Source organism: Thalassotalea fusca (assembly GCF_053485835.1).
Genome location: NZ_JBQRUN010000003.1, coordinates 288,358 through 399,811, shown reverse-complemented (window position 1 = coordinate 399,811; position 111,454 = coordinate 288,358). Strand labels below are relative to the sequence as shown.

Below are 111,454 nucleotides of genomic sequence, written 5' to 3'. Positions count from 1 at the left end.
CTTTACGGGCTGGTATCATCCAATGCCTTTGCTCACCTCGCTGATGCCAGCGATTGAGCAAGCCGAGAGAATAATACCCTTTATCAAACATGGTTAGTGAATGGTCAGGTGTATCATCTATGAGTTGCTCTGCAAGTTTCATTTCGTTGGTGCGATAGCCAGAAAAAGCGCTGTTAATCAGTTGATGGCTAGTTATTTCCATGTGGCAAACCATACGGATTTGAGGATAAGTATACTCTCGTCTACCATTACTTTGAGTTTCGAATACTTGGTGATTTTCTTCCGTATCTGCTGTCCGCCATACCACACCATCAACGGCTAAAAGATTCAGCCCAGCCCATGTCTCGAATTGATTGTTTTTATATCCATGTTGGGCCATCAATCGAAATACATTCTTAACCGCTTCAGAGCCAAGCCTTTGCCGTGCTTGAACCAAAGCGCTTGGTGCAATGAGGGGCTTCTTATCAGGCAACATGATATCCATTTGAGTGGCAATATCCCACATCGACTTTTGCCGATAAAAACTCATTCCTATGATTGACCATAAAACAGTTTCGAGTGGTAAGCGGCGCTTTCTTATTGTTGCGACGCCAGCTTGCTTGAACCCCTGTTGAATTAAATCTGGAGATAGCAACTCGGCATATTTTTCAAAAGTACTGAAGGTATTACATGAGTTAAAGGCAGTGGCTAGTTCACTTTCAAAGCGCATAAAACAATCCGATATCAGACAATGATATCGGATTGTTGCATATCCATAGGATCGTTCAATTGATCCCACAAATTAAAACCTTAACTGATCGGCATTACTTAGAGGCAAGGCATTGATTGTAGGTAATGGTTATTCCCTTATCAAAATCAATAACGCCGCATATAAGCCTTTTAAACTCGCCCTTGGGAGCTTGTCAGGAAAGTGATAACTTCACAAATTTCTTTGATGGACGACTGCATGGATGCAGGAGGTAGAGTGACTCAGGAGACAAAACCGAGAATGACTACAACAGCATCAATTTGCTTTGTTCTAACTTCCCTGACATAGCTCTGAACTGGTCAAATATTTATTTCACTTGGTATTAGATAGTTCACGCCTAACTTGTTATTCTTAATCCGAAAAATGTTTTTGCTCATCCGTGATTAGGAATAATAATGAAAATAAAAAAACTCGTCGTCGCGCTTGCGGCCAGTTTGAGTCTGGCAAGTTGCGTAGTAGTCGTAGATAAAGGTCAAACATCTCCCAAACAATCACCGTCTGCTCAATCAACTCAACAAGGGCAGGTAACGGCACAAGAAAGCAATAAAGTCTTTACCCAAGATTACGTCTTGGAAGAATTCGACAACGGACTGAGGGTGATGGTGGTTAAAACTGACTACCCTGATCTTGTCTCCATGCAAATTCCGGTTTCTGCGGGATCTCGTGATGAAATTGAGAAGGGCAAAACTGGGTTTGCTCACTTTTTTGAGCACATGATGTTTAAAGGCTCGAAGAAATTTCCCGACAGTCAGTATACAGATATTTTTAAGAGCGGTGGTGTTGATTACGGCGGATACACGACCGACGATTACACGAATTATCACGCTGATTTTTCAAAACAGCATTTAGAAACCGTGATAGAAATTATTGGCGATCATTTTCAAAACTTACACTATACCGAAGCGCAATTTAGAACAGAGGCGTTAACGGTAAAAGGTGAGTACCTCAAAAATAACGCGAGTCCAATTCGCAAGATACTCTCTGCAGCACGTAAAGAAGCATTCGACACCCACACGTACGAACATACTACGATGGGATTTTTCGAAGATATTGAAGCTATGCCAGATCAAATGGCTTATGGTAAAGCGTTCTTTGAACAGTTTTATAAGCCTGAATATGTATCGATAGTGATTGCGGGTGACGTTGATCCACAAGCAACCATTGCAATGATAAAAAAATACTGGGGTGATTGGAAAAAAGGTGACTTCAAATCAGTTGTACCGCAAGAACCTGTACAAACGGCTCCTCGTTACGTACACGAGAAATACGAAGGATTACCTGGGCATTGGCTCTTAGTGTCTTATAAAGGTTCACCGTGGATCCCAAATCAAAAAGACCGCGCAGGCTTAGACTTGCTGTCTGAATTGTATTTTTCAAACAACTCAGAATTATATCAAGAGCTAATTGTTGATAAGCAAATTGCAAGTCAAATGTTCACTTACAACCCTAATACTAAAGACATTGGCTTACGTCATGTTTTTGTTAAGGTACAAAAAGAAGAAGATTTAGCCACAGTACGCGATGCCATTAACCGCACGTACGCCAAAGCTAGAACGGAACTGGTAAACGATGAAAAATTGGCTAACTTAAAGTCCAACTTAAAGTATAGCTTTGTTAACAGCTTAGATTCATCTGAAGCGATTGCAGGAACATTGGCAAGTTACATGCACTTTAAGCGCGACCCAGAAGTGATCAACGCTTTGTATAACAGCTTTGACAAGATCACTGCGCAAGACATCAAAGACTTGGCAAACAAGTACTACATTGATAATAACCGCACAACGGTGACGTTGTCTGCGCTCGATAAGATAGAAGGATTTGAGCAGGAAATTTCGCTTGATCAAATAGTCGCTAAAGTGTCAGCCACGCCGGCTAAACCAACATTCAAATTATTCGACCGTACTAACAGTTCGCCATTAATTGATATTAACCTACTCTTTTTTACCGGTGTTGCAGCTGAGCCAGAAGGTAAGAAGGGCGTAGCGGCGTTAACGGCAAGTATGCTAACAAGAGGTGGTTCAAGCTCGAAATCCTTTAAAGAAATTCAACAAAAGCTTTACCCGTTAGCAGGCTCATTCAGTGCACAAATTGATAAGGAAATGATGTCGTTCACGGGACGTGTTCACAAAGACAATGTTGCCCAATGGTACGCGCTAATTAGCGATCAAATGTTAAACCCAGGCTGGCGAGAAGACGATTTCAACCGATTGAAGAAAGATCTGATTGACGGTATTAAATCTGGCTTGAAAGCGTCTAACGATGAAGAACTTGGCAAAGAAGTGCTTTATAGCAAGCTCTATCAGGGGCATGTATATGAAAGCTTCAACGGTGGTGACATATCTGACATTGAAGCGTTAACCCTTGATGACGTTAAAGCGTTTTACAACAGCCAGTTGACGCAAATGAAGTTGCGTTTAGGCATCACCGGCGATGTACCTAAAGCGGTAAAAGCGCAAATCATGCGTGACTTTGCATCGTTACCTGTTGGGCAAGAGGACAGACTCTCAATCGCCAAAGCACCTGAACTGAAAGGGCATCATGCGACTATTGTCGAGAAAAGTGCAAAATCAACAGCTGTATCATTTGGCTTCCCAATCGACATTAACCGCAGTGACAAAGACTGGGCGGCATTATGGTTGGCGCGTTCATATTTGGGCGAGCACAGAAGCTCAAATAGCTTCTTGTTCAAACGTATTCGTGAAGAACGTGGTATGAACTACGGAAACTATGCTTACATTGAATATTTCCCTCGTGGCATGTTCAGAACGAAGCCGAATGCAAACTTAGGTCGTTCAAGTCAGATTTTCCAAATCTGGATACGCCCACTGCGTTCAAATAACGATGCACACTTTGCAACGCGTGTTGCATTGTTCGAGCTAGATAAATTGATCAATGACGGTTTGAGCGAAGTTGACTTTGAAGCAACTAAAAACTACTTATTGAATTTCGCTCCACAGCTTGTTTCTTCTCAAGATATGCAGCTTGGCTATGCGCTTGATAGTGAGTTTTATGGTATTGATGATTTTGTGTCACATGTTCGTACGCAAATACAGTCATTAACACGCGAAGACGTTAACCGTGTAATTAAAAAGTACCTGCAAACTGACGATATGCACTATGTGTTTATTACTGGTGACGCCAAAGACATGAAAAAGCGCATCGAAACCGAGCAAAGCTCACCGCTGCAATACAATAGTGAAAAACCTGCTGAGTTAGTGGCGGAAGATAAAATCATTCAAGATTACAAGTTGGCAATTCCAGCAAGTAACATTGAAGTGATTGCCGTTGACGAGGTTTATAAGTAACAAACGTCTGCGCGTTATGAAATTTCCCCCGAGTATGTTGGATATATACTTGGGGGATTTCTTGATTTGCTGACAAGATTGAAACTTGTCTTGTCATCTTCAATTTGGCTTTTCCCTCTTACATTACATACCTCAGTTCAATTCAATATAATCCATAATCGTTTAATTTATTCCGCTTGTTGAAATAATCGCTGCTTGTGTTCTTGTGATGTGGGACAACTCATCGATAGTGCATGATCAATGTCCGCTTGCGTTAAAATTCTGCGATGGTGTGAAGATACATAATGCTCTACGGTTAGGTCTAATTCGTTGATGCGCGCATTTAGCTTTTTCAGTCGCTGGTAGGCGTCTAAGTTTGGCCAGCTGTTTATGGGATCGAGTGCAGATTCATAGCTGCTACCAAAAATATCTTCGGTGAATAGAATTTTATGCTCGGGCAGGTATATCGCCAGATTATGGCTTGCATGGCTGGTGGGAACATCAAACAGCATAATTTTTCCGTCTGCCAAATAGCGCGGTGTTTCGATTGGTTCAAATCGATCATCCTTGATTCTCTGCGATAGAAATTTTTGTACTGCAGTAATTTCACTCGGATGGAGCACTAAATTTGCTCCATGTTCAACAATTTCATTGAGTCCTGCCATATGATCAGTATGATGGTGTGTGACTATGTGTTTAGCGACAGGCTTGTTATTTTGGGTTGTCTCTCGTAACAATTGCAGTGTTTCTTGCCAGTTCAAAGCTGCACCGTGTTCATGCCAAGCACCTGCAGTTATATAGTGATCGCCTTCGTCAATGAAAAGCGAGTAACCCCAACCTTGTCCTAAGAAATAAACACCTCTTGCAAGCTCATTGATGAATGGTTGTGCTACATCTAGCATTTGCGGTGTTTGTGTTAGCACATATCCTGACGGAATGTTGAATTGGGCGTTATGTAGGTTATTGACGCTGAGATTCCTAGCTGTTGTGTGATAGATAGGTTGTGAGTTAGCACTAACTAAAAGTTGTTTGGCCCACATTATTCCGTTTGCTTGCTGGTGATCGAGAAAGTCATAAGTGCGAGTTAGCTGGCCTCGCTTTTGCAACATGCGGCTTAATTGGCCGTTCGTTTGGTTGACGTAGACCGTATATTCATTCGGTGTACCCGCATTCACGGTGAGTACATCGTGTGCGTGACCCTGAATGTAAGCAGTGTCTTGTCGTTGGCTATTTTCTCTGTCGTTGGCAAGTTGCTTGATAATCATTGGATCAAGCATTTGACTAAAGCCTAAGTCGGCATTGGCGAAGTTAATATTATCCGCTTGAATATAGGTTTGTTGACAATGATCGAGCTTAAAGCCTTTCCCTTTCTTAAATAGGCGATGAGTAGTGGTTAGATTTTCACTCCCGTGATTGCCAACTACACGAGTGGACGCGCGTCTGAAAGCTTTGCGTTTATTTACGAGATCAATATTCACCTCGATTTGATATTGATTGAGATGCAAACTCATTGGCCCCTGGAGTGTATGGCCACTTTGCATGTCGAAAAAGTGATTTATTTCATCCTGGTAGGTCAGGTTTTTTAATTGCATCAACTTGTCGCCGCCATAGGCGTTAATTGCCTTGTTGATGATGCGGTCTTCTTTTTCACCAGCATATAGCGAAGGGCTAAATTGTAAAGAAACCAAGAGTAGCGCACTTAGTTTCAATATTACTGAGAATGGTTGATTTTGTCCTTTCATTAATGCCATTGATTTACCTCAAACTATGATGTGTCAGTGTTTTTTCTCATTAACTGGTTTACTTGCCTTGATGGCAACAATGGCAGGCTGATGAAACACTGATGAATTGCTGATGGCCCTAAAATCAGTGCGATTAAACGTATTTTTATCGAAGGCGCTCGACATCAACTGGCAAAATTCTTCATAATCTCAATAGTTAATTACCGAGTAGTAAGGCAGCGTAGCAAAAATGACAATATTTTATATTGCGGATTATCAAGTTGATTTGTCTCGCTCAGTCGTAATTAAAAACGATGCTGAAGTTCAGGTAGAGCCTAAAGTGCTCAAAGTATTGCTGCTACTTGCACAGCGGCAAAATGAAGTCATTACGCATGAAGAAATTATGTCGCACGTTTGGCAAGGCGCAGAAGTTGTGCCTAACGCATTACAACGTTGTATCGCAATATTGCGAAAAGTGTTGGGGGATAGTGCCAAATCGCCAACGATCATTGCGACGCATCCACGTATTGGCTATCGCCTACTTGCCGAAGTGACTTGGCAAGCACCGTTTGAACCCACGAACGAAAGCACAAATACAGCGACAAATACCACAACCAATGAGGCAAGCGTTAGGGTATTAAAGGACAGTAATATTCGTCAATCACGCCAACCTATTCAATCACGCAGTCCTACAGTAGCCAAATCTTTGGTAGCCGTGCTGATTGTGTTGTTTTTGGTGGTAAGCAGCAGGTTCTGGTTAACAACATCACCAAAACAATATACGCAAATACGCCAGCTAACTCAGACGGATGCACATGAAAGCCATGCTATATTCAGTCCTGATGGTAAATACATCGTATTTAACCGTTATGCAGGTGCGTGTAAGAGCCATTTGTGGGCACGAGAAATGTCAAGTGGCAAAGAACGTCAGCTTACCGCACAAGCTGGCTATTTTGGCGCTCCCAGCTTTACCAAAGATGGTCGAGAGTTAGTATTTGCAGCAAAAGCACAGTGTGGCCAAATAAGTGAAAAGCATACACCAGAGTTTATCGAGTCAAAGTGTTGGAGCATAGCGACGCTGGATGTAGCTCTGGCTATGTCATCACCTCAATTACCAAGTTTTCGTTACCAATGTCAGGCGGAAAAGCTTGTAAACCCTGTTGCGTTGGCTAATCACCGATATGCATTCTTGCAATTAGAGGCAGGACGGTATCAGTTAATGCACTTTGATGATTTGCAGGACGCTTTGCAGGTTTTGAATGACCCAGTTGAAGAATACCTGTATCACTTTGACTATGACGCGACACATATGCGTTTTGTACTCATAAGTCGAGACAGCGACAACAATCACCTATTAACGTTATTGGACGAACAAGGTCAGGTGCAGCGTCGTAGCGCCATTGCACTCGCGAAGGGAGTGAGCAAAAACAGCTTTTTGTATGCTAATTTTGAACCTCAAGGGAACCATTTGCTTGTGGTGGTTGATAATCAGCTATTTCAACTCAGTCTAAACGGGCAGCTACAAGCGATTAGCACGCCAGAAACTAACTTAATATCCGTGGCTAAACATCCGCATACCGAACATTTACTGGCTGTTCGTGGCTACAAAGATATAGATATTGCTCAGCTTAAGTTAGGGGAGGAGGCTTCTGTATTAAAAACACAAAAGTCAGAAACATCTACATCTGAACCCGAAACGCCTGAGACTTTAGACCTAAACAGCACTCAGCTACCTTTTAACAGCTTTGCTCGAACCACAGCACAAGAGAGAAATGCTAAGTTCCAGCCTAACGGTGATTATATTGCGTTCATCTCTGATAGCGGAGGGCGTGATCAACTTTGGTTGTGGCATGGATCACAAAAGCAAGCTAGCCCATTAAGTGCAGAGCTTTCATATGGTCGCATTGATAATTTTAGCTGGTCGCCCGATGGTAAACATATCGCATTAATTGCCGGTGACAAATTGACTATGATTGACTTGCAGGGCAACCAGCGGCAGTTGGTAACGGAAAAAACCTTGTATTCGGTACTCGACTGGTATCAGGATAATCAATTATTAGTACTAGCGAATGATCCTGTTCGCGGTGGTTTGTACCAATTAAGTCTTAACGGCAATAAGCTAACACCGTTTGGCATCAATGATGTTGAATCCGCTTGGGTGCTGCAAGATAAACTTTTCTATAGCAACCAAAATGGCGAGGTATCTGTGCGTGAACTAACAACTAGTACAAATAATTTAGCGAGTGAGTCACTACCAATTCCACAACTAAATGGCAAGGCGATGATCATAAATGACGGATTCATATACAGTGTTGACAACAAAACGTTTGTGCTCAACCAGTACAATAGTGATGGGGAGTTCATAAAGCCTGTTAAGCGGTTAAAACCAACCGCATGGAAAGTAACAGGGATAAAAAATAACAAACTGTTGCTTAGTCAGTTTATTGCGATTGATCATGACATTGTGGTGTTGGAGTAAAATATAGGCTATTGCAATTCAGCTCACAATAGCCGCTATTAGACTAGGTGAATAGTGGTAACACGCGTTTCTCAATTAATTCCAGTGTGGTATCTTTAGTACCCCTCGATCGAGCTGTTACCGCAATGACCAAGTCTAATTCGTCAAATACGATGACGTATTGGCCGCCACCGCCCCAAGCTAATTTGCAGCGGTAAGATTTATTATCTACTTTCATGTCGGTTTGCCAGATATAGTAACCATAATCAAAACTGGAAAAGTCGTATTCTTTGCTATAAGGGATTGCTATTTTGCTTGCAGCTTTGTCCATAAAACCTGTGGGAATTAATTGTTCCTTATTCCACAAGCCTTTATCGCTCATTAGTCTACCAAGTTTGAGCATGTCTCTGCTGGTTAGCATGGCACTATAATTTCCTTCCAGCATGCCGAAGTTGACTTCCCAGTCATAAGTTTGGATGCCTATTTTGTTGAGCAACTCACGCTTGATGAAGCTTTCAGCGCCTCCTGGTACGACAGAATCAAGCACTAACATGGTGATGCGAGGATCGGATCTTTGGTATCTGTAAACTTGCGATGATTCGGTAATCGTTGAGCTCTTTGAAAAATAAGTCTGAACAAGCTCTTGTGCCGTAAGATTTTCAGTTTTTTTATCGAGTGCATCAAGAAACTTCTCGTTTATGCGAATACCTGAACGCATGCTCATGGTGTGATCTAATGTAATTTTATCAACGCCTTTGGCGAATTTTTTGGCGTCTAAGCCTTTCAAAAAATTAATTACGGGCTTATGTAAATCTGCCATTGTTAAGTAACCTAGCTGAATTGCTCTGCCCACTGCTAGCGTTACATAGGTCTTAGTTGCAGACGCTTGACTGTGAGGCAGATTAACGCGTCCTTTTAAGTAATACGATTCGAACAGTAACTGGTCATTTTTGCTTATGAGAATACTGTCATAGCGCGTATGTTTGTTGTTTTCGATTTCTTTGCCGAGTTCTGTGAGTATTTTTTCGGCCAAAGGATGAGATGACAGTTTTCCAACTTTTATTCCGTCATCTCTTCGTTCTGGCGTGGTATTAATAAATGCCGAGGTTAATTCAGGCGTAGTTTTTTGAAGCTCATAATAGTTTATGTTGTTACTAATGCTAATTTCTGGCGCCTGCACTGGGCTATTATTAGACTGCGCAATTGAGGCAACAAACCATAGTGCCGACGTAAACATACTAAGTATTTTTGTCTGTTTCATTATTTACTCTCCTGAATAATGCCAATCCGTTTAAATTCCGAATAGTTGAACACTTAGCTCAATGTAGTAGAGGATGAAACCAAATGAATGACGTTTTGCTGATTTCTGTATGACGTTTACAATGCAATAAAAAAGTGCACTCCTATCAGATGGTTAATCAAAAGTGCTTGGTTAGCATCAAATTTTCTTGTTAAGGTAGCCTGCAATGAAAGGGGATAGTGAATACAGAGTTTGGATCAAAAATGGCTAAGCAATATTGGTTGGGTGACTTTTATGTTGATCTCACCAGAAATCAAATTACACAGAATAAACAACCACAAAAATTGCCACCTAAAGCGCTCGCTGTTCTTACTTTTCTGGCTCAAAATGCCAAAAAGGTCGTTAGTCATGATGAACTGCTGGAACATGTATGGCCAGACACTATTGTTACGCCAAATACCTTGCAGCGTAGCATTGCGCAACTTCGTAAAGCACTTGATGATGGTGCTACCAAAGAAAGTATTATAAAAACCCACGCCAAACAAGGCTACAGCCTAGAATGTGATGTTTCGTGGCATACAGTTGAAGATAGCGATGAAAAATCTAGCAACAGTAGTGAAGGAGCTAATGTAGAAGAGCTAATTGTAGACATTGCTGAGCAAACCGAATATCAGCAAACTCATTCAGCTACCAAAGACCCAAACCATACAACGAACTATGTTAAGCCATTGATTTTAGTATCGGTGATAATGGTGGCTGTGTTATCTGTTGTGCTTTTCAATCTACAAGAATCTGCGACACCGTTTGTTATTAAATCGATAAAACCGGTCACCGCATCAGGTCAGAAAGAGTTCAATGGCAACTATTCGCCAGACGGCCAATATATTACCTTTCACCGATACAAAGATAAGCTATGTGTGAACAATATTTGGGCCAAAAACGTGGCAACAAAATCAGAAGCTCAATTGACGCGTACTTATGGTACGTATGACGGCCACAGCATTTCGCCAAACGGTGAAACTATGGTGTTTATTGAAGAACAAGACTGTGCCAAGCCCGCGACTCAACAACAGTGCTTTAATCTGTTAGGTATTAATTTTAAAGAAGCACTGAAATCACCAGTCGAGCCTACATTGCTGATGGAATGCAAACACAGCAAAATCAGTAAACCCGTGTGGCTTGATAACGATAATATTGTATTGCTACAAAAAAATGGTACACGTAGCCAATTGATAAGTTACGCCATTAAAGATAACACTAGTTCGGTGATCAGAGAATTAACAAATGGTGAAATAACTTATTTTGATTTCTCTGCGAAACAGCAACTTATTGCGCTAGTTCGCACGAAAAATAACAATCAGTTGTATCTTGAAAAACTCACCCCAAGTGGTGAGGTACTTTCGAGTAATCACATTAGGCTAACGGATGACATACCAAAATACCGAAGAATCTACCCTAAGTTCTTACCCACAGAAGATCAACTTATCTTTAGTACGGGGCGGAAGCTTTACACACTAAATTTTCATGGGGATGTGGCAAAAATCAATTTACCACTGGCGCAGCGCATTAGCACGCCAAAATTTCACAGTAATGGTAAACAAATGCTGTCAATTCAGGGTCAATATGACAGTGAAATTGAGTCAGTGTTATTAACAACAATTACCGACAATCATGATTCGCCAACGCACCGGCAATCACAACTGCTCAGTGATGCCATGCGATCAATCACAGAGGAAGCTGACGCCCAATTTCAACCTCATGGTAATCTGATTGCATATGAGTCTGGCCGCTCTGGTGACGCCCAAATATGGCTGTTTGATGGCAATAACATCGAGCAGTTGACGCAATTTTCGCTAGATAATTTCATTGATGGCTTTGATTGGGCGAGCGATGGCCAAAGCCTGTTAGCAAATTCAGACTATCAATTGACACAGGTTTTTCTCGATAGAACAAAAAAGGCAGTTCCTGTAGATTTCCCTGTTGAGAATCTTTTTCATTGGCAAAGTGAGAGCAACATGGCGCTGGCAAACATACGAGTTAATGGTGTGACAAAATTTGCCGAAATTGATTTGGCTACAGGAGTTTCAAGCATCATTGATGACCAAGCTGCGAATTGGGCAACCAGACTACCCAATAAGCAAATAGTGTATACCGACACTATGTATCGATTTTGGCGAGAAGGCGTGGCGGAATTTCAAATGCTCGACGCACTTGAAGGCTACGGTAGTGACAAGCGGTTTGTTGTTAAACACGACACATTGTTTGGGATAAACAAAGATAATCAGCTTTGGGCATTTTCATTTACCGGCGAATCCGTGAATATTATGAGTACTTTGCCTGACAACATTGATTATTTGCATGATGTAAACGGTGAGCAAGCGCTCATCTCTACTGTACAAACATCAAGAAAGTTAGTGACTGAAATAGTGCTTGAATAGATGTATCAGTGTTAACTAGTTATTTTGCCAATCTGTGTGCGCTAGTTCTTCGCTAAAGTAGCGCATGCGATAGAGTTGCCAGGGAGAGTTATTGGTTTTGCACATCCCAAAACGAAAAGAAGGGGTAATGTTTGGCCAGTGGTACCTAAGATCACTAAACCAAACGCAAGTTGAATCTTCATTTTGTTGATACTTCCAGAAAACGGCATAGTCAGTAAATTCATGAAACGCACTAAACTTACTGTGTTGCCAAACTTCTGAGGCATCGGCTTGCCAAGTCTCATTAGTAGGTAGTTTGCTCTGATAGTGCCAGCGTAATTGTTCAGGTAATTGATAGCTTTGCCGACAATTACTCACATTCGCCAATTCACACGACTTAATCGCCAAGTGATCGTCAATTAACTTTACATAAGCCAAGTTGAAGCCGCTTTCGGTTGTTTGGAGTATTTGCCAGTAAAAAGGAGAAAATGGCTGCGGGAAAAGCTTTATGGATGGTGTTTCTTGATCTTCTTTAGCTAGAGAGTTGGCTTGTTGAGTCGCATATTGCTTGAACACCAGTGCCGCTATCAAGTAGCTACAAGGAATTAGCATGAAAATAAATTGATGAGGAGTTTTGTGCCAAGTGATTGTTAGGTAACAAGTTATACTGCATAGTAGGGTAAAGTACGGATCAATTACAAACAGTAGCTCCCAGCTTAGCTTGTATTGGCTCAATGGCGCAAAAATCTGTACACCAAAGCTGGTTAAACAATCTAAAAATAGGTGCGACAACATCGCCGCTAGGCAAATAAAGAAGATGACGGTTGAGAATTTTTTTAAATCCAATATCAGGATAAATAATCTGGAAACCAGCCAAGCCCATAAAGGTATTAGGATTATTGAATGAGTTTCGGCTCTATGCCAGCTAGTAATAAATTCAAATGGGTTGATGAAAAACAATAGATAATCAATGTCTGGGAGTACTGCGCATAGCGCGCCTATAACTACACGGTGTTGCGTGCTTAGTGCGTGTTCTGAATTAACATCATTCTGATGCTTTGGCAGTTGGGCAACTGTTGCACCTACTAGCAGGTGGGTGACAACGTCCAATGGCTTAGCTCGTTTTGTTTTTAGGCTTGCCGGGAGAAATGCTCAAGCGATGTAGATAATAACAGTGAGACAATCTATCTTGTGCTTTGCTTATCTTGTTTATTAAATTATTGAGCAGCTTTCGGGTTCGTTGATGATTAGTGCTGTTGTCGCGCAAGAAAAAAGCAAAACTGGTGAGGTAGGCACCCGTTATCGCAACTTCATCCGTGATACGAGCAACCCCTTTGCGCTTGCGGCCGCTGGCTTCTAAAAACCATTGCACTGTACGACTGATCCGAGTAATGCCATGCGCTTGCAGATGAAAGTGTCCGGGCTCCAATTTATACGCTAGCACTTCTCTCACTATCTTTTTGTAAGGAACAAGCGTGTAAAACCAACACATAATGCACTCGAGCAAGCGATCATCAACATATCGAGCATTGAATTCAGATTGTGAGGCCATTTTCAACATGGCTTCATCGGCTAGATCAAAGAAAACTTCGGCAATGTCATCTTTTGAGCGAAAATAAGTTTTAAGCTCGGCCATGGAGCACTGCAAAGAACTGGCTAATTCAGCAAGGCTAAACGCTTCCCAAGAACTCTGTTGGGCAAGTTCAACAGCTTTATCAAATATCTGTGCTTTGTCCATTGGCAAGTTTGCTCCAAACTAGCCTTTACGCTGCGCTTCAAATAGGTAAAAGCATTTATCAATCTTTGTATATCAGTGTAGGCAATAAGCCGTGCATATCCTAATTTCGCCTAGCGGTTAAGCATCGGTGTTCTTGCATATTTTCTTTATGCCTGTAACTACCGCAAAACATATCCCAAAGATTGTTAAATCCACTGCAAGTAAATGAATTTTTGTAATGTCATTTACTAAGGAGTAGTCCCAATCAACCACAAAAATAACAAGCACATACAATAGTGCAGAGAGTAAAAGTTTCATTTATCGGTTTTCTTCAACGTATTCCATTTACTATTAAATATTAATAAGTTAATTGTGGTTGCAGAGTACTTGGTTTTTTATTGAGAAATATTGTGAAAATGTTGTTTTGTTTAATCGCGGTGTGCATGTATCTTAATAGATCATAAATGAAGCTAGGCATGCGTAGCAGGCATAACGTGTTTGACTCATTTTTCAGTCTAAATTTGATAACCAATACGGACTGTTTAAATTTGTACTTCTTGTATCTCGGTGAACGGGTTTATTCGAAGTATTAAGATACCGTTGGATAAAATCAGAATGAACGAGGCTTAATATCCTTCGATTACTCGTCCCTCGCACTCAGGACAACCGTTTGAGATTTTTCGTACCCACAACTCAGGGTTTACGTAGTATGATTAGCGTTAGTGCTGAGCGCACTTTTCGTTAAGCTAGCTAGCGTTGGCTGAATTCTACTAGCTCTCTTCTTCCGCCCATGAATTTAGTAGCAAGCATTTGCTCACCTTTAATATCGCTAACGTAAATAATGTCTTCATCTAGTGGTGTAATGGTTTGTAGCTCATCATTTTTTATATTGTAACGCCAGAGATGCGCCTGTGGGTCGACACCGTAAAGCAGACCATCTTTTATTAATAAGTAATAGTCGAGAAACTTATTATCGAGTGTAGCTAGTGGCTGAGTGCCTTCACGGGAATGCAGCCAAAATTTGGCTTGATGATCTACATAGATAATTTGATTATCTTCGCTAAATGCAGACCACAATACATTTTTTATATTTAGATCGGTAATTTCGCCTGTATCGATGTCGATACTGTGCAATTCGTGTGCATCGGCTCGATTGTCTGTTACAAGCAGCTTATTCGGGTTTGTCCATGGCATTAACGCGCTAACCGCAATGGTTGATTCAATTATCTGATAACTCCCATCCAAGTTAACTAGTGCCAACTGGCTATTTACATTTACTGCTAAGGATTGGCCATCGGGAGACCAGTCGTAATGACTGCTTTTCATCCCATGTTCAAACTGGGTGAGTTGATAGGTTTTACTTCCGTCAGTCACCCATAATTGACTTTGTCCTGAGCGAAGAGAAATAAACGCGATTAAATCACCATTTGGTTGAAACTTGGCATTGAAATCGGCAGCAGTTGAGCGAGCGAAAATATCAACGTCAGCTTGCTCATTTTCGGTATTCAGATAACCAATATCAAAGTCTTTGGTCCCTAATGTCACTGCAACTCTGGTTTGATCAGGGTGATAGCTCGGCGCCCATAAACCAGTATGACTTGGTGGGTGAATAAGTGTCATATCACCGTCAAAATTAAGCCGATATATTTTACCTCCGACATTGGTAAGGAAGTGTTTACCGTCAGGCGAAAACTTAATTGGAAACTGAGCGTATACAGAATGATTTTCCAGAGGAGTGATTGTTGTTTCGCTTTGTATTTCACCCACTAGAGTTAAAGTTCTCAATACATGGCGGTTGTCATTTTCCAATGTCACAGTTGCTAGTAAATTTGATTGACGTGAATAGTCCAAAGAATATATTCGGCCAGTGTATTCTTGTGGCACTTTGGATAGAGAGTCGGCCACCGCATCATAAATCACTAATTCAGGCTGCGGCAGTTCGGCTTGCATTAGTTCCGGCTGATTGTTAACTGGTTGAGGGTATTGGAGTAAAGCAATGCGTCCGTCGTTTAGCCAAGTAGGGTGCGTTGTTTTAATGCCTTCACAATCGTAGCGCAGTTGATTTTGGGCATGGCCATTCCATGCTTGCGCGAAATCCAACGTTTGCAACTGCCAGCACTGTTGCGGGCCTTGTGGTTTGTCAGAACAATCTGATTGCAGTACGAATGCTAACTGTGAACCATCTGACGACCAGCTGAGTTGGCTGTAATGACCAGGCTCTGTGCTTAGGCGTTCTTCCTGATTATTGCTTAAATCTTTTGCCCACAAATAGCTCTCACATTTGCCAATATAGCTATTAAACACCAAATATCTTCCGTCAGGTGAATAAGATGCATTGAATTCTTGCTCGTCACTTGCTGTTAATGGTGTCACGTGGTCATAAAGGGGCGGTTGAGACGGCCATAACATTAGCGCTAGTAAAACGATAACAGCAATTGCTGAAAATACAGCTAAGCTTTTGTAGGCTTTGGGTTGTTCGCTGTTAGGTTTTAGAAATTGTTCGGTGTTGTTGTTTTCCCATCGAACATTGGCTTCAAGACTGTAGCCTTTTTTGGAATGCGTTTTGATAAATGCTTGTTTCTTGCTGTCGTCACCAAAGGCCTTACGTAATTGCGCAATGGCACGCTGCAAAGTATTTGGGCCAACTACACTGTTTTCCCATACGACGTTCATAAGTTCGTCGTGACTGACGACTTCACCAACACGAGAAGCTAAAACTTCTAACACTTTTAGTGCCTTCGGGGGAATAGGCGTAGCTTGTTGCTGGTGCTGAATCTGATTGCGATCAACATCAATAAAGTAATTGTTCACCCAAAATTGTTTGGTCATACAAAAGCGCATTTTCCTTAGACAAATCAGATAAATATTACCTTGGTTTTAAACACGAAATAAAGCTGAATTAAAGAAATCAGCTAAACGTAAGGTTTTTTTCATGTGCTTCAGGTCATGCGCTGGCATGTTAGGTCGGTATTGTGGCAATAAAAACTATTAAGGAAAATCATGAATTTGAATATCAAGGCTTTGCTCATACTTGCTTTGTTAACAAGTTATAGCGACAAAGCACTATCAGAAACTGCAGAGAACGAAACTAAACTAACAGGTCCTTATCTCGGACAAAAACTGCCAGGCCTTACGCCTGAAGTGTTTGCGCCTGGTATTGTATCAACAGATGGTTGGGAGTATGGCGTTGTGTTTGCGCCGAGTATGAAGGAAATGTATTTTCTTCGAGAAGTCATTATCGACGCTAAGCCTGAGCAACAGTTAGTGGTTTTCGAACAGCAAGACGAGAGGTGGCAAGAGCGAGTGGTTTCGCCGCGCATTGGTACGCCAACGCTTTCAACCGACAACAAACTCATGTTTTTTGGTCGTGGCTATAAAGAGCGCACAGCAACAGGTTGGTCAGAAATGAAAAGGCTGGGACCAGACTTTGAGGAGTTCCGTATTATGCGGGTGACTTCTTCATCTAAAGGCACAATAGCATTTGATGAAGTAGGTGATGGTGGAAACGGTTTAATGCGCTATTCAATCATGGAAAATGGCAAGCGCTTAACACCAAAACCATTTCCACAGCAAATAAACACGGGTACGTATAACGTTCATCCATTTATTGCACCCGACGAAAGCTATGTTATTTGGGATGGTCAGCGTCAAAATGATGTGCGAAATGCGGAGTTATTTATTAGCTTTAAACAGCCCGACGGAACTTGGGGAAAAGCCATTAAGTTCGGTGATGAAATTAATACGCCTGCCGCCGAGTTTGCAGCGCAAGTGTCGCCCGACGGCAAATACTTATTCTTCAACCGAAATGTGGATAAAGATAATGTTGATACGTTTTGGGTAGACGCTCAAATTATTGAACAACTGAAGCCAGCTCACTTAAAAAAACATAAGGCCAAACAAGCACCACAGGCGACGGTTGCCGAAGCAGCTGGATCATTTCGAGACATTCCTGTTCTTGAAAAGGGCTTTTTTAATACTGCACCTGTATCTTCTGATAAAAGCTTAGCGGCAGGTAAACTTTCTTTACCGAAAGAAAAAGCGACAGCGATAGTTCAACTCGCAAAAGAAATCGGTGAAGGAAAGCACGGCCGTTATGACAGTTTACTCATTTCTCATAATGACAAACTGGTATTTGAAAGCTATTTCAAAAGAGGTCGATACGATCTTGCTCATCCGCAGGCATCAGCAGTGAAAGCGTACACGAGTTTAATTCTAGGGCGCGCTATTCAACTGGGTTATTTATCGATGGCTGATTTAGACAAACCACTGATTAGTTTTCTTAAAGACATAGATACCAGCAAATTAGCTAAAGGAGCCGATAAGGTAACCCTTCACAAAGCACTTACCATGCATGGTGGTTTAAACGTTGATAATGAAAAATGGCAACAACTTGAAAAATCTCCCAAACAATTGCAAGGCCAGCGGTTAGTGCAAATATTGTTGGAGCATAGTGCGACGATTAATGATGAGGCTCAAGTTTACAACTATGGCAACTTTAATCCAATGCTGGTGATGACCGTTATTGATGCAGTCGTGCCCGGTAGCGCTCGTGACTTCATAAAAACCGAAGTGTTAGACAAGCTAAATATTTCAAACTACAGCTGGGAAAACCATGTAAGTGGATTGCCAGAGGCGGGTTGGATGGTCAGTTTAACTTCACGCGACATGCTCAAACTTGGCAATATTGTGGCTAACAAAGGCAAATGGCAAGGAGAGCAGTTTGTCTCTGCAGACTATTTAACAAAGGCGACCAGCGGCATAGTAAAGCCTACGGAAGACTGGATCCCTGAAGAATATCGATACGGCTATTTTTGGTACAACACGCCTGTAAAAATCAGTGGTAAAACGTATGACGTAGCATTTGCGTGGGGCGGCGGTGGCCAACGTGTGATCGTAGTTGAAGAACTCGAACTGGTAATCGCTATTACTGGCCATGATGGGGACGATAAAATCATGACGCAAATCTCAGAGATCGTTATTCCTGCATTTGTTGGGTGATTTTCTTAAGGCGCTGAGTTTTCTTCGAAATAGATTCGATCTCCCAGAGAAAAATATAAGCTTGTAAGTATAAGTGGATGATGACTGTTTGGCATTGTCCACCTTTTTGGAGAGTTACATAGGGACATTTTCATATGAAAAATGCTTTAGAATTGCGCGGCTAATCATCAGCATTTTTGTGTGCTCGCTCAATCCATTTCACTATCGCAAAGCATATCCCAAAAATAGTTAAATCCACCGCGAGTAAATGAATTTTAGTATAGTCATTTACTATGGAATAATCCCAATCTATCAGAATAATAACAAGAGCATACAATAGCGCTGAGAGGAATATTTTCATATTTCTTAATAATTCTCCATTGAAAATTTTCATTGTTGCTATCGCCAATGAATGGCAACAGACGTTTCGAACTTTTCTGTTGTATAAAAGACAAATCACCATTGACTGAATGTAGAGTGTGCTCAATAGCTTAGTGAGCTGGTATTAACTAAACATCTTTATTATTAATTATTAATAGGTTAACCGTCTTATCAGAATTGTTGTTTTTTATCGTGAAATATTGCGAAAATGTTGTTTTAGTTGCTAGCTGTGTCTAACACGCCTGCCCACAAGCCACACCTGAACTCCATGCAAACTGGAAGTTATAGCCGCCGAGCCAGCCGGTAACGTCGATCACTTCGCCGATAAAGTACAGGCCGTTGACTTTTTTAGTTTCGAAGGTTTTTGACGATAGTTCGTCGGTGTTTACACCGCCAAGGGTGACTTCGGCGGTGCGATAGCCTTCTGTGCCGTTAGGCTTGATTGTCCATGCGTGGATATAGTCACTTAATTGTTGTATTTCTGCATTGCTTAGTTGGTTAATTGGTTTGTCTATGATTTCTTGCTGGCTCACCATAGCTTCAACAAAGCGTTTCGGCAGTAGGGTAGTTAGCATGTTTTTGAATGATTTTTGCTGGTGCTCTTCACGCCACGCTTTAATTTGAGTATCCATCGGGTTGTCAGGAAGTAAATTAATACTTACCGCTTGGCCTGCTTGCCAGAAAGAGGAGATTTGCAAAATGGCAGGGCCTGAAAGGCCACGGTGGGTAAACAAAATGTTTTCGCGAAATTGCGTGCCACACTCGCTGGTAACTTCAGTGGCAATACTAATGCCTGATAACCCGTCGAAGCGTTCTTTGTCATGATCGTGCAAGGTAAACGGTACGAGTGCTGCTGTGGTAGGTAATACATCTAAGCCGAATTGTTTAGCAATCTTATAGCCAATGGGCGTTGCGCCTAGCTTTGGCATGGTCAATCCGCCAGATGCGACCACGAGCGATTGCGTTAAATAGGTTTCGCCTGAGGTAAACACCTTAAAGCCTTCTTCGAGCTTTTCAACAGATAACACCTCACTGCGTAGCTGCACTTGTACGCCCGCCCAGTCACATTCGGTCATCAAAATATCAACAATATCTTGTGCGCCATTATCACAAAATAATTGGCCTAAAGTTTTGTGGTGAAAGGGCATGCCATGGCGTTCAACTAGCTCGACAAAGTCGTGTTGGGTATAGCGACTCAATGCCGATTTGGCAAAATGTGGGTTTTGGCTTAAATAATTGTTAGGTGAAGCCCCTTCATTAGTGAAATTACATCGGCCACCACCACTGATCAAAATTTTACGTCCGGGTTTTTTCCCCATATCAACCACGATCACCGACTTGCCGCGATAGCCTGCGGTTGCGGCACACATTAATCCAGCGGCACCAGCTCCGATAATAAGTACATCTGTTTTGATCAAGGGGAATTACTCTTTGCGATAGAACTGGCCGTATTATACGAGGATTTAGGTTGGTAAGCTAATCATTGCCTAATTGCTATTAGCCGCGTTTTAGTGGCATAAAAAAAGGAGCCGAAGCTCCTTTTTATCAACCGTTAAGCTGATTACGCACCCGGTGACGTCATTATGCTATCAGAACCTTTTTTAGCTAGTTCTGCCAAATCTTTATCAATGAAGAACAACGCTTTGCCATCGTTACCAACTAATTCAATCTTATCAATGATGCCTTTGAACAGTTTTTCTTCTTCGTGTTGCTCTGCCACATACCATTGCAGGAAGTTAAATGTAGAATAATCCTGACTGATAAACGCTGCATGTGCTAACGCGTTAATCTTTTCGGTGACCAAACATTCGTGCTTGTAGGTTTCTTCAAATACTTCACTTAGTGAAGCGAAGTTATGCGGTGGCGCATCGATGCTACCTAATATTGGCATGGCACCAGTTTCACTGACGTAAGTGAACAAGCGGTTCATGTGATGCATTTCTTCCAACGCGTGTTTGCGCATAAATTCCGCTGCGCCTTCAAAGCCGTTTTCTTCGCACCATGCGCTCATTTGCAAATATAAATTTGACGAATAAAACTCTAAATTAATTTGGTCATTTAGTTCGCTGACCATTTGTGCTTTAAGCATGCTAACTCCGAAATCTCTGTAATTGAGTGCATTGTGCCCAACTATGGGAGGAAGATCAATGCAACAAAACAAAAAACCCAATAAAAACAAGTATATAGAAAATGATAATTATTGTCGTTTGTGTTTGTTATAAACTTTCGAGTATCACTTCGGCTGAGCTCACTTCAAATTCTTTAGGTTTTTCAACATTTAAGTGAGTAACGATGCCGTTTTCAATAATCATCGCGTAACGTTGAGAGCGATAGCCGCCAAATCCGCCCGTTTCTTTGCCTAAACCAAGCATCTTAGTATAACTACCATCACCATCGGCTAGCATAAGAATGTTTTCTGCATTTTGAGACTTACCCCATTCATACATCACAAAAGCATCGTTCACCGATAGACAAATAATGTCGTCTACGCCCTTGGCTTTTAATTCGTCTGCACTGACAACATAGCCCGGCAAGTGTGCCGCAGAACAGGTAGGCGTGAATGCGCCAGGTACGGCAAAAAGTACAACTTTGCGGTGGGCAAATAAGGTCTCGGTTTGGTGAATGATCATGTTGCCATCTTTGAGTTCTTGTAATTGTCCGTTGGGCATGGTCATTTGTTCTTTAATCATAACTTCTTGCTCTGCTTTCATGTGTCGTTAATGGGATAAAGGGAGTTTGATTGGCTTACATAAAAAGCCTTTATCGTGGGCACTTCGTGCACAATCTTTACAAACGAAACGGGGTTTGTCTACGATATGTGCGATGTCGTGAAGATTTTTCTCAATCTCCTTTTTTTTCCACTTGCACAATGATTTTGCCATTGAAAAGCCTCCTTTATCTCCTTATTTTAGAAGAAAAGAGGCTTGAATGCAGTAGTTAACAAGTGTTTAGTTAGCGAGTATTTAGTTCACGACGAGTTTGAGTGTTGCATGAATGTCTGACACTTGTTCTGCAACGTCTTTGGAAATGTTTTCGGCAAGCTTACGTGAATGGCTGACTTCGTTATTCACGCTGCCCATAGCATGTTCAAAATCAGCAAAATGACTGCGTTGCTGATTAATTTGCGCCAATGTGTCTGCGGCAACATTCGCCGATGTAATGGCGCGTTGCACTACGTTAGCTGCATTGTCTCTTAATACTTCGGCTATTTGACGCTGTTGATCAGAAGCTCGCTCGATGCCGTAAATATTTTGCTCAAGTGTTTGGCTTGCCTGATTAAGTTGTTCCAATCGTTGGCTGACCTGATTCAGTGATTCTTGTGTTTTACCCGCCAGTTGACGTACTTCGTCGGCAACAACGGAAAAGCCTCGACCATGTTCACCAGCACGCGCTGCTTCAATCGCAGCATTTAATGCGAGTAGATTCGTTTGGTCGGCAATTGATGAGATCACATCCACAATTGAACCAACACTTTCAACCGATTGCGTAAGTGTAAGAATAGCCTCGCGACCAGCATTTGCGGCTTGATTGGTTTCTTCACTTGCAATAAGCACTTCTTGAACCTTAGTTTGACTATTATTCATTGCTTGTTCAGTGGATTGAGCGTTATCTACCACCTGTTGCGACAAGGTATTTACATGATCAGTCACTTGGGTCAATGCAACCAGTATCTCTTTCGCTGCTATTAAGTGCTCATGCGTTGTAGACGACGAATCAAGAATGTTTTGCGCTTGATGCTCCATGGTTTGCATGGCATTCGATACTAGGTTGAGCTGCTGCGCTTTTTGCTTATCTTCTTCAGCGAGTTTAGACACCATCTGATTGAAGCTCGTTGAAATCTCACCAAGTTCGGTGTGCGGTGAAATACCAGTAATGTTATCAACGCGCCCTTCATTCACTAACGTTACAAAACTATCTCTGAGTTTACGTAATGGATTAAGTACCACACTACGCGTTAACCAGTAGTTCGCAATCAAAAACACCATCAAAAAGGTTAATAACCCGGTAACAACCCAATACAACTGTGTATTTAGGGCCTTTTGCTCCTGCTGTAAATGGGTTTCACCGTTTAGTATGCTTTGCTCAAGTTCTGCGACTCGGCTTGCTAATAAGGTAAGCCCTTCTTGACGTTGCGATTGTAAATTAAAGGTATTGTCAATTTCACCGCGATAGCGTTTGGCCAACGACTGTAATTCGGCGAGCGCTTCCAAGCTCAAGTCTTCGGGCGCTTCATCGTCTAATAACAGATCGTCATCGCCAAAATCATTGTCGCTTTCGGCGTGTATGGCCAAATCTGGAAATTGGCTGAGTGCGTTGATTTGTGAAGTTAATTCAGCAAGTTGTCTTGGCAATGCCTGACTGTTTTGGCTATCTTGCTGAAACAGTTTCTCACGGGTGTTAATAATATCGTATAGCGCACGTGCAATATGGTTAGTGGTAAGCAAATAGCTGGCGCGTTGTTCATTATTGAGTGATTCTGATTCAAGTGCGTACTTAGCCAAAGCATGATTAAGTGAAATCATGCCTAATTCATTGTTGCGAATAAGCGCAAGTGGGTCACCGCTTAGTTTGCCTAAGGCACGAAACTTAGTGTCAATTTCAGTGCTAAGACTATTGGCTTTTTCAACTATTTCATTTGCCAGTGATTTGTTTTCAATGTGCTGTGCGCTAGTGCTGATTTGGGTTAATTGCTCATCTGCCAAATTTAGCAAACTGGCGTCACCTGATTGTAAGTAATTGGCTATCGTACGATAAAATTGTACGGTGGTCAGTGCTTTAAGTTTTTGATAGCCAGCGAAGCTTTCTCGGCTCTTTGCTAACGAATTACCTACCTGATACATAGTAACCAGAAATATCACGGCAAAAGCACTAATAGCGACTACCGAACCACGAGAAAAACTTGAAACACGCATGCTAAACGACCTATTGTTTTGTACAACTGTTTGCGCCGAAGCGGATTGTCGCTCGATAATATGACGGTTATGTTACTGTTTTATTACAACAATATTTCAATAGGGTGTTTCTCAGATATGATTCTAGAAATCACTCGTTTGATGAAAGATTATTCGGTTATTAATCAATAAGCTGATTGGCGTCTAGCTTTAAGTTTTTGTCGATAAATCGAATGAGTGCTTTGTCGTGTTTGTTGTTCAGTGGCTCCAACTTTCCACCTAGGAACTTGGCGAGCGTTTTTTCCTGCAAGTAAGTATACGCTAGTGTGCCAAGACGTGAACCGGGTGAATGCTGCGCCTTGGAATCAACAAACAATGTCACCGGCTTATTTTGCTCTTGTAGCCTAAGTGCGAAGTCTTGCACGTCGGTAATAAATACCCGTTGATCATGCTGTCCTGCCCATATAACCAATGGATGCTTAATTTGTGGGTAGTTCTTATCTGGAGACCGTGCATGTAACGCCTCAAACGCTGTTTTGTCATCCCAATCTACCACCAGCTGTTTCATAAAATAGTCGTTATGGGTCTTACGTATTTTCTCTTTAAAGCGAAAGTAGTATTTTGCTGAACGTCCCATAGTGGTGGGCGGCGCACCGGCAAAGCCAACCTGAAATAAGTCGGGCGTAAATGTGAGTCCGGCGAGCGTGCTGAAACCGCCAAACGAATGGCCAATAATCGCTAAGCGCGTTTTATCACCAATACTATTGTTTAGCAGAAAATGAACACCGTCGATGATGTCATTTTGGCTAGTGCCATCGCCAAAGTCGTTGTTCGTACCGGTAAGGTAGGCCTTACCAAAACCATCAGATGCACGAAAGTTTGGTTGAAAAACGATATAACCACGATTGGCAAGATGCTGAGCACGACGGTCAAAACCATCAAAAATACGTGACCAAGGCCCACCGTGTACCGACACGACCATAGGTGCTTTTTTCGGGTCAATTCCGCGTGGCAAAGTAAGATAACCTTGCAGTTCAAAGCCGTCACGAGATTGGTATCTTACAGCAAACTTGGGCGCGATAGCGTTATCTGGCATGAGTGGTTCTTTTTGATGCAGCTTGCTGACAATATCATCAAATATCGGCGTGAGTTTTTGTTGTTGCGGTTGGTATAGGTAATAGCGCGTGTGTGCAGAATCGCTGGTGTGTTGTGACACCAACCAGTGATTATCCGTTATGTATTGTTTATCTTGTGGCAAACCAAATTGCAGTCCGTGTTGGCCCAATGCTGTTTGAATCGATTGTAGGTGTGGGTCTAATGTTGTGGTAATTGCATAGGCCTTGTTTTGGTCACCATGATAATTAGTGAGTGCTGGAGCTTTAATATTCTCGCCATCTTGTAACAATGAAACTTGGGTGATGTCTGCAATACTGAGCGGATCTTGATGTAAAACGCGATGGTCACCCGAGACTAAATCAACGTGGTACAACTGAACAAGGTCGCTAAATTGATTAGAGGCCAACAGCATAGTTTGTGTCTTGAGGTGATAATCAAGCACAGTACAATCTTCATTCCACTGACAACGCCAAATTTCTTTAGGCGCTTTTCGTGTTAAATCAAAAAATAAGAGTTCACCCTTATTGTTGGGCGCGATGTTAAGGGTGCTGGCAAGTAAGGGGGAGCCTGTACGATGGTCAACTACAAAATCTGCATAGTCTGTTGTCGTACTATAAATCAATGTAGCTTTGCCTTCGGCATTCATACGTTTTATTTCAAACTGTTCGTTAAGTACGTCCCATGAACGGTAATAAAAGCTATCTTTGTGGAATTCATCAATACCCAGCCAACGTTCACGTTTTTGTGGATCAAGTGTTACAAGCTGTATGGGCGCAGTATCTGGCTGCAAGTGATGAACAGCGAGGCCATCGCTTACTTTCATAAATAATTTCTGGCTGTTGGCTGACCAACTGATACTGGCAACGTCGCGTGACGCAAATAACTTATCGTGTCGCTGTGAGGCAATGTTAAATAGCCAATATTGAGTGAGATTACGCTCTCTCGGGCCGACTCGTGTAGCATACAACACGAGCTTACCATTGGGTGATAATGTGACCTGCGATAGCCTACTGCTACGCAACACTTGTTCACGAGACAACAATGGTGCTTTTTCTAGCGCTTGACTGTGGTTGACCATTGCCTTTAGTGTTTCTGACGTAGTGTTGGCTTGTAAATTGGGGACAAAAACCCAGAGTAATAAGGCGCAAAAAGCCTTACTACTGAATAAATCAGTAATATGTTTCATAAGTCTTCCTTTTAAGCTGGCAACAACGTGTTAGGTTGTTGCCTTTGTTGTAGTCGGCACTTAGGCCGTAACGGGTATCTCAGCAGGCTGAGGTTTCTTACGAAAAACCGTGAATAAGTCGCCAAACATCTGATGGCGCCAACGATTAAGTAGCAGAAATGACGCTAAGCCGGGCAATGAACAAATCGCCACTAACACAAGCCAAAATATCAATGTAGATGTTGGGAGTTTAACCTTACGACCGACAATTAGCGTGATGACAAGCGCGATAACTGTGGCTACCCACGCATATAGAACTGACGTGGCGTTACGGTTACGTTTGTCGAAGTTCTCTAATGTCGTGTAACGATTAGGCAAATGTGGATAAAGGTGGCTACGCGCATAGTCATAAATCACACTCATAAAAATAGGCGATTGCCAATAGAGTTGATCTTCAATGAAAATAGGCAAGGGGCGATACGCCTTAAACGCCATTTCGTCCAACACTTTCGTGGAGCCATCATATTTTGCGTACACTAGGCCAATGCCCGGTTGCTCAAAACCAAAGTAATGGCTTTCTACATATTTGATCAGTATGCCATCAACGAGCAGGTAATACTGGGCATAACGTGGATCAAACAATTCCCGATGATTTTTAACAACAAGGTGTGGCTCGCTATAGCTGTTTGCTTGCTGAATGCTATTCAAGTCAAAGAAGTACAATCCCTTATTCGTTGTCAAAATGGCTAAACTATTCTTAGCATCGAGCTGAACTTCGTTGGTGTAGAACTCGCTCGGATCTATCAATTGATGTTTTACTTCAATGTATTGGCCAACAAAGTCAACAATATAGAGTGTATTACTTGTTTGAATGAAACGGTTGGCTGTTAACATGGGCACTTGTGTAAACTTTTCACTATCGGCTAATTGTGCGAGCGCATTTTCACCCTCGATAAATCGATTCTTGCTGATTACGCCTTTTATTGCCCGGTTGTAAAAGCCGCGCCCGATGAGCACTTGCTCTTTATGAGAAAATTGCCAAAACGTTTTATTGGCTTTGTCGTCAAGGGAATAGGTCTTGTCTTTGTTGAACAATTGCCCATCAACTTGATTAGCATGCGGCTCAATTTTAATTCGGCCACTGTTCGCTAATTCAACTTGTTTGCTGAGCGCGGTAACCTGTTGTTCGGTTAGGTCACTTTGATTGTTACCTAACACATTTTGAATCATCTCACTGGCTGTCCATTGCCAGCTTTGTGATAGATAGCCATTTATTTGTTCTTTTTCTAATTGATCAGGGTGAGTGCCCGCTATGGTCAATGGAATGTGATAAAACACCGCCTGACTAAACAAAATTAGTAGCGCAAGCCCCGGCTGCATGAGTACCGACGCGATGAGTAATTGGCGCTTCTTGGTAAAGTGCGTCGACAAATTCACTTTAAATGAGCCTAACGATAAGTAGTAGGCACAGGCAACGAATACCAGATCAACTAGCAGCGTCACCGACACCGAAGACGGCGTGTGATTTAACATTAAAAACAGCGCACTAGTAGAGAAAAGGGCTCCCCAACTTGGGTTCAGTAGCGTATAAGTACCAACGAGGTAGCCAAACAAAGCAATCGCTGCAATGTGCAGGCTATACCAATAGTGACGGGCTTCAACGAGCTCACGATCAAATATATCGACAGCGATAGTGCCAAGGAGAAAAGGAACACTGCACACGACTATCGTCCATAAAGCGCCAGCACCAGCAAGCGCGTGATAAATACGTGAGGTACTAAGCGGACGATGGACTAAATAGGTCCAGTAACTCTTGCGTTTGTGCAGCCACATTTGCCCTGCACCGAATAACAAACCACCTATCACCGCAATGAGCATTAAGATGGCTTCCTGCGTTTGCGTGCTATTTAACAGGGGTTTTTGACTGATTTGATAACCCAAAATAGCGACGTAGCCAATAAATGCTATCAATGCGTACTTTTGAAAACGCTGTAACTCGTACTTGAAGAGATCAAACATTGGCCAGCTCCTTTTTATACATCGGCAATGGTTCGTTGATATTGCGCTCGCGCCAAGGGGACATAAGTAAAAAAGCAATCAATCCAGGAATGCTGCACAGCAAACCAATCGCTGTCCATAGCCATTTATTGCTGTTGCTCATTGTGCACCGATTCGCTAGCCAATAGATGGTAAATGCAGAAAATAGCGCAGCAAAAATACAGAAGGTCGTTACAATTGTCGGGATGTCGCGTAACCAGAAGTAGCCTTGTTGTTTAGGGAGTTCATCAGGAAAATGAACCGCTGAAATCAGGGTGTTATCTAAAATATTTAGTACAATGGGCGAAATCATCAGGCGTTGATAGTGTATTAGCGCTGGCAGTGTTTGCGAAAATGCTAACGTAGCCAATATTTGCGTATCACCTTCGTGGGGTGCATAAACCAAAGTTGCACCAGCTTTGTCAGCACCAAGTAAATGGTGACTCAAGTACATGAGCACATAGCCGTCGGTTGTTTGCGTTATTGTCGTGTCTAACTGGTAGGTGATGGCGGCAGGGTGTTTGACGACGTGGCTCGGAATTTCTGTGTCAAACGTATCGTTAAAAGACACTTGGTTGAAGAAATACGTTGCTTTGTTTGACTGAATTGCCGTTACATCAAACATGGGCTTGAATACGGTGCGGTAAACTTCATTTTCACCTGTAAGTGTGTGCTTAAGGTCAATACGTTTATGAACAAAGTCGACACGATAAATTGAGCGCTTTGTTTGAATGTAACGCTGGTTAACACCAATGGCGACGTGTTCAAATCTGTCTTGCTCAGTTACTGTTTGGTTTAAATTTATAAAACGCTTTGGTCCTAAGTAGCCGATAATGGCATTCGAGATGTTGTCATAGCCGACAAAGAGCATGTCTTTGTGAGAGAAATACCACGACGCGCTTTCTCCATCAGACAGCATGAAATGGCGTGTAGACTCATGCATAAACATCCCTTGTCTTTGCGGGACACGGTAACTGGCACGAGAAAAGTCTTCAAATTCAGCGAGGGTCACCTGTCGTGCCAAACTCTCTGCGATTGATGAACTACTTGTAGCGAGTACTTGTTGAAACATCTCCGGCAACTCACCGCGAACAAACTGGCGATAACTTCCTGATTCTTCTTTGGCTAGTTCAACTTGATCTGGGTGTGCACCAATAATGTTCAACGGTATATGGTAGTAAAAAGCTTGTAGTGACAACAATGCCACTAACAGTGCTGGTTGCAATACTACGGCACTTAGTATGATCACGCCTTTGTCTTCGCTGTAGGTGCTTAAGTTGACTTTAAACGAGCGATGCGCCAGATAGATCGCAGTAGCCAGAAATGTCATATCAATAATGGCAAAATAACCAACCGGTTCCTGATTAGAAATAATCAAGTAAGTCAGTATCCATAACGAGGCAAATACTAGGCGATTAGGCGTCAACATCGCAAATTGTCCCAGAAAATAGGCGACAGCAGCGATCAAGAACAAGTGCAGAATATAGATATAGTGACGAAATTCAACAATGGCATTGGTCACTAGGTCCATGTAGCAAATTACAATTAAGAATGGCAGTACAAATGCGATAAATAGCACCGTCAGACCAGCACAGCTGATAGCCGCATGAATCTTGTTGGTTGCCAAAGGGCGATGTACCAAGTAAGTCCAACTGTTTTTACGTTTGTGTAAACCGATAGAAATCGCGGCAAAAAATATGCCGCCAAACAGACACGAGAACACCAAGAATGCGTGCTTTTCACTGCGAGGGATCAAGACTGGGTCAAATCTCGAATAGAGTGTCCATAACACAAGCTGGCCAATGAGTATCACGACTGCCGCTAAGCGGTAGCGCTTGAATTCACTGCAAAATAAATCCCACATGACATCGTCTCCCTATGCCGCTTTGTTCGGTGCGCGATGATTTTTCGCTAGTACCGAACTAATAGCGCGATCAAGACTAATAGGCGCTTGAATAGGCTGCGTGATATCAAGTTTTTCTAGCTGGCTTTTCACTGCAGTGGCAGATTGATCGGCAATTATCAGGTGGTACTGGTCTTCAATAAAACGTACAGACAGGATGCCCGATAACTGTGCTAGTTGCTTTCTGTCCCCGTCAAAGTCACATATCCAGTAGCTGATGCGTTCACAAAACTCATCAGGGCTTGCGGTATATTTCACTTGGCCGTTTTCAATGATGATTAGGTTTTCTGCGACACGCTCAATTTCTTCCATTTGATGTGAACAGTAGATGATCGTGGTGTCTAAATCGCTTTCGCTATACATGAGCGCCTCTAGAAACGCCTGTTTGGCAACCACGTCTAGCCCTAGTGTCGGTTCATCCAGAATAAGGACTTCGGGTGCTTGCGCCAATGCCATTGATAAGTTGAGACCAGCACGCTCACCACGCGATAACATAGATATTTTTTGTTGCGGCTGCACGTCAAAGTTACCAAGGACATTTTCATAGATATCCTGACGCCAATTAGGATAGAGGTTACGCTGCATAGTAGTAACTTCTTCTGCGGTCATCCAGGTTGGCAAGGTATGTTCTTCATTGACGTAACCAATTCGTCCACGCAGTTCGGGTGTTAGCTGTTGGCTATTTGTACCTAAGATAAAAGACTCGCCACATGTGGGTGCTTCCAACCCCAGTAATATTCTAAATAAGGTGCTTTTACCTGCACCATTCGCACCGATGATAGCGTGAATACCACCTGCCTTAATCGTTAAACTAAAGTCGTTCAGTGCTGTTTTACTATCGAATCGTTTCGTCAAACCATGGGTGGAAATGATGTCGGTCGTCATGTTGTTATTCCTTTGTTTTGAATTGGGTGAACGCTGTAAGTAAGTGTTCACTCAATTCTTTTGGGCTGTAATCAAGCGTTATCACGTCATTAATGAAGCGGTTAGTTGCTTCGCTTAATCGTTGCTCACGCTCTTCATCACTCAACATTTGAGTGGTTTCGGCAACAAATAACCCTAAGCCTTTTCGTGATTCCAGTAGCCCTTGCGCTGTTAACTCACCGTATGCTTTTGCAACGGTATTTGCATTTATCATCAGCTGTAGTGCTAAACCACGAACACTGGGTAGTTTGCTCCCTTGTTGTAAATTCCCGCTGGCAATTTCCCGTCGGATGCCATCGACAATTTGGCGAAAAATAGGCCGAGCGTCCCCGGTAACTATTTGAATCGCTATTGCAGACGTTTTTGTCATCAATACTTTCACTAGTGTACTATCTGTAGTAGTACACTAAGTTCAGTGTACTACTTTGTCAATAGTACACTGGGTTGTTTTTATGTGTTTATTGATAAGTTGTTGTTATTGAAGTAATTTGATTGTTGTGGGATTTCTGTTAGTTGGCGAGTGTCATATGCCAATTAAGCGATGTCACAAAACTGACGTACTAACAAGAGGGTTTTCTGGTCATAGTTAAGCTCAGTGTATGACTTAACAAATGCGAGAAAACGAAAATGGATATGCAATTAAACTCCAATGAACTAAAACGACTAAGAGAAACGCGTGCTTGGACGCAAAGCCAGTTAGCCGAAATAGCTGATTTAAGTTTGCGCACTGTGCAACGAATTGAAAAAACAGGGCTGGCGTCGCCAGAATCAATGCAAGCGATATGCGCTGCTTTTGGCATCTCCGTGGAGCAACTATTAGTCTCTGAAACCGATGATATAGTTGAGTCAAATTCTCATGAACAAGCCTTTCCGTCTTCAGAAAATTCAATTTACAACAAACGACTGAACGTGTTCTTGGTTCCAGCTATCGTATTTTTAGGTATGGTTGTTGGATTTACGTTTGATGAGAAAAATGTGTCTTGGTTGTGGCAAGATAGTCCGATAGTTGCAGTCATACTTGGCTGTTTTTCACTTGCATTTTGGGGGCTGTACTTCGTTAATAGGCGAAGAAATAAATTAACCCAATAGTTGGAAAAAGAGAGCAGAGGAGTCTCTCTCTTTTTTCGATAGTTAGCTTATGCTTTTAGGGATGCCTTGATTAACGTATACATCAAAGCGATTCTTTTTCATCTTAATGCTGGTTGATGGTTTTTTATCTGCAAGTGGTGGCGCATAAGAAGGCCGCTTTACCACGACACGATACTTAGCTAATGCTAAAGCTGGCGCGAGTAATTCATCAGCGTCTAAATCTTCCCCTACTAGCGATTGAAAAACTCGCATTTCTTTTTTAACTGCCGCTGATTTTTCGCGATGTGGATACATAGGATCGAGATAGATAACGTCGGGTTGCAGGACGTTATCCATACCGTCAATCGATGATGTGTGAAGCAATGACATATTTTGCACGATGTCAGCAACTTCGCTGTTAAGTTTTGCGCGTTCTAAACCATTTTCTAACAATGCGGCAACTACTGGCATTCGTTCGATCATTGATACCTGACAGCCAAGTGACGCTAGTACAAACGCATCGCGTCCTAACCCTGCTGTGGCGTCTAGTACGTGGGGGGTAAAGCCGTGTTTCAAACCAACTGCTTTGGCAATATCTTGTCCTCGACCGCCACCAAACTTGCGACGATGTGCAACCGCGCCTTCAACGAAATCGACGCAGATACCGCCTAGTTTAGGTTCATCAAGCTTATGTAATGATAAGGCCTGCGTGTCAACCACTAGCGCAAAGGTTAAATCGTCGCGTTTTTCAGAGGCAGCGATGTCTCCGATATATTGAAACTGCCATTGCTGGGCAATTTTTTTCGCCAATTCGGCATCGTCGGAATGTGCGTAAGCGACGGCAATTTCGGTTAAGTTCATCTATTGTGCCTGCACGTGGTTATCGCCTGTGGCAAAAGCGACTAATCGACTCAGCTGGTTAAGCGATAAGTCACATTCTTGTTGCCATTGATTAAACGACGATTGAATTGCATTCAGGCTGGCTTTGGTTTGAATGCCGCCCGAGATAATGTCGTAAGAACGAAAATAGGCTTCAACGTCACGACTCAATAAAAACGTATCTTTACCCAGCGCTCGCAATGCATATGGGCCAGTGTTGCCGCCCAATCGGGCTCCATGCTTTTTCAAGTACGCCCATAAGCCAATAATGTCTTCATCCGGCCAATTTGCAATAAATTGGGCAAATGAATGGCCATTTTGTTGTTCGTTAAAAATCATTTGAGCATTGGCTTTAATGGTTTTAACTTTGTTAAAGTTGCGAATAATGCTGGCGTCGCTGGCTTTGGTCTCCCAAAGTTCGTCAGGCATCATCAGCATTTTTTCAATATCAAACTCAAAGAACACCCGTTCAAAATCAGGCCATTTTTGTTCGACAACACGCCAAACAAAGCCCGATTGAAACACTTTCTTGGTAAAAGCTGCCAATATGCGGTCATCACTTAGCTTGGCAACCAGTGCACTTTGATTGCCTTCGCCAAGGAGGACATCGAGTGCCGAATGCCCACCTTTACGATCAGCCGCCCGTTGATACAGGTTGTCGAATGATTCCAATGCCATTAGCCAGTGATCCCACTGTGCTTTAATAGTGCATCAATACTGGGTTCGCGGCCCCTGAATGCTTTAAATAGTTCGCTTGGCTCCTGTGAACCCCCTTTTTCCAGAATGTTTTCAAGAAAATCACGGCCAACTTTCGGGTTAAATATGCCTTCTTCTTCAAATCGTGAAAAAGCGTCTGCTGATAACACTTCCGCCCACTTATAGCTGTAGTAACCGGCCGCATAGCCGCCACCAAAGATGTGGGAAAAACTGTGTTGAAAACGATTAAATTCAGGCACTGGCACCACGGCATATTCTTGGCGTACTTGATTAAGCGTCGCCTGAATCTGGTCGCCTTTCTCTGGTGAATATTCAGCGTGAATTTTAAAATCAAACAAGCTGAATTCTAGCTGTCTGAGCATTTGCATAGCCGATTGGAAGTTTTTGGCTGCTAGCATCTTATCGAGTAAATCTTGTGGTAATGGCTCACCCGTTTCATAGTGACCTGAAATAAACGCTAATGCTTCTGGTTGCCAACACCAGTTTTCTAGGAATTGGCTAGGTAATTCAACGGCATCCCAAGGCACACCATCGATGCCTGAAACACCACTTTCGTTAATTTGCGTGAGCATGTGATGAATACCATGACCAAATTCATGGAATAGGGTGACGACTTCATCATGCGTAAACAGCGCAGGTTTGTTGCCAACAGGCCCATTGAAGTTACACGTTAGGTAAGCCACAGGTAGTTGAATGTCACCATTAAGCATTTGTCTGCGGCTTTTGCAGTCATCCATCCAAGCACCCCCACGCTTTTTAGCGCGAGCGTATAAATCTAAGTAAAAACTACCGCGTTGCTGGTTGTTGGTGTCAAATACATCGAAAAACTTAACGTCTTTGTGCCAAGTGTCCACGTTTTGGCGTTGTGTAATGGTTAGGCCAAACAAACGATGCACTACTTCGAATAAGCCTTTTACCACAGTTTCTTCTGGGAAATATGGACGCAGCTCTTCATCAGAAATTGCATACTGACTTTGTTTTAACTTTTCGCTATAGAACGCTAAATCCCACGCTTCCAGCGAAGTTACGTCGTGTTCCGTTTGTGCAAATTTTACTACTTCGTCAAAATCTCTTTGCCCTTGCGCTTTTGATTTAACCGCTAAGCCTTCTAAAAAGCCCATCACTTCTTCAATTGAATTGGCCATTTTAGTTGCCAAAGATTTCAAGGCAAAATTGTCAAACCCAAGCAATTGTGCGACTTCATGTTTCAATGACAATAGCTCTGCCATGATCGGGCTGTTATCAAATTCACCAGCATTAGGGCCTAGCTCAGAGGCGCGACTTACATAGGCGCGATACATTTTTTCGCGTAGCTCGCGGTTCTCGCAGTAGGTCATTACCGGTAAGTAGCTTGGAATATCTAACGTAAACAGCCAGCCTGATTTTTCTTGCGACTCAGCTAAGGCTTTAGCGGCTTCTTTCGCACTGTCAGGCAAACCGGAAAGTTCGCTTTCATCGGTAATGTGTACTGAAAATGCATGCGTAGCGTCCAACACATTATTACCAAACGCAGAACTTAATTCAGATAAGCGGGTAACGATTTCGCCATAGCGTTTTTTGTCTTCATCGTTCAATGCAATACCCGACAATTTAAAATCGCGTAGCGCATTAGTGATTACCCTCTGCTGTGCTGTGTTGAGTGTCCTGAAATGCTCACTGTCGGCAATCGCCTGATAGGCTTCAAATAATGGTTGGTGTTGACCAACAAATGTGCCGTACTCAGATAACAAAGGTAAACAAGACTCATATGCTTCGCGAAGTTCATCAGAACTGATCACTGAATTCATGTGAGAAACTGGTGACCATACTTTACTTAACACATCATCCACTTCATCAATTGGCGCGACCAGTGACTGCCAAGTGTATGGAGCACCACTAGCTAGCGCGGTTTCAATTGCTTGCTTACAGTCAGCGATTGCTTTTTCAACCGCTGGTTTTACGTGTTCAGGCTTAATTTGCGAAAACGCCGGTAAATCAGATTGTGTCAGTAAAGGATTTGTCATCTTGCATCGTTTCATTGATTTCGAATAGTTTAGATGTAATGCCATTGAATGATTTATTCAAGGAGCACGGTCAGTTATTTTTTGTCAGGTACTATTACGCTATGCTTGAAAGCAAATGTAAGAAGTCCCATATTGTTAGCAGTTTGAATAAAAGTTTGGAATACACATGACGCAACATTTTGATTTTCTCGCCATTGGTGCGGGTAGTGGTGGTATCGCATCGGCGAACCGTGCAGCGAGACATGGCAAGAAGGCCGCAGTGATTGAAGCTAAGCAAATCGGTGGAACGTGCGTCAACGTTGGTTGTGTGCCAAAGAAAGCGATGTGGTATGCCGGACAAATTGCTGATTCATTACATTATGCCGCCGATTACGGCTTTAATGCGCCACTTCAGTCGTTCGACTGGGCAACGTTAGTCAAGAATCGCGAAGCATATATCGAGCGGATTCATGCCGCGTATCAGCGAGGATTTGCCAGTAATGATGTGACTGTAATTGATGGCTTTGCGAAATTTGTTAACAAGAATACTGTTGAAGTAAATGGCGAACAGATCACTGCTGATCACATCGTTATAGCCACAGGTGGCAGACCTACCATTCCAAACATTGAAGGTGCTGAATATGGCATTGATTCAGATGGCTTCTTTGCGCTCACTGAACAACCTAAGCGTGTAGCTGTTGTTGGTGCAGGTTATATCGCTGTGGAGTTAGCGGGCGTCATGCATGCGTTAGGCAGTGACACACATCTACTGGTGCGAAAAGCTAAACCATTGCGTAACTTTGATGACATGCTAAGCGATACCTTAGTTGAGCAAATGGCAAAACATGGCCCGAAATTACATACGCATAGTATTCCTCAACGCATTGAAAAAACTGATGACGGTTTGATTATTCATTTGGAAAACGGTCAGTCGGTAGGGCCTGTTGATTGCTTGATTTGGGCGATTGGTCGCGAACCTGCCACCGACAATATCAATCTTGAAGCGGCTGGCGTCGAGACGGATAAACACGGCTATATTCCAACGGATAAATATCAGAACACCAATGTAGATGGCATTTATGCGGTTGGCGACAATACGGGGAGAGTACAACTGACCCCGGTAGCTGTTGCAGCAGGACGCAGACTTTGCGAACGATTATTTAACAATAAACCATATGAGCATCTTGACTACAGCAATGTGGCAACGGTGGTATTTAGCCATCCTGTTATTGGGACTGTCGGTTTAACCGAAAAAGAAGCCATCAAAGAATATGGTGAAGAACAAGTTAAAGTATATAACTCACAATTTACTGCGCTGTATCAAGCGATTACCGAAGATTATCGCGATCCAACACGTATGAAGCTAATTTGTGTGGGTAAAGAAGAAAAAATCGTTGGCATTCATTCAATCGGCTTTGGTAGTGATGAACTATTACAAGGTTTTGCGGTTGCGATGAAGATGGGCGCAACCAAAGCTGACTTTGATAATACGGTGGCTATCCACCCAACGTCGGCGGAAGAGTTTGTGACGATGTAGCTCAAGTGGTGACGTTTCCTTCCAATGCTTTAGAGATTGGACAGCTCTTTTTTTATACAATACAATTTAGCTAAGTTTAGCTAAATTTTGGAGTGACATATGCAAGTCAATATGCATGAAGCCAAATCTCAATTGTCCAAGTTAGGCGAGGCTGCGTGGAATGGTGAGTCAGTAGTTATTGCTAGATCAGGTAAGCCCTATTTAGATTTAATACCTCACAGGGCCGTTAACAAAGCGCGAAAGCCTGGACGATTGAAAGGGAAAATCCAACTTAAAGAAGGGTTTAATGATGAATCAAAAGAATTGAATGATTTATTTGAGGCTGATCTGTGAAACGTGTTTTGTTGGATACGCATGCATTGTTGTGGTGGTTGGAAGACAACCCCAAGCTTGGACCGACAGCAAGAAGTGTTATTGCTGATGCGAAAAACGAAATATATGTTAGTGCTGTAACAACATGGGAAATATCTATTAAGCGTTCTATTGGAAAGCTCATTGCACCTGAAGATATGGAAAGTATAGTTGAAGAAGAAGGTTTTACGTCTTTGCCGATTAGCCTGTTCCATGGCGATCAGGCGGGTCAGTTGCCAGACTATCATAAGGACCCATTTGATCGTATGTTGATAGCCCAAGCGCAAGCGGAAGGGTTAGTTATTATCACATGTGATGAGAAGTATCCGCCATATAAGGTTAGATTGATGAACGCTGAAGAATAGCGTTGGTAAATCGAATGTGGCGGTTGCTTCTAACAGCCGTCTATTACGGTAAGTAGTGAAGCGATTCTACCCGTTCATTTAGTTAAATTGATAGTAATCAAAGGTTAATCCAATTATATGTGACTATACTTAGCGTGAACTTAACACTTTGGTGAATTTCAGGCTAAGTATTGATGACATCTTCATTTTCTTCTCTTAACTGGCGCTCTGGTGCATTGTTATTTTGTGGGTGTATGCAGGTAGCTGGCACATGTGTGGCTGCACCATCCAACGACGATCTATTTAACCTGTCGTTGGAAGCGCTCAGTAATATTAAAGTCACCAGTTCATCGGTGGTAGAAAAAACATTGTCACGAGCGCCCAATATTGTCAGCGTTGTTACCGCTGAGCAGATTGAAATGATGGGGGCGAATACACTGTCAGATATACTGATGTATTTGCCGGGTGTACAAATACTGCATCGCCGTAATGGTCGCGATATGTTGTGGATACGCGGCATACCGAGTGGCAGAAATACCAAAACATTATTACTTATAGATGGTGTGCCACAAAACGAAGCCGTATTTGGCGGCTGGTCGCCAGATGAAGCCGTTCGTGTAGACAACATTGCACGGATTGAGCTTATCCGAGGCCCTGGTTCTGCACTTTATGGTGGTAATGCCTATGCTGGCGTGGTCGCCGTAGTCACCAAAGATGCGACTGCGACTAGTCATGTTAGTGCCCATTTAGGCAAGTTTCAAACCTCAGGAGCGTCGTTTGCGTACAGTGTACAACGTGACGATATAAACTATCGATTCTCGGGGCGCGCTTATGATACGCAGGGCTACGCTCAAGATTATGACCGTTCGGGAGTCGTCTCTGATCATCACAACGATGTTGACGCGTTAAGTGGCCAAATAAAAATAGGCGCTGGCAGTTGGTTGGTGGATTATCGTTACGACAACTACATGACCGAATATCCCATGTATGCAAGCGGCGACTATAAGTCACAGCGATACAAATCTCACAATATCTCATTACAGCTTAATCATGAGTTTTCCAACTTTCTATTGAAGAATATTGTTTACTACAGCACGACAGATCGCGTATTTGATCGTGATGCCGTTCGAGGAGAACCAGCAGAGCTGTTTTTTGCGTCTGATTCGCAGTTAGATTCAAGTCGAATGGGGCTAAAATCTTACGCCACTATTAATCATTCTGATACGTTGCAAACCAGTTTAGGCTTGTTCTTTGATAAATGGCAGGTGTCTGAATACCACGAGACGATTTTTGTCGAAAACTTTTTACCGACTGAGCGATTGTTATCGGGTTTACGCGATGGTGAAAATGACGTACCGAGTGCCGAAAACTATGCGGTGTTGTGGCAGCAAGATATTGCACTCATGGATCGACAACTAGAAATGATTGTTGGCGCGAGATATGACCACCACGCTATTTTTGGTGACAAAGTTTCCTCGCGATTAGGAATGACCTGGCAGTCGAGCGAAGATTGGTCGGCGAAATTGCTTTGGGGTTCGGCATACAGACCACCAACTTTTTTGCAACAATATGAGATCCGTAGTGATAACAATGTGCCGGGTAACCCAAATATTAAACCGGAAACGATCAAAACGACAGAGTTTGAATTGTCGTATTATGTGTCAGCGGCACATACTATAAGCGCAAGATTATTTAATAGTGATTTACGTGATTTTATTCAGTCTATTGACGGTGGTCAGTATCAAAATACCGATGATAGGCAGAGTATTTTTGGCACGGAAATAGAGTGGCGTCAGGTGATGACCTTTAGTGATGGCTTCTTTGATAACGCGTCCTTGGATATGAATTATACGCATTTGAATACAGATGAAGCGAGTGTGGCACGAGACATTGTTAACGCGACCTTATCGCTGGAGAACGATCATTATGCTGTGTTCTTAGCACTAAATGCTGTGGGACGGCGCAATGAAAGTGATACCTATCATAATCGTGTGCGAAACGAAGCATTAGTTGATGCAGACAATAAGCGTTCAGTCATTGAAGGCAGCGTAAATGTAAAGATTAAACAATTCTTAGCACCTAACTTATCGTTGGGATTAAAAGTGAGTAACTTCGGCAATGCGCGGCGTTTTAATCCGACGTATGCACCAGACGGTTATTACGATGTGAAGGGGCGGCCGCTTTATTACGAGGCCAAGTTACAATACACATTCTAACTGAAAAGTAGTGCCAATATCTGAAAGCCAATTTACTTAGAGCTGTTGATAGACCACTTCAGAAGTTATGTTAGTACGAATGTTCACTTCACCTGATTCTATCACTTCATACTTTTGTTGGTGCAATCGGTGAAATAAGGCATCGGGCTGTGTCTTACCGGTAGTTTCTAAGCCAATCCAAGCGTTACGGCCGCTTCTTTTCGCCATGTACAAGCTATCGTCGGCAAGATCGACCGTTTGTGACCAAGAGATTAATTCAGGATGAGATGGCAGAAAAGGATAGCAACAATAGCCAATAGAGCAGGTACGATTAATCGTTTGATCGCTATTTAAGACAAACTCATAACTGGCAATGGCAGCCCTGATACGTTCCGCAAATGTGGCAGCATCGGAGCGCGGTAAATTTCTGGTAACTACTAAAAACTCTTCGCCGTAAAGTCTGATTGAAGGATGGGGAATTGTAATACTGATTTACGTCAGATATTTAGTCATTAATTGATAACAAATACTTTGTTCAATCGGTTTGGCTAAGTGAGCATTGAATCCTGAGGCCATATAGTGTTCAACTTGTTCTTTAAGTACGTTTGCCGTGGTGGCGATGATAACCACCTCTTGTGCTTCTTTTCGGATCACTTGGCATGCTGACACGCCATCCATTTCTGGCATATGAATATCCATAAAAATAATGTCTGGTTGCAGTTGCTGCTGCAACGTTACCGCATCATTGCCGTTCGCCGCCATAACCACTTCTATGTTGGTTAATTCCAACATTTTTTTGATAATGATTTGATTAACACGATTATCTTCAGCGACTAACGCAAGTTTTCCCTTAAAATCAGGTATTACGACTTCTTGTTCTGGTGGTAAGTAACTGTCAAAAGTACCTAGGGTTAAGTTAGATTGTTTTAAGGGCAGACTCACAACAAATGTGGTGCCTTTGCCGACTTCACTTTCTACGCTGATGCTTCCATGCATTAAATTGACTAAATTTCGCGAAATCGCCATGCCCAACCCTGTACCACCGTATTCACGCGTTGTAGAGTTATCCGCTTGATCAAATTTTTCATACAGCCGTTCAAGCCCTTGCGGCGTCATGCCAATACCTGTGTCTGCGATAGAAAATTGGACTTTCTCTGCTGATTCAATATAGCGGATACTTAACGTTACTACTCCTTTTGACGTGAACTTGATAGCGTTAGACAACATATTGACCAGTACTTGTTTAATTCTTAGCTGATCGCCAATCCAATAACTGTTGAGATTGGGGGGGCAATAAATGGTAAAGCCCAATCCTTTTTCGTGTGCGAGTCTGGTATAGTCACCTTTGAGCTCTTTTAGAATGTCGTTGAGATTGAAGTCGCGATTTTCAATTTGTAACTTTCCCGCTTCAATTTTAGAAAAATCAAGAATATCGTTAGTAATCGCTAACAAGCGCTTGGTTGATGAGATGGCGTTTAATGTCAGTTCTTTACCACTCTCACTCAAGCGTTCATTGTTAATTAACTGCAACGCGCCATATATGCCGTTCATTGGGGTGCGAATTTCATGACTCATATTCGCAACAAAGGCACTCTTTGCGGAACTTGCCTCCTCGGCAAATTGCTTGGCTTCAACAAGCTGTTTATTTTGTTTAGCAATAACCTTTAAGTTATCACTTAGTTCATCATTGGCTGACTGCAACTCGCGTGTTTTGGACAGTACTTTTTTACGCAGTTGATAATTAAAGCCAACCGTAAGAAATAGAATAGCGACAAGTGTGCCAATACCAATTTGTAAATTACGATCGCTAATGAAGGGCTTTTTGGTTAAATATTCATCAAGTAACATCCCATCCAAATTGCTCGTAACATTTGTCATCTTGAGCTCTCGATAGATATTCGCTATACGCAGAAACCTTTCTTTATACACGTTGCCTAAGGGTACTATTTCTGAATGTACCAATGAACGCGTTTTTTGTGCTTCAAATAACAATAATTCTCGAGATTTTTTGGTGTGATATTTAGTAATAATCAACTCTGTGATTTCTTTTGGGTGTTCTAGCGCGTATTGCCAACCTTTAATGCTCGCTTGTGAAAAAGCTAACGCACGTTCTGGATGTTTTTCAACGTATTCTTGGCTAGAAAAAATCATATCGCCATATAAATCAATGCCATAGTTACGTGGATCGATGATGGTCAATGGAATGTCTTTTTGTTCATATTGGGCGGGTTGGTCAGTAATGTAGGCAGACATCGCATCGACGCCATCTTCGATTAGTGCCATATCATTAAAAGTCAATGGCACGTACTTATACATGTCTCGCTTGATGTTTAAGCTGGAAAACATCGCGGTAATAGGCGCACTGTCAGTGGTATCCTGAAATGACACCTTCTTGCCAATGAGATCGTAAGGCGTACGAATATTCTTTTCTGCAAGTGCAATGAGCACCAAAGGACTATGCTGAAAAATGGCGCTAAGCACGACCACCTGACGGCCATTCATTCGGTGAAGTACAATGCTGGAATCGGTAACACCGAAGGTTGCACGCTTCTCTAATACATCATTTACTGGTGAGGTTGCCATATCCCGCTCAAGAATTGTGACATCAAACCCAGCCTCTTCATAGAAGCCTTGTTCTTTAGCTGCGTAAAAGCCTGCAAACTGAAATTGATGTAGCCATTTTAGCTGCAAAACCACCTTTTCTTGTGCTTTTATCGGAAAGGTTAACGCAATTAAAGCCAAGGTTAGTATGATATGTATTACTTTGCGTTGAACGCTCATTGGTAATATCAAATTCCTTGATTTTTAATTTGTTAGTATAATGTAAGGCCTTGGTTATGCAATTTGAGCGCGCCACAAACTAACGTTTACATTCGATCTTTCGGGCAAATTAATACGATGATTGAGGGGCGATACTGTGAGCTATCAATAGTCTATGAACCATGCATTTGAATGAAAAATTGGATGCCATGATCACTCACTCTATCAGGTAAATATTTTTTCTCTCTTAAAGTATGACCGCTTTGAAAACCGTCTACACTTAGTATATTTGTTACTACGGAATACTAAGTGCAAGGATGTTCCTCATGTCGGTATTATTTTCTCGCCAACCAATTTTTAACAGTAATCAAAGTGTTTATGGCTACCAATTAAGTTTTGAACAGCCGCTCAAAAGCGTATTAACAGAGCAAGTACGGCTGAATGAAGGAGAATTGCTCCACTTTGATTCGCTCGTCGCTAAACACAAAGCGTTTATCGTATTTGATCATCCATTGGTAGAAGCACATTGGCCAAGAAAATTTGATCCCGAGAAACTCGTGGTTGAGATTTGCGCGCAAGAAAATCCGTCAGCCGAGCTGTTACAAGAAATCCATACGATGCACGAGCTTGGTTACAACGTTTGCTTATCTGAACTAGCGAACCTTTCAGCCTGGGAGCTGGTTTATCCGTGCATTGCCTACATAAAAGTGAATGCGACCGCCATCGATTATGATGTGTTATTGCCGCTCGTTGATTGCATTGGCTGTTATCCGCATATCCAAATCATCGCAAATAATCTTGATGAACGCGAACAGTTCGCCGACGCACAGCGTATGGGGTTTAGTTTATTTGAAGGCCATTACTATGCAACGCCGGAAGTTGGAGGCAAGCGTGAAGTAGCACCAGCAGAGTCAACGTTGGCGGAGCTGCTGTATCAAACCTCACAAGATGGCGTTGATTTGAAAAAAGTAATGGAAACCGTTAGTCGTGACGTGTACTTAACTTATAAGTTGTTAAGCTATGCCAACACCGTGTTTTTTAAACGACGTGAAGAAGTATCTACGATTAAACAGGCAGTTGTTACACTTGGGCTTTCTGAGTTTCAACGCTTTATTTCCGTGTTGCTAAGCGCAACGCTCTGTAAAGGGCGATCTAACGAGTTGGTACGTGTTTCGTTGTACCGTGGAAAATTTTGTGAGTTACTGTGTGAATCCATACCGGGTCAGCAATCTCATGCCTCAGAAGCATTCTTGGCGGGGTTACTTTCGTTGATCGAAGCGCTGTTTAACGAGAGCAAAGAATCAGCTATTGAAAAATTGTCGCTATCGAGCATGTTGGAGAAAGCTATTATTAAACAACGTGGTCCGTTGGCAAGCTATATTGAATTGGCGAAAGCTTGTGAGTTAGGAGATTGGTCGAACGTATTCCTTATTTCAGAGAAGAAAAAATATACGGCGGATTTAAATACGCTAAATAGTGAGGCTATTATTTGGGCTGATAGCCAAATGCGATTCTTAAATCTTGCAAAGTAGTCGTTTGGTATTACAACTAGCTCACAAAGGTCACATTCGCTAGAATGTTGTCACATGTTTGCGTGACGTTTTGGTGTGTTTTTTCGTGTTACCTTTGGTTTACCACCCTAATTATTCCTGTCCATTTCCTGATGACCATAGATTTGTGATGTCTAAATTCATCCGTCTATATCAATATTTACGCGAAAAGGGACTAGCAAAAGGCAATGTTTATCGCCCAAAAACAGCGTCTCTTGCAGATTTGAGTCTTACGCATTGTCAGCAGTACTTATCCGATATGTTTAGCGATAATTTAGAGTCTAAAACGTGGCGCCGAGTCGGTTTACCGTGGAGCCAAGGATTAATCGACCGTACACAAATGGCACCTAATGGTACATTGCTCACTGCGCGTATTGCTCTTCATAAGGGATTGGCTTGCCATTTGGCTGGCGGTACACATCATGCGCACTATGATTTTGGCTCGGGTTTTTGCATGGTCAATGATCTTGCCTATACGGCTAAAACCCTTGTCGATGAAGGAACGGTCAACAAAATTTTAATATTTGATCTCGATGTGCACCAAGGGGATGGAACGGCAAGTATTCTAGCGAATGATGACCGCATATTTACCTGCTCGATACATTGCGAAAAGAACTTTCCATTTAGAAAGTTCAATAGTGATCTTGATATTGGCCTTGAGGTGGGACTGCAGGATGATGCATATATCTCAGTAGTGCTCGACACACTCTCGCAACTCGTTGATGAAGTAAAGCCTGACTTGGTGTTATACGACGCTGGCGTCGACGTATGGCAAGAGGATGTGCTTGGACGGTTAGATATTAGTTGGCAAGGTATTAAACGTCGCGACACGGAGGTAATCGAATACTGTTTAAAACGCAACATTCCTGTCGCTACAGTAATTGGCGGCGGCTACGATAAAGACCATCAAAGGCTTGCAGAGCGCCATGCAATTGTGATCGAATCTGCCTTCGGGTTATATCCTAAATATTGCTAAGTTGAAGTTTGTCATATTGTAAATTGCCAATATGACAAACCTTTCTATTATCTCTCAAGCCTGTGGTTTTGCGACAAGCGTGCTAAGCAAATAACTGTCTACAATTCTGAGTACAATTCAATTTCATCGATTTCGATGTATTGATCACCATAGTTTGATTCAATAAGTAATCTGAAATGAGTAAGCGTTTGCTTATCGGTAAGTTGTGCCCGTTGGTCTTGGCTGCGAGGAAATACGTATGATTCAACATCATAGTAATCATACCCGTCGTCAGACATTTGCACCGTCACTTTTTTGATACCGCGTCCTAAATCCATTGATTGTTTGTTCAGCATTACGCGAAAGCCCGTCACAGTGACTGGCTGATCATAAGAAACTTCAATCCAGTACTGGGTATCGTTGTTAGGTGTTGTATCTTTTCTGACAAGCCAAAAACCTCGACCAATAGGTGAACCCAAGCCTTCAGCGATTTGCTCGTTATAAATGTATCCGTCAAATGCTGCCTGTGGTACGTCACTTCGGTAATAATCGCTGGCATCATAACTAGCGTCGGTTAGGCCATTAGTGTAGTTCAAAGCAATGTTGCCGTATTTGCCCAACCTTGATAAGCCATCACTTGGCGCATTGATGTCGCCACCATTACCTTGAATTAACGCCAGATATTCAATAGGGCAAGCGCCTTCTGATGTAGCGGTATAGCCTATGCGAATCGGTTCTTGCACGAGGCGTGCGGTGTTAAGTAGATCAAACCAGCGGTCTGAATAGCTTTGACCAGACTCGAAATAAAGTGGCCATTCAGCATGATTTTCTATATCACAGCTAATCGGTGATTCTTCATTGGTGACGATGCCAACTTTAATCGTATCTGTTTTACCAACAAATATATTGGTAATTCTTCCTGAATATTCTTCAACTGAACTTGCAAAGCTCGCCGCAGATAGCGTGACGGCTGAGGCCAAAAGTGCATAGTGTAATTTCATAGGGCAGTCCATTTTTTGACGTTATTGTTAACAGCAATAGAGCAGCAATTTTTACGCCAATGCGTTGAAGCTTAGCTGAATTATTTGTCGCAGATATTCATTGGGAAATATCATAATGTTATGTAAATAAAGGAAATTATAAATCATTATCAAAACATCAGCTTTTCCTTATCTAAATAAATATCGCAGACGTTTATGTTGTATCCATGGAAATCAAAACGTAACTAGCAGTGAATGTTTAACTGTTTCGAAGATTATGTATTTTTTAACGTAAGGTGAGTTATGCGTGGCATGAAATTTAAAGTAAAACTTGGGGCAATCGCGATGTCGAGCTTAGTGCTCATTAGTGGTTGTCAATCGGATCAGGGCAGTCAGGCACCTGAACCAATACCTGTGACTTCAGAGAATGTAATTTCGATAGGTGACCGCTTCTACCATATAGCCAAACCGACTGCGTCATTTAATCCAAACAGAGTATACAAATTACTAATGGCATTTCACCCCTCTGGCGGTTCTGCAGGAGGGATGCAATCATTAACACAGTTTGAAACACGCTCAGACGACTATATTGTCGTTTATCCACAATCAAAGGTGGAAGAGTGGGAGGAAGGTTGTATGTGCAATAAGCCTTATCGTTTAGGAGTAGACGATTTGTCATACGTAGATAATGTAATTGCTGATGTAAAAACACGTTTTCATATTGATAGTAATGAAATTTACGCCGTTGGGTACTCGCAAGGTGGGTTGTTTACCCAGAACTTATTGTGTAATCGTAGTCATGTGTTCAATGGTATCGTTTCGGTTGGCGCGCCTATGTCAATTCAATTGTCGGAAACTTGCTCCATAGGAACACCGACAGATTACATGATGGTACATGGCACAGCAGACAACGTGCTTCCCTATTATGGACGGAACCAATCGACATTTACACTTATCGCAAGTGAAAAGGCCATTGAAGTAATTGCGAGACTCAACCAGATTACTGTCGAAAAACAAATTACTGATCCGAATGACAGAGTGCAGGTGCATGAGTATCGAGGTGAAGAGACTGTTAATAAGCTAATTGCCGTTAAAAAAGGTGGTCATAGTTGGCGTTTTACTGGCTATGAGACCAGCGATGAGGTATTACAGTTCTTTGAGCAAGTGAGCAATACTAATTTACCAGACAACAGTCACATATATAACGTAAATGATCGAAAGTATCATGTTCGTTCAATGGGCGACAATACAGAAAAGCCTGCGATAATCTTGCTATCCGGTCCTAATTACAACTTCCATAGTGATAGTGCGTGGTATTCGTTGTTACAACCTGTGCTTGCCGAGCAATATCGTGTGCATGTTATTGATAGACTCGGTAACGGCTATAGTGAATTTAGTGAATTAGCTTCTTATCAGGCACTGGGAGACGATTTACCCGAAATTCTGAAAGCTATCGAGGCACAGAGTGTTCTATTGGTAGGTTTTTCATCGAGTAATATTGCGACCAAATTGTTCATCGACAACCACAAAGCAAATTCAGCGATTGATTTAGCGGGCGTAGTCTGGATTGATCCGGATACATTGACCGATGATAGTATCGCGTTTTACCAGGACTATCCGGTATCTTGGTATCGTGAAAAGTTGCCACAACTTATACCTTATCTTGAATCAGGTGCATGGACCGAACGGACAGCAGCAAAAGTTGCACTCGAAAGAGAAGAAATTGCGTCGCTTATTCCACAGCAATGGCAAGAAAAAATGGATTGGACATATTTCGACGATATTAGCCAACGCCGTTTATCGATTGCACACCAGCAAACGAGAGCGATAGAAATCGCGCATTATCATGATGATTTGGAATTATCGCGCCAATTCACATTTACAAACGCAGTGCCGATTTCAATCATCGACTCTGACTTTGAACTAAAAGACATTGCCAATGCTAATGAAGAAGATAAACCACGATTGATAAAATGGATGAACGATAGCAGCGCATGGAGCGAATCCGTCAGTGCACTGACCGGTGGTGTTTATCATGCACTAGAAAATGCGGATCACATGGTGATGTTTGAACACCCTCAAGCGATTGTTGACGTGATTGAGCAAACACTAGCGTTGTCACAATAACCTTATAGTTGGTGACGTTGTAGCTAAAGCATTATAAGATTTGAGACGCTTTGTGTTGTTATGAATTTAGGGTATTCATTGATAACAGCACAAAACGTCTTTTTTTGTTCAAACATTCATACCCGCAAGTTTCACATAAGATTCACATAAGAATTTAATACGCATTTATACTTAATTTTAGTGTCGCTGAGTAGTTACAACTGGTCAAACACTTGGAAATCACTTGGTATTATTGACTTATAAAATTTAGTTATTTACCTGAGTCATATTCCTTTAAAAATAATTTAATAATTAGGTGGTAAAAACATACGGTTCTGGTAATCTCTTATGCCCTGAACGTGAAGTTGAACATAAATTGTTCACCACGGTGGAATTGAGCAAAATAAATATCCACATTAATAAAAATAAAAATAAATGTGATAAAAAGGATTTTCTTCTTACCTTTTTTCATTTTAAAACAGTGACTTAAATAATGCGGCTTCATAATAAATTTAATTTATTGTGAGGTGTTTTCGTGCTTGTCAACAAAGTTATCCACAGAAGTTTTCTATATTTAATAACTTATCGTTTGAATCGCTAGAGACTACAAACGCTTTATGGCATGCTTAGCGACATTTTAAGCTGACGGCAAATTTCTATGACTGACCAAACGTTCTCGCCACTCATACTTGTTGATGGTTCTTCTTATTTATTTAGGGCATATCATGTGCCTTATTTGCAGGCATTGTCTACTGCTGATGGTCAACCAACTGGTGCAATTACCGGCGTGTTAAATATGATCAAAAGCCTCAGTAAAGCGTACCCTAACGGTAATATCGTGGTGGTATTTGACGCTAAAGGCAAAACATTTAGGAATGATTTATATCCTGAATACAAAGCAAATCGCCCTCCTATGCCCGATGACCTTCGCACGCAAATTGCGCCGTTACATGAAATGATTGACGCAATGGGGCTTCCTTTACTCGTAATTGAAGGCGTAGAAGCTGACGATGTCATCGGTACTTTGGCGAAGCAAGCCAGTGACGCTGGTATAGAAACAGTGATTTCAACTGGCGACAAAGATATGGCACAGCTGGTGACACCTCATGTGAGATTGATCAACACCATGACGAATGTCGAATTAGACGAAGCTGGTGTAATTGAAAAGTTTGGCGTTCGCCCCGATCAAATCATCGACTACTTAGCCCTGATGGGAGATAAAGTTGATAACATTCCTGGTGTAGAGAAATGCGGACCAAAAACAGCCGTAAAATGGTTACTTGAACATGGCACGTTAGATGAAGTTATCGCTAACGCAGATAAGGTAAAAGGCAAAATTGGCGAGAATCTTCGCACTGCGCTTGCGCAATTGCCTTTGTCTTATGAATTGGCGACGATCAAGCTAGATGTTGAGCTACCTCAGGCACTGGAAGAATTAGTACCGAAAGCGCCTGATGTTGAAAAACTCACGACACTTTTCTCCAAATTTGAACTGCGCCGTATGTTAGCGGATCTATCAAGCAATAGTTCAGACGAAGAAGCAACACCGAAAGCATCGGCCCCTGCAGTAGATGTTTCCTATGACATCATATTTGAGCAAGCAGACTTAAACGCATGGATTGATAAGTTAACTACCGCCGAATATTTTGCATTTGATACTGAAACAACGAGCATCAATTACATGCAGGCGGAATTAGTTGGTTTGTCTTTTTCGGTAGAGCCGGGTAAAGCGGCATACGTACCACTTGCGCATGACTATGATGGTGCACCAACGCAACTTGATCGTGACAGTGTACTTGCTCAATTAAAGCCACTACTAGAAGATGCTAAGCAGTTAAAAGTCGGTCAAAATCTCAAATATGATGCCAATGTATTATGCCATTATGGTATCAATATGAAGGGTATTGCCTATGATACGATGATTGAATCGTATTGTTTTAACAGTGTTGCAACCCGACATAACATGGATGCATTGGCTGAAAAATACCTAAATCATAAAACGGTACATTTCGAAGATATAGCGGGTAAAGGCGCAAAACAACTAACGTTTAATCAAATCGCCATAGATAAAGCCGGGCACTATGCCGCAGAAGATGCAGATATAACCTTGCGACTACATCAAACGCTATATCCGCAATTAAGTGAATCGCCTAACCAGTTGTCGGTATTTCGTGACATTGAAATGCCTTTACTACCCGTATTAGCAAAAATGGAACAGCATGGTGTACTCATTGACAGTGACTTATTAGCTGAACAAAGTGCATCGTTGGGGGCAAGACTTGATCAGCTGGAGTTGGAAGCACATAACATTGCTGGCCAAACTTTTAATCTTAGCTCGACTAAGCAACTTCAAAAGATACTATTTGAAGATTTAGGTATTCCAGTTATTAAGAAAACGCCGAAAGGAGCGCCATCAACCGCAGAGGAAGTATTGCAGGAGCTGGCGCTTGATTACCCACTGCCCAAGATTATTCTCGAACATCGCAGCCTCAGTAAATTAAAGTCAACGTATACTGATAAACTCCCTTTGATGGTGGCCAATCAAACAGGACGTGTACACACTTCATACCATCAAGCAGTAGCTGCGACAGGGCGTTTGTCGTCAACAGATCCTAACTTACAAAATATCCCTATTCGTAGCGAAGAAGGGCGTAAGATACGAGACGCATTTATCGCGCCTGAAGGTTTTAAAATTGTCGCCATAGACTATTCACAAATTGAATTGCGAATTATGGCACATCTATCAAATGACCCAGGTTTAGTCAGTGCATTCTCTGAAGGACGAGATGTGCATCAGGCGACAGCTGCAGAGATCTTTGCGGTAGATCTAGAGGAAGTGACCAGCGATATGCGACGTAGTGCGAAAGCTATCAACTTCGGGTTAATCTACGGTATGTCAGCTTTTGGCTTATCAAAGCAGTTGGGTATCGCACGTAATCAAGCGCAAGATTACATGGACAAATACTTTGAGCGTTATCCTGGCGTGCTTACGTATATGGAAGAAACTCGTAATAAGGCGAGTGAACAAGGTTTTGTTGAAACCCTATTTGGTCGTCGTTTATATTTACCAGATATTAAAGCTAAGAATGCAATGCGCAAGAAAGCGGCAGAACGAGCAGCGATAAATGCACCGATGCAAGGTACTGCGGCAGATATCATCAAGAAAGCTATGTTAGCGGTTGATCAATGGATTGAAGCGCAAGGTGATGAACGCGTTAAAATGACCATGCAAGTACATGATGAACTCATATTTGAGATTCATCAGGATATTGTTGAGCAAACCGTTGAGAAGCTAGTGGCGATAATGAATGATGCGGTGTCGTTAAACGTTCCTTTGATTGCCGAAGCGGGTGTGGGGGATAACTGGGATCAAGCGCATTAGTCGGCAATACATTGCGAATTTTGCATCACTTCAGCATTAATCTACGCAATTAAATGAAAAGCCATGTTGAAAATGGCTTTTCAACTTTCTGTACCAATCACTTGTCTAATTCATGTTATTTACTTTCATTTTGAGTTGCAAAGTCGAAAGTTAAGTGTGTTATCTACAGACTTAGTAGTTATTTTTGGTAAATAAATTACTATTTCGTATTTTTATTACATTTCGTTGTTGCTTTTTTAGAGTAGCTGCTCTACAATCACAATCGTTCCTAACGCGAACGCTTGTTGTAATAATATTGTATATTTTTAGCTTTCCTCATAGCTAATAAGCCGATAGCTTGTCTATCGGCTTTTTTTATGCTCAGGCTTCGTTGAATCCTGAGCCCGTCGAAGGGCGTCAAGCTCAGGATCACACGAGGCGGTATGACGCGATGCCATGGCCCTTCGATTGCTTCGCACTCAGGATGAGCGCAAATACAAAGGAGCGTCGATGTCCAGAACCGACGGTATGACGCAGCGCCATTAAATATCCCGTTTACCCTGAGTAGGAGATCCGACGTATCGAAGAAGGTACGGTTTTGGTTCGAACAAATAGAGCAGAAATATCGTTGGAAGTGGAGAGATCCACGATTGCGTCGATAAATTGGTAAAAATATTGAATACCAAGAATCCGATAGACAGCTAAATCAATCGGATTCTGGGTCAACAATTGGTTCAATAGGGCGGGGCTTACTTCTACCTGATTTGCGCAGTGCATCGCGTAGCACATATTCAATTTGCGCGTTCAGGCTCCGTAGCTCATCGTCCGCCCACATTTGCATTGCTTTTAGAATCTCTTCATTTATCCGCAGGGGATACGCTTTTTTCGCCAAACTTACCTCAACTCAATAAAATGTCAGTCACATCATATTAAGATGTGACTGCTCAGGTGTATTAATAAAGGCTTCCGGTGTTAACCACTGGTTGTGCTGCTTCGTCACTACAAAGTACCACGAGAAGGTTGCTCACCATTGCGGCCTTGCGCTCGGCGTCTAGTTCAACGATGTCGCGTTCAGCCAAGTGTTGTAGCGCCATTTCCACCATTCCCACGGCACCTTCAACGACTTTTTGACGAGCGGCAATTATCGCCATTGCCTGTTGGCGACGAAGCATTGCATTGGCAATTTCTGGTGCATAGGCGAGGTGACTTATGCGAGATTCAATGACGCGTACACCTGCTTTCTCTAAACGCTCCTGTACTTCTGATTTTAACGCTTCAGAAATCTCTACAGGGTTGCTACGCAGAGAAATGTCTTCATCTTCATGATGATCATATGCATAACTGGTCGCTAAATTACGTAATGCTGATTCACTCTGGATAGAGACAAAATCTTCGTAATCATCTACCTGAAACACTGCTTCAGCAGTGTCAACAACTTCCCAAACGATAACCGCTGCAATTTCGATAGGGTTGCCGTTCTTGTCGTTAACCTTGAGTTTACTGCTTTCAAAGTTTCTAACTCGCAGTGACACCGCCATTTTTGTATAAAAAGGGTTAGCCCATCTGAGGCCGGGAGCATGGACCGTTCCCACATATTTGCCAAAAAGCTGAAGTACTCGCCCTTCTTTTGGGTTCACCATGAAAAAGCCAAACCAACAGGCGAAAATAGCGAGTGTTGCTAGCGCGCACGGTAAAAGTGCCCCAATGCCGAGTGGTGCAGCTTTGATTGTGAGTGCCACAGCAGCCAATTGCAGTACCAGTAATACAAATATAAATAATATTCCATTAGGCGCATGTACTTCGCGTTCAGTAATCATAGACTTTCCTCAAATATGTCTAAAGTTGATATCATAATGATATCACTTTTTTGGTTTGTCAACTTAAAGTGACTATATCGAAAAATTCAGTAACAATTATTTAACGTGTTTTCTTGGCATTTGGTCGAGGCTGCATGGCACGCCAGCAAATTGTTCTGTTACACTGACATTCGAAAAAAACTAGATAGCAACCACTGGGGAAAGTATGAAAAAATTTGCCATGCTAGTAGTAGCAAGTGCGCTTGTCGCTTGTACTACTAGTGAAACCACATCGGTTAGTAATGGAGTGACTGCCAAAGCGTCAGTGACATATCCTGAAACCGCAAAAAACACAGTCGTAGATACCTATTTTGGTCATAAAGTTGAAGATCATTATCGTTGGCTTGAAGATGACATGAGTGAAGATACTGCGAATTGGGTCAAAAAGCAAAACGAAGTGACATTCGATTATCTCGCTAAAATTCCTTATCGTGAGCAGTTAAAAGAACGTCTTTCTGAGTTATGGAACTATGAAAAAGTAGGTGCGCCGATGAAGCATGGCGATTATACCTATTTTTACAAAAATGACGGATTGCAAAACCAATATGTAGTATATCGTCAAAAAGGGGATGGACCTGCGGAAGTATTCCTTGACCCTAATGAATTTAGTGAAGACGGTACGACGTCATTAGCACAGCTAAGTTTTTCAGAGAATGGAAAAATTGCTGCTTATTCAATTTCTGAAGGCGGTAGTGACTGGCGAAAAATCATCGTTATCGATGTTGAAACGAAAAAAGTGATCGAAGATACATTGATTGATGTTAAATTTTCGGGCATTTCGTGGAAAGGTAACGAAGGCTTCTATTATTCAAGTTATGACAAGCCAAAAGGTAGTGAGTTATCGGCAAAAACGGATCAACACAAGCTGTACTACCATAAGCTGGGTACTGCGCAAAAAGATGATCCTGTCGTATTTGGCGGCACGCCTGAACAAAAACATCGCTATGTTGGTGGCTATGTAACTGATGATAATCGCTATCTGGTTATTACTGGTTCGGTTTCTACCTCAGGTAACCGTTTGTTCATTAAAGATCTAACTAAAGAAAATAGCCCACTAGTAACTGTGCTTGATCACACCGATTCAGATACTTATGTTATCGAAAATGAAGGTAGCAAGCTGTTTTTAGTGACAAATCTCAACGCGCCGAACAAGAAAATTGTGACGGTTGACGCATCAGCGCCTACGTCTGAAAACTGGGTAGATTTTATTCCAGAAACTGAGCATGTGTTAACGGCTTCTACAGGTGGCGGTTACTTCTTTACTGAGTATATGGTTGATGCAATTTCAAAAGTGTATCAATACGATTATGCAGGCAAAAAAGTACGTGAAATTAAGCTGCCGGGTGTAGGCAGTGCAAGTAGCCTTTCAGGTGAAAAAGAAGACGAAGTCTTGTACTACCAATTCACTAACTACAAGACGCCTTCAACCATCTATGCGTTTAATGCAAAAGAAGGTAAGACTGAACTGTATCGCAAATCGGGCGCTAAATTTGACAGCGACCAATACGAATCGAAGCAAGTTTTCTATACCTCGAAAGACGGTACAAAAGTACCAATGATCATCACTTACAAAAAAGGCTTACCATTAAACGGTAAAAACCCAACATTGTTATATGGTTACGGTGGCTTCAACGTTAGCCTCACTCCTTCTTTCAGTGTTACACGCGCTGTATGGTTAGAGCAAGGTGGCATTTATGCCGTTGCTAACCTACGTGGTGGTGGTGAGTACGGTAAAGATTGGCATAATGCGGGTACGCAAATGCAAAAACAAAACGTATTTGATGACTTCATTTCGGCAGCAGAATACTTGATTGACCAAGACTACACGTCAAGTGACTATTTGGCGATTAATGGCGCATCGAATGGTGGCCTACTTGTTGGTGCGGTTATGACTCAACGCCCAGACTTATTCCGAGTCGCGTTGCCGGGCGTTGGTGTATTAGACATGTTGCGCTATCACACATTTACTGCAGGTGCAGGTTGGGCATATGACTACGGTACAGCAGAGCAAAGTGAAGAAATGTTCAAGTATCTTAAGGGTTACTCGCCTGTTCACAATGTAAAAGCTGGGATTAAATATCCAGCAACACTTGTGACTACAGGGGACCATGATGACCGTGTAGTTCCTGCGCATTCTTTCAAGTTTGCAGCTGAATTACAGGCGAAACAGGCTGGTCCATTGCCAACAATGATCCGCATTGAAACGAATGCTGGGCATGGTGCGGGTACGCCAGTATCGAAAACAATCGAGCAATATGCTGATATTTTTGGCTTCACCTTATATAACATGGGTTACGAATCACTACCAAACTAGTAATTTGTAAACCTTTTGTCCTAGCTCGCTGTCTCAGCGAGCTAGGATATTTATTTCTGAATATTAAATCATCGATTATTCTCAAACTGTAAATTCAGCTCCTTTCTTATCCACGCCATAAAAAGTGCTAGTCGCTTGAGTTTGGCTGAACTCGGATCATAAACAAAGTAACGTTTGACGACATTGGGATGTGGCAAATCTAGTGGAATAACAAGCTCTCCCGCTGCCAACAACTCTCCACATAAATAATGGGCGACCATTGCACAACCATGACCATTTAACACAGCGTTTAATGCCATATCTGTACTTTGCACTTTGGTCCATCGTTGATGTGTTTGATATTTATTGGAGCCATAATGATCGAACCATGCCTGCCAATCATAAGGACCTCGGCTGTCTATGCTCACCAGCCAAGTGTTAAGCAAATCTTCTGGCGCGTTGAAATGATGTTCAGTTGCTAGTTTTGCTGAACAAACGGGTATCACTTTATCTTGCCCAATATATTCACAGGTTAGTGAATCAGCAGTATTCTGCTCAACATTAATACCAAAACGTATCGCAAGATCAATATGATGCTCTTTGAGGTCTTCAAAATTGGCCGATGATAGGATGCGAATTTCAATATCAGGGTACAAAGCCAAAAACTTATGTAATCGAGGCATTAACCACAACGCAGTAAATGCTTGGGTCGAAGTAACAGTTAGCTCGCCTGCTAACGTTTCCTCGCTTACATCGTTTATGCCTTTTTGTAGAATGCTAAGCGCTTGTTGCGTCGCTTCTAGCAGGGTTTTCCCTTTGGCAGTCAGTAACATTTGCTTGCTTTTGCGGACAAAAAGCTGGCTGCCTAAGATGCTCTCCAATTGACGCATTTGTTGACTTACGGCTGCTTGCGAAATACAAAGCTCATTTGCTGCCTTACTATAACTATTAAGTCTGGCTGCACTTTCATAGGTTCGTAGCAAATTTAAGTTTCTAAGCGCTTTTTCCATAAATCGTTTCCAGACTGTCATATTTTAAGTGATATAAGGAATACTTATATCACAAAACGTTTTTGATCGTTGGTCTTCATTCTTATTCGTTGGCAAAATATCACCATTAAAACTGAGTAAATAGCTGATATTTAAAGGAGTAATTGTGAAAAATGATTTATTTCGTTCGTTACACGAACAAGAGCATTGTCTAGAGGTTTGTAATGTTTGGGACGCAGCAAGTGCAAAAGTCGCTAAACAATTGGGTTATCAGGCGATCGCAACTTCAAGCGCGGCAATTGCCGCCATGCTTGGTTATGAAGATGGTGAGCAAATGACGTTCGACGAGTTGCATTTTATTGTAGAAAGAATCGCAAATGCGTGCGATTTACCACTTACGGTCGATATCGAAGGCGGTTATAGTAACGATCCACTAGTAACAGCAAATCATATTAAGCGTCTGACAGTACTGGGTGTTGTCGGTATTAATATTGAAGATAGCATTGTCGAAGATAAACGTATTCTCAAAGACGCGAATCGCTTCGCAGGATTCCTCTCTGCGGTTTCTTATCAACTGAAAAAGGATAACGTTTCGGTTTTCATTAACGTACGAACAGACACTTTTTTGTTGCTAGCTGAAAATCAGGTCTTTGAAACATGTCGTCGGGCAGCGCTGTATAAATCAGTGGGCGCTGATGGCCTATTTGTACCGGGAATAGTTGACGAACGAGACATTCGTGAAGTAGTTGCTCAAGTAGATTTGCCAATAAATGTGATGTGCATGCCAAACCTTCCTGGCTTCACAAAGCTTAACGACATCGGTGTAAAACGAATTAGCATGGGGAATTTTTTATTTGAGCAAGCTCAACAAAAGCTGTCAGCTTCATTAGAGCAGATTGCCTCTGATAGAGATTTTCATTCGGTTTTTCATTAACAGAATATACAAATGCTAAAAGGGAAGGCTAATGCCTTCCCAGAGTCTGAATTAAGTTGTAACTATTGAACAAGAGGTTAAAGCTTTGATACTTTGTATCCTTTGTCAGCTAATAGTTCGATAACATTCTTGTCACCAGCTAAGTGACCTGCCCCTACCAATACAAACTCGCGATCTTGGTCGTCGAACATTTTTTCAATAAGCGGTACCCAATTCATGTTACGATCAGTAAATAAGGTTTTAAAAGTAGCCGGATCTTCTTCAGCAACAGGCTTAATCATTAAATCGTCAATTTTATCCATGTCACCTGAACGCCATGCTGGCAATAGTGCGGTGAACATTTCTTTGAAGCTTTCCATTTGACTTAGTGTTGAACGAATTAAAGTATCTTCGTTGTCCTTACCCATATTTGCTAGCATATCTAATTGAAATTCTAACGATTCTAGATACTCAATTGGTTTTTGTTCACTCTTAGCTTTTTTACTAAAGTAAGTATCTACACCTTCACCAGCAAGTTGTGCACGTTGTGCTTCCATCATGGCTACCATTGAGATGATGAAACCAGGTTTGAATCCGTCAAGTTCCTTTACGTTCGCGCCGAATGCAGCCAAATATTCGCCCAGTGAATTATAGGTTTCTTCCGAAATTACGTGAGATAGGCGTTTTCCGTCTGAGTATGACAACCTTTGTAGCAATGCCATTTGAGCAGCCTGATCTTGTGGGTCAGGTAGTTTAGTTTCCAAAACAATAGCATCGCTTTGCTTATAAGCATTTTCAAATTCTACCGGTAATGGGAACTGATCTGCAGGTAATATGTGTACCGTGCCACCAATGAATACATGGTCATCTCCCTTAGACACTTTCCATACTGACGATTCAGCTAGCGCGTTACCCGACATTAGTGTAGTAGCTGCCACTGTTGCTGCAGCGATTAATTTGCGTAAAGTGTTTGGTTTCTTGTTCATTGTGTTTTTCATGTTCGTTGTCCTTGTGTCTAAATTGTAACTTATGTTTGCTTTAACTGGTTAATTGATTAGTGGTTTACGTTGTTCGTCAAAATTGAATGTGCGTTTATGCTAATTTGCTCGCTCAATTCATTAGTAATACCGTTTATTTGCTGTAGTGTTTGTTTTTGAGCAACAGTATTCAACTTCTCATTGATATTTTTGTTAATGTGATTAAGTTGCACAGGTAAATTGCTCATCTGTAATAACTGTACGGGTAAGGCGTTCATCTGCAGTGCACTATCTTGCGCTTTAGGTGTATTTGCTAATGCAGCAGTAGATAGCAAAGATGTTCCTAATAATGCGATTGCTAAAGTGCGTTTAGCTTTATTTGTATTAAATGTCATATTCGTCACTCCATTTTATGAATTAATTATGTGTGTCGGTGTAAACAGAAGAGCGTTTGCAGCGACTCGATGGAAACAAGATTAATGATTGATGGAGCAAATGTCGCTTACGAAGCTGTTATCGATATATTGATTAGATTGTATTTATGCTGACAACAAATAAGTTTCTGTAAAATAAGGGATAAATTGATTTGGTGATAATGTAAGTGGTAAACATTATTTAATTATTACTAAAACATTATCAAGCTTGTTAATTTGTTGTTTTTTAAAGTTTAAATGTTGTTTTTTGGCTATTTTGCCGTGATCGTCTAGATTCTTTTGTATATTGATTTTACTTTGAATCAATATGCTCAAAATGGATTATCAAAGCTCGAAAAGCTCGAAAAGCTCGAAAAGCTCGAAAAGCTCAAAAAGCTCAAAAAGCAGCAACATAATTTGACTTATATCTAATAGCTATGTGTGCGTATGAAGCATCTGCTAGTGCAGAGGGGAACTTGTAAATATTAGTTACAAAATATATTTCCTTTAAAATTAATTGTTTAAACTGGCTTTTACTTGGGATACCTTAAAAAATTGTCAGGTATTTTAACCGGATGATGTTAAAATACTGTTAAGCCTTCAATGAAGGCATAAGAATAAAAACTGATGCTAATTAATTTCCTAATTTATGGGGTAAAAACATGAAGTTAATGTTAACGGCGATCTGCATGGTGCTTGGTCTATGGACGACTTCGGTCCAAGCAACAACAACTGTAGACGATGTTAAAACTTTTACATTAGACAATGGCATGAAGATCATTGTCCTAGAAGACAACTCTATTCCAAACGCCAATATGTATTTATTTTGGAAAGTTGGGTCTCGAAATGAGTACCCTGGAATTACAGGGTTGTCCCACTTTTTTGAGCATATGATGTTTAATGGTTCGAAGAAATATGGACCTAAAATGTTCGACCGTACAATGGAAGCTTCTGGTGGCAGCAACAATGCGTATACAACTGAAAATCTAACTGTTTATACGAACTGGTTTCCAGTGAGTGCAATGGAAACAATTTTTGATTTGGAAGCTGACCGAATTAGAGATTTGGCAATTGATTCTAAAATGGTTGAAAGCGAACGAGGCGTTGTTACGTCAGAGCGCAGTACCGGATTAGAAAACTCTAACTTCCGTGCTATTTGGCAAGAGGTGAAAGGGGCTGCGTTTCGTGCACATCCCTATAGTTGGCCTGTTATCGGTCATGCTTCAGACATTGCTAATTGGAGTCTTGAAGACCTAAAACGTTACCACAAAACTTACTATGCGCCGAACAATGCCGTAGTTGTTATTGCAGGCGACGTTACCGAAGCTGAAGTGAAAAAGTTAGCGAAGAAATACTTTGAGCCAATTCCTGCGCAACCTGAACCAAGAAAAGTTCACACCGTGGAGCCTAAGCAATTAGGTGAACGTAGAGTTTATGCACGAAAAGAATCGGTAACGACACCCAATATCATGATCGGCTACCACGTGCCAAAAACACAACACGAAGATTATTATGCACTTAATATCTTAAGTGATATTTTAGCCACAGGCGAAAGCTCACGTTTGCAACAGTCTTTAGTGAATGAGCAACAAGTAGCAAGTAGCTTATTTACCTACCTACCAGAGTCTATTGATCCAAATCTATTCTATATATATGCAGTAGCTGCCAAAGACGTAGCGGCAGAAAAGCTGGAAAAAGCGATCATTGCTCAAGTGAACAAGGTGATTCGCGAAGGTGTTACAGAACAAGAGTTGCAAAAAGTTAAGAACCGAAAGCTAGTTGATTTTTATCGTGAAATGGCAACTATCAACGGTAAAGCAAATACTATTGGTAGCTATGAAATGTATTTTGGCAGCTTTGAAAAACTATTTACAGCACCTGAAGCATTTAACAAGGTGACTGTTGAAGATGTTCAACGTGTTGCAAAAACCTATCTCATTAAAGCCAACCGTACTGTTGGTATTTTGTCGTCTGAAGAGGATACAAACGATGCGGATCTTTAAGTCTGTATGCGCTCTTTTAATAGGGGCCGTTTCATTACAAGCAAGCGCTGACTACACATTACCAGCATACGAAAAAACTACACTGTCAAATGGCTTAACCGTTTATTTGATGGAACAAAAGGAAGTGCCACTTATCGACGTAAGTGTCGTTGTAAAAGTAGGCGCAATTGAAGATAAAGCTCACGCAGGCCTAACGTCATTTACTGTCGACAACTTAGTCTTAGGCACTAAATCACTCGATAAAAAATCACTAGATCAAAAGCTAGATTTTATTGGTGCTAATATTTTCGGTCGTACAAATCATGAATTTACTACGATCGGCGCGTCATTTGCTGCTAAAGATCAAGACACGGTATTACCAATATTGCGGGATTTAGTGTTAACACCGCGAATGGACGCAGAAGAGTTTGATAAACTCAAGAAGCGTACGCTGTTAAACCTTGAACAAGAAAAAGAAAGCCCTCGTATGGTGATTAGTCGTTACTTTAACCGTCAGTTGTTTGGCTCTCAAGGCTATGGTGCTGAGGTTACCGGTAATGCAAACTCGATCGCTAACATTAGTCTTGAGCAACTAAAATCACATCATCAGCATTGGTACCAACCAGATAATGCTGCAGTGATTGTGGTAGGGGATTTTAATCAAAAAGACATGAAGGCGCAGTTAAATAAATTATTTGGCACATGGAAAAAGACTGCATCGGTTACGCCTAGCAAAGTTGCTAAAACGAAAGCGCCAACACAATCAAACGTGGTTATTGTCAACAAAGACAACGCGGGTGAATCAACATTTTTGATTGGTGGGCTCGGTATAACGCGTGATAATCCAGATATCGTAGGTTTATCGGTGATCAACACCATCTTAGGTGCAAGATTTACATCTTGGTTGAACGATGAACTACGCGTTAACGCAGGACTTACTTACGGTGCGCGTAGTCGATTCACTTCATATTCCAATGATGGTAGTTTTGCTATTTCAACGTTTACCAAAACGGAAACTACAGTTGAAGCGATAGACCTAGCATTGAAGACATATGCAAGATTGTGGGAAAAAGGTATTGATCAACAAACTTTGGACTCAGCTAAGGCATATGTTAAAGGGCAATTTCCACCGAATTTCGAAACATCGACAGATTTAGCAGGCTTGTTGGTAGATATGTATGGTTATCAGTTTGACGAAAACTATATCAATACGTTTGAACAGCAAGTGAACTCTTTAACGCTCGAAAAAACGAAGTCTCTTATCAAACAGTATTTTCCTAAAGAGAATCTACAATTTGTTGTGGTAGGTAAAGCGTCAGAAATCCAAGATAAGTTAAGCAAATATGGCAGAGTCAAAACGGTGCAAATCGAAGATGCTGGTTTTGCAGTTAACTAATTACCAACAGGAGTAAATTAAGTGAAAAAATGGACATTACCGCTGCTATTGACATGTATTACTGCTTGTCAGCAGGTGACGGTTCCCACTCAAACAGTAGACAGCGCTGCTGAAATAGCAGGCGTTAAGTTTATAGAACAAGTTGATTCGCTAGCTGGCCAAACGGTTATTCCATACAAAAAATACGTGTTGGATAACGGCTTAACGGTGATTTTACATCAAGACAAGTCTGATCCTTTAGTGCATGTTGACGTGACATATCATGTTGGCTCGGGGCGAGAGGAGTTGGGTAAATCGGGATTTGCTCATTTCTTTGAACACATGATGTTCCAAGGGTCAGAAAACGTAGCCGATGAACAACATTTCAAGTTGGTAACAGAAGCTGGCGGTACGATGAACGGAACAACAAACTCTGATCGTACGAACTACTTTCAAACAGTTCCTGCTAGTCAGTTAGAAAAAATGTTGTGGTTAGAATCTGATCGCATGGGCTTTTTACTTGATGCGGTAACACAGGAAAAATTTGAAGTTCAACGCGAAACCGTGAAGAACGAACGTGGGCAACGTATCGACAACCGACCTTATGGTCGTTTGGGTGAGCGCGTTGCTGAAGCGCTTTATCCAGCGGGTCACCCATATTCATGGCCAGTAATTGGTTACATGGAAGACCTTAATCGCGTAAATGTGAATGACTTAAAAGCATTTTTCTTGCGTTGGTATGGGCCAAATAACGCAACATTAACTATTGGTGGCGACATTGATGAGACTGAAACATTAGCGCTTATCAAAAAGTACTTCGGTTCTATTCCTCGTGGCCCAGAAGTGGATATGCCAGAAAAACGCCCAGTAGTACTAGAAGCTGATCGTTACATTTCAATGGAAGATAATGTTCATTTGCCATTGATTTACATGTCATACCCAACTGTATCTGTTCGTCATGAAGATGAAGCTCCGTTGGATGTGTTGTCGAGTATCTTAGGCGGTGGTAAAACTTCTTTACTTTATAAAAACTTAGTAAAAAACCAAATTGCGGTACAAGCGTCGGTAAGCCACCCATGTGCAGAGCTGGCATGTACGTTTAATTTATTAGCGTTGCCGCACCCAGCTTCGGGCAAGTCACTAGCTGACATCGAAAAAATTATTCGTGACAGTTTAGTCGAATTTGAACAACGCGGTGTGCAAGACAACGATTTAGCGAAAGTGAAAGCTGAAATGGAAGCCGGTTTCATCTTTGGCTTGCAAAGCGTTGCAGGTAAAGTTAGTCAACTAGCGTCAAACGAAACGTTTACTGGTAACCCTAACTATATTGAGCAAGATGTTAAGCGCTATGCATCGGTAACTAAAGAAGATGTAATGCGTGTATTTAATCGCTATATCAAAAACAAACATGCTGTGATCATGAGCGTTGTACCAAATGGTCAGCTCGACAAGATTGCTGCAAAAGATAACTTTACGCCGCCAAAGCGTGCAGCTGTTGCACAATCGACGACTTCAGCTGATGAGCTTGATTTGAGAAAAGCTGTTGATAGTTTTGACCGTAGCGTTATTCCTGCGGCAGGAGCAAATAAACCTGTCAGTGTGCCTGACATGTGGCAAACAACACTTAGTAATGGAATCAAAGTACTTGGTACACAAAGCATTGAAACACCTACGACGTCTTTATTGTTGAAAATTCCTGCAGGTCATTACTATATCGACAAGAGCAAGGCCGGTTTGGTTACAATTCTTGCGCAAATGTTGAATGAGTCTACGACGAAACGCTCAGCAGAAGATATGTCCACAGAGTTAGACAAATTAGGTAGCTCTGTATATATCTACCCGAGTGCCAAGTATCTGAATGTACACATCAATGCATTAACGAAAAACGTAGATGCAACACTAGCGTTAGTTGATGAAAAGTTACGATTCCCTGCATTCAAAGAAGATGAATTTGCACGTGTGAAGAGCAATGCTATTCAGGGAGCTATCAACAATAAGAAAAACGCGGGTTATTTAGCGTCTACGGCGTACCGTCGCTTGTTACAACAAGACAATATTGCTGCATTACCAATCGATGGTTTGGAATCGACATTGAATAATTTGTCACTTGCAGACGTAAAGTCGTTTTTCCAGTCGCAAGTTAAGCCTCAGGATGGACAACTTATTGTTGTTTCAGATTTGAACGAGCAACAGGTAATGTCAGCATTGTCAGCGTTTAACCATTGGCAGGGTAAGGGCAAGGCACTTGAATTAACATTGCCTGAGCCGGAAACCAAAAAAGGCGTTATTTACCTGGTAAATAAAGACAAAGCCGCTCAGTCTGCTATCCGAATTGGTAAACGTTCACTAAAACAGGATATTCTCGGTGAATATTATAAGTCTTACCTAATGAACTTCCCGCTAGGTGGTGCTTTTAACAGTCGCATCAATCTTAATTTGCGTGAAGACAAAGGATATACCTATGGTGCTCGCTCATATTTCAGTGCAGATAAGCTAACAGGAACATACACTGCGTCGGCAGAAGTGAGAGCAGATGCGACAGACAAGTCAGTTGTTGAATTTGTTAATGAAATTAGCCGTTATGCAAAAGAAGGTATTGCTGATGATGAGTTGGCATTCATGCGTAATGCAATTAACCAAAAAGATGCACTTAAATATGAAACTCCACGTGCGAAATTGAATTTCCTTGCACAAATCTTAGAACATGATTTAACGCCTGACTTTGTTAAAAAACAGGCAAAAATCGTTGAAACGATTAGCAAAGATGAAATCAATGCCTTGGCGAAAAAGCATCTTAACGTAGAAGATATGTTGATGGTGATTGTAGGTGATAGCGCGACACTACGTCCACAGCTAGAAGCACTAGGGTACGAAGTGGTTGATTACGAAATCTAATCACCCGTAGCATGAGCTAATGTCTCGTTCTAAAATAAGTTGAAAAGAGCTGGTACTATCCAGCTCTTTTTTTATGAAAGGTGAAAGTTAATCTCTTTGATTAATGCTTCAGGATTAATGGGCTTAGTGACATAAGCTTGCGCACCTATCAGACGTGCTTTACCAATATCATCTTCGTCGTGAGAGCCCGACATAAAGATGACTGGAATAGTTGCACGACTTGCAACACTCTTTATCCGTTGACAGCACTCGAAGCCATCCATATGTGGCATCTGAATATCCATTAAGATAACGTCAGGTTTTAACTGGGTGAGTAGCTTTAGCGCTTGAACGCCATTTTTAGCAATATGAATCTTATGACCTAAGTGTTCAACCATATTAGAAACTAAACGAATGTTTGTAGAGCTATCGTCTATGATGAGGATGCTTGACTCATTTTCTAATGCCATGGAGATACTTCCTTGTCAACATTTTGAGATACCAACATGTTAAAGATAGGCGGAATATCACCCACTGTAAAGTACTTCAATAGTCTCGTAATTGTTACTTGAGTTGTATGTTAAAGCTCAATTGTGACACGTTTTTATTATTGTTACTGTGTTTGTAGTTTGTGTAACACATCGTTCAAAAGTTGTCGGATATTTTTACACTTTCTGGAATTGCTTGCTGTAAGTGGTTGATATTTATGGTGTGGTACGCTAATTGCTTATTGTGAACAGCTTGTTAATTTGCTAACGAGTATTTAACTGATGATGCAAATTAAAGTGAATAACAAATTTCAAAACTAATAAGATAATTTAATAAATTACTATTTTTAAAACACAAGAAGAGAGTAAAATGTCAATGTTTAAAGCCCCCAAAAAAACAATGATTAGTGCCCTTATGGGACTGACGTTTGCCGGTGTTGCAGGTCAAGCAAACGCTGAATTAGTAGAAGCGCCATTTGTAGGTAGCCATGATGTTCAAGCATATATTTCAGCTGGTAATGGTGATAATTCAATGTCTCCAGACGAAGCATTAGCAGGTCGTCGTGATGCAAATACACCAGATTCTCGTTTTACAGGTGTTGTATCAATCAGACCTGTAATTAATGGTCAAGGCTTTATCTGTACTGGTACGGTTATTTCTCCACGTCACATTTTAACGGCAGCACACTGTGTAGATGAGAATGACCAGGGCAAAGCGATGGATTTAACTAATCCTGATAACGATTTATTGGTCGTATTTAACAACGATGGTGATTACACAGAAGTTACTGGTGCAAAAGACGTTGTTATTCATGAAGACTATAACGGCTTCAACGTGTGTCCTGACGGTACTATGGGGTGTGTGAATGATGATGTCGCGATTATAGAGTTAACCCGCGCTATTCCTGAAGGCGTAGAAATTTACGACCTATATGAGCCACAAGTTTGGGACACAAACAACCTAGCGAACTTTGGCATTGGTGGTAACGGTGACCAATTCCACATGGTAGGTTATGGTACTCGTGGCGACGGTTATTCGGGTTATTATTCTAGTCCTCGTTACAATGAAAAATTAACGGGTGGCAACATCGTTGATTACATTGGTTTTGATGATGAAGAAGCAAATGGTCCTGAAGTTTGGTATGCAGACTTTGATGGCACGCGCACTGAAAATGGTGTTTCAGAAGATTATGACATATTCTGTAGCTTCGGTGTGTGTAGTGACTGGTTAGCTGAAGATGTTGAAACTAACATTGGTGGTGGTGACTCAGGTGGTCCATCATTCATCTATGATGCAATAAATGACAAATACTTGTTAGCGGCGACAAATACGTTTGGTGCTAATACGTCGCCTATTGCTCCTGGTGCTTTTGGTAACTATATGGGTGGTATCTTACTTAACCCTTACCACCAGTGGATTGCAACACAAATTCCTGCTCCTGCTACACTTGCATTATTCGGTTTAGCATTAGGTGGTTTAGTGACTCGTCGTAAAAAAGCGAAGTAAAAGTTGCTTGTCACAGTGTAATTCAAAGGCTAGGATTTCCTAGCCTTTTTTATTTGTTTCATATTAGGAGTAACATATGAACATCCAATGGCCATTAGGCATATTGTTGTTAACGTTAGCTATGAGCCCATTAACGACGGCAAACGCACATTCAGCAGTGGAAGAGGCGAAAGAGCAGCACAATGTTGAATCATGGGGGCAACCCAAAGTGAAATCTAACAAAGTACATAAAGCTACCGTTTATGTGGATGTGCTGGTATCTGCTGATGGCAAAGTCACTAAAGTAGTGAAATCTGCAGGTGAGGGGAGGAAATCTTTCGATCAAATGGCTTTGACACGCGCAAAAAAAATGACATTTCCGATTCGTACAGTAGAGGGACAGGCGGTAGAGTATTGGCAGCGCCGTGTTGCGATAGATTTTGAACTTTCAGCTATGGATGGAAAGATTCCGCAAAAACATTTAGGTAAAACAGACAATTAAGGCGTTATTAATGGTTCACTTGCTGATGGGCAATGTGCCGCTTGCAGTCGCTCTAATACCACGTGGCGCTGTTCTTGGTAATAATCAGGCAATTGTTCAATACTGATAGACTGCCACTGTTCGTACGCGCGACAATACTGCTTTAGATCAATATAGAATGCGGTTAGCAGCAATTTAATTTGTGCCTTTAACGCTAAGTCCTCAGCAATTTGTGCCATATCAACAGCTATCTTTAAATTGGTAACAGCTAACTCAGGATAGCCCAGTTCTCCGTATATTTTGGCGAGATTGTGTGTAACCGTCGCAATTTGTTGCTTATTGCCAAATTTAAAACTCCATTCTTTGGTGATTAACCAGTAGTCGAGCGACCTATTTTTATCACCCAGTTTATCGCTAAGATGGCCAAGGTTTCCGTATAACTCCATCATAAAATGGGCGTTTTTGCTGTGCTTATATTCTTGTTCTAACGCTTGGAGTGAGGCATAGGCTTTAGTCAGTTGATTAGTATGCATTTGGAGATTAGCTAATTCGATTAAGCGCATGGGCGAAGGGTAGGTTGTTTGTAATAATGCCAGCTTTTGTTCAGCAAGGAGCGCATAGTGAATGCTCGATTCAACTTCGTCATCATCAAATGAAGATTTAGCAAAATATATAAGCGCAGTAACTTGAAAAGGGAGCGGCACATCTTCGCGATGAATCCAAGGTTTTGTTTCTTTCTTGAGTTGAGCAAATTGCTTCAAATTAAATAAGGCATCGTAACGAAACTGCAATAAATCAAACCATCGACGGCTATGTTTACTCGTAGATTGCAGTGCACTTTTTACCACGTTTAAACAGCGTTTAGGTGATATTAAACAAACATGTTCAACATTAATCGTGACGTTCGTGTTAAATGTGTTGGCGACAACAACAGTGCTAGAAATGGCACAAAGTAGTGCCATTCCCAATGCAATTGTAGTTAACCACTTTATCTTCATATCAAATCCCTGATACTCGCATTGTTATCGGTGCTAAGGTGCCATGATATCAAGATGCGTGATATAAAAGTTAGGATCTAGCTTAATCACAGCATTGGCTGCTGGCAAGGTAACTTTCGACCAAGAGGTTTTAGGTGTAATCCACATCGGTTGGTTATCGACAAATATACGCATAGGCATATCAAAATTCTCAATCGTATTAGCCCAACGCACCATGAGCGTATCGCCATTGACAAAATACTCAAGTGCTGGAATACGGACATCACGTAGGTATTGGTCAAAAATCTTCTCTAGTGATTTGCCCGACTGTTCAATCATGTAGGCTTCAACTGCCGCCCCAGTTGTCGTTTGGTGATAAAACGTTTTATTAAGCCCGCGTAAAATATCACGCCACTTTTTGTCGTCATCGATGATTTGGCGGATGGTATGCAACATATTACTGCCTTTGTCATACATGTCACCAGAGCCTTCACGATGTACGTTGTATTGACCTACTATGGGCTTTTTATTCTGAACGTTTGCGCGAGAGCCTCTCACATAGGCGAACGCTTTCTCCTTATCGTAATGATATTCAAGAAATAAACTTTCTGAGTAATTGGTGAAACTTTCGTGTATCCACATATCGGCAATATCAACATTCGTGATGTTGTTCGCAAACCACTCATGCCCAGTTTCATGTATTATGATGAAATCAAATAACATACCATGCCCAGTACGGCTACGATCACGCCCTAAATAGCCATTTTGATAACCATTGCCGTAAGTGACCGAGCTCTGATGCTCCATGCCCAAATAAGGCGCTTCCACAAGTTTAAAACTGTCTTGATAAAAGGGATATGGACCAAACCAATATTCAAATGCTTCAATCGTTCGCTTTGCATCTTTAAACTGTTCTTTGGCTTTATCTAAGTTATACGACAATACGTAGTAGTCCATATCGAGCACACCATTTTCACCCGCATATGTCTCGCCAAAGTGAACATAATCGCCAATATTGATATTTACGCCATAGTTGTTAATCGGGTTTATTACGCGCCAATGATAAGTCTTCGTTTTACGTGTCTCATCATGCTCGGTTTTTTCTAATCGGCCATTAGAGACATTCACCAAATGTTCCGGCACTTCGACGCTGATTAGGGCACCCAGATCGGGCTCATCATAGGCGTGATCTTTGTTTGGCCACCAAATACTGGCACCTATCCCTTGGTTTGCTGAGGCAATAAAATCAATGCCGTTTTCATCTTTTGTCCACGTGATGCCGCCATCCCAAGGGGCTCTTTTGGCCTCTGTTGGTTTACCTTCAAAGTGCAATACAACGGATTGCTCAGAACCTATAGGCTGAGGAGAATTCGGTTCGATGAAATAGGTATAGCCGTCTTGGGTGATGTTGAGCGACTTTCCTTCCTGTACCGCCTTTGTTAGCTGCATAGGCGCTTGTAACTCAATTTGCAGGCGATTAGCATCGCTTAATACGCGGTAAGTTACCGTATTAGTACCTGCGATGGTTTTTTTGTCAGGTTCCACACGGATATCCAAATGATAGTGGCTTAAATCCCACCACGCACGTTCGGGTGTAATGGAGCCACGAAGAACATCTTGGCGTGTGATTTCATCGCCTTGTGAAAATAAATCTGATGCATCAGCGGTAATTGACAGCGTGCTGGTAATAGTTAACAGCGAGCCAAGCATAAATGATCGTAGTAGGGGCATAGTGTATTTGTATTTAATTATTTTTATTGCTGTTATTAATAGCATACTCTGAAGCTACGCCCAAATTTGAATAATTTATATGTAATTGCGCTTGCGAAAAATTTAAACAATGCGCTAGAATCGTGAACAATCACTTGTCGGAGTGCTTTTGCTCGTTTATACGAGTTTAAAGCTGAGATCGCATTTGCGGGATCCGTAGAACCTGATCAGGTTAATACCTGCGTAAGGGAACAAGACGCTTACTACATAACCCAAGTTCTTTCCGTAGTAGCGCTCATTCTACACTCCGTCTTTTTATATACCGTTAAAAAGGCAAACACTATGACTCAATTATCACGTCGCGAACGTCGCCAGCAGGCAGAAGAATTTATTAATAATGTGTCGGGGCAAAGCTACCCCAACTCGAAGAAAGTTTATGTTGAAGGCAAATTACACAACATTAAAGTTGGCATGCGTGAGATTACTGTCGGCGATACATTCGTTGGCGGTACAGAAGAGAACCCAATTTTCGAGCCTAACGAACCCATCCGTGTCTATGACACTTCAGGGGCATACACCGACGATAGCGTAAAAGTGAATGTGCACGAAGGTTTGCCAAAAATGCGCGCTAAGTGGATTACCGAGCGTGATGACACAGAGGAACTGGTTGGTGCAACATCGGGCTACAGTCAACAACGTTTAGCTGATGAAGGGCTAGATCACATTCGCTTTGACAATCTACCAAAAGTAAGACGCGCAAAACCAGGCAAAAACGTGACACAAATGCACTATGCTCGCCAAGGCATTATCACGCCTGAAATGGAATACATTGCCATTCGTGAAAACATGAAACGAGCGGAAATGAAGGATGAAATTCTTAAACACCAGCATCCAGGGCAAAGCTTTGGTGCCAATATTCCGCAGGAAATCACTCCTGAATTTGTGCGTCAGGAAGTTGCAGAGGGGCGCGCAATTATTCCAAATAATATTAATCACCCTGAAAGTGAACCTATGATTATCGGGCGCAACTTCTTGATTAAAGTGAACGCTAATATCGGTAATTCAGCAGTAACTTCTTCCATTGAAGAAGAGGTAGAGAAACTCGTGTGGTCAACCAAATGGGGAGCTGACACTGTAATGGATCTCTCAACAGGCCGCTACATTCATGAAACGCGCGAATGGATTGTTCGTAACTCACCTGTACCAATTGGCACAGTGCCGATTTATCAGGCGTTAGAAAAAGTGAATGGTGTTGCCGAAGATCTCACATGGGAAGTTTTTCGCGATACTTTGATTGAGCAAGCAGAACAAGGTGTTGACTACTTTACGATTCATGCTGGCGTGCTATTGAGATATGTTCCGATGACAGCCAAGCGTGTAACGGGCATTGTTTCTCGCGGTGGTTCTATCATGGCCAAATGGTGCCTGTCGCATCATAAAGAAAATTTTCTTTACACCCATTTTGAAGAAATCTGCGAGATCTGTAAAACCTACGATGTTGCCTTTTCACTAGGCGATGGCTTACGACCGGGGTCGATTGCCGATGCCAATGATGAAGCACAATTTAGCGAATTGCGTACGCTAGGCGAGCTCACCAAAATTGCTTGGAAGCACGACGTACAAGTAATGATCGAAGGCCCAGGACATGTGCCACTTCATATGGTAAAAGCCAACATGGATGAACAACTGAAGCACTGTCATGAAGCACCATTCTATACGCTTGGGCCACTAACAACTGATATCGCACCGGGTTATGACCACATAACTTCTGGCATAGGTGCGGCAAATATTGGCTGGTATGGCTGTGCTATGTTGTGCTATGTCACGCCAAAGGAGCATTTAGGCTTACCAAACAAGGAAGATGTAAAAGAAGGACTTATTACTTACAAAATTGCTGCTCACGCCGGCGATTTAGCGAAAGGTCATCCGGGTGCGCAGATACGTGATAACGCGTTATCTAAAGCACGTTTTGAATTTAGATGGCACGATCAATTCAACTTAGGACTAGATCCAGAAAGAGCGCGAGAGTATCACGACGAAACACTGCCGCAAGAGTCAGGCAAAATTGCACATTTTTGTTCAATGTGTGGACCAAAGTTTTGTTCGATGAAAATCACGCAGGATGTGCGCGACTACGCCGCCAAGCTTGAAGCAAACGCTGCTGACAGTATCGCCATCAAATTAGTAGACGAAACAGTCGTATTGCAGCAAGGCATGGATGAAAAGTCAGCTGAATTTAAAGCCGCAGGAAGCGAAATTTACCACACCGCCCAGTAACGAAGGAGCGTAACGCTTTGAATAAAACGGTTGGTATTATTGGTGCGGGGTTAATGGGGCGGCTGGTCGCCCTGCAACTTGCACAGCGCGGGGCAGAGGTTATCTTGATTGATAAAGATGATCGTGAAGGGCGTGCCAGTGCAGCGTATGCGGCAGCTGGTATGCTAGCTCCCTACAGTGAGTCACTCCTTTGTGAGGCGAACATTGTGCAAATGGGCGTTACATCGTTAAGGCTTTGGCCAGAACTATTAGCAACACTCGACGACTACTATTACTTCCAGCAGGCGGGCACTTTGCTCGTGAGCCACGAGCAAGACCAAGGAGATTTTGCTCGTTTTCAACAACACATCAATCGACATTACCCTGAGTCTGCACAGTTTCTAACGCGTGAAGACATTGCGCATTATGAACCCGAACTCGCTCGAAAGTTCAGTCAGGCGATTTATTTGCCTGAGGAAGGGCAAATAGGTAATCGCAAATTGCTCGTTGCATTACAAGTACAGCTGGAAAAGCTCAATGTTTCTTGGCAAGAAAACACCGAAGTTTTTTCGCTAGGTCGCGAGAATAATGGAAGGTATAAAATACTGGCAAATCAGCACAGTAAACAACGATCTTTTGACGTCGATCTGGTCGTAGACTGTCGAGGTGCGGGGGCGAGAAAGCCGCTTAGCGCAAGTAATGAGTCGATGTTGCCTATTGATTCACTTCGAGGTGTGCGTGGCGAGCTGTTTCAGTTGTTTGCGCCAGATGTACATATCACACGACCCGTACGTTTGATGCATCCGCGTTATCAACTTTATATCGTGCCGAAAACCAAAGGCTTTTACGTAGTAGGTGCAACAGAAATTGAAAGCGAAGATACCTCATCGATGACGGTGCGTTCGGCGCTTGAATTATTGAGCGCTGCCTACAGCGTCCATCCGGGATTTGCTGAAGCAAATATACGACAACACTTGAGCCAGTTACGCCCGGCCTTTGCAGATAACCAACCGAAAATCGTTCATCAAGATTACTACATTCAAATTAATGGCTTGTTCCGACATGGCTACTTGATAGCCCCTGTAGCGCTGGCGCAAACGGTGGCATTGTGCGAGCAACTAATTGCCATGCCAAACGGAAAAGTTGAGTCACATCACTTAGCTCAACTGCCTTATCAATCATTATTACCCGTTAAAACTGCTTATGAAAATTTATATTAATGGCGAATCGATAAATATCGATTCGCAAGCTACTATCACACAAGCGCTAACACGTTATTTAACGAGTGAGCAACTGGCCATGAGTTTCGCCATTGCCTGTAATGGTGACTTTGTCGAGAAGTCTCTTTATGCACACACCTTACTCAACGACGGCGATTCGATTGACGTGCTTTTTCCTATTCAAGGAGGCTAATGATGTCTTTACATATTTATGGCCAACAACTTAACAGTCGCTTGCTGATTGGCAGTGCGCTATATCCTTCACCCGAAATGATGAAGAACGCGATTTTAGCGAGTGGCTCGCAAGTCGTGACATTGTCACTAAAACGACAAAACCCACAGGCTGGGGCAGGACAAAAAATATGGCGGTACATTCAAGATTGTGTGGCACAAGTTGATGGATTCTTACTGCCAAACACGGCAGGCTGCAAGTCGGCAAAGGAAGCAGTTACGCTGGCAAAAATGAGTCGTGAATTGTTTAACACTGATTGGATCAAACTAGAAGTTATTGGTGACGATTATAACTTGCAGCCAGATCCCGTGGAGTTATTAACTGCCACGGAAATATTACTAAAAGAAGGGTTTAAGGTATTGCCTTACTGTACCGATGACTTAGTGCTTTGCCAGCGCTTATATGATTTGGGTTGTCAGGTCATCATGCCGTGGGCTTCTCCTATAGGCACAGGTAAGGGATTAATGAATCCGTACAACCTTGAAACTATTCGTTTGCGCTTACCTAATGCCACATTAATTGTTGACGCTGGCATTGGTAAGCCGTCAGATGCTTGTCAAGCGATGGAAATGGGATATGACGGGGTATTGCTCAATAGTGCGATTGCATTGGCTGATAACCCTGTGGTGATGGCCAAAGCGTTTGCCATGGCGGTTGCAGCTGGCGAACAAGGGTATATGGCTGGTGTCATGCAGGAACGGCAAACTGCGCATCCAAGCACGCCAACACTTGAAACGCCATTTTGGCATCAGAGTGGAGGTGTATAACATGGCAAAACCTATTGTTTGGACGATTTCAGGTGCAGATTGCTCTGGTGGGGCCGGAATTGCTGCTGATATCAAAACGCTGCACACGCTGGGCGTGGAAGTATGTCATGTAATCACCGCCAACACAGTACAAAACGCTAAAGGCTTATATGCCGTTAATCCTGTTTTGATTGATGTGATCCGTATGCAGTTGTATACCTTACTCGAAGACAAGCAGCCGCGAACCATCAAGATTGGTCTGATTGCTAGCGATGCCCAATTATTGCTGCTCATTGATTGGTTGGCTACATTGAAGCGTGATAACGGGGATATTCAAGTCGTATTTGATCCCGTGGGTCAAGCCTCTGTCGGCGGTAAATTTGCGTCTCTTACACCGAGGTATGTACAGCAATTTTGCGCCTTGTGTGATGTGGTAACGCCAAATCTTGATGAAGCACATATGTTGCTGGCACTTGAGCAGCTAGAACACGCCGATATTTCTGCACACGCGCTGGCTAGGGAATTGAGCAAACGCTGGCATAATACCGTGATTGTAAAAGGTGGTCATGATGAAGGAGAAAATGCCACAGATCATGCCGTGTGTTATGGCAGCGGTCTGTACTGCGGGTTAAGTGCGCCTCGAATTGCCACATCTTACAGCCATGGTGGTGGTTGTGTATTTGCTTCTGCAATTGCTGCATTTTTAGCGCAAGGGTATTTATTTCGCGATGCGTTTACGATGAGCAAAGCGTTGATTCAACAAGGGCTAGCACAGCATCAAGGCCAGCAGGGTTATTACGGCGCTTTTGCCGTTAAGCAGTGGCCAGCACCAAGCCAATTTTTTCCTAGTGTGGTCTGTGATGTCACTTGTGAATACCAAGCGTTGGGGGCATTTCCATCACTGGGCTTATCAAAAAACGAACATAGTCTTGAAAAATTGGGATTGTATCCGGTGGTTGATTCTGTGAGCTGGCTGGAGCAGTTACTTCCTGCCAATTTAAATATCATCCAGTTACGACTCAAAAATCTGTCTCAAGAAGCGTTGAAAGAGCAGATATCGCAAGCGATTGCTTTGTGTAATGGAAGCAATACGCGATTGTTCATCAACGATCATTGGCAACTGGCCATTGAGTTAGGTGCGTATGGTGTGCATTTAGGACAAGAAGATTTAGCCGATGCAGACTTAGCCGCCATTCATCGCGCTGGCTTACGCTTGGGCATAAGTACACATGGCTGTTATGAGTTCTTACTGGCACAGCAATTACAACCATCGTATTTGGCTATTGGGGCAATATTTCCTACGAAAACTAAAGACATGACAGGACAGATCCAAGGTGTAGATAATTTGCGTCAAATTCTGACGTTGGCAAAAGATATTCCGATTGTCGCTATCGGAGGAATAAATGCTGAACGCGTGTCTGAAGTGTGGCAAACCGGTGTTGATAGCATTGCTGTGGTTACAGCAATTACAGAAGCTGAGCAGCCTTTGCTCGCGGCCAAGACATTGCAACAGTTATTGGTGTAGTTGAAACCAGGTCACGAAAGAAGTGGCCTGACAGCCTACGCCATTGACAAAGCGCACTAGATTTAATGACTACGGTGCGCTATTGAGTGGAATTTGAGGCCGCCACTCTAGCCAATCTTCATCAAATTCGTCGGCAAGTTTAAAGGTATGGGCTTGAGCAACTTGCTGTATATTCGCATTAGGTGGTGTAGCAAATGCTATACCTCCGGCTAATAATGTTTCTACAGATTCTGACTTTATATCGATGCCGCTAAAAATGCCGGCGTCGAGTTGTACTCCACTTGCGTTCCAAAATTTGCTTTGTGCAGTTACCAGTGGCGCAAAGCGCTGCGCTATATTAACGTATATGTTAACAGCATCGGCAGTGTCGTTGAGATCAACTCCAATGACTTCGCCCACTTTTACTTGTCGGTAAAGCACAGGGTTGCCCACACGTATAGATCCTAAACGAGCAGAAGTTAAGGTGATGTTGAGACCTCTGGCCTTGTTTGTTGTCACTGGTTCCCAATCATTTGCTGTGAAGGCTGTGCTAAACTCGCCCGTGCCGGGTTTTACACCGATGAAGTTACCTTCAATAAGCGCACTGACATTTTTGGAACCTACTAAGCCAAGCTCAGGTTTGGCAAGCCAAAATTGCGTACCAGATACCGCAAACTGCTTAGCATGGTCGCTAAGATATGCATACGCAGTTGCGCCGAGTCCATCTTGATCAAACTGAATATGTTCAACCATACCTACCTGATGTTCTTTATATTTAATTTTTAAATTAGTTTTCAGCCCATCGATATCATTAAAGCGTATACGAACAGCCTGACCAGCCAAACGCGCATATTCCACGTTGTCGTACAATGTAAATCGCGAGCCCTCAGCTAGCGGTTCTGGTGTCATTTGCTCAGAGAAAACCTGCGGCGTATTAAAAAAACTAATGCCGCCCCTCAAGATGGCATCAGTCGATTCAGTCTTAATGAGGAAATTGCCTACACCACCTTTTATGGTGATACCACTCGCATTATAAAATCGCGTTTGGTTGGTGAGTAAATGGCGGTATTCTTCAGCGATGGTTACGTTGATATCAACGTCTTGCTCTTTTTCATCTATGGCAACATTATCAACCTGACCAACCAAAATCCCCTTGTAACTGATAGGGCTGCCGGGCGTAACTACATTGCCACGCTCCGTATTTAACGTTAATTGCACGCCGTCAGCGCTTGTTGGCTTTTTAGGTGGTTTACCGGCAAGTGAAAATACGTCAATGTGCTCCCCTTTGCCAACATTAACGCCAATGTAGCTACCACCGAACAACGCATCAGTGTCGCTAAAACCCGCAAAAGAAATACTTGGATTAACTACCCAAAACTGCGAATCCTGCTTAAGTATGTGTGCATATTCTGGTAACAAACCTGCGGTGATAACTACTTGCCCTTGTTGTGAGTCAACGTGTTGTATTGCCCCAATTTCTTCGCCATACAATAAGATACGTGCATCTTCAGAAAGTCCAAACATACTGGACGCGACTAATTGAAACGTTAACCGTTGTTTAGCCATTTTTTGGCTATCGTACAATGCAAAGGTATCGCCATTTTGTGGTGTCGTTTTTTCTTGAGCAATGCCTAAATCAAACGCTATCCCCCCAGTTAAAATCGACTGTAGTGACTGTGCGTTTACCTCAAAATTCTGGAGGCCACCTGTAACTTTAAAGCCGCTTATATTCCAAAAACGACTATCGGTTGATACATAATCTTGGTAGTCAGGTTCAACATGAATATGGATTAAAGATTCATTAGGGCCAGTATGTTCGATGGCTTGAACACTGCCAACACGTTGCTGTTTATAATAAATACCAGTATTCACCCGTATTGAAGAGACGTCGTTCGCTTGCAATACCAAATGCAATCCCGGTTCATCGTATTGATAGGCGGGTTTTTGGTTGTACACAATAAATTCATTGGTAGGCTGCCCAGAAATCGATGGAGATATTCCTATGTGTGAGCCTAACAGCAATGAATGTAAGTTAGTAACGCCACCTAAATCAATTTGTGGTGAGGCAACAAAGAAACTAGTATTTTCGGTGAGGTATGGAATGACCCTAGGATTGACCTTAGCTATCGCAGTTATGCGGCGACTCTGTGGGTCAATCTTATCTACAGAGGCGATATAGCCAAGTGTTAGCCCTTGGTAACGAATGGCCGCGCCTTCATCTATCCCAGAATCCCAATTTAGCTCGAGTGAAATTTCATGGCCCATTTCAGCGGTTCGGTAGTCTGGGTAAAGTTGGTAAACTTGTCCGTTCTGCGCTGGTGGCAATACTGCTTCATGTTGTGCATCGTCAAAGGCGATACCCCCTGAAACGATTGATGCGATCGATTGTGTTTTGACCTGTATTCCACCAGTGAGTGATCCAGAAACTTCTACGCCACTGGCATTCCAAAAACGGGAATTTTCTTTTACCAAATGGCTATATTCAGGTTTGATGAATACGTTGACTTTCACTAGGTTGAGCTGTTCGTTATAGCGATACCCAGATACATGACCTACGGTGATTTGACGAAACGTAACGGGGGAGCCTCTGCTTAGCGAACCTAGTGCTTTTGTGTGCAAGACCACATGCAACCCAGGTGTAGAAGCGTCTAATGAGGGAGCGTCACGTAGTGCGACAAACTCTCGCTTAGCCTCGCCTTTGCTTTCGAGATCGGGCTTGAAATTGATATAGCTGCCAGAAACGAGCGTGTCGAGGTCAGTTACACCTTCTTGTAATGAAAAGTCTGCGGTGACATACCAAAATAGTGCTTTATTGGTCAGCATAGTCTTAGAACTGGAATCCATTTCTATTTCAACCATCACACTTTGTAGGTCATCTGAAATTTCAACGTCCTTGACGAGACCGACTATCAACCCCCGATAACGTACTTGGGTTTTTCCTTTGACAATACCACTGGCATTATCAAACTGTACGGTTATAAACACGCCTTGTTCAGTAAATGATTTAATCAATAACCAGCCACCAAATAGCAAGGCCAAAAATGGCACCAGCCAAACGGCTGAGATCCCTTCTTTTTCTTCAATAACAGGTGATGACGGTGTCGGTTTTTGTGTCATTATTCTTTTGGTTCCGAATGGTTGTCCCACAATAAACGGGGATCAAAACTCTCAGCGGCAAACATAGTAAAGACGACCATCAAAGTGAAATAGGTGATGCCGTCTGCCGCTTCAATATTGGTGATAAACCCCAGCTTGACGACAGCTGCCATAACGGCCACAACAAATACGTCAAGCATTGACCAAGGGCCGAGATATTCCACCAAATGATAAAGTTTACTCTGTTGTTTTAATGTCTTTTTTTGACTTTTCTTAGCATTGTACATTAAGTAGAACAACGCAAGTATTTTCCCGAGTGGGATTACAAAACTGGCAATAAAAATGATGAGTGCAATGGGTAACATGCCCGATTGGACAAACTGAATAATACCTTCAAATATTGTTGACGCTTTGCCAACCCCTAACTTGTAATACACCATCATGGGATACATATTGGCTGGGATTAACATAATCAATGCCGCAATCGTCCAGGCCATTGTATATTGAAGACTCTTTGGCTTGCGTTGACTAAACGTTTTGTGACAACGAGGGCACCTTTGGTAGGTGTCGATCATTTTGACTACCTTGTGACAGCGTGGACAGGCGCCTAGCCCGTGGTCTATTGCTCTATCCATTGGGGCACTCATCCAATTGCTGCCATATGTGCTGGTGGTCCATGGTGATGGACAACATCGTGGAACAAAGCAACAGCATGCATAAACTCACTAAGCCTGTACCGATTTGCAGTTCCGATGATTCACCGAGTTTATACATTGAGATAATAACGCCGAGCAACAGCACATGTACCATCGCCCAGTTGTCGAGGTTTTGATAGGAACGGAAAAAGGTACGTAACTTAGGTGTATTTTTTTGCACGCGAAGTGATAGGTGGATGATTAGCGACATAATCAGGCGCACGAGAGGAATCGCGATGGTAAATAAAAACAAAGCCGTAGCGACAATATAGTCACCGTTGTTGATCGCTAAGACAATGCTTTCAATAAGTGACGCTTGGTTAGCATTGCCTGCGGCGCTAATGCCGAAAATTGGTAAGGTAACGGCTGGAACAAAGAATACTAATCCAGCAACCGAAAGCGCCATAGAGCGTTCAACCGAATTTCGCTTAAATACCGTTAAAGTGCCACCACAATGACAGCAACGCGCTTTTTGCCCTTCCTTGAGCCTTGGCAGAGAAAATAAGCCATCACATTGCTTACAAGCAATTAATGAGTCTAATGGCTGTTTGTTCTGCATAACAATAGTTCCATTATGTAAACCGAATAACTAGTTTAATGGAAATATGTCATTTCTCCAATGGCTTAACCGTTACAAAGCGTGAATAAAAAAAGCAGCTCTAAGAGCTGCTTTTCAAATGGGTTTACTTGTTACGAGGCATTTTAGCGCTTGTACAATTAACCTTTATTATTTAGTGATGACATGTATTGCGCTAACGCTTTGATGTCGTCATCAGAAAGCTTCACTGCGATGTTACCCATCATGTTGTTTAGGTCGTTCGCACGTGCGCCTGAGCGGAATTTCTCTAATTGTGCTTGTAGGTAAGTTGGGCTTTGTCCTGCAATGGCAGGGAAGCCAGCTTTATCCATACCGTTACCGTCAACTGAGTGACATGCAATACATGCTGTAATACCGCGCTTAGCATCACCACTGACGAACAATCTACGACCTGTAGCATTTTCTTCAGCAGTTGAAGGATAAAGTGTTTGTGACGCGAAGTATGCTGCTAAGTTTTGCATGTCTTCAGCTGATAAAGGTGCCACCATGCCTGCCATTACGCCGTCAACACGGCCTTCAGCATTGTTTGTGTCTACTGCTTTTTTGAAGTCACGTAATTGCTTCAACAAATAAGCTTCACTTTGGCCTGCTAATGAAGGGTACATGGCAACAGCCGCGTTACCATCGGCACCGTGACAAGCTGCACAAGTTGCTGCTTTTGCTTTGCCAGCTGCTACGTCACCAACAAATGATTTTGCAACTACCACGCCTTTGGCTTCAACTTCACCAACGGCTGCTGTGTCAACAAAGTAAGCACCAATGTGTGCAATATCTTCATCTGATAAGTTGCCTGCCACTTGGTTCATTGGCGCGTTCTCGCGTGAACCGTCTTTAAACGCTTTTAATTGCTTTTCAATGTATTGTGCGTGTTGGTTAGATAAGTTCGGGTTAATTAATACAGAGCTGTCGCCGTCTTTACCATGACAGTCAACACATGCTGTAATTCCGCGTGCCTTATCACCAAATTCGTAAATAGTTTTACCTACTTTAGCGTCTGCTACAAATGCCGGTTTAGCTGGCGCAGCTGTTGCTGGTGCAGATGCGTCACCGCTTGCGGCTGTATCGCCACCGGCTGCTTGGCCGTCACGCGTAAAACTTGAGAAATATGCGGCTACGTCTGCCATATCTTGATCTGACAAAGCTAACGCCATAGGTGCCATTACAGGGTCTTTACGTTCGCCGGCTTTAAATGCCTTTAATTGCTTAACAATATAGTCAGCATGTTGGCCAGCAAGGTTAGGGTACATGTCGGTTGCGCCGATACCATTCGTACCATGACACGCTGCACATGTTGCCGATTTCGCTTTACCTGCCGCTACATCACCTGTGAATGCACTCGCAGAATTTACCAAACCTAATCCGAGTACGATCGAAAATAAGACTTTTTTCATGGATTGCTCTCTGTTTTTTATTAACGCTTAAGGTTAGCCTAGCCCAAGCGACTATAAATTTTAGAATTATCGCGGCATTCTACACTATTCAATGCGTTGTGTAATACCGCATCAGAAAAAAAACACTAAAATTTGTACGGATTTAACTATTTTAGTCGGAAAAAGAGATATAATGCTATTTTTCAACGATTCATTGGTACGAGAAATTGTCTACACCTGTTGTTCACCTTAATAAAGCCAAATTTACAACTAGCGCCCCTGATATTCGTCAATTGCCTTTAGATACGGGCATTGAAGTGGCTTTTGCTGGTCGCTCAAATGCAGGAAAATCGAGTGCTTTGAATACGTTAACTAATCAAAAAAGTTTAGCGCGTACCAGTAAAACACCGGGGCGAACGCAACTAATTAATGTGTTTGAAATTGCATCTGAGCAACGTTTAATCGATTTACCGGGCTACGGTTTTGCCAAAGTGCCATTAGAAATGAAAAAGAAATGGCAGCGTGCGCTAGGTGAATACCTTGAAAAACGCGAGAGCTTGCAAGGCTTAGTAGTACTAATGGACATTCGTCACCCACTAAAAGACTTAGACAAAGATCTGATAGAGTGGGCAGCTGAAAGCGACTTACCTGTACTTGCATTACTCACAAAGGCAGACAAACTTTCACAGGGCAAAGCGAGTGCCGAAGTGTTAAAAGTTAAAAAACAACTCAAAGGATTGAACGCAGATATTACCGTGCAGGCATTCTCATCACTCAAACGCACAGGCGTTGATCAAGCTACACGCGTGATAACTGGTTGGTTAGCTGTTGCTGATGAAACAAATGATATCGACAGTGAAGCCGTAGAATAACCTAACACTCCTTATTACACTTACTACACTACAGCGACTGCAGTACCATCACTAAATGTGACGGTTCTGCACGTGAGATGTAATCTTCTTCAACAAAAGCAAATCGAATAACACCCTGTTGATCAACAATATAGGTGGCGGGGATAGGAAGCTCAGCTTTTTCTTCGCCATTATTTGAATTAATATCAATGCCAAGTTTTACGTATGCGGCCAATAAATCTTCTGGCACGGTAAAAACTAACCCACACTGCTTTGCTAATTGATTATTGTGATCACTTGCTACTACGAAATTTAGCTCGTTGCGTGACACTGTATCGGCAATGTGCTCAGGTGTTTCGGGCGTGATCGCGATCAAGGTTGCGTTTAATGCCGGTAGGTCGTTCACAATATCACGTAGTGCCTTTAGCTCTAGGACACAATAAGGGCACCATCCGCCGCGAAAAAAGCTGATAATCACTGGGCCTCTTTCGAGCGTTTCTTGGAGTGAATGCACGTTACCATGGCTGTCGGGGAGAGAAAATGCAGGGAAGGTGTCGCCAACTGAAACGGCTTGTTCTGCTAAGTTACGCTCTTGCAGCAGGGAAGTGTTGCGACTCAACACCTCTAATACTTCTTTAGACAAAGTTGAGGCTAATTTAGATTTATATTCATCTAACGACTGTCGTAAATTCATTTCAGGTTCCTCATTACTCTATGCAGAAATATTTCCGTGCTAACTTAAGTATAACGGGTTTGTTGAAATGCTAAAGGAAGGACGATAATTACGCAAGTTGATGATAAACAACACAAATAGATGTCCGTTCATACAAATTTTGGCGATAAAAAAAGCCGATGACAAAAATCATCGGCTGGATAGCTTTGGGGAAAGCTAGAATATATAAATTATTACAACAGGCGTTCGCTAAGGGAACGAGATGCATTATAGAGCAACGACTCTATAAAAGTAAAGTCATTACTCTAAAAAAAGTTGTTTTTTTCAGCGAACAGGTGTTTGGTTATTGTTATTTGCTACTTTATTCGCCATTTGCACCAGTTAGCATCTTTCTCCTAGATGCATTACAAATATCGTTTAAACCAATTCACTAGTTCTTCATTTACCTGAGCATTATATTCCATGAGGCTGTGGCTTCCTTTCGGGTAAATCACTAGCTTGTTCGTGATATTATTATCGTCGAACTTTTTAGCTAATTCTATCGAATGTTCTACATCGACACGGCGGTCAGCATCTCCGTGTAGTAATAATACTGGAATGTTTGGAATATCTTTTACCCACTTGATGACAGAGCGTTTGAGCAATTCATCTGTTTTATTTTTGGCGTACTGGGGAATTCTGGCTTTATACACTCGCTCCATTTCGGGCCTTTGCACTAGGCCTTTTTCTAAATCTGATGCCCCGGCTATCGCTGCTGCCGCTTTTACTTGCGGTCCCTTGTCCGTTTTTAAGGTTAGAAAAGTTTGCATGCCACCACGGCTTGCCCCAAACATGCCAATACGCTTAGGATCCGCATCTTTAATGCTAGGTATAATATCGATTAGCGTTGTAACGTCTTGTACATCAACACCGCCGAATTCATCTTGATTAATTGGGTTTTGCTCTCCTGTACCTCTGTATTGACTGCCAATCAGTATGAAGCCTTTCTGTACAATCGGAAAAAATTGAAGATAGAGGTGTCCGAAAACCTTCGCGCCAAAATTTCCGTTTCCGCCACGGTTATAAACTAGTACAGGTAATTTTTCGTTTGGCTGGCTTTTAGGTTTTATTAGATAACCATTAACAGTTACTCCATCGACATCATAAGCAAAAAATCGGCACTCTAATTGTGTTTTATAGGCTTCAAATTGCTCCTTACCTCCAAAGAGCTTATCTATGCGCTCTTCTGCTGTTTTTACTTCTTCTTTTGTTTGTGTTTTTCTCTTGTTTAGCAACATGCCTTTGAAATTTTCATAAGATGAAAAGTGGTCCGAGAAACAGTTTACTTCACCTAAAATTAGGTCAGACGCAAACAGTTTTTCTTCCAACTTATTTCTATCATCTGCTTTACTTTGTAGGGAGAATAGGAGCGTCGAAATTACCGTTAAAAGTGTTATTTTTTTCATACAATGTTCCTTACAAATATTTTGGCGTAATATGACCAAATAAAATTTAAACCTATGATAAAATTGCAATTTAAAATTAGTGTTTTTTGACAATACGGTCGATACAATACGTGTCCGTACAGGTCATTAACGTGTACGAAACTCAAGTAAAATAGCGTTTTGCTGAGATTAATTTTGTTTTTGTACTTTTGAGTTTTTTGGTTGTAAGCGAATGGAAAACAGCAAGAAAATAGCCCGCATTGAAGTTAGAGTATCACCGGAACTTAAAACAGACTTTGAGGCTGCATGCCAAAACAAAGGCAGTACCGTAAGCGAAACTATTCGCGACCTTATTGAAGAAAAAACAAGTACCTCGTCGCCTATGCCTAAATTCGCGCTGGTATTTGGCAGTGTGTTGGTGATTATTGTCAGTATGGTTTTAGGCTATAAGTTTTTTCAGAAAGGTGAAGTATTTTCACCAAAAAACAACGAAAGCTATGATTCTGTTGATCTGCTAAAGGCGAAGCTTGCTTTTGCAGGGGTTGATTACAATAAAGATGGCATAGTAACGATTGATGACTTTGTGCAGCTTCATACAGAGCTTCTGAAGGAAGGCAATACAAAAAATCAATTTGGACAGCCATTTGATCAAGAAGAGTATAAAAAAACTTATGATCCTCACCGTCAATTTGAATATCTTGATGTTAATAAAGACAATCAAATATCGTTAGAGGAATTTTCAACACAGATCGGAAAATAAATAGGTCAGGTACAGTTTAATCTCATTGTTAAACTAGTGAATGTTAAAGAAGGCATGTGCAATTTATTTGTTGGCATACACGGAAGAAAAATCAAGTATTAAGATAATAAAGTTAGAAAAGCGCAATTGTCGACGTTGCTACAAGTAAAGAAGAGAAAGCCTCAATAAACGAGACTTTCTTAAAGATGGAGACCAGTTAACGTAATGTGTACTAGCTCAAATTTAAACCGACAGCCATCGGTTGAAAATCGGGTAACTGTCAGATCAAGCTGAACTAGTACTACTAAACCTATAAATTAGCTAAACTCCTTTATACACCGACATAACTATCCTAATTTATTTCTAATTTTCAAAATTAAACTTTCTAATGCAGTACGGCACTATTTTAGTGAACGTAAACCATACTTGCGGTAGGAAATGGTCCACCTGCCATTGAAGGCGTGCAGGCACCATCTAACCAGAACGCGATTTTTTTATTATTCGCATGTGCTAGCATAATTGAAGCATATAGTTCTGCAAAATTTTCACGCTCTGTTGAAACGGCAACCGCGTTGGCTTCATTCGTACCATTGCAGTTTGCATTGTCTAAGAATTTCGTTGGGGTTAAGGAATATACTACAATTCTACTCGCATCGATTTTGTAGTAACTAACATTAGACTTTCCTGAGTTATTTTGCGCTATAGCGGGAAACGCAACTAAGGTAAAAAGTACGATTAAAAAATTTAAAAAGTTATTAAGCTTCATATCTATCCTTCATATTATTTTGGTTTAACTTGCTCAAACCCATTATCATTATTACCTTTCCAAATTCTTAATGGGCCTAAATATTTAGTCATAAATCGATCACTTTCATCGATTGATTCGTTATTTTTCATTCTATCGTGCCTATAGATTCCTAGCCGTATTTCTGGAGACGCAATAGGAAACTCGTAATTGTCCGGATAGTCATACATGGTAGGACCAAAGAAATCCCAAGTGGGGGATGACGCTACAGAAACATTTTCTCCTTTTTCAAAGGCCCAAACTCTAAATCTGCCATTATCGGTTTGAGAATACGTCATTTGAATAACGAAGTCGTACCACTTGTTTGTTTCTAGGGTGAAGTTTGAAGTATATGAATGGCCCAGAGGTACGGTCCAATTATTAGTTGTTCCCTTGCGTGTTGTAAACTGAAAATGTAATTTTCCATTCACAGGAATGGCTATTATTCCACAAGCAGGACCACCGACGGTTAGGCCTGCGCTCACAATCTCTTCAATTGTTTGCTGATCAAACCCTTTTTCAGCTAGTACTGATTCGTTCGGCTGATTTCTAAATTGAAAAATAGTCGTTACTTTTTCTGAATCTAGATGAGTGTAGTACTCTGACCAGCCTAGCCAAATTGTATCTCCCTCGTTGATGTTCATTTTTTGAAGTGTACTTCTTATTTGAATTTCGGCACGGGTCATGCCCAATGCTGCCGCACCTGATTGACCAAAGTCGGTATAGAACCTAACGTTTTTACTATCTGGTTCACGCGGTGTTACAGTTAAATCTCCAAATTCAATTTCTATTCCAAACTGTTCGCCGTTGGGACCGACATACCCAGGGTCTGTTTGGCTATACGGCCGCACAAGCGGTATAGGCATTCCTTGTGTACCCGGATAGCGATCGCTCACTCCCCAAATTTCTTCTAAAGGGCGATTCCAATTTCGGGTTTGTTCTGACACCGTCCCATTTACCGTTCCAGTCCACTTGAATTCCCGTAGTGGCTTTAAATTCTCAGATCGTTTTTTTGCTAGCATCAAATATGCATTTATAGCTGTAGAGTCGTTTGCGTAGCAGCCAAAAACTAAACAATATGCGATAAATGCGCTATAGCCACGTAAGTATTTTCTGAACATGTTAATTCCCTAGCTAATTACGTCCAAGATACATAAAGATTGATTAACGTACTACAAAACTATAGAAAACAAAAGCTTAGATAGAAGCTATCAGAATCAATAACAGGGTCAGGTACAATTCAATCCGTTACCTTATTAAATTGAAGTTTGTTTGAGCAGAAAATCGGCGATTTAACGGTAACTAGTTAGTGGGCATAGTTTATTGTGAAAATAGGAATGTTTTAAATTCCCCACTATTAATCGTATCTGTTCTAAAACGCATTTTTTGGGCGCAAACCGACCTAAAATCTCACTAATTCAAGTTTCTGTCAGCTTCCATTTGAATACCACATCAAATGGAAGCGAGTCTATTATCAACTATATTAGAAGCGCAATAAAAATATCAAATAGTTGTCGTCAGTCTAATTCACTGAACTAAGAAAACGCATCACTGTTTGATTAAATAATTCAGGATTTGCTGAAGGCATATAATGTCCTGTATTCGGTAAAATTGCGAGTTGCGCATTAGGTATTGCCTCAGCGATATTAACTGTATGCTTCGTTTTAATCTCATCCCTATCGCCAGCAATAATCAATGTTTTTGCTTGGATAGCTGAAAGATCTGAAAACGTTAGCTGCGGATATTTAGTCATCATTCTTATCAATTCAGTGGAAAAGCTATACTCTCCATCGTTTTGTATGTCTGCGTTTTCTACGAAATCTACTAAGGAGTCTAGCCCTGTTAATCCTTCGGGAAAAATATTCGCTGCCATAGAAATCAGGCTAGAAACCTTCTCTGGATATTTAATAGCCATCATTAGTCCAATAATCCCACCATCAGACCAACCAACGATATGTGCTTTGCTTACTCCTATTTTATCCAAAAATAGTTTTGTATCTTCTACTTGCAGCTGATAAGTAAGCTTGTCACCGTCATTGTAACTTGAGTTTCCACGACCTCTTGAATCTAAGGCGATAACCCTAAATTGTTTGGCATACTCCTCGATTTGATTCAGGTAAGCTGAAATTGATTGTCCATTGCCATGAATAAGTAAAAGTGGCTCACCTTTTCCATATTCTTCGTAATAAAGTTTTACACCGTTTACCTGAACAAACTTGCCATGTTCCATGCTACCAGGCAGTGAGTTAGCTTGTATTTTTAATGATGTCTTACCTTCATAAGGGTTTTCTTGTGAATAAGATATATCGAAGGTGCTGGTATTAAACTTTCTGGCTACAATTCCTTCACTCCAGCTTCCATCGTGGTCTGGATTTTCAAAGTTCCCGTTTTTAATGTGAATTGGTACCAAACTCCCTGACTTGTCTTCAATTTTTACGACGAAGTCATCGTAGAAGTATTCTCCGTTATTAATGCATAATGCGCCAAAATTTAGGATCTCAGAGTCGTCCTTAATTACTCCTTTAATTTTAAAACGTTGCCAATTATTTGTGACTTTTCCTGTGCCAGCGTCATTTTTGAAAAAGTTGTAGCCAGATTTTGTATCTATTCTAACCCAAAGGCTAGCTTGTGATGCGGTACTAGCCTCTTTCATTCTAATCGCGGCCGAAACTTCAAATTTCTTTCCAATATATTGTTTAATATCAATGCCCTGTGCATATGAGGTCCAGCTTTGTTTCACTTCTTTTCCAAGAAGCGTAAATGATGTTAATACACCGACAAGAATTATTATTAATCGATTCATTTTATTTTTATGTACTCTGTAAATGGTGGTGATTACGTTAAATGTGAAGTGGTGCATCAATACATGTGAACACCTTTTGAATAAGTCTATGTTTTACACGTTTTTGGGGATTTCATAATGTGTATATCCAATGCGTTGACTCCCTGTTTTTGGCACGTAGGCACTGTTACCTACATCTATTTCAGTGTTGAGATGAAATAATACAATTATTTTTGTTTCTAAATGACTATTTTATTTAGTTATTAATAAGATACAAGCGAATAAAAGAATAAATAAGGCCATGTACAGTTTAATTTTGCTGTTCAAGCTAGTAAGTTTTAATTTGAAAAATAACTATCGCTGTATAATTGCAATTTAACACGAGGGCAATCTATGCTACATCGATTAGCAGCAGTAACCGCTTTAACTCCTCCGCTTTTCATATTCACTTGTTAATACTTCATAGCGTACAACGAACCATTTTTCAGTAGCTTAAATCGTAGGTGGCTTTATTCTATTCTCGTAAAGTTTAGTTTTAACCTAAAAATGCTGATTCGCCACGCAACGCGTTGCCAAATATTGGTATGTTTTCAAGATTTCCTAGAATTCTTAATTAATGATTGAGTTATATTTCACCCTAAGTGCTTGTTTGTAGTCTTTTGTTTTTATTGGTTTAAATGTTTTCAGGATGTTTTCTCGATACTTTAATCATGGGACTGGTGCTTAACATGCTGCATATTGTCGTCGGTTTCGAAAACTTAATCAGGAGCAATCAATGAAATCTACTCTTAAAATATCCAATCAATTATCTATTTTGCTGATTAGTGTTGTTTTCAGTATTCAGTCATTCGCGACGCCATCGATCAAGAGTGAATTGTCACAGGCAGAAAAGCTCGTCGTCGATTTTTACGAGCGTATTTTTGTTAAACACCATGGCGATGTTAGCAAAATAGCCCAGCAATATGTTCACGAAGATTATATTCAGCATAACCCATGGGTAGCCACAGGTAGAGCGGCTTTTATTGAAGCGTTTTCAAACGTTGTAAAGAATAGACCGGCTTCAAAGCGTACGGAGATTAAACGCGTGATTTCTGCTGGAGGTTACGTGGTATTGCATGTGCATGCGTATGATACTGCTAGTACCGAGCCGGGGAGTGCGGGCGTAGATATTTTTCGCGTCGAGAATGGCAAAATCATGGAGCATTGGGATGTCTGGCAAAAAATTCCAGAAAATATGCCGCACAAGAACGGTATGCTGTAGTTATTTTATCAGAGAATATCAAAGGGCAAGCGATTTGCCCTCTTGTTGAAACAAGGGCGTGAAGCACCTATGATATCAAAAGTCATAATTTAGTAGTCCTCACAAGTGTCAGACAGTAGTAACCTCAAAATACCGTACCGTATCGCAAATGTAATTGTTAACCCACAGTTGCATACTCTCCAACATCAAAATGGCACAGTTAAGTTAGAGCCCAAAGCGATGAAGTTGCTCGAGTTGCTGGTTAAGAATCAGGGGCAAGTATGTAGTAAGCAGCAAATTGCAGACGAAGTTTGGCCTAGACAAATTGTTGCTGATGATGCAGTGACTAGGCTGATATTTGTGTTAAGAAATGCCTTAGCCGACGATGCTAAGTCACCTGTTTTTATTTCGACGATACCTAAAAAGGGTTATGTGTTTCTGGTGGAAGCCAAACCCCTACCGTCTCCGAGAAAACGGCTAGCAATGTTGATTACTACAATATTGTTGTTCGTTGCATTGATATTTATTGGGTACAATTGGCCGACATCAGAGGTTTCCCAAAATACTGCTAATTATCAAATTGAGCGGGCGTTGCCTATTACTCATCAGGAAGGGCGCGAGTATAACTATGTTATCGATAAGGGCGTAGCCGCTTATTTTCATCAGCACAATGAGCTTACAAGTTTACTGGTGATCAGAGGGAAGAGTGCCCCGATATCATTAGTGGCAGACTATTGGAGAAAGCGCAGTCTAATTATTGTGGACAATGTCTTGTTTTATGTTCGTTACACCTCTAGCCAATATCAAGTGGTTCAACAGACACTGGATGGCGTAAGCAAAATACTTGTTGAAAGTACTGCTCCCATTTATTCACTGAGCATGGATCGCAGCGGGCAAAACCTGTTATTCAATCAATATCAGGACAATGAAAATACAAGACTCCACCAATATTCTTTCTTGAGTGGGCAAATTAGCCCAATGGACTTAATCACCCACCTAAAAGTAAACAAGGTATACTCTCATTATTACCACGCACCACTAGATACGTTGTTTTTTGTTGGGATCGAAGGGAGAAAGCCTACAATATACGGGCTGAAAAGTAATGACGAAGGCGCTTCATCTCATATAACAGGCTTCGAAAGAATCCGCTATATAACCCAAGGTAAAAATGCAGATGAACTATTAGTAGTCGGCACCTATCATTTTACGCAAGGCATTTGGTCTGTGTCGTTGGATACTAAGCAAATCAACTTGATCCAGTCACATCAAGATAATGACATCACTCATGCGGCGTTCAATGCAGAACAAAACGTATTATATTACAGTTTTCAAGGGCAAAGGGTTGATTTGAAAGAAGTGAGTCTCCAGGGAAAAACAAATCGATTGCCGCATTTAAATTCGACCTTGATTGAGAGTAATGCGAGTTACTCTTCAGATGGCGAAGAGATTTATTTTGCATCTGACCGAAATGGCGATTTTGAGTTGTATGGGTATCAAGTTGGTACGTCAGTTACCCGTCAAATTACTCAACTGAAAGCCACGAAAATATGGTACTACAGTTTTTCAACCGACGGCACTAAAGTTGCCGTAGTCTACTCTAAGAATCACATTCGATTAGGAGTCGTATCAACGGCTACCGGAGAACTAGTGAAGTCTGTAGCGCTTGAAGAGATCAAATTTCCATTGAGCTGGAGTGCAGATGATAGATATATCTACATCAGTGAACATCGGCAGAAAATTGCAATGTACGTATACGATGCTCAGTCGTTAACGATAGAAAAAAAGCGCACAGGTCTGGGGCTGACTGCAGTTGAACTTAGTCCAGGCAAGGTTTTGGCTTTTGACTATCAAAGTCAGCAATTTTCCAGCTATGATTTTTATGCGGAACGTCTTGAAGCAATGAGCGATCCGATACAAGATTATGTGCCATTGGCACCACATAATACGCATAGTGACGGTAAGCAGGCAATGCTGCTATATAGTGATGGTATGAAGAAAACCATCTTTCGCTTATTATTTGCAAAAGATCAGGGCAAGCGACAACAAACGTTGGTTGCTCATATACTTCAGTCAGGCAACATGCAAGCTTTTTCGCCTGAGATGTCTGCTTTATTGCTGGCAGACAGAGAGAGAAGTATGAACGGTAATATTGTGGGTTTACACCTGAAGTAATCTAGTAGTCACGAAATGCTAATTGACAGGTCAAACATCAGCGTACCTGTTATATAGTATCCGCAGTGCTTAAACAGCTCTGGCATTCGCTGCTTTTGGCAAGAGCTCAATCACTGGTCGAAATTGTTTTAGCGTGGCTAGTTAAAAATCATCGGCTCTTTTGTCATTGCCTACATCACTTGATATAAAATACTTGCTTTAGTAGCGGCCTTCTTTCAGTATTGCGCGTATTGTTTTGTCTGACGATTATGCTTTCGAGGTTATCTAATTGAATCAAGCGTTGCATGAAGTGTTTAATTTGCATCATGAGGCTTTATTAGCTTTTATCGCAAAACGCTTGCATGACCCTCAACTGGCTAAAGATATTCTGCATGACCTTTATCTTAAGGTACAGAATCAGCCTCTTGATAGTGAAATCAAGTACCCTAAAGCATACCTCTACCGAATGGCTAACAACCTAGTGATTGATGTAATTCGTCGCCAAAGCCGACAAGAGGCTATTACAGATGATACAGTGTTGGAGCAATCTACTAATATTGGCCCGGAACGGCTTGTAGAGCATGCACAACGGTTGAGTATTGTTCAGGAGGCTATGAAAGAGCTGCCAGAAAAGACGCGGGATGTTTTTCACATGCAACGGTTACAGCAAATTGAAAAGCGAGAAGTCGCTAATGAACTTGGTATTTCCGTGAACATGGTAGAAAAGCATCTACGACGAGCCGTACAGTATTGTCGAAATAAATTGTATAAATTGGAAAAATAATTACTCAATTGCCATGATTAAGCGTCTAAGTTAAGAGGCACCGAAGAAATTGACTATGCAAGAACACGATCAAGCATTCATCACACAGCAAGCAAACGATTGGCTTGTAAAACTTGAAACCGGCGACATGTTAGCTGGTGATGAAGACCGTTTTGTTGCTTGGCTAGAGCAAGATGAGCGTCATGGAGAAGCGTTTCATGAGGCCGAACAGACATGGCAGTTGATGCATGAAGCCTCGAATAAACATAGTCAAAAAACAGTTGCAAGCATACTTCAACAGTCTAAAAATTCGTGGTTCAAACAACACTTGTTGTCCATTGCGGCGACTGTTCTGCTGTCTTTTATAACGATGCTGTGGTGGCAACAGGGTTATTACTCGCTAATGTCAGACCACTATACATTGACGGGAGAACGTCAAGAGAAGGTACTTGAAGATGGCTCAGTACTGACTCTTAATACAGATTCAGCGGTAGATATACGCTTTGAGAAGAATATTCGTCTGGTAGAAGTCCTGTCAGGAGAAGTACATGTGGCTGTTGCCCCAAATCCTCAAAAACCGTTTGTTGTAAAAGCAGGGACAATGAAAGTAACCGCATTGGGGACTGCTTTCATTGTGAGCCGAACTGATAAGCTGGCGCCAAAAGTAACGGTCACAGAGCACAGCGTAAAAGTAGAAAGTGAAACCTCTAACCATCAGCAACTGGTACTTGAGGAAGGCCAACAAGTGGCATTACAAGTAGCCACTGACAAACTATCCTCGGTGAAACAAGTCAACAGTTCATTGGCTAAAGCTTGGCTGAAAGGAAAATACGTGTTTCAGGATGAATCGTTTGAAGCGGTTATCAGGGAACTAGAGCGTTACTATGATGGCAAGATACTTATTCAAAGTTCGTCACTTAAAGGCGAATTGATAAGTGGTGTGTTAGACATAGATAATCCGTTGGACTCCTTAACTAATCTTAAACATCAGTTACAATTTAATGTAACAAAAGTTACGCCCTATTTGATTGTGATCAGTAAAGGTTAGCACCAATGCACCAATGTGGTTCTTTGCGGGGTTATCTCGCTTTTTACATGTGTTTTTTATTTGTGTTTTCAGCCACTGTACAAGCGAAAGCACTGAAGCGATACCATTTCGATATTGACGCTCAGCCTGTCAATAGTGCGTTGATTGAATTGGCATTGCAACGCGAACTCAACGTCGTTTATCTCGCCAGCCTAACCAAGAACCTGCAAGCCAATAGCTTGTCGGGTGAATATACGCTATCAGAAGCGCTTAATATGCTTCTGAAAAACAGTGGCTTACAGGCGACTATTGCTAATAATCGTCTGATACAGATCCAACGAATCAAGAAAAGTAAGCCTAGCGTTAATAATGTAGCTCGCCCTCTGCCAGATAAACCGAAAGAAACAAAGCAACCTCCTGTTCTAGTGTCATCGGATCCAGATCCTATAGAGAAGATAGAAATCGTCGCCAGAATAGTATCGCCATACAATCTTGGCACGACAGTCTCAACGACCAAAACGCAGCGTGACTTCCTGCAGACCCCACAAATTGTCAATGCATTACCCGAGCAGGTGGCTAAAGACTCACACGCGCGAAACTATACTGATTCAGTGTCATTAGCGTCGTCAGTGGCCTACCTTGAGCGCAGTGCTGGGGTCATTGACGAGCTCAGACTTAGGGGGTTTGCTTACCCAGCATTAAAAGTGAATGGTATGAGTTCACATGCGTATATTGCGCCAGTCGACGTAGCTTTTATTGACAGTATCGAGGTCGCCAAAGGACCTAGCTCAGTTATCTTTGGTCGTATGGAGCCCGGTGGTGTCATAAACATGATGCTAAAAAAGCCGGGAGTAAGCCGAGATAGTATTTCATTACGGTTTGGGGATGATGACTTTCAACGCGCGGAACTTGATTTTAATTGGGCGTATAGCGACCAAACAGAATTTCGTACAGTGGGCTTCATTCAGCAACATGGCCATGAGAAAGAGTTAAATCTCGATGATGCTGAGGGGGTAATGTTAGCCATGAGCCACCAATTTGAGGAGGGAGGTGAGTTAAATCTGCATTATCGATTTGAATCACAGAATGTTTTACAACAGTTTGGCCAACCGGTCGAAGGCTTCGACTCAGGCGTTCAATTTTTTCTTGATGATATGGGTGAAATTTTTGTATTCGCATCACGTCAAGATGATTTGCGTGCGGGTTTGGACATCGATCGACATAGCTTGAATTTGAGTATCAATGACTGGCTAGTAGGCGATTGGTCAGTTGACATGCATTTTCAACTAGATAGCTACCAAGCCAACAGCCTTATCAAATACCCGATCATTGAGGAGTTCGTGATTGACGTAAATGGTAATGTTATTTCGAGCGACGACTTGAATGATATATTGCTTAATGATGACGAACTATTTCAACAGCTTGTGCAGGGCTTGAATACCTTGAAAGTCGATCCTGAAAATATAGAATTTGTCGATATTGAGTTTTCCTACGACACGCATTTTCTAAGTGGAGAATTGACCGCTTATAAAAATGTGTCCTTGGGTGCTTTCGAGCTAGAGCAGTTGTACGGCGTCAATATAAATAACTCTATGCCGGAAACGCTCTTATGGCAAACGCATGATATACGCTCAAACTTTGTACCAACCGAGCGAACTGATGTCTTGTTCTACAATGATACTAGTAAAACCGAACTGCGCGATTTAAATGCAGGGGTATTTGGGCAATGGGTCGTCGATTGGCGTAACTTTACAGCTTTTTTTGGTGCCAGAATCGACTATTTGGAGTTCGATTCAGCGAAACAAGAGGTGGTTGCAGAGAAAGCGTCATTTATTGAACGAACTTTCCGACTCGGAGGGGTTTACGCCATAGCAGATGACAGTGCTATTTTCGTCAACTATAGCGAGTCTTTTTCTCCACAGTTCAGTATCAATGAAGCAGGGTTTTTCGCGGAAGAAGATGAACAGTCTGCCCCCAGTTCTGTCCTATTCCCAGATCCTGCACGTTCTTATCAGATGGAAGTGGGTATAAAAAAGACTTGGTTCAATAACCGCTTACACACTGCTTGCGCGTTATTTAGTATTGATAAGCAAGGCATAGAGTCATCTATTGAACGCCAAAGAAATAAAGGGGTTGAATGTGATGTGGCAGGCTCTATTGGCAATGACTGGCATCTTACCTTTGGCTTTGGCTGGTTGGATGCAGAAATCATAAGCAGCGCTGAGACTGAACTCGTGGGGAATAAACCTCGTATGACCCCAGAATTGAGTGCACGGTTGTGGCTTAACAAAGACATTCCTTTAAGTGGATTGTGGCAAGGGCAGTGGAGCTTAGGTTATACCTATATCGATGAAAGGTTTATTGAAGCCGGTAATTACAATCTTCTGGCTGCCTATCAAGTGTTTGATTCCGGCTTTTCTGTCAAACATGGCGACGCGATAGAATTGTCTATATTTATTCGTAACTTGTTTGATGAGAGTTATACACAAGGCGTTTTTAACGCATTGCCATATTGGACAAATCCAGGACGAGAAAGAACAGTAGAAACACGCTTTTCATACTATTTTTAGCTTCTAACAGAACGGAATCATTACTAAATTAATTATCTGGTATCACTAGAATTCTTCTTTTTTTCTCAATGTCTTTCTTGTTATTTTGATTTATATCAATAACTTATCGCACTCGTTAAATAGAACATAATTTTTCATTCCTCGATTGATACTTTTGGTCGTCATAGCTAGTAAAGGGGCAAAGATTAACCTGCTCCTTTATGTCGAGTGGCCCGTAGTAGGCGAACGCTAATGTTAACCATAGATGCAAATTACGCCTGTGCAATTTGCTTTAGTAGGTGTCAAATGAAACGAGTCGATGATCAAATTATTGACAAGAATGTTGCTTGGTATGTCTTCATAATATCATGCATGTTGGTGTGTCCGCCGTTATATTTCACCAGTAGTTTTGCTCAGGTGCATAATAAGCAAGAATTCACAGTGAGTAATGCGCAGATCTTTTTAAAGAGCCCGTTAGCGGCAGTGGAGTTGACTGAGACGGAGTTGAACAACGGCAAAAGTTCTCGAATATTTTTGAATACACAATCTCTTACTTGGAAATGCTGTAATTTAATGAGCGATTTCCTGATTAGTGTAAGTAAGCGTTATAGGAAATGGACGCAGAATGTGAATCTTTCCCCAAATATTAAGAAGGAGAAGAATGTGAGGCTTTTACGATTTGCGAGGAAAGGGGAGAGCGTTAGGCGATACTTGCATGCGATGAAAGGGAAGAATACGAGACTTTACCCTAATGCAGATAGAGCGAAAAAGGCGGTGAGACTCAGCCAGAATAATGGTAGGGATAAATAGGGGCTGGTTGAACGTGCAAGAGTTTAATCTCGCTGTTCAAGAAAGCTCATATCACTAACACACCCTATGCCATTCGTTCCGATGTTATCTGACAAATCAATCATTGCTACTAAGTTAACAAGGTGTTGTTTTTTGAACAAAAGATACTACTGTAAAATTACAATCTAACACGGAGAGTAGTTTATGACACATCGATTGATAGCAGTAACCGCTTTAACCTTTCTATTTTTAAATTCACCCGTTAATGCTTCAGAGCATACAGCGCCTGACTTTTCAGTGCTTACAAAGCAACTTTGTGTAAGTGATGAATGTAAGAAAAATTATCAAAAATTAAAGAAGTTTGCTAAGCATGGAAGTATGGAAGCGCAAATGGTTGTTGCCACTGCGTACCTTACTGGAAATGGCTTGGAAAAGAACCCTAAAAGAGCTGCGATGAACCTGAAAAAAGCGAAAAGCTCAGGTTCTGCAAGAGCGGCTTGGACATTATCTTACTTATACACACATGGCATTGGTGTTGATAAAGATTTAGAAGAGGCTGAAGAACTATTCCAGTATGCACTGGACAAAAATTTCGGTCCTGCGCTTTATCAAAAAGCCACTGAAATGCTGGATTTAACAACTAAGAATAATGCCGAAGCCATTTTACTTTTAAAAACAGCAATAGCTAAATCCGATAAAGAATCAACCTACCTGTTGGCGCAAATGTATGAACTGGGTGAAGGTGTAGAGCAAAATACGGTCGAGGCTGTAAGACTCTATAGCACACTAAAGTTTTTCGATTATAAAGACAGCCAAAAAAGACTACAGGAGTTGTTGACCAGCCACGCGGAAGATCCTGAAATTGTACAGCTTAATAAAGAGCTAGATTTAGACATAGAAGTTATTACTGTGAGCGGCATGAACTGGAATTTGGATAATACGTTATCTACGCTTGTGGAAAACTTAGATATGATGGGCAATTATTATGGCGGTGGGATAGGCCGTATTCGCGGAAAAGGGTGTGTAAATTCATCATCAGTCTGCTCAAGCGTGACAGGCAAAGAAGAAATTGCACTATTTATGAAAACCTTTAGGTAGGCACTAAATACGGAATAAGAAGGGGCTTTTAAGAAAAACTCTTATTAGCCCATCTTTACAAATAGGCGTTCCTCGTATTCTTGCGTATACACAGTTCACAACGCTACAGTGCTTAGGCGATATTACGGGGTAAAATTACCGTCAAATCACATTCATTATCTTAAAAAGGACTTATTCATGAATTACATAAAGTTAGCGGTAATTTCGGCGTGTTTTCTATCCACGTCTGCTTTGGCTGAAAATATTCATTCAATTAAATTAACGCCTGAAAACATTAAAAAATATGATGAAAACTCTTATATCGATAAGCAAGAAGATCTTCGAGTAATATCACTTGGTAGCTTAAAAGACGGGCTTAAGAGCGGTTGTTATCGTGTTTACTATTTTTATAAAAGCAATAATCTGGTGCACCAGTATTTCAAAGAACAGCCGTATTCATGGGATAAAATAGAGTTGAAATATAGCTCTACAAAGAAAAACAACTATGATCCAGGGGCGTGTGAAATTATTTCTGTTAGTAAGGTATAACGGGCAAGAAACTGATAGGTTAATACAGAACTCTATCAGGCCCAAGAAATCCATAACAAAATCCCATATAGAAAGAGTTGTTATTAAGGGAGAAGTTAAGCTAGTCGCTTTTTAATTCGGCTTAATGCAACAGGGGTAACTCCTAAGTATCTAGCGATATCGTTTTGCGTTAATCGCGATGATAATTCCGGCTCATTCATGTTGAATTTCAAATAACGTTCTTCTGCTGGTAGCATGAGCAACTCATATTCTCTTTGTTCTTTTTTCATCGATATTGTTAAAAGAGTGTCGATTAATTGCTTTGCGATGGTATGTGATTCATAAGCGGCATCCAATAGTTCATTGAATGGGTATTGGATGACTTCAACTGTTTCTAACGCCTGTAAAGAGAACGAACAAGCAAAGCCACTGTAGGCGGCATTTAGACTGCCAATGATATTACCTGGTTTGATAAAGGACTTAATATTTTCTTTACCATCGTCGGACAAGTAATAAGCTTTTAGCAAACCAGATTCGACATAGAATATGTCATTACTTTGGTCTCCTTGATGCAATACGTGCTCATGCTTGTAAAAAGATATTGGAGTTCCGTGTTGTTTTATTAAATCCTTTAACTCCATACGTGCCCAACAACTAGTGACTTATAGAATCAGTCTACGTGTTTCCGATATAGACTGCTAATTTTTTCCATTTTTTAACTTGGGTTAATGCACTGCATACTTGTCTTCATATACTTTCATGTTTTTGGAGCTTAGCAACACAATTATACCAATCCGTATAAACTCTCGCTAAGAAAGCAATTTCTTATACGGAACGGTATTAGAAGCTTTGAAAGTCTGGTCAAAACCTTAGTGTATTGAGCGGACCTTTTAAACCATAAGCTGTACTTCAATAAGGTATGAAATATGAGCAAAAGATCGATTTATATCGTTTTCTTAAGTGGAATTTTATTTATGTCACTCACAACTAAATCTATCGCTAAAACCATTTCAGTACGTGTCACTAATATTAATACCAGCAAACCAGGCAATATTATGGCAATGTTATTTACAGAAGAAGGGTTCCCCAAAAAGCACGATAAAGCGCTTATTATTAAGAATAAAAAAGCCGAATCAACAGAGCTAGTATTTGAATTTTCTGTGGCGTTGGAGCATTTTGCAGTAAAAATACTACATGATGAAAATGAAGACGGTAAAACATCTAAAAACTGGACAGGAATCATCCCCTCAGAAGGTTTAGGTTTTACTAACGGAGCACAGCTAAGTTGGCGAGGTGCTCCTAAATTCAAAGATGCAATGCTAACCCTAGAAGATGTCGCAGAAGCGTTGGTAATTCCTATTAAATATCCTTAATTTACAGTGAGAAAATGTGATGAAATCTTTGTTAAAAATTATGTTGGTACTGGCATTGTTCTTCGCTAGTACATTTATCGTACTTAACGCAACTGGCATTATTACCGTCGATAAAATAACCGCATGGTTAGAGTTAGCAAAATCAGTGAACCCTATTTATGTTGGTTTAGTAGTTGTGGGGCTGTTGTTTGTTGATCTCTTTGTAGCAGTGCCAACGTTAACAATAATCATTCTAAGTGGGCATTTTCTGGGGCCCATTTTTGGGGGAGGGGCCGCTGTTATTGGGTTATCGTTGGCTGGAATATGTGGTTATGTTATTAGTCGAAAGTATGGACACATTTTAATTAATTTTCTTATTAAAGATCGACGTAAACGCTATGAAGTTGCTGAGCAATTTCAAAGCCATGGTTCAGTGGTCATTCTCCTGTCAAGAGCTACGCCGATTTTACCTGAAGTATCTGCTTGTATGGCTGGTATGACAAAAATGCCTTTTATCCGGTTTTTGTTATTATGGTTAATTAGCACTTTGCCGTATGCGTTCATAGCTTCCTATGCTGGCGCTATTAGCACGCTAGAAAACCCGAGTCCGGCAATATTAACGGCAATAGGACTCACTGGTTTTTTTTGGCTGGGATGGTTTATTTTTCAAAAAAACAAAAATCGCCCACTTCAACAAAGCTAGCGAGGAACAAAGCTTAATAGTGGAAGGAGAACTGAATACTCTTTTCATTATTTACGTCAGCCCCAAAAATTTCAAAAATACAGTGGTGGAAAAGCATATGCAGTATAAACAGGGCTAGCTTGTACTTGCCAATCTGGTAGTAACTGCATACTAAGCCAGTTGTTGGATCTGAAATTTACTCAAAAATGTGACAATTTAAGATGAAAAATAAGCCAATGTTGTAGCCTAGACATTTGTTTTATAAGATTTAAATATACTTCTTGGTAGACGACGCTCTCGGGAAGGAGGCCTTACGATAAAATGATGTGTTGTTCTATAAGTTTTGCATGCCTATAATGGAGCGGTACAAGCTTATTAGCTTTGTACAGCTTGTCTTTTAATAGTTTCTCGATGAAGTGTCTTTCCTTAGTCCCGATAGCCATCTTTTGAACTTCTATAATTTTATAACGTTAAAGTTGTTGTTAATTCTCCTATGTACCGTTGCGTTTGTTGAACGCGGTATTTGGCCTTTTCGATGACTTGGAGAGATCAATGTATTCAATAGAAGAACTTCACGCATCTGAGCATGAAGTTTATGGCCTAACCGAGTTAGCTAATAGGGAAAGGCTAGCAATTCAAAGGTTGTCTGGAGAGATATATTCACCACATATCGACAACTACAATATCGCCTGTGTTAAAAGGGCTGTTATCCTACGTGATTTAAAAAGTCGTGGCTTGGTCGCTATTTCAAACGTCGAAATCATTACAGACAAGTTAAAGGCATTACATCAAAGAGCAAAAAGCCGTCAGTCGGTCGAGCTTGAGGGTGAACATTACGAATGTCGATTCGCGCCGCTTAAATTGAGTAAATCGGGAAAAATTGTTCGGAAATGGGCAAAATATTGGCTACGTAAACAGCCCGATGGCAATATAGATGAGCAGTGGCGTCGGGAAGTCAGAAAAATTTGGCCTGAGTACTTTTTAATTACTGTTTTGCCGATTTAGATTGAAGTGTTGGTGATTTGGTGCTGGTAGATTGATGATAGGGTAGGTATGCACCTACCCCAATATAGTTAAGTAATTGTTACTTAAGCTACACTTACGTTTGCTGCTTGAGGACCTTTAGGGCCTTGTTCAACGTCAAACTTTACTTCTTGGCCTTCCGCTAAGCTGCGGAAACCTTCAGATGCAATCGCTCTAAAGTGAACGAATACGTCTTTTCCACCATCGGTTGGTGTAATGAATCCAAAACCTTTCTCTTCATTAAACCATTTAACTGTGCCTGTAGTACTAGACATAATATCTCCTAATAAAAATAATAAATGTTGCATCAGCAACTGTTGATGCTAAAAGTGAACTAACTAATGCGAGTTGCTTATTTACAAATTACTAGGTTGGTATCGAGATGAAACGAACGGTAAATCTATAGATAAAGTATTGGTCGAAATTGGGTAGCACTTAATTAACTCGCACATAGTAACACAATAAAACGAGGTTGGCTAAAAAATATTCAAATAAATTCTATCTAATTGTCAGATGGTTGTTATTTAGTGGCCTTTTTTTGTGGGTAAATTGCAAAAACCAAACTGAATCTTGTATTGGTCAGAGCTTTAGCTTCAAGTCTATGGATTACTGAAATGAAAAATTGTTGCGGAGCAAATTGACACTTTGTTGATATTGTAAGTGCCGAAGATTTTAGGCACAAAAGTCAGCTCGACCTCATTTATAACTTCTGATTAAGTTTAAATTGCAGTAGCTTCAACTTGGCTCCACTTAGCCGTTCAATGTTTGAAATTAGCGGTATTCTAATCAAACTTTGTGGATTGGCACTTTTAGTGATTTAAAATCTAAGTAATTTTTTTGTACTTGTTTAGGATATAATTCTTACAATTAAAACCTAAGTAATGAAATAAAAAGCATTATATTCTAGTAGCTTAGCTAATTAGCAACCAGTGGTTGACAAAATAACAAGCTAGCTTGCTAGTGTGCAACTGTACGTTTTTCTATGGTGATCGCTCAACAACTGACGAAGGATAACTACATATGATATTAGCGGATAAAATAATCAAGCTAAGGAAAAAGCTAGGATGGTCACAGGAAGAGTTGGCGGAAAAAGTAAACGTATCTCGGCAATCTGTTTCAAAGTGGGAGAGTGCCAATAGTATTCCTGATTTGAACAGAATTATTATGTTGGCAGAGCTTTTTGACGTATCGACTGACTTCTTACTAAAAGATGAAATTGAATCGTTTGATACTGGTATAGATTCTGGCGATAAAGATTCGGGTATTTATCAGATCAGCCTCGAAGAAGCGAACAAGTATGTGGAAAGCAAAGTAGAAGCCTCTTACTTAATTGCCAAAGGAATAATGCTATGTGTGTGCTCGGTAGTACCGCTTTTCTTCTTATTAGCAATGGCAGAAACGGGTCGCATGGGGGTTACAGGTAATACGGCTACAGCGATAGGCATCATTGGTATTCTTATTTTAGTATCGATTGCGGTCAGTTTTTTTATTAAAACAAATCAATTTGATAATGACACTTCGTTTATTGATAACGAACCTTTTGAGTTGGCTTATGGTGTTTATAGTGTCTTTCAGGAAAAATTAGAGAGCTATAAGCCCAGCTATAATCGAAGACTATCAATAGGCATCTTTTTGTTTATTGTTAGTTTTGTACCGGTGATGCTAACAGCGACCTTTGGCGGGCAATCAGATACCATATTAATAATGATCGCAGTACTGATGTTCTTGATCGCGGCAGGTATTTTCATTGTTACACCAGTAACTGCAAGGCACGACGCTTACGACCATATTCTAAAAGAAAATTATGCCAAAAAAGACAAAAGTAAACGTGTTAAGCGCGCTGAAAAACTAGCTGCTTTTTACTGGCCACTGTTAATCGCAATATACCTAGGTTGGAGTTTATGGACAATGTCGTGGGGCATCACGTGGATTATTTGGCCTGTTGGCGCCGTACTTTACGTTGCTTTGCTTGGTTTGATGGAGTTGTTAGATAAAGAAGAGTAGGCAATGTTTCTAGAGGTCAGGTATTTAACTAAATCTGACCTCTTCAACGATTGCTACTTAGAAATTTTCGTTGATTTTCTGGGCTCGGCATCATACACGTTTCGTATTGACCAAATAAAAAATATCTATTCAAAGCAATTCTGTCATATAGCCAATTTCTTATTTTTTTGGGTAACAATTTGAATATTCTTAATAAGCGCCATGGAAAACCTAGCTTATTGACAACTTCTAAAAAGGCATCGCTCTTGTCAAAGGGTTGATTACCTACTACGTATAGCATGGTGTCAAAGTGATCTACCGGCATGTTAAAGTACTTCAAGATATCCTGGCCTTCAGAGGACTGCACGCTGCAAAGTTTAAATGCATCTTGTTTGTCATACTTAATAATAAATTGACTCCATGCATTACACAGTTTGCACTTTCCATCGAATAGAATAACGCAATCATTTTTTGTCATGAGTGGTGGATATTCAGGTGCTAACATTATTGTCCTTCGCATTAATTTCATTTAACAAAATAAAACTTAAACAAATCAAGCCAACATTGGTAGTGACAGGGTTAAATGCCTCAATGAGAATGTGCGGCTGAAATATTGCAACGAAAATCAACAATCCTGTTAACGCGGCAATGTTTAACCATACAAGGCTTTTTGTTTTATAAAAACATAGAAACAACAACCCAAACAGTATTTCAGCAATACCTGCGGTTTTTGTTAGCCAATATGAAAGCTCGATTGACAGCCCTAAGCTGGCCGTCATCGTTTTTTCTAACGGCGCGATATGTATCAGTTTGGGAAATATTCCGTGATATAGCCAACTGAATGAAATAAACAATCTTGCAATTTGAATTGTTGGCAAAGTAAACCTCTTGAATAAATTAGGGGTGGCTTGTTTTGATTTTATACACATAAAAAATCAAAACAATAATAGGGACATTCTTCGTGATCGGTCCAAACGGGTGAAACCAGAAACCGGCATCGATTAGCGTCAAGAGCAAGGTATAAAAAACTATTACTGCGGTTTGTATCAAACAACACAGCTTGATTCTGAACGCCGTCAATAGCCATATCCCCAGCACGATATCCAAAACACCACCCCCAATTACGGATATGTCCGCTAAAACGCCTGTGATGTTGGCACTAGCTAATATTTCATAACCAGTTTCTGGCGAGAAGAATATCGATGTTAATCCTGTAAATAGCCACAAAAACGATAATGAGTAAATTGCTGCTCTATTCAATGTTGTATGGTTGATTTGCTTCATTATCAAATCTTTAGGCGACAGGGAACGGTTTGAAAACCATTAACCAAAAGATGACTAGAATGGCGGTAAACGCAGGAATGCCAAGCAGTGTCCATATTCTCATTAATGACTTAAATTCAGGTAGTATTTCATTTGAGGCAACAGACACCTTAGCTAGTGCGCGCAATCGATACTGGATACGAAGTACCGGTAGCCAGCAAATACCAATAAAGATAAATAGCCCAATAACCCAATAAAACCAAGGTGAGTTGAAAGAATAGCCTTGCAGGTTCATCAAGAAAATACCGGTAGTTATTTGAGTGATCACCGCAGGTGTTGTAAAAAGCCAATCTCCTAAAATGACGTGTTGAGCGGTTACATAAATGGCTTGGGGGTTATTGGAGCGACTGGCCATGAACATAAAAAAGGCGATGCCTGTGCCAGTGCCCGTTACCACCACCGCTGCTAGTATATGTATCAATTTTAGAGTTAAGTAATATTCCACAGCCTCACCTATGATTGCTCAGCATAGTGTATGTTAAGTGCTTCGAAATATGGAACAAAATCACTCAACTTGAACAAGCCAATACAAGGTTTGGCGCCGATGGTAATGTCAGTCTCTTCTATTAGCTTCTTAGCTAAGATAATTGTAGATAATGTTGGAATATATGGCCCATTGCCATCAGGCGCATATAAGCGCCAATAGATTGTCTTTGTTTCACCATTATTGTCTACCCCTTTTAGTAAAACTTCCATCGCACCTTTATCTGTGCCAAAGGGTAAAAATAAGTTGCTAGTCGCGACAATTGATTTAGCCAAAGGAGCCCAACTCTTTACTAAGCCTCTTTTAGCCAAAGCAGCCATGCCAACCATAGTTTGATGTAAAAGTGATAATTCCAGACCAGCCTGAAAGGTCACTCGCTCAGATACTTTGTAGTGCTTAGGAAATAACTCTAAATCAGGCACATCTACATTAGCTAAACGCCTTCTTCCGACAAATCCGCCAAAGTCATTAATGCGTGAATCCGTCCAGCCATACACGTCTTGCCAACGTCCTTCTTTGAATACATTTATTGGGTGGCCAGTGTATGACAGAATGGCTTCAACGGTCGCTAAGCCGCGTTCAGCTTTGTTTCCTGGAGCAATGGCTAAATCAATCGATGTTAATGTCTTAAATTGTTCCTGATAGTGGTCGACAACGGTTGAAGACAATCCGGGCACTGAACTTGCGCCACTGACTAACAATAAGTTATGTTCTTTGGCTTGTTTATCGAGTGCAGCAATGTCACAGACAAAACGGCGATCATCTGCTAAATCAATATAATGAGCACCAGCAAGAATGCAGGCTTTAGGCACACGATAATCTTGTCCTTGGAATGGCCCACTGGTATGAATCACTAGGAAAGGTGAGAGTAATTTTAATCGCTCAGTAAAATCTGCAGCCAAAATGTCAATAACCAGCGGTTCTATGTTCGCCACTGCATTAGTATTCAATTTATTAATGCACGCAGTTGCCTTTTCTTGATTTCTGCCCGCAACATAAAGTGTTATATCTTCAACATTGGCAAGGCTTTCAACAATGCGTTTGCCAAAATTTCCATATCCACCGAGGACGACAACTCTTTTCATTTAATTTTTCTCTTTAAACGACACTGAATACCAAAATAAACTGCTGCACCTACTAGTCCGCTGTATAGGCAGATTTTGTGCAACGCTGACACTGAAACTAAACCTTAGAACTGATTGTTCAGCGTAAATGGAAATAAGGGTTCGACATCAGCGTGCATAATGCTGTCGAGCAATACATGACTGAAGCTGCCAAGAAATGCGCTGAGGAACACTACCCACCAAGCTATAACTATTGGTTGTTCGTGGGGAGAAATTTTCAGTATGGTTAAGCCGAGTTCAGATAAATATTTCCCCGTTAAGGCGGAAAAAATCGCAATCAGTATCGCCCCTATGTAGGTATGCGTGAAGCCATGTAAGTGGCCTTCGCCAGATATCAGTACAATTAGTGGTTGTATATCCATCACTATTTGTGTCCAGCCGAATACCATTAAACTGAAACTGCCTTGCAACAGTGACTTCATCAGTATTCCGGGGCCCATATGAAATGGTGTAAATGGCATGAGTTATTGCTCGCGAGTTTATATGTAAATACTTGTTGTTTGTATTCAGTTAAATTACCTGACGTCCGATATCCATTACATTGTTGAAAAGCTTACGATCATTACCTTTCGTCAGCACAAACACTACGTTGTCAGACTGAATATCGAGTAATTCGATAATCTTTTCTGCAAGGTTGTCAGCAAGATAGAAGCCTCTTTTAGCTTTAATCGCGAATACCAATACTTGGCTGTCAGTGAAATGACTAATTTTCTTTTGGGCAACCCAAGCGGCTTTCACTTTCTTATTTGAACTGATTTGATTAACTATGTCTGCTAACGTGTCCTCTGAGACTGTTGTCGGTTCTAGTGTATTTTTGCTATTGATTGAATTTCTTTCTAAATGTGCTTCGCGATAAATTTCTTCGAGTGAATGCATTCGTTCAAGCCATACATTTGCTTCATCAATGCGTCTATTTTCGACTAAATAGTCGTAGGCGATTCGTGATGATAGTTCTAATAATTCGCTTTTCTTTGCTGCTTCTTCCAAATAACGGAGACCTGTGTCGTCGCGCTGCTCTATGAGCAATCTTCCCATTACAAAAATGCCATCAAGATCATCAGGATATTTATCGTTAAAGGTTTTAAACAATGTAATTGGCTGAGCACTTGTTTCAAACTTTTCAGTTAAAAAAGCGAGTTGCCATAGCTCATCTTTGGTGAGTTCATCGGTATCTTGATGTTTGAGCGCTTCCAATTGCTTACGCTCATTTTGGGAACGCGTGTATTCTTCTTGCCACCCAGTTAAATTCCATTCACTCCAGTGGTCATCTAACATAGCGGCTACTTCATGGATTTGCTTACCAAACAGCTCGGTGGCAGCGGAATCAATAGTGGGTGTAAATGCTATGTTTTCACCATTTAGCGCGCACAGCCGATCATTTAGGCAAGGGTGGGTGTCTTGATAATTGGTGGTTTCGCGCTTAGCAAACTTTATATGTGATTTCGCCTCTGTATCAGAAATTTTATTGTCTGCCATAAACTGTAGTAGCCCCGCATATGGTAATGTTGAAGGCTCAGGCACACTCACAACTGATTGATTGAACGGCGTCCAATATTTTTCATTGATAAAATTGGTATAAGCGGGAAGTTTCAATAACGCTGAAGCTGCGGCTGCATTAGACGTTTGATAGCCTGCCACTTGATCTGCTTCATATTCATTGAGCCGTGCCAATGCAAACGAATAAGCAGAAAACCTAGGACTATACCAATTAAAAAATTTACGAATGGGGGCTGTTGTCCAGCCATTATGCTGGTCAAGGTTATACATCATATTTCGCCAAGAGTCTCTTGCTTGGTAAATCCAACCGTGAAACTTACTATGATTACCTGATAAATGTGCAAGCTCGTGAGCCATTACGGATTTCACTTCTTCCACAGTCATTGATACCAGTAAATCAAATCCTATCACCAAAGTGTTATGTGTGAAGCCGAAGGCCAAAAATCGCGGAGTTTGGATGATAGCGGCATTAAACTCTGGGGTGATAATTACCTGGTGAATAGGTGGTGCTTTTAGGGTTGTACGCAGGTGTTCAATGATGTTAAATAATTCTGGAGAATGTGCCTCGGTAATCACAATACCTTGTGGTTTCGGCCAGCGAATAAATACAGACTTAAATAACACCCACACCATAATGAACAACGGAATGAATAGCTTTTTCTTTAGTAGGAGCAAAAGAAACATTGAGCTGGAAAGCGCTAACCAAATACTGCCTGCGACTACGCCTAATAACACAAACACTATCGATAAAATTATGCCGTATCCGAGCAACGAATAGCGCAGCAATTTTCGCTCATATAAATTAGGATCTTGTGCCAAATCCTCTTCGGCTTGCTGTAACAAGGCTTCTATTTTTTGTTGATTCTTGTCCATAAGCTCTTTCCTAGTAAATAATCAATGTGCGGCAGTCTGACAGCGTATGTGCAGGTATTCAGGTGGGCGCTGAACTGTGTTTTGAATCGCATTCAATAAAAAAGTGGTGGCTAATTTAGCACTTAAACAATGTGTTGTCATTTACGTGTTGCAAGAAGGAATAAGTATTCAGTACGAGGTTCTTGTTAGTATAATTACAACGCTCACTACAGGTAGCACAATCTGGGTTGAATTCTGTCGGGATGGTTTGGATAATGGCCATACACTAAGTGTTGAACACCCATTTTGGCTCGCTGGACATGTTTGAAATGTTGACGACAGTACATTTGCCGCAGGATTATTTGTATGCTCGGTTGTTGTAGTTCCAACTCTTCTAACTATTGTATAGAACTGTGTTTTTCCAAAGCCATTTTTTCACCCATTTACATCTTTATATTTCTGTTAAACATTGAGTGTTTTTTGTTGCATCACTGAAAGTTTTTGGTTGTTTTTGCTTTAATTTATTGTTGCTGGATTGTTTAAAATAAAACCAAAAAACATGTCATTTATCCCATGAAATAGGCGTTTCAGGCTCATTTTGTCGCATTAGTGTCAAAAATTGTCGGTTTATTGCTATTCGTGTGTCACCAATTAAATCATCGTAGATCGCAATGACAAATAAGGTAAGTTCCCAATCCGAATTTGCATTGTGCATTTGGAAAGTAAGCTTCGTTTGCTTTCTAGATGAATAAACATAACAAAAATAATAAATCGATTTTCTCATATGAGTTGGAGATGAAAATGGTAACAAAATTAAGTGTTGTATCTGCTGCAACGATGTTAGCGCTATCTACGGGTGCATATGCAAAGGACGAGCAAACAAAATTCCCTCTACACAACGGTCTTAATAATGCGGCTAGCCAAGCTACTATGGCGAGCACTAACGCAAAAGGCGCAGGATTAGAGCGTGTAATTGTAAAGTTTAAACAAGGAAAGGGACGCGAAGCTAAATCACTGGCAAGAGGTGCTGGTGCAGATATTAAAGTAGAATTAGATAAGCACAATGCATTTGCGATGGAAGTACCAGCAGTTGCATTAAAAGGCTTACGCAATAATCCGAATATTGAATTTATTGAAGTTGACCAAAAACGTCAGTTATTGAACACGAACTTACATTCAGTTGAAATTGAGCCGTGGGGCATTAGCCGTGTTGAAGCGGACGTTGTATCTGATAGCGCTACAGGAAACACTGGTGTTTGTATTATCGATTCGGGTTACGACATTAACCACAGTGACTTAAGTGGTAACCAAGTATCTGGTACTAACGACTCTGGTACAGGTAGCTGGTCTACGCCGGGTGGTTCGCACGGTACACACGTGGCGGGTACTATCGCGGGTATGACAAATGGCTCGGGTGTTGTAGGTGTTGCGCCAAATGGCAATGTTGACCTACATATCATC

General features: G+C 41.5%; 86 protein-coding genes and 1 riboswitch (1 of these 87 cut by a window edge). Of the genes, 39 read left to right on the top strand and 47 right to left on the bottom strand.

All coding sequences use genetic code 11. The features are described 5' to 3' along the window. On the bottom strand, positions 1-709 hold a 709-nt coding region (locus ACSLUK_RS06070; RefSeq protein ID WP_448547639.1), incomplete at its 3' end, for an IS4 family transposase. Positions 710-1,143: 434 nt separating this feature from the next. On the opposite strand from ACSLUK_RS06070, the gene ACSLUK_RS06065 reads away from it, so the two are divergent. After that, positions 1,144-4,053: a M16 family metallopeptidase gene (locus tag ACSLUK_RS06065; RefSeq protein ID WP_448547638.1), complete on the top strand. Its 2,910-nt coding sequence runs from the start codon at positions 1,144-1,146 to the stop codon at positions 4,051-4,053. 167 nt (positions 4,054-4,220) lie between these two features. Here ACSLUK_RS06065 and ACSLUK_RS06060 read toward each other — a convergent pair whose 3' ends face one another. Continuing rightward, positions 4,221-5,783: an MBL fold metallo-hydrolase gene (locus tag ACSLUK_RS06060; protein WP_448547637.1), complete on the bottom strand. Its 1,563-nt coding sequence runs from the start codon at positions 5,781-5,783 to the stop codon at positions 4,221-4,223. 220 nt (positions 5,784-6,003) lie between these two features. Between ACSLUK_RS06060 and ACSLUK_RS06055 the strand changes: the two genes are divergently transcribed. After that, a complete protein-coding gene (locus tag ACSLUK_RS06055; protein WP_448547636.1) occupies positions 6,004-8,232 on the top strand; it encodes a winged helix-turn-helix domain-containing protein in 2,229 nt (742 codons plus the stop codon). A gap of 43 nt (positions 8,233-8,275) precedes the next feature. Here the strand turns inward: ACSLUK_RS06055 and ACSLUK_RS06050 are convergent, their stop codons facing one another. After that, positions 8,276-9,472: a serine hydrolase domain-containing protein gene (locus ACSLUK_RS06050; protein WP_448547635.1), complete on the bottom strand. Its 1,197-nt coding sequence runs from the start codon at positions 9,470-9,472 to the stop codon at positions 8,276-8,278. Between the two features lie 242 nt (positions 9,473-9,714). Here ACSLUK_RS06050 and ACSLUK_RS06045 point away from each other — a divergent pair, with 242 nt between their 5' ends. After that, positions 9,715-11,889: a winged helix-turn-helix domain-containing protein gene (locus tag ACSLUK_RS06045; protein WP_448547634.1), complete on the top strand. Its 2,175-nt coding sequence runs from the start codon at positions 9,715-9,717 to the stop codon at positions 11,887-11,889. A gap of 15 nt (positions 11,890-11,904) precedes the next feature. Here the strand turns inward: ACSLUK_RS06045 and ACSLUK_RS06040 are convergent, their stop codons facing one another. From ACSLUK_RS06040 to ACSLUK_RS06030, 3 genes are all read right to left on the bottom strand, one after another. Further along, positions 11,905-12,978 (bottom strand): metal-dependent hydrolase, encoded by a 1,074-nt coding sequence (locus ACSLUK_RS06040; protein ID WP_448547633.1) that lies wholly within the window; start codon positions 12,976-12,978, stop codon positions 11,905-11,907. Positions 12,979-12,982: 4 nt separating this feature from the next. Continuing rightward, on the bottom strand, positions 12,983-13,606 hold the full coding sequence (locus tag ACSLUK_RS06035) for a TetR/AcrR family transcriptional regulator (protein WP_448547632.1): 624 nt from the start codon (positions 13,604-13,606) through the stop codon (positions 12,983-12,985). Between the two features lie 729 nt (positions 13,607-14,335). Beyond that, on the bottom strand, positions 14,336-16,414 hold the full coding sequence (locus ACSLUK_RS06030; protein ID WP_448547631.1) for a winged helix-turn-helix domain-containing protein: 2,079 nt from the start codon (positions 16,412-16,414) through the stop codon (positions 14,336-14,338). 171 nt (positions 16,415-16,585) lie between these two features. Here ACSLUK_RS06030 and ACSLUK_RS06025 point away from each other — a divergent pair, with 171 nt between their 5' ends. Then, positions 16,586-18,583, top strand: coding sequence for a serine hydrolase (locus ACSLUK_RS06025; RefSeq protein WP_448547630.1), 1,998 nt, complete (start codon positions 16,586-16,588; stop codon positions 18,581-18,583). Between the two features lie 593 nt (positions 18,584-19,176). On the opposite strand, the gene ACSLUK_RS06020 is transcribed toward ACSLUK_RS06025, so the two are convergent. From ACSLUK_RS06020 to ACSLUK_RS05980, 9 genes are all read right to left on the bottom strand, one after another. Beyond that, positions 19,177-20,361: a BaiN/RdsA family NAD(P)/FAD-dependent oxidoreductase gene (locus tag ACSLUK_RS06020; protein WP_448547629.1), complete on the bottom strand. Its 1,185-nt coding sequence runs from the start codon at positions 20,359-20,361 to the stop codon at positions 19,177-19,179. A gap of 143 nt (positions 20,362-20,504) precedes the next feature. Further along, entirely contained in the window at positions 20,505-21,032 is a 528-nt protein-coding gene (gene ftnA / locus ACSLUK_RS06015; protein ID WP_448547628.1) for a non-heme ferritin, read from the bottom strand. Positions 21,033-21,159: 127 nt separating this feature from the next. Continuing rightward, positions 21,160-21,633, bottom strand: a complete 474-nt coding sequence (locus tag ACSLUK_RS06010) for a peroxiredoxin (protein WP_448547627.1) — start codon at positions 21,631-21,633, stop codon at positions 21,160-21,162. Between the two features lie 273 nt (positions 21,634-21,906). Further along, entirely contained in the window at positions 21,907-23,856 is a 1,950-nt protein-coding gene (locus ACSLUK_RS06005; protein ID WP_448547626.1) for a methyl-accepting chemotaxis protein, read from the bottom strand. A gap of 160 nt (positions 23,857-24,016) precedes the next feature. Continuing rightward, complete coding sequence (locus ACSLUK_RS06000; protein WP_448547625.1) at positions 24,017-26,137, bottom strand: alpha/beta hydrolase family protein; 2,121 nt, start codon at positions 26,135-26,137, stop codon at positions 24,017-24,019. Positions 26,138-26,197: 60 nt separating this feature from the next. Further along, entirely contained in the window at positions 26,198-28,135 is a 1,938-nt protein-coding gene (locus ACSLUK_RS05995; protein ID WP_448547624.1) for a hypothetical protein, read from the bottom strand. Then, positions 28,128-30,017 carry a hypothetical protein gene (locus ACSLUK_RS05990; RefSeq protein ID WP_448547623.1) on the bottom strand — a complete coding sequence of 630 codons (1,890 nt, stop codon included), beginning with the start codon at positions 30,015-30,017 and terminating at the stop codon, positions 28,128-28,130. The genes ACSLUK_RS05995 and ACSLUK_RS05990 overlap by 8 nt, the downstream gene beginning before the upstream one ends. A gap of 12 nt (positions 30,018-30,029) precedes the next feature. After that, the gene (locus ACSLUK_RS05985; RefSeq protein ID WP_448547622.1) at positions 30,030-30,941 is read right to left on the bottom strand and encodes an ABC transporter ATP-binding protein; all 912 of its coding nucleotides are present in this window, start codon (positions 30,939-30,941) and stop codon (positions 30,030-30,032) included. Positions 30,942-30,945: 4 nt separating this feature from the next. After that, positions 30,946-31,350 (bottom strand): GntR family transcriptional regulator, encoded by a 405-nt coding sequence (locus tag ACSLUK_RS05980; protein WP_448547621.1) that lies wholly within the window; start codon positions 31,348-31,350, stop codon positions 30,946-30,948. 257 nt (positions 31,351-31,607) lie between these two features. On the opposite strand from ACSLUK_RS05980, the gene ACSLUK_RS05975 reads away from it, so the two are divergent. Next, complete coding sequence (locus ACSLUK_RS05975; protein WP_448547620.1) at positions 31,608-32,069, top strand: helix-turn-helix transcriptional regulator; 462 nt, start codon at positions 31,608-31,610, stop codon at positions 32,067-32,069. Between the two features lie 42 nt (positions 32,070-32,111). On the opposite strand, the gene ACSLUK_RS05970 is transcribed toward ACSLUK_RS05975, so the two are convergent. The 3 genes from ACSLUK_RS05970 to prlC are packed head-to-tail and all read right to left on the bottom strand — an operon-like array spanning position 32,112 to position 35,647. Beyond that, the gene (locus tag ACSLUK_RS05970) at positions 32,112-32,909 is read right to left on the bottom strand and encodes a class I SAM-dependent methyltransferase (protein ID WP_448547619.1); all 798 of its coding nucleotides are present in this window, start codon (positions 32,907-32,909) and stop codon (positions 32,112-32,114) included. Continuing rightward, positions 32,910-33,605 carry a DNA-3-methyladenine glycosylase I gene (locus tag ACSLUK_RS05965; protein ID WP_448547618.1) on the bottom strand — a complete coding sequence of 232 codons (696 nt, stop codon included), beginning with the start codon at positions 33,603-33,605 and terminating at the stop codon, positions 32,910-32,912. It lies immediately after the preceding gene. After that, complete coding sequence (gene prlC, locus ACSLUK_RS05960; protein WP_448547617.1) at positions 33,605-35,647, bottom strand: oligopeptidase A; 2,043 nt, start codon at positions 35,645-35,647, stop codon at positions 33,605-33,607. The genes ACSLUK_RS05965 and prlC overlap by 1 nt, the downstream gene beginning before the upstream one ends. 166 nt (positions 35,648-35,813) lie before the next feature. Between prlC and gorA the strand changes: the two genes are divergently transcribed. The 4 genes from gorA to ACSLUK_RS05940 all read left to right on the top strand — a co-directional run bounded on the left by gorA (position 35,814) and on the right by ACSLUK_RS05940 (position 40,074). After that, entirely contained in the window at positions 35,814-37,163 is a 1,350-nt protein-coding gene (gorA, locus tag ACSLUK_RS05955; protein ID WP_448547616.1) for a glutathione-disulfide reductase, read from the top strand. A 99-nt stretch (positions 37,164-37,262) separates the two neighbouring features. Then, positions 37,263-37,496: a type II toxin-antitoxin system Phd/YefM family antitoxin gene (locus tag ACSLUK_RS05950; protein ID WP_448547615.1), complete on the top strand. Its 234-nt coding sequence runs from the start codon at positions 37,263-37,265 to the stop codon at positions 37,494-37,496. Then, positions 37,493-37,879 (top strand): type II toxin-antitoxin system VapC family toxin, encoded by a 387-nt coding sequence (locus tag ACSLUK_RS05945; protein WP_448547614.1) that lies wholly within the window; start codon positions 37,493-37,495, stop codon positions 37,877-37,879. Before ACSLUK_RS05950 ends, ACSLUK_RS05945 begins: the two co-directional genes overlap by 4 nt. Positions 37,880-38,052: 173 nt before the next feature. After that, the gene (locus ACSLUK_RS05940) at positions 38,053-40,074 is read left to right on the top strand and encodes a TonB-dependent receptor plug domain-containing protein (RefSeq protein ID WP_448547613.1); all 2,022 of its coding nucleotides are present in this window, start codon (positions 38,053-38,055) and stop codon (positions 40,072-40,074) included. Positions 40,075-40,110: 36 nt separating this feature from the next. Here the strand turns inward: ACSLUK_RS05940 and ACSLUK_RS05935 are convergent, their stop codons facing one another. Further along, positions 40,111-40,518, bottom strand: coding sequence for a GGDEF domain-containing protein (locus ACSLUK_RS05935; RefSeq protein WP_448547644.1), 408 nt, complete (start codon positions 40,516-40,518; stop codon positions 40,111-40,113). Between the two features lie 27 nt (positions 40,519-40,545). Next, positions 40,546-42,834, bottom strand: coding sequence for an ABC transporter substrate-binding protein (locus ACSLUK_RS05930; RefSeq protein WP_448547612.1), 2,289 nt, complete (start codon positions 42,832-42,834; stop codon positions 40,546-40,548). A 305-nt stretch (positions 42,835-43,139) separates the two neighbouring features. On the opposite strand from ACSLUK_RS05930, the gene ACSLUK_RS05925 reads away from it, so the two are divergent. Next, positions 43,140-44,345, top strand: coding sequence for an EAL and HDOD domain-containing protein (locus ACSLUK_RS05925; RefSeq protein WP_448547611.1), 1,206 nt, complete (start codon positions 43,140-43,142; stop codon positions 44,343-44,345). A 148-nt stretch (positions 44,346-44,493) separates the two neighbouring features. Beyond that, the gene (locus ACSLUK_RS05920) at positions 44,494-45,339 is read left to right on the top strand and encodes a histone deacetylase family protein (RefSeq protein ID WP_448547610.1); all 846 of its coding nucleotides are present in this window, start codon (positions 44,494-44,496) and stop codon (positions 45,337-45,339) included. 98 nt (positions 45,340-45,437) lie between these two features. On the opposite strand, the gene ACSLUK_RS05915 is transcribed toward ACSLUK_RS05920, so the two are convergent. Beyond that, the gene (locus tag ACSLUK_RS05915) at positions 45,438-46,319 is read right to left on the bottom strand and encodes a KIAA0556 family protein (protein ID WP_448547609.1); all 882 of its coding nucleotides are present in this window, start codon (positions 46,317-46,319) and stop codon (positions 45,438-45,440) included. Between the two features lie 291 nt (positions 46,320-46,610). On the opposite strand from ACSLUK_RS05915, the gene ACSLUK_RS05910 reads away from it, so the two are divergent. Both ACSLUK_RS05910 and polA read left to right on the top strand, forming a co-directional pair. After that, a complete protein-coding gene (locus tag ACSLUK_RS05910; protein WP_448547608.1) occupies positions 46,611-48,425 on the top strand; it encodes an alpha/beta fold hydrolase in 1,815 nt (604 codons plus the stop codon). Between the two features lie 637 nt (positions 48,426-49,062). Further along, on the top strand, positions 49,063-51,786 hold the full coding sequence (polA, locus tag ACSLUK_RS05905) for a DNA polymerase I (RefSeq protein ID WP_448547607.1): 2,724 nt from the start codon (positions 49,063-49,065) through the stop codon (positions 51,784-51,786). Positions 51,787-52,471: 685 nt separating this feature from the next. Here polA and ACSLUK_RS05900 read toward each other — a convergent pair. Both ACSLUK_RS05900 and ACSLUK_RS05895 read right to left on the bottom strand, forming a co-directional pair. Further along, positions 52,472-52,657 carry a type II toxin-antitoxin system antitoxin gene (locus tag ACSLUK_RS05900; protein ID WP_448547606.1) on the bottom strand — a complete coding sequence of 62 codons (186 nt, stop codon included), beginning with the start codon at positions 52,655-52,657 and terminating at the stop codon, positions 52,472-52,474. 61 nt (positions 52,658-52,718) lie between these two features. Then, complete coding sequence (locus tag ACSLUK_RS05895; RefSeq protein ID WP_448547605.1) at positions 52,719-53,582, bottom strand: SPFH domain-containing protein; 864 nt, start codon at positions 53,580-53,582, stop codon at positions 52,719-52,721. Positions 53,583-53,787: 205 nt separating this feature from the next. Here ACSLUK_RS05895 and ACSLUK_RS05890 point away from each other — a divergent pair, with 205 nt between their 5' ends. Next, a complete protein-coding gene (locus ACSLUK_RS05890; RefSeq protein ID WP_448547604.1) occupies positions 53,788-55,935 on the top strand; it encodes a prolyl oligopeptidase family serine peptidase in 2,148 nt (715 codons plus the stop codon). A gap of 68 nt (positions 55,936-56,003) precedes the next feature. Here the strand turns inward: ACSLUK_RS05890 and ACSLUK_RS05885 are convergent, their stop codons facing one another. Next, positions 56,004-56,924 (bottom strand): LysR substrate-binding domain-containing protein, encoded by a 921-nt coding sequence (locus ACSLUK_RS05885; RefSeq protein ID WP_448547603.1) that lies wholly within the window; start codon positions 56,922-56,924, stop codon positions 56,004-56,006. Between the two features lie 145 nt (positions 56,925-57,069). Here ACSLUK_RS05885 and ACSLUK_RS05880 point away from each other — a divergent pair, with 145 nt between their 5' ends. Continuing rightward, complete coding sequence (locus ACSLUK_RS05880; RefSeq protein ID WP_448547602.1) at positions 57,070-57,837, top strand: isocitrate lyase/PEP mutase family protein; 768 nt, start codon at positions 57,070-57,072, stop codon at positions 57,835-57,837. 77 nt (positions 57,838-57,914) lie between these two features. Here the strand turns inward: ACSLUK_RS05880 and ACSLUK_RS05875 are convergent, their stop codons facing one another. Both ACSLUK_RS05875 and ACSLUK_RS05870 read right to left on the bottom strand, forming a co-directional pair. Continuing rightward, positions 57,915-58,814: a TraB/GumN family protein gene (locus tag ACSLUK_RS05875; protein WP_448547601.1), complete on the bottom strand. Its 900-nt coding sequence runs from the start codon at positions 58,812-58,814 to the stop codon at positions 57,915-57,917. A gap of 56 nt (positions 58,815-58,870) precedes the next feature. Beyond that, the gene (locus ACSLUK_RS05870) at positions 58,871-59,188 is read right to left on the bottom strand and encodes a hypothetical protein (RefSeq protein WP_448547600.1); all 318 of its coding nucleotides are present in this window, start codon (positions 59,186-59,188) and stop codon (positions 58,871-58,873) included. Positions 59,189-59,868: 680 nt separating this feature from the next. On the opposite strand from ACSLUK_RS05870, the gene ACSLUK_RS05865 reads away from it, so the two are divergent. The 3 genes from ACSLUK_RS05865 to ACSLUK_RS05855 are packed head-to-tail and all read left to right on the top strand — an operon-like array spanning position 59,869 to position 65,458. Then, complete coding sequence (locus ACSLUK_RS05865; RefSeq protein ID WP_448547599.1) at positions 59,869-61,209, top strand: M16 family metallopeptidase; 1,341 nt, start codon at positions 59,869-59,871, stop codon at positions 61,207-61,209. Beyond that, positions 61,196-62,584 (top strand): M16 family metallopeptidase, encoded by a 1,389-nt coding sequence (locus tag ACSLUK_RS05860; RefSeq protein WP_448547598.1) that lies wholly within the window; start codon positions 61,196-61,198, stop codon positions 62,582-62,584. The genes ACSLUK_RS05865 and ACSLUK_RS05860 overlap by 14 nt, the downstream gene beginning before the upstream one ends. A 21-nt stretch (positions 62,585-62,605) precedes the next feature. Continuing rightward, positions 62,606-65,458, top strand: a complete 2,853-nt coding sequence (locus ACSLUK_RS05855) for a M16 family metallopeptidase (protein WP_448547597.1) — start codon at positions 62,606-62,608, stop codon at positions 65,456-65,458. A 71-nt stretch (positions 65,459-65,529) separates the two neighbouring features. Here ACSLUK_RS05855 and ACSLUK_RS05850 read toward each other — a convergent pair whose 3' ends face one another. Beyond that, a complete protein-coding gene (locus ACSLUK_RS05850; protein ID WP_448547596.1) occupies positions 65,530-65,907 on the bottom strand; it encodes a response regulator in 378 nt (125 codons plus the stop codon). A 388-nt stretch (positions 65,908-66,295) separates the two neighbouring features. On the opposite strand from ACSLUK_RS05850, the gene ACSLUK_RS05845 reads away from it, so the two are divergent. Together ACSLUK_RS05845 and ACSLUK_RS05840 are read left to right on the top strand one after the other, a co-directional pair. Beyond that, complete coding sequence (locus ACSLUK_RS05845) at positions 66,296-67,432, top strand: trypsin-like serine protease (RefSeq protein ID WP_448547595.1); 1,137 nt, start codon at positions 66,296-66,298, stop codon at positions 67,430-67,432. Between the two features lie 76 nt (positions 67,433-67,508). Beyond that, positions 67,509-67,913 (top strand): TonB family protein, encoded by a 405-nt coding sequence (locus ACSLUK_RS05840; protein ID WP_448547594.1) that lies wholly within the window; start codon positions 67,509-67,511, stop codon positions 67,911-67,913. On the opposite strand, the gene ACSLUK_RS05835 is transcribed toward ACSLUK_RS05840, so the two are convergent. Then, positions 67,910-68,890: a tetratricopeptide repeat protein gene (locus ACSLUK_RS05835; RefSeq protein WP_448547593.1), complete on the bottom strand. Its 981-nt coding sequence runs from the start codon at positions 68,888-68,890 to the stop codon at positions 67,910-67,912. The genes ACSLUK_RS05840 and ACSLUK_RS05835 overlap by 4 nt on opposite strands. A gap of 33 nt (positions 68,891-68,923) precedes the next feature. Then, positions 68,924-70,600 (bottom strand): M1 family metallopeptidase, encoded by a 1,677-nt coding sequence (locus ACSLUK_RS05830; RefSeq protein WP_448547592.1) that lies wholly within the window; start codon positions 70,598-70,600, stop codon positions 68,924-68,926. A gap of 128 nt (positions 70,601-70,728) precedes the next feature. After that, a riboswitch (TPP riboswitch) is annotated at positions 70,729-70,847 on the top strand. A 74-nt stretch (positions 70,848-70,921) separates the two neighbouring features. On the opposite strand from ACSLUK_RS05830, the gene thiC reads away from it, so the two are divergent. Genes thiC through thiE form a run of 5 tightly spaced genes read left to right on the top strand, consistent with a single transcriptional unit; the run spans position 70,922 to position 76,558 of the window. Then, complete coding sequence (thiC, locus tag ACSLUK_RS05825) at positions 70,922-72,856, top strand: phosphomethylpyrimidine synthase ThiC (RefSeq protein ID WP_448547591.1); 1,935 nt, start codon at positions 70,922-70,924, stop codon at positions 72,854-72,856. A 17-nt stretch (positions 72,857-72,873) separates the two neighbouring features. Next, positions 72,874-74,055 (top strand): glycine oxidase ThiO, encoded by a 1,182-nt coding sequence (thiO, locus tag ACSLUK_RS05820; protein WP_448547590.1) that lies wholly within the window; start codon positions 72,874-72,876, stop codon positions 74,053-74,055. Next, a complete protein-coding gene (gene thiS, locus ACSLUK_RS05815; protein WP_448547589.1) occupies positions 74,039-74,248 on the top strand; it encodes a sulfur carrier protein ThiS in 210 nt (69 codons plus the stop codon). The genes thiO and thiS overlap by 17 nt, the downstream gene beginning before the upstream one ends. Further along, positions 74,248-75,054, top strand: a complete 807-nt coding sequence (locus ACSLUK_RS05810) for a thiazole synthase (RefSeq protein ID WP_448547588.1) — start codon at positions 74,248-74,250, stop codon at positions 75,052-75,054. Before thiS ends, ACSLUK_RS05810 begins: the two co-directional genes overlap by 1 nt. Before the next feature lies 1 nt (position 75,055). After that, the gene (thiE, locus tag ACSLUK_RS05805; protein WP_448547587.1) at positions 75,056-76,558 is read left to right on the top strand and encodes a thiamine phosphate synthase; all 1,503 of its coding nucleotides are present in this window, start codon (positions 75,056-75,058) and stop codon (positions 76,556-76,558) included. A 69-nt stretch (positions 76,559-76,627) separates the two neighbouring features. Here the strand turns inward: thiE and ACSLUK_RS05800 are convergent, their stop codons facing one another. The 4 genes from ACSLUK_RS05800 to ACSLUK_RS05785 form a co-directional block, all read right to left on the bottom strand. Further along, positions 76,628-79,654, bottom strand: a complete 3,027-nt coding sequence (locus ACSLUK_RS05800; RefSeq protein ID WP_448547586.1) for a PqiB family protein — start codon at positions 79,652-79,654, stop codon at positions 76,628-76,630. Then, a complete protein-coding gene (locus ACSLUK_RS05795) occupies positions 79,654-80,268 on the bottom strand; it encodes a paraquat-inducible protein A (protein WP_448547585.1) in 615 nt (204 codons plus the stop codon). The genes ACSLUK_RS05800 and ACSLUK_RS05795 overlap by 1 nt, the downstream gene beginning before the upstream one ends. Then, positions 80,261-80,887: a paraquat-inducible protein A gene (locus ACSLUK_RS05790; RefSeq protein WP_448547584.1), complete on the bottom strand. Its 627-nt coding sequence runs from the start codon at positions 80,885-80,887 to the stop codon at positions 80,261-80,263. The genes ACSLUK_RS05795 and ACSLUK_RS05790 overlap by 8 nt, the downstream gene beginning before the upstream one ends. Positions 80,888-81,045: 158 nt before the next feature. After that, positions 81,046-82,317, bottom strand: a complete 1,272-nt coding sequence (locus tag ACSLUK_RS05785; RefSeq protein WP_448547583.1) for a c-type cytochrome — start codon at positions 82,315-82,317, stop codon at positions 81,046-81,048. A gap of 206 nt (positions 82,318-82,523) precedes the next feature. Between ACSLUK_RS05785 and yihA the strand changes: the two genes are divergently transcribed. Then, on the top strand, positions 82,524-83,168 hold the full coding sequence (gene yihA, locus ACSLUK_RS05780; RefSeq protein WP_448547582.1) for a ribosome biogenesis GTP-binding protein YihA/YsxC: 645 nt from the start codon (positions 82,524-82,526) through the stop codon (positions 83,166-83,168). 28 nt (positions 83,169-83,196) lie between these two features. Here yihA and ACSLUK_RS05775 read toward each other — a convergent pair whose 3' ends face one another. Both ACSLUK_RS05775 and ACSLUK_RS05770 read right to left on the bottom strand, forming a co-directional pair. Next, the gene (locus ACSLUK_RS05775) at positions 83,197-83,841 is read right to left on the bottom strand and encodes a peroxiredoxin-like family protein (RefSeq protein WP_448547581.1); all 645 of its coding nucleotides are present in this window, start codon (positions 83,839-83,841) and stop codon (positions 83,197-83,199) included. 383 nt (positions 83,842-84,224) lie between these two features. After that, the gene (locus ACSLUK_RS05770; protein ID WP_448547580.1) at positions 84,225-85,265 is read right to left on the bottom strand and encodes an alpha/beta hydrolase family protein; all 1,041 of its coding nucleotides are present in this window, start codon (positions 85,263-85,265) and stop codon (positions 84,225-84,227) included. Positions 85,266-85,476: 211 nt separating this feature from the next. Here ACSLUK_RS05770 and ACSLUK_RS05765 point away from each other — a divergent pair, with 211 nt between their 5' ends. Beyond that, positions 85,477-86,004: a hypothetical protein gene (locus ACSLUK_RS05765; protein ID WP_448547579.1), complete on the top strand. Its 528-nt coding sequence runs from the start codon at positions 85,477-85,479 to the stop codon at positions 86,002-86,004. A gap of 385 nt (positions 86,005-86,389) precedes the next feature. Here the strand turns inward: ACSLUK_RS05765 and ACSLUK_RS05760 are convergent, their stop codons facing one another. From ACSLUK_RS05760 to ACSLUK_RS05750, 3 genes are all read right to left on the bottom strand, one after another. Continuing rightward, positions 86,390-86,749 carry a hypothetical protein gene (locus ACSLUK_RS05760; RefSeq protein WP_448547578.1) on the bottom strand — a complete coding sequence of 120 codons (360 nt, stop codon included), beginning with the start codon at positions 86,747-86,749 and terminating at the stop codon, positions 86,390-86,392. Between the two features lie 14 nt (positions 86,750-86,763). After that, on the bottom strand, positions 86,764-87,888 hold the full coding sequence (locus ACSLUK_RS05755) for a heparin lyase I family protein (protein WP_448547577.1): 1,125 nt from the start codon (positions 87,886-87,888) through the stop codon (positions 86,764-86,766). Positions 87,889-88,289: 401 nt separating this feature from the next. Further along, positions 88,290-89,570, bottom strand: a complete 1,281-nt coding sequence (locus tag ACSLUK_RS05750; RefSeq protein WP_448547576.1) for an alpha/beta fold hydrolase — start codon at positions 89,568-89,570, stop codon at positions 88,290-88,292. A 754-nt stretch (positions 89,571-90,324) separates the two neighbouring features. On the opposite strand from ACSLUK_RS05750, the gene ACSLUK_RS05745 reads away from it, so the two are divergent. The 7 genes from ACSLUK_RS05745 to ACSLUK_RS05715 all read left to right on the top strand — a co-directional run bounded on the left by ACSLUK_RS05745 (position 90,325) and on the right by ACSLUK_RS05715 (position 99,694). Beyond that, positions 90,325-90,810 carry a nuclear transport factor 2 family protein gene (locus tag ACSLUK_RS05745; RefSeq protein WP_448547575.1) on the top strand — a complete coding sequence of 162 codons (486 nt, stop codon included), beginning with the start codon at positions 90,325-90,327 and terminating at the stop codon, positions 90,808-90,810. A gap of 105 nt (positions 90,811-90,915) precedes the next feature. Continuing rightward, positions 90,916-92,961: a winged helix-turn-helix domain-containing protein gene (locus ACSLUK_RS05740; RefSeq protein ID WP_448547574.1), complete on the top strand. Its 2,046-nt coding sequence runs from the start codon at positions 90,916-90,918 to the stop codon at positions 92,959-92,961. Positions 92,962-93,229: 268 nt separating this feature from the next. Beyond that, positions 93,230-93,724: an RNA polymerase sigma factor gene (locus ACSLUK_RS05735; protein WP_448547573.1), complete on the top strand. Its 495-nt coding sequence runs from the start codon at positions 93,230-93,232 to the stop codon at positions 93,722-93,724. Positions 93,725-93,779: 55 nt separating this feature from the next. Further along, positions 93,780-94,751, top strand: a complete 972-nt coding sequence (locus tag ACSLUK_RS05730; RefSeq protein ID WP_448547572.1) for a FecR family protein — start codon at positions 93,780-93,782, stop codon at positions 94,749-94,751. Between the two features lie 47 nt (positions 94,752-94,798). Next, positions 94,799-97,300: a TonB-dependent siderophore receptor gene (locus tag ACSLUK_RS05725; protein ID WP_448547571.1), complete on the top strand. Its 2,502-nt coding sequence runs from the start codon at positions 94,799-94,801 to the stop codon at positions 97,298-97,300. 972 nt (positions 97,301-98,272) lie between these two features. Further along, positions 98,273-99,166, top strand: coding sequence for a tetratricopeptide repeat protein (locus ACSLUK_RS05720; protein WP_448547570.1), 894 nt, complete (start codon positions 98,273-98,275; stop codon positions 99,164-99,166). Between the two features lie 177 nt (positions 99,167-99,343). Further along, positions 99,344-99,694: a hypothetical protein gene (locus tag ACSLUK_RS05715; RefSeq protein ID WP_448547569.1), complete on the top strand. Its 351-nt coding sequence runs from the start codon at positions 99,344-99,346 to the stop codon at positions 99,692-99,694. A gap of 95 nt (positions 99,695-99,789) precedes the next feature. Here the strand turns inward: ACSLUK_RS05715 and ACSLUK_RS05710 are convergent, their stop codons facing one another. Then, positions 99,790-100,314, bottom strand: a complete 525-nt coding sequence (locus ACSLUK_RS05710) for a Crp/Fnr family transcriptional regulator (protein ID WP_448547568.1) — start codon at positions 100,312-100,314, stop codon at positions 99,790-99,792. A 285-nt stretch (positions 100,315-100,599) separates the two neighbouring features. Between ACSLUK_RS05710 and ACSLUK_RS05705 the strand changes: the two genes are divergently transcribed. The 3 genes from ACSLUK_RS05705 to ACSLUK_RS05695 all read left to right on the top strand — a co-directional run bounded on the left by ACSLUK_RS05705 (position 100,600) and on the right by ACSLUK_RS05695 (position 102,712). Further along, positions 100,600-101,046: a DUF2141 domain-containing protein gene (locus tag ACSLUK_RS05705; RefSeq protein WP_448547567.1), complete on the top strand. Its 447-nt coding sequence runs from the start codon at positions 100,600-100,602 to the stop codon at positions 101,044-101,046. Positions 101,047-101,065: 19 nt separating this feature from the next. Then, on the top strand, positions 101,066-101,728 hold the full coding sequence (locus ACSLUK_RS05700; RefSeq protein ID WP_448547566.1) for a TVP38/TMEM64 family protein: 663 nt from the start codon (positions 101,066-101,068) through the stop codon (positions 101,726-101,728). A gap of 531 nt (positions 101,729-102,259) precedes the next feature. Beyond that, on the top strand, positions 102,260-102,712 hold the full coding sequence (locus ACSLUK_RS05695) for a hypothetical protein (protein WP_448547565.1): 453 nt from the start codon (positions 102,260-102,262) through the stop codon (positions 102,710-102,712). Between the two features lie 83 nt (positions 102,713-102,795). Here the strand turns inward: ACSLUK_RS05695 and cspE are convergent, their stop codons facing one another. Further along, positions 102,796-103,005 carry a transcription antiterminator/RNA stability regulator CspE gene (gene cspE, locus ACSLUK_RS05690; RefSeq protein ID WP_448547564.1) on the bottom strand — a complete coding sequence of 70 codons (210 nt, stop codon included), beginning with the start codon at positions 103,003-103,005 and terminating at the stop codon, positions 102,796-102,798. A gap of 745 nt (positions 103,006-103,750) precedes the next feature. On the opposite strand from cspE, the gene ACSLUK_RS05685 reads away from it, so the two are divergent. Continuing rightward, positions 103,751-104,734, top strand: coding sequence for a helix-turn-helix domain-containing protein (locus ACSLUK_RS05685; protein WP_448547563.1), 984 nt, complete (start codon positions 103,751-103,753; stop codon positions 104,732-104,734). Positions 104,735-104,777: 43 nt separating this feature from the next. On the opposite strand, the gene ACSLUK_RS05680 is transcribed toward ACSLUK_RS05685, so the two are convergent. From ACSLUK_RS05680 to ACSLUK_RS05650, 7 genes are all read right to left on the bottom strand, one after another. Then, a complete protein-coding gene (locus ACSLUK_RS05680; RefSeq protein ID WP_448547562.1) occupies positions 104,778-105,218 on the bottom strand; it encodes a thiol-disulfide oxidoreductase DCC family protein in 441 nt (146 codons plus the stop codon). Continuing rightward, complete coding sequence (locus ACSLUK_RS05675; RefSeq protein ID WP_448547561.1) at positions 105,205-105,642, bottom strand: DoxX-like family protein; 438 nt, start codon at positions 105,640-105,642, stop codon at positions 105,205-105,207. Before ACSLUK_RS05675 ends, ACSLUK_RS05680 begins: the two co-directional genes overlap by 14 nt. Beyond that, on the bottom strand, positions 105,611-105,997 hold the full coding sequence (locus tag ACSLUK_RS05670; protein WP_448547560.1) for a DoxX-like family protein: 387 nt from the start codon (positions 105,995-105,997) through the stop codon (positions 105,611-105,613). The genes ACSLUK_RS05675 and ACSLUK_RS05670 overlap by 32 nt, the downstream gene beginning before the upstream one ends. 10 nt (positions 105,998-106,007) lie before the next feature. Continuing rightward, positions 106,008-106,481 carry a DUF2269 family protein gene (locus ACSLUK_RS05665; RefSeq protein WP_448547559.1) on the bottom strand — a complete coding sequence of 158 codons (474 nt, stop codon included), beginning with the start codon at positions 106,479-106,481 and terminating at the stop codon, positions 106,008-106,010. Positions 106,482-106,489: 8 nt separating this feature from the next. Further along, positions 106,490-107,605, bottom strand: a complete 1,116-nt coding sequence (locus tag ACSLUK_RS05660; RefSeq protein WP_448547558.1) for a saccharopine dehydrogenase family protein — start codon at positions 107,603-107,605, stop codon at positions 106,490-106,492. Positions 107,606-107,709: 104 nt separating this feature from the next. Next, positions 107,710-108,066 (bottom strand): metal-dependent hydrolase, encoded by a 357-nt coding sequence (locus tag ACSLUK_RS05655; protein ID WP_448547557.1) that lies wholly within the window; start codon positions 108,064-108,066, stop codon positions 107,710-107,712. Positions 108,067-108,154: 88 nt separating this feature from the next. After that, positions 108,155-110,014: a M48 family metallopeptidase gene (locus ACSLUK_RS05650; RefSeq protein WP_448547556.1), complete on the bottom strand. Its 1,860-nt coding sequence runs from the start codon at positions 110,012-110,014 to the stop codon at positions 108,155-108,157. Positions 110,015-110,794: 780 nt separating this feature from the next. On the opposite strand from ACSLUK_RS05650, the gene ACSLUK_RS05645 reads away from it, so the two are divergent. Further along, positions 110,795-111,454: the 5' end (the start) of a S8 family serine peptidase gene (locus ACSLUK_RS05645; RefSeq protein ID WP_448547555.1), read on the top strand. It continues 1,539 nt past the right edge of the window; 660 of the gene's 2,199 nt are visible here — the first part of the coding sequence; it begins with the start codon at positions 110,795-110,797; its stop codon lies off the right edge, out of view.

Coding starts and splice junctions, on each gene's coding strand:
- ACSLUK_RS06065 (WP_448547638.1), top strand. CDS start 1,144: ATGAAAATAAAAAAACTCGTCGTCGCGCTTGCGGCCAGTTTGAGTCTG.
- ACSLUK_RS06060 (WP_448547637.1), bottom strand. CDS start 5,783: ATGGCATTAATGAAAGGACAAAATCAACCATTCTCAGTAATATTGAAA.
- ACSLUK_RS06055 (WP_448547636.1), top strand. CDS start 6,004: ATGACAATATTTTATATTGCGGATTATCAAGTTGATTTGTCTCGCTCA.
- ACSLUK_RS06050 (WP_448547635.1), bottom strand. CDS start 9,472: ATGAAACAGACAAAAATACTTAGTATGTTTACGTCGGCACTATGGTTT.
- ACSLUK_RS06045 (WP_448547634.1), top strand. CDS start 9,715: ATGGCTAAGCAATATTGGTTGGGTGACTTTTATGTTGATCTCACCAGA.
- ACSLUK_RS06035 (WP_448547632.1), bottom strand. CDS start 13,606: ATGGACAAAGCACAGATATTTGATAAAGCTGTTGAACTTGCCCAACAG.
- ACSLUK_RS06030 (WP_448547631.1), bottom strand. CDS start 16,414: ATGACCAAACAATTTTGGGTGAACAATTACTTTATTGATGTTGATCGC.
- ACSLUK_RS06025 (WP_448547630.1), top strand. CDS start 16,586: ATGAATTTGAATATCAAGGCTTTGCTCATACTTGCTTTGTTAACAAGT.
- ftnA (WP_448547628.1), bottom strand. CDS start 21,032: ATGCTTAAAGCACAAATGGTCAGCGAACTAAATGACCAAATTAATTTA.
- ACSLUK_RS06010 (WP_448547627.1), bottom strand. CDS start 21,633: ATGATTAAAGAACAAATGACCATGCCCAACGGACAATTACAAGAACTC.
- ACSLUK_RS06005 (WP_448547626.1), bottom strand. CDS start 23,856: ATGCGTGTTTCAAGTTTTTCTCGTGGTTCGGTAGTCGCTATTAGTGCT.
- ACSLUK_RS06000 (WP_448547625.1), bottom strand. CDS start 26,137: ATGAAACATATTACTGATTTATTCAGTAGTAAGGCTTTTTGCGCCTTA.
- ACSLUK_RS05995 (WP_448547624.1), bottom strand. CDS start 28,135: ATGTTTGATCTCTTCAAGTACGAGTTACAGCGTTTTCAAAAGTACGCA.
- ACSLUK_RS05990 (WP_448547623.1), bottom strand. CDS start 30,017: ATGTGGGATTTATTTTGCAGTGAATTCAAGCGCTACCGCTTAGCGGCA.
- ACSLUK_RS05985 (WP_448547622.1), bottom strand. CDS start 30,941: ATGACGACCGACATCATTTCCACCCATGGTTTGACGAAACGATTCGAT.
- ACSLUK_RS05980 (WP_448547621.1), bottom strand. CDS start 31,350: ATGACAAAAACGTCTGCAATAGCGATTCAAATAGTTACCGGGGACGCT.
- ACSLUK_RS05975 (WP_448547620.1), top strand. CDS start 31,608: ATGGATATGCAATTAAACTCCAATGAACTAAAACGACTAAGAGAAACG.
- ACSLUK_RS05970 (WP_448547619.1), bottom strand. CDS start 32,909: ATGAACTTAACCGAAATTGCCGTCGCTTACGCACATTCCGACGATGCC.
- ACSLUK_RS05965 (WP_448547618.1), bottom strand. CDS start 33,605: ATGGCATTGGAATCATTCGACAACCTGTATCAACGGGCGGCTGATCGT.
- prlC (WP_448547617.1), bottom strand. CDS start 35,647: ATGACAAATCCTTTACTGACACAATCTGATTTACCGGCGTTTTCGCAA.
- gorA (WP_448547616.1), top strand. CDS start 35,814: ATGACGCAACATTTTGATTTTCTCGCCATTGGTGCGGGTAGTGGTGGT.
- ACSLUK_RS05950 (WP_448547615.1), top strand. CDS start 37,263: ATGCAAGTCAATATGCATGAAGCCAAATCTCAATTGTCCAAGTTAGGC.
- ACSLUK_RS05940 (WP_448547613.1), top strand. CDS start 38,053: ATGACATCTTCATTTTCTTCTCTTAACTGGCGCTCTGGTGCATTGTTA.
- ACSLUK_RS05930 (WP_448547612.1), bottom strand. CDS start 42,834: ATGAGCGTTCAACGCAAAGTAATACATATCATACTAACCTTGGCTTTA.
- ACSLUK_RS05925 (WP_448547611.1), top strand. CDS start 43,140: ATGTCGGTATTATTTTCTCGCCAACCAATTTTTAACAGTAATCAAAGT.
- ACSLUK_RS05920 (WP_448547610.1), top strand. CDS start 44,494: ATGTCTAAATTCATCCGTCTATATCAATATTTACGCGAAAAGGGACTA.
- ACSLUK_RS05915 (WP_448547609.1), bottom strand. CDS start 46,319: ATGAAATTACACTATGCACTTTTGGCCTCAGCCGTCACGCTATCTGCG.
- ACSLUK_RS05910 (WP_448547608.1), top strand. CDS start 46,611: ATGAAATTTAAAGTAAAACTTGGGGCAATCGCGATGTCGAGCTTAGTG.
- polA (WP_448547607.1), top strand. CDS start 49,063: ATGACTGACCAAACGTTCTCGCCACTCATACTTGTTGATGGTTCTTCT.
- ACSLUK_RS05895 (WP_448547605.1), bottom strand. CDS start 53,582: ATGATTACTGAACGCGAAGTACATGCGCCTAATGGAATATTATTTATA.
- ACSLUK_RS05890 (WP_448547604.1), top strand. CDS start 53,788: ATGAAAAAATTTGCCATGCTAGTAGTAGCAAGTGCGCTTGTCGCTTGT.
- ACSLUK_RS05885 (WP_448547603.1), bottom strand. CDS start 56,924: ATGGAAAAAGCGCTTAGAAACTTAAATTTGCTACGAACCTATGAAAGT.
- ACSLUK_RS05875 (WP_448547601.1), bottom strand. CDS start 58,814: ATGAAAAACACAATGAACAAGAAACCAAACACTTTACGCAAATTAATC.
- ACSLUK_RS05870 (WP_448547600.1), bottom strand. CDS start 59,188: ATGACATTTAATACAAATAAAGCTAAACGCACTTTAGCAATCGCATTA.
- ACSLUK_RS05865 (WP_448547599.1), top strand. CDS start 59,869: ATGAAGTTAATGTTAACGGCGATCTGCATGGTGCTTGGTCTATGGACG.
- ACSLUK_RS05860 (WP_448547598.1), top strand. CDS start 61,196: ATGCGGATCTTTAAGTCTGTATGCGCTCTTTTAATAGGGGCCGTTTCA.
- ACSLUK_RS05850 (WP_448547596.1), bottom strand. CDS start 65,907: ATGGCATTAGAAAATGAGTCAAGCATCCTCATCATAGACGATAGCTCT.
- ACSLUK_RS05845 (WP_448547595.1), top strand. CDS start 66,296: ATGTCAATGTTTAAAGCCCCCAAAAAAACAATGATTAGTGCCCTTATG.
- ACSLUK_RS05840 (WP_448547594.1), top strand. CDS start 67,509: ATGAACATCCAATGGCCATTAGGCATATTGTTGTTAACGTTAGCTATG.
- ACSLUK_RS05835 (WP_448547593.1), bottom strand. CDS start 68,890: ATGAAGATAAAGTGGTTAACTACAATTGCATTGGGAATGGCACTACTT.
- ACSLUK_RS05830 (WP_448547592.1), bottom strand. CDS start 70,600: ATGCCCCTACTACGATCATTTATGCTTGGCTCGCTGTTAACTATTACC.
- thiC (WP_448547591.1), top strand. CDS start 70,922: ATGACTCAATTATCACGTCGCGAACGTCGCCAGCAGGCAGAAGAATTT.
- thiS (WP_448547589.1), top strand. CDS start 74,039: ATGAAAATTTATATTAATGGCGAATCGATAAATATCGATTCGCAAGCT.
- ACSLUK_RS05810 (WP_448547588.1), top strand. CDS start 74,248: ATGATGTCTTTACATATTTATGGCCAACAACTTAACAGTCGCTTGCTG.
- thiE (WP_448547587.1), top strand. CDS start 75,056: ATGGCAAAACCTATTGTTTGGACGATTTCAGGTGCAGATTGCTCTGGT.
- ACSLUK_RS05800 (WP_448547586.1), bottom strand. CDS start 79,654: ATGACACAAAAACCGACACCGTCATCACCTGTTATTGAAGAAAAAGAA.
- ACSLUK_RS05795 (WP_448547585.1), bottom strand. CDS start 80,268: ATGGATAGAGCAATAGACCACGGGCTAGGCGCCTGTCCACGCTGTCAC.
- ACSLUK_RS05790 (WP_448547584.1), bottom strand. CDS start 80,887: ATGCAGAACAAACAGCCATTAGACTCATTAATTGCTTGTAAGCAATGT.
- ACSLUK_RS05785 (WP_448547583.1), bottom strand. CDS start 82,317: ATGAAAAAAGTCTTATTTTCGATCGTACTCGGATTAGGTTTGGTAAAT.
- ACSLUK_RS05775 (WP_448547581.1), bottom strand. CDS start 83,841: ATGAATTTACGACAGTCGTTAGATGAATATAAATCTAAATTAGCCTCA.
- ACSLUK_RS05770 (WP_448547580.1), bottom strand. CDS start 85,265: ATGAAAAAAATAACACTTTTAACGGTAATTTCGACGCTCCTATTCTCC.
- ACSLUK_RS05765 (WP_448547579.1), top strand. CDS start 85,477: ATGGAAAACAGCAAGAAAATAGCCCGCATTGAAGTTAGAGTATCACCG.
- ACSLUK_RS05760 (WP_448547578.1), bottom strand. CDS start 86,749: ATGAAGCTTAATAACTTTTTAAATTTTTTAATCGTACTTTTTACCTTA.
- ACSLUK_RS05755 (WP_448547577.1), bottom strand. CDS start 87,888: ATGTTCAGAAAATACTTACGTGGCTATAGCGCATTTATCGCATATTGT.
- ACSLUK_RS05750 (WP_448547576.1), bottom strand. CDS start 89,570: ATGAATCGATTAATAATAATTCTTGTCGGTGTATTAACATCATTTACG.
- ACSLUK_RS05745 (WP_448547575.1), top strand. CDS start 90,325: ATGAAATCTACTCTTAAAATATCCAATCAATTATCTATTTTGCTGATT.
- ACSLUK_RS05730 (WP_448547572.1), top strand. CDS start 93,780: ATGCAAGAACACGATCAAGCATTCATCACACAGCAAGCAAACGATTGG.
- ACSLUK_RS05725 (WP_448547571.1), top strand. CDS start 94,799: ATGTGTTTTTTATTTGTGTTTTCAGCCACTGTACAAGCGAAAGCACTG.
- ACSLUK_RS05720 (WP_448547570.1), top strand. CDS start 98,273: ATGACACATCGATTGATAGCAGTAACCGCTTTAACCTTTCTATTTTTA.
- ACSLUK_RS05715 (WP_448547569.1), top strand. CDS start 99,344: ATGAATTACATAAAGTTAGCGGTAATTTCGGCGTGTTTTCTATCCACG.
- ACSLUK_RS05710 (WP_448547568.1), bottom strand. CDS start 100,314: ATGGAGTTAAAGGATTTAATAAAACAACACGGAACTCCAATATCTTTT.
- ACSLUK_RS05705 (WP_448547567.1), top strand. CDS start 100,600: ATGAGCAAAAGATCGATTTATATCGTTTTCTTAAGTGGAATTTTATTT.
- ACSLUK_RS05700 (WP_448547566.1), top strand. CDS start 101,066: ATGAAATCTTTGTTAAAAATTATGTTGGTACTGGCATTGTTCTTCGCT.
- ACSLUK_RS05695 (WP_448547565.1), top strand. CDS start 102,260: ATGTATTCAATAGAAGAACTTCACGCATCTGAGCATGAAGTTTATGGC.
- cspE (WP_448547564.1), bottom strand. CDS start 103,005: ATGTCTAGTACTACAGGCACAGTTAAATGGTTTAATGAAGAGAAAGGT.
- ACSLUK_RS05685 (WP_448547563.1), top strand. CDS start 103,751: ATGATATTAGCGGATAAAATAATCAAGCTAAGGAAAAAGCTAGGATGG.
- ACSLUK_RS05680 (WP_448547562.1), bottom strand. CDS start 105,218: ATGTTAGCACCTGAATATCCACCACTCATGACAAAAAATGATTGCGTT.
- ACSLUK_RS05675 (WP_448547561.1), bottom strand. CDS start 105,642: ATGTGTATAAAATCAAAACAAGCCACCCCTAATTTATTCAAGAGGTTT.
- ACSLUK_RS05670 (WP_448547560.1), bottom strand. CDS start 105,997: ATGAAGCAAATCAACCATACAACATTGAATAGAGCAGCAATTTACTCA.
- ACSLUK_RS05660 (WP_448547558.1), bottom strand. CDS start 107,605: ATGAAAAGAGTTGTCGTCCTCGGTGGATATGGAAATTTTGGCAAACGC.
- ACSLUK_RS05655 (WP_448547557.1), bottom strand. CDS start 108,066: ATGAAGTCACTGTTGCAAGGCAGTTTCAGTTTAATGGTATTCGGCTGG.
- ACSLUK_RS05650 (WP_448547556.1), bottom strand. CDS start 110,014: ATGGACAAGAATCAACAAAAAATAGAAGCCTTGTTACAGCAAGCCGAA.